91 protein-coding genes, 4 tRNA genes, 1 pseudogene and 1 riboswitch (2 of these 97 cut by a window edge) are annotated in these 115,343 nt (G+C 51.5%); of the genes and pseudogenes, 37 read left to right on the top strand and 59 right to left on the bottom strand.

What is annotated here, in order from left to right; translation table 11 throughout:
- Positions 1 to 208, top strand: partial view of a nucleotidyltransferase family protein gene (locus JI741_RS14275; RefSeq protein WP_202010582.1) — the 3' portion only. Its footprint begins 389 nt before the window's first position; only the last 208 of its 597 coding nucleotides appear in the window; the start codon falls outside the window, past its left edge; the stop codon is at positions 206 to 208.
- An 89-nt stretch (positions 209 to 297) separates the two neighbouring features.
- Here the strand turns inward: JI741_RS14275 and rpsJ are convergent, their stop codons facing one another.
- The 20 genes from rpsJ to recF all read right to left on the bottom strand — a co-directional run bounded on the left by rpsJ (position 298) and on the right by recF (position 19,454).
- Positions 298 to 603, bottom strand: coding sequence for a 30S ribosomal protein S10 (gene rpsJ / locus JI741_RS14270; protein WP_025538266.1), 306 nt, complete (start codon positions 601 to 603; stop codon positions 298 to 300).
- Between the two features lie 41 nt (positions 604 to 644).
- Positions 645 to 2,753 (bottom strand): elongation factor G, encoded by a 2,109-nt coding sequence (gene fusA / locus JI741_RS14265; RefSeq protein WP_202010580.1) that lies wholly within the window; start codon positions 2,751 to 2,753, stop codon positions 645 to 647.
- A gap of 13 nt (positions 2,754 to 2,766) precedes the next feature.
- Positions 2,767 to 3,234: a 30S ribosomal protein S7 gene (gene rpsG, locus JI741_RS14260; RefSeq protein WP_202010578.1), complete on the bottom strand. Its 468-nt coding sequence runs from the start codon at positions 3,232 to 3,234 to the stop codon at positions 2,767 to 2,769.
- A gap of 12 nt (positions 3,235 to 3,246) precedes the next feature.
- Positions 3,247 to 3,666, bottom strand: a complete 420-nt coding sequence (gene rpsL, locus JI741_RS14255; protein WP_073133791.1) for a 30S ribosomal protein S12 — start codon at positions 3,664 to 3,666, stop codon at positions 3,247 to 3,249.
- A 133-nt stretch (positions 3,667 to 3,799) separates the two neighbouring features.
- Positions 3,800 to 4,129: a DUF3467 domain-containing protein gene (locus JI741_RS14250; protein WP_202010571.1), complete on the bottom strand. Its 330-nt coding sequence runs from the start codon at positions 4,127 to 4,129 to the stop codon at positions 3,800 to 3,802.
- A 68-nt stretch (positions 4,130 to 4,197) separates the two neighbouring features.
- Positions 4,198 to 8,514 (bottom strand): DNA-directed RNA polymerase subunit beta', encoded by a 4,317-nt coding sequence (gene rpoC / locus JI741_RS14245; protein WP_202010569.1) that lies wholly within the window; start codon positions 8,512 to 8,514, stop codon positions 4,198 to 4,200.
- Between the two features lie 86 nt (positions 8,515 to 8,600).
- Positions 8,601 to 12,473, bottom strand: coding sequence for a DNA-directed RNA polymerase subunit beta (gene rpoB / locus JI741_RS14240; RefSeq protein WP_202010567.1), 3,873 nt, complete (start codon positions 12,471 to 12,473; stop codon positions 8,601 to 8,603).
- 153 nt (positions 12,474 to 12,626) lie between these two features.
- Complete coding sequence (gene rplL / locus JI741_RS14235) at positions 12,627 to 13,004, bottom strand: 50S ribosomal protein L7/L12 (protein WP_202010566.1); 378 nt, start codon at positions 13,002 to 13,004, stop codon at positions 12,627 to 12,629.
- A gap of 34 nt (positions 13,005 to 13,038) precedes the next feature.
- Positions 13,039 to 13,572 (bottom strand): 50S ribosomal protein L10, encoded by a 534-nt coding sequence (gene rplJ, locus JI741_RS14230; protein ID WP_202010563.1) that lies wholly within the window; start codon positions 13,570 to 13,572, stop codon positions 13,039 to 13,041.
- 12 nt (positions 13,573 to 13,584) lie between these two features.
- Positions 13,585 to 14,283 carry a 50S ribosomal protein L1 gene (gene rplA, locus JI741_RS14225; protein WP_202010562.1) on the bottom strand — a complete coding sequence of 233 codons (699 nt, stop codon included), beginning with the start codon at positions 14,281 to 14,283 and terminating at the stop codon, positions 13,585 to 13,587.
- An 8-nt stretch (positions 14,284 to 14,291) separates the two neighbouring features.
- Positions 14,292 to 14,735 (bottom strand): 50S ribosomal protein L11, encoded by a 444-nt coding sequence (gene rplK / locus JI741_RS14220; protein ID WP_202010560.1) that lies wholly within the window; start codon positions 14,733 to 14,735, stop codon positions 14,292 to 14,294.
- A gap of 6 nt (positions 14,736 to 14,741) precedes the next feature.
- Positions 14,742 to 15,299, bottom strand: coding sequence for a transcription termination/antitermination protein NusG (gene nusG / locus JI741_RS14215; RefSeq protein ID WP_202010558.1), 558 nt, complete (start codon positions 15,297 to 15,299; stop codon positions 14,742 to 14,744).
- Between the two features lie 11 nt (positions 15,300 to 15,310).
- A complete protein-coding gene (secE, locus tag JI741_RS14210; RefSeq protein WP_202010556.1) occupies positions 15,311 to 15,502 on the bottom strand; it encodes a preprotein translocase subunit SecE in 192 nt (63 codons plus the stop codon).
- Between the two features lie 109 nt (positions 15,503 to 15,611).
- A tRNA-Trp gene (locus JI741_RS14205) sits at positions 15,612 to 15,684 on the bottom strand.
- Positions 15,685 to 15,852: 168 nt separating this feature from the next.
- Positions 15,853 to 17,040, bottom strand: a complete 1,188-nt coding sequence (tuf, locus tag JI741_RS14200; protein WP_202010554.1) for an elongation factor Tu — start codon at positions 17,038 to 17,040, stop codon at positions 15,853 to 15,855.
- Positions 17,041 to 17,301: 261 nt separating this feature from the next.
- Positions 17,302 to 17,373 (bottom strand) — tRNA-Thr (locus tag JI741_RS14195).
- A 29-nt stretch (positions 17,374 to 17,402) separates the two neighbouring features.
- Positions 17,403 to 17,475, bottom strand: a tRNA-Gly gene (locus JI741_RS14190).
- Between the two features lie 222 nt (positions 17,476 to 17,697).
- Positions 17,698 to 17,780, bottom strand: a tRNA-Tyr gene (locus tag JI741_RS14185).
- A gap of 284 nt (positions 17,781 to 18,064) precedes the next feature.
- On the bottom strand, positions 18,065 to 18,358 hold the full coding sequence (locus JI741_RS14180; RefSeq protein ID WP_202010552.1) for a DciA family protein: 294 nt from the start codon (positions 18,356 to 18,358) through the stop codon (positions 18,065 to 18,067).
- Complete coding sequence (gene recF, locus JI741_RS14175; RefSeq protein ID WP_202010550.1) at positions 18,345 to 19,454, bottom strand: DNA replication/repair protein RecF; 1,110 nt, start codon at positions 19,452 to 19,454, stop codon at positions 18,345 to 18,347. Before recF ends, JI741_RS14180 begins: the two co-directional genes overlap by 14 nt.
- Positions 19,455 to 19,528: 74 nt before the next feature.
- Between recF and pdhA the strand changes: the two genes are divergently transcribed.
- The 3 genes from pdhA to ribH all read left to right on the top strand — a co-directional run bounded on the left by pdhA (position 19,529) and on the right by ribH (position 21,955).
- Positions 19,529 to 20,569, top strand: coding sequence for a pyruvate dehydrogenase (acetyl-transferring) E1 component subunit alpha (gene pdhA / locus JI741_RS14170; RefSeq protein WP_202010548.1), 1,041 nt, complete (start codon positions 19,529 to 19,531; stop codon positions 20,567 to 20,569).
- Positions 20,570 to 20,707: 138 nt separating this feature from the next.
- On the top strand, positions 20,708 to 21,397 hold the full coding sequence (locus JI741_RS14165) for a tetratricopeptide repeat protein (RefSeq protein ID WP_202010546.1): 690 nt from the start codon (positions 20,708 to 20,710) through the stop codon (positions 21,395 to 21,397).
- Between the two features lie 90 nt (positions 21,398 to 21,487).
- Positions 21,488 to 21,955 (top strand): 6,7-dimethyl-8-ribityllumazine synthase, encoded by a 468-nt coding sequence (gene ribH / locus JI741_RS14160; protein ID WP_202010544.1) that lies wholly within the window; start codon positions 21,488 to 21,490, stop codon positions 21,953 to 21,955.
- Position 21,956: 1 nt separating this feature from the next.
- Here ribH and JI741_RS14155 read toward each other — a convergent pair whose 3' ends face one another.
- Genes JI741_RS14155 through JI741_RS14145 form a run of 3 tightly spaced genes read right to left on the bottom strand, consistent with a single transcriptional unit; the run spans position 21,957 to position 27,384 of the window.
- Positions 21,957 to 25,037 (bottom strand): caspase family protein, encoded by a 3,081-nt coding sequence (locus tag JI741_RS14155; protein WP_202010542.1) that lies wholly within the window; start codon positions 25,035 to 25,037, stop codon positions 21,957 to 21,959.
- 32 nt (positions 25,038 to 25,069) lie between these two features.
- On the bottom strand, positions 25,070 to 26,170 hold the full coding sequence (locus JI741_RS14150) for a PorP/SprF family type IX secretion system membrane protein (RefSeq protein WP_255534560.1): 1,101 nt from the start codon (positions 26,168 to 26,170) through the stop codon (positions 25,070 to 25,072).
- On the bottom strand, positions 26,170 to 27,384 hold the full coding sequence (locus JI741_RS14145; protein ID WP_439647548.1) for a T9SS type B sorting domain-containing protein: 1,215 nt from the start codon (positions 27,382 to 27,384) through the stop codon (positions 26,170 to 26,172). Before JI741_RS14145 ends, JI741_RS14150 begins: the two co-directional genes overlap by 1 nt.
- On the opposite strand from JI741_RS14145, the gene JI741_RS33060 reads away from it, so the two are divergent.
- Both JI741_RS33060 and JI741_RS14135 read left to right on the top strand, forming a co-directional pair.
- Positions 27,293 to 27,571, top strand: a complete 279-nt coding sequence (locus JI741_RS33060) for a hypothetical protein (RefSeq protein WP_202010536.1) — start codon at positions 27,293 to 27,295, stop codon at positions 27,569 to 27,571. The genes JI741_RS14145 and JI741_RS33060 overlap by 92 nt on opposite strands.
- Before the next feature lie 330 nt (positions 27,572 to 27,901).
- The gene (locus JI741_RS14135) at positions 27,902 to 28,132 is read left to right on the top strand and encodes a hypothetical protein (RefSeq protein WP_202010534.1); all 231 of its coding nucleotides are present in this window, start codon (positions 27,902 to 27,904) and stop codon (positions 28,130 to 28,132) included.
- A 481-nt stretch (positions 28,133 to 28,613) separates the two neighbouring features.
- Here the strand turns inward: JI741_RS14135 and icd are convergent, their stop codons facing one another.
- The gene (gene icd, locus JI741_RS14130) at positions 28,614 to 29,840 is read right to left on the bottom strand and encodes an NADP-dependent isocitrate dehydrogenase (protein WP_202010532.1); all 1,227 of its coding nucleotides are present in this window, start codon (positions 29,838 to 29,840) and stop codon (positions 28,614 to 28,616) included.
- 126 nt (positions 29,841 to 29,966) lie between these two features.
- Between icd and JI741_RS14125 the strand changes: the two genes are divergently transcribed.
- Positions 29,967 to 30,551, top strand: coding sequence for a CAP domain-containing protein (locus JI741_RS14125; RefSeq protein WP_202010530.1), 585 nt, complete (start codon positions 29,967 to 29,969; stop codon positions 30,549 to 30,551).
- A 139-nt stretch (positions 30,552 to 30,690) separates the two neighbouring features.
- Positions 30,691 to 30,942, top strand: coding sequence for a hypothetical protein (locus tag JI741_RS14120; protein WP_202010528.1), 252 nt, complete (start codon positions 30,691 to 30,693; stop codon positions 30,940 to 30,942).
- 24 nt (positions 30,943 to 30,966) lie between these two features.
- Here JI741_RS14120 and sucD read toward each other — a convergent pair whose 3' ends face one another.
- From sucD to JI741_RS14100, 4 genes are all read right to left on the bottom strand, one after another.
- On the bottom strand, positions 30,967 to 31,851 hold the full coding sequence (gene sucD, locus JI741_RS14115; RefSeq protein WP_202010526.1) for a succinate--CoA ligase subunit alpha: 885 nt from the start codon (positions 31,849 to 31,851) through the stop codon (positions 30,967 to 30,969).
- A gap of 223 nt (positions 31,852 to 32,074) precedes the next feature.
- Complete coding sequence (locus JI741_RS14110) at positions 32,075 to 32,980, bottom strand: hypothetical protein (RefSeq protein WP_202010524.1); 906 nt, start codon at positions 32,978 to 32,980, stop codon at positions 32,075 to 32,077.
- Between the two features lie 123 nt (positions 32,981 to 33,103).
- Positions 33,104 to 34,000, bottom strand: a complete 897-nt coding sequence (locus JI741_RS14105; protein ID WP_202010522.1) for a hypothetical protein — start codon at positions 33,998 to 34,000, stop codon at positions 33,104 to 33,106.
- Positions 34,001 to 34,028: 28 nt separating this feature from the next.
- A complete protein-coding gene (locus JI741_RS14100) occupies positions 34,029 to 35,357 on the bottom strand; it encodes a CHASE2 domain-containing protein (RefSeq protein WP_202010521.1) in 1,329 nt (442 codons plus the stop codon).
- A 57-nt stretch (positions 35,358 to 35,414) separates the two neighbouring features.
- On the opposite strand from JI741_RS14100, the gene meaB reads away from it, so the two are divergent.
- Positions 35,415 to 36,431 (top strand): methylmalonyl Co-A mutase-associated GTPase MeaB, encoded by a 1,017-nt coding sequence (gene meaB, locus JI741_RS14095; RefSeq protein ID WP_202010519.1) that lies wholly within the window; start codon positions 35,415 to 35,417, stop codon positions 36,429 to 36,431.
- On the opposite strand, the gene JI741_RS14090 is transcribed toward meaB, so the two are convergent.
- From JI741_RS14090 to JI741_RS14075, 4 genes are read right to left on the bottom strand one after another with little or no spacing between them, the layout of a single operon-like run.
- Positions 36,404 to 37,132, bottom strand: a complete 729-nt coding sequence (locus JI741_RS14090) for a Dph6-related ATP pyrophosphatase (protein WP_202010518.1) — start codon at positions 37,130 to 37,132, stop codon at positions 36,404 to 36,406. The genes meaB and JI741_RS14090 overlap by 28 nt on opposite strands.
- Positions 37,089 to 37,202: a DUF5522 domain-containing protein gene (locus tag JI741_RS14085; protein ID WP_236676094.1), complete on the bottom strand. Its 114-nt coding sequence runs from the start codon at positions 37,200 to 37,202 to the stop codon at positions 37,089 to 37,091. Before JI741_RS14085 ends, JI741_RS14090 begins: the two co-directional genes overlap by 44 nt.
- A gap of 59 nt (positions 37,203 to 37,261) precedes the next feature.
- The gene (locus JI741_RS14080; protein WP_202010516.1) at positions 37,262 to 38,365 is read right to left on the bottom strand and encodes a DUF5074 domain-containing protein; all 1,104 of its coding nucleotides are present in this window, start codon (positions 38,363 to 38,365) and stop codon (positions 37,262 to 37,264) included.
- Positions 38,362 to 40,230 (bottom strand): TonB-dependent receptor domain-containing protein, encoded by a 1,869-nt coding sequence (locus tag JI741_RS14075; protein ID WP_202010514.1) that lies wholly within the window; start codon positions 40,228 to 40,230, stop codon positions 38,362 to 38,364. The genes JI741_RS14080 and JI741_RS14075 overlap by 4 nt, the downstream gene beginning before the upstream one ends.
- Before the next feature lie 97 nt (positions 40,231 to 40,327).
- A riboswitch (cobalamin riboswitch) is annotated at positions 40,328 to 40,547 on the bottom strand.
- Between the two features lie 115 nt (positions 40,548 to 40,662).
- On the opposite strand from JI741_RS14075, the gene JI741_RS14070 reads away from it, so the two are divergent.
- Positions 40,663 to 41,796, top strand: coding sequence for an ABC transporter substrate-binding protein (locus tag JI741_RS14070; RefSeq protein ID WP_202010512.1), 1,134 nt, complete (start codon positions 40,663 to 40,665; stop codon positions 41,794 to 41,796).
- Positions 41,797 to 41,822: 26 nt separating this feature from the next.
- On the opposite strand, the gene JI741_RS14065 is transcribed toward JI741_RS14070, so the two are convergent.
- From JI741_RS14065 to JI741_RS14050, 4 genes are all read right to left on the bottom strand, one after another.
- Positions 41,823 to 42,701, bottom strand: coding sequence for a transglutaminase family protein (locus JI741_RS14065; protein ID WP_202010510.1), 879 nt, complete (start codon positions 42,699 to 42,701; stop codon positions 41,823 to 41,825).
- 12 nt (positions 42,702 to 42,713) lie between these two features.
- Complete coding sequence (locus tag JI741_RS14060; RefSeq protein WP_202010508.1) at positions 42,714 to 45,266, bottom strand: circularly permuted type 2 ATP-grasp protein; 2,553 nt, start codon at positions 45,264 to 45,266, stop codon at positions 42,714 to 42,716.
- Positions 45,267 to 45,289: 23 nt separating this feature from the next.
- A complete protein-coding gene (locus tag JI741_RS14055; RefSeq protein WP_202010506.1) occupies positions 45,290 to 48,724 on the bottom strand; it encodes a transglutaminase family protein in 3,435 nt (1,144 codons plus the stop codon).
- 101 nt (positions 48,725 to 48,825) lie between these two features.
- Positions 48,826 to 50,202, bottom strand: coding sequence for an MBL fold metallo-hydrolase (locus tag JI741_RS14050; RefSeq protein ID WP_202010504.1), 1,377 nt, complete (start codon positions 50,200 to 50,202; stop codon positions 48,826 to 48,828).
- Between the two features lie 108 nt (positions 50,203 to 50,310).
- On the opposite strand from JI741_RS14050, the gene JI741_RS14045 reads away from it, so the two are divergent.
- Both JI741_RS14045 and JI741_RS14040 read left to right on the top strand, forming a co-directional pair.
- Complete coding sequence (locus JI741_RS14045; RefSeq protein WP_202010502.1) at positions 50,311 to 52,431, top strand: WG repeat-containing protein; 2,121 nt, start codon at positions 50,311 to 50,313, stop codon at positions 52,429 to 52,431.
- Between the two features lie 297 nt (positions 52,432 to 52,728).
- The gene (locus JI741_RS14040) at positions 52,729 to 54,639 is read left to right on the top strand and encodes an adenylate/guanylate cyclase domain-containing protein (RefSeq protein ID WP_202010500.1); all 1,911 of its coding nucleotides are present in this window, start codon (positions 52,729 to 52,731) and stop codon (positions 54,637 to 54,639) included.
- A 465-nt stretch (positions 54,640 to 55,104) separates the two neighbouring features.
- On the opposite strand, the gene JI741_RS14035 is transcribed toward JI741_RS14040, so the two are convergent.
- From JI741_RS14035 to JI741_RS14020, 4 genes are all read right to left on the bottom strand, one after another.
- Complete coding sequence (locus JI741_RS14035; RefSeq protein WP_202010498.1) at positions 55,105 to 55,569, bottom strand: hypothetical protein; 465 nt, start codon at positions 55,567 to 55,569, stop codon at positions 55,105 to 55,107.
- A 50-nt stretch (positions 55,570 to 55,619) separates the two neighbouring features.
- Positions 55,620 to 56,102 carry a hypothetical protein gene (locus JI741_RS14030; RefSeq protein WP_202010496.1) on the bottom strand — a complete coding sequence of 161 codons (483 nt, stop codon included), beginning with the start codon at positions 56,100 to 56,102 and terminating at the stop codon, positions 55,620 to 55,622.
- A gap of 63 nt (positions 56,103 to 56,165) precedes the next feature.
- Positions 56,166 to 56,876, bottom strand: coding sequence for a LytR/AlgR family response regulator transcription factor (locus JI741_RS14025; RefSeq protein ID WP_202010494.1), 711 nt, complete (start codon positions 56,874 to 56,876; stop codon positions 56,166 to 56,168).
- Positions 56,873 to 57,976, bottom strand: a complete 1,104-nt coding sequence (locus JI741_RS14020; protein ID WP_202010492.1) for a sensor histidine kinase — start codon at positions 57,974 to 57,976, stop codon at positions 56,873 to 56,875. Before JI741_RS14020 ends, JI741_RS14025 begins: the two co-directional genes overlap by 4 nt.
- A 209-nt stretch (positions 57,977 to 58,185) precedes the next feature.
- On the opposite strand from JI741_RS14020, the gene JI741_RS14015 reads away from it, so the two are divergent.
- Positions 58,186 to 58,983: a type 1 glutamine amidotransferase domain-containing protein gene (locus JI741_RS14015; protein WP_202010490.1), complete on the top strand. Its 798-nt coding sequence runs from the start codon at positions 58,186 to 58,188 to the stop codon at positions 58,981 to 58,983.
- 8 nt (positions 58,984 to 58,991) lie between these two features.
- Here JI741_RS14015 and JI741_RS14010 read toward each other — a convergent pair whose 3' ends face one another.
- The 5 genes from JI741_RS14010 to proS all read right to left on the bottom strand — a co-directional run bounded on the left by JI741_RS14010 (position 58,992) and on the right by proS (position 65,307).
- Positions 58,992 to 61,373 (bottom strand): ABC transporter permease, encoded by a 2,382-nt coding sequence (locus JI741_RS14010; protein WP_202010488.1) that lies wholly within the window; start codon positions 61,371 to 61,373, stop codon positions 58,992 to 58,994.
- Positions 61,374 to 61,616: 243 nt separating this feature from the next.
- The gene (gene lspA / locus JI741_RS14005) at positions 61,617 to 62,111 is read right to left on the bottom strand and encodes a signal peptidase II (protein ID WP_202010486.1); all 495 of its coding nucleotides are present in this window, start codon (positions 62,109 to 62,111) and stop codon (positions 61,617 to 61,619) included.
- A gap of 135 nt (positions 62,112 to 62,246) precedes the next feature.
- Positions 62,247 to 63,239 (bottom strand): flotillin-like protein FloA, encoded by a 993-nt coding sequence (gene floA / locus JI741_RS14000; protein ID WP_202010484.1) that lies wholly within the window; start codon positions 63,237 to 63,239, stop codon positions 62,247 to 62,249.
- A 15-nt stretch (positions 63,240 to 63,254) separates the two neighbouring features.
- Entirely contained in the window at positions 63,255 to 63,725 is a 471-nt protein-coding gene (locus JI741_RS13995; protein WP_202010476.1) for an NfeD family protein, read from the bottom strand.
- A 103-nt stretch (positions 63,726 to 63,828) separates the two neighbouring features.
- Positions 63,829 to 65,307 (bottom strand): proline--tRNA ligase, encoded by a 1,479-nt coding sequence (gene proS / locus JI741_RS13990; RefSeq protein WP_202010474.1) that lies wholly within the window; start codon positions 65,305 to 65,307, stop codon positions 63,829 to 63,831.
- A gap of 169 nt (positions 65,308 to 65,476) precedes the next feature.
- Between proS and JI741_RS13985 the strand changes: the two genes are divergently transcribed.
- Positions 65,477 to 66,604: a hypothetical protein gene (locus tag JI741_RS13985; RefSeq protein WP_202010473.1), complete on the top strand. Its 1,128-nt coding sequence runs from the start codon at positions 65,477 to 65,479 to the stop codon at positions 66,602 to 66,604.
- A 64-nt stretch (positions 66,605 to 66,668) separates the two neighbouring features.
- On the top strand, positions 66,669 to 68,177 hold the full coding sequence (locus tag JI741_RS13980) for an OmpP1/FadL family transporter (RefSeq protein ID WP_202010470.1): 1,509 nt from the start codon (positions 66,669 to 66,671) through the stop codon (positions 68,175 to 68,177).
- Here the strand turns inward: JI741_RS13980 and JI741_RS13975 are convergent.
- The 3 genes from JI741_RS13975 to JI741_RS13965 are packed head-to-tail and all read right to left on the bottom strand — an operon-like array spanning position 68,167 to position 70,339.
- Positions 68,167 to 68,667, bottom strand: coding sequence for a shikimate kinase (locus JI741_RS13975; protein ID WP_202010468.1), 501 nt, complete (start codon positions 68,665 to 68,667; stop codon positions 68,167 to 68,169). The genes JI741_RS13980 and JI741_RS13975 overlap by 11 nt on opposite strands.
- Positions 68,668 to 68,685: 18 nt before the next feature.
- Positions 68,686 to 69,795 (bottom strand): BT_3928 family protein, encoded by a 1,110-nt coding sequence (locus JI741_RS13970; RefSeq protein ID WP_202010466.1) that lies wholly within the window; start codon positions 69,793 to 69,795, stop codon positions 68,686 to 68,688.
- A 4-nt stretch (positions 69,796 to 69,799) separates the two neighbouring features.
- The gene (locus tag JI741_RS13965) at positions 69,800 to 70,339 is read right to left on the bottom strand and encodes a DUF1599 domain-containing protein (protein ID WP_202010464.1); all 540 of its coding nucleotides are present in this window, start codon (positions 70,337 to 70,339) and stop codon (positions 69,800 to 69,802) included.
- Positions 70,340 to 70,399: 60 nt separating this feature from the next.
- On the opposite strand from JI741_RS13965, the gene folP reads away from it, so the two are divergent.
- From folP to JI741_RS13945, 4 genes are all read left to right on the top strand, one after another.
- Entirely contained in the window at positions 70,400 to 71,275 is an 876-nt protein-coding gene (folP, locus tag JI741_RS13960) for a dihydropteroate synthase (protein WP_202010462.1), read from the top strand.
- Positions 71,276 to 71,334: 59 nt separating this feature from the next.
- A complete protein-coding gene (gene cdaA, locus JI741_RS13955) occupies positions 71,335 to 72,198 on the top strand; it encodes a diadenylate cyclase CdaA (protein ID WP_202010460.1) in 864 nt (287 codons plus the stop codon).
- Positions 72,199 to 72,234: 36 nt separating this feature from the next.
- A complete protein-coding gene (locus JI741_RS13950; protein WP_202010458.1) occupies positions 72,235 to 75,447 on the top strand; it encodes a caspase family protein in 3,213 nt (1,070 codons plus the stop codon).
- A 90-nt stretch (positions 75,448 to 75,537) separates the two neighbouring features.
- The gene (locus JI741_RS13945; protein ID WP_202010449.1) at positions 75,538 to 75,990 is read left to right on the top strand and encodes a hypothetical protein; all 453 of its coding nucleotides are present in this window, start codon (positions 75,538 to 75,540) and stop codon (positions 75,988 to 75,990) included.
- Positions 75,991 to 76,074: 84 nt separating this feature from the next.
- Here the strand turns inward: JI741_RS13945 and kbl are convergent.
- Together kbl and JI741_RS13935 are read right to left on the bottom strand one after the other, a co-directional pair.
- Positions 76,075 to 77,267: pseudogene (gene kbl, locus JI741_RS13940) on the bottom strand (glycine C-acetyltransferase).
- A 29-nt stretch (positions 77,268 to 77,296) separates the two neighbouring features.
- Complete coding sequence (locus JI741_RS13935) at positions 77,297 to 77,629, bottom strand: hypothetical protein (RefSeq protein WP_202011089.1); 333 nt, start codon at positions 77,627 to 77,629, stop codon at positions 77,297 to 77,299.
- 88 nt (positions 77,630 to 77,717) lie between these two features.
- Between JI741_RS13935 and JI741_RS13930 the strand changes: the two genes are divergently transcribed.
- Entirely contained in the window at positions 77,718 to 78,674 is a 957-nt protein-coding gene (locus tag JI741_RS13930; RefSeq protein ID WP_202010447.1) for an NAD-dependent epimerase/dehydratase family protein, read from the top strand.
- On the opposite strand, the gene JI741_RS13925 is transcribed toward JI741_RS13930, so the two are convergent.
- A complete protein-coding gene (locus JI741_RS13925) occupies positions 78,668 to 81,100 on the bottom strand; it encodes a T9SS type A sorting domain-containing protein (protein WP_202010445.1) in 2,433 nt (810 codons plus the stop codon). The two genes, JI741_RS13930 and JI741_RS13925, sit on opposite strands and share 7 nt — an antisense overlap.
- Before the next feature lie 62 nt (positions 81,101 to 81,162).
- Here JI741_RS13925 and JI741_RS13920 point away from each other — a divergent pair, with 62 nt between their 5' ends.
- From JI741_RS13920 to JI741_RS13880, 9 genes are all read left to right on the top strand, one after another.
- On the top strand, positions 81,163 to 81,942 hold the full coding sequence (locus tag JI741_RS13920) for an enoyl-CoA hydratase/isomerase family protein (protein ID WP_236676064.1): 780 nt from the start codon (positions 81,163 to 81,165) through the stop codon (positions 81,940 to 81,942).
- A gap of 46 nt (positions 81,943 to 81,988) precedes the next feature.
- Positions 81,989 to 83,431 (top strand): lipopolysaccharide biosynthesis protein, encoded by a 1,443-nt coding sequence (locus tag JI741_RS13915; RefSeq protein ID WP_202010435.1) that lies wholly within the window; start codon positions 81,989 to 81,991, stop codon positions 83,429 to 83,431.
- A 43-nt stretch (positions 83,432 to 83,474) separates the two neighbouring features.
- Positions 83,475 to 84,479: a sugar phosphate nucleotidyltransferase gene (locus JI741_RS13910; RefSeq protein ID WP_202010432.1), complete on the top strand. Its 1,005-nt coding sequence runs from the start codon at positions 83,475 to 83,477 to the stop codon at positions 84,477 to 84,479.
- Between the two features lie 2 nt (positions 84,480 to 84,481).
- The gene (locus tag JI741_RS13905) at positions 84,482 to 86,251 is read left to right on the top strand and encodes a tetratricopeptide repeat protein (RefSeq protein ID WP_202010430.1); all 1,770 of its coding nucleotides are present in this window, start codon (positions 84,482 to 84,484) and stop codon (positions 86,249 to 86,251) included.
- On the top strand, positions 86,244 to 87,008 hold the full coding sequence (lolB1, locus tag JI741_RS13900; protein WP_202010428.1) for a lipoprotein insertase outer membrane protein LolB1: 765 nt from the start codon (positions 86,244 to 86,246) through the stop codon (positions 87,006 to 87,008). The genes JI741_RS13905 and lolB1 overlap by 8 nt, the downstream gene beginning before the upstream one ends.
- Positions 86,995 to 88,176: a murein hydrolase activator EnvC family protein gene (locus JI741_RS13895; protein ID WP_202010426.1), complete on the top strand. Its 1,182-nt coding sequence runs from the start codon at positions 86,995 to 86,997 to the stop codon at positions 88,174 to 88,176. Before lolB1 ends, JI741_RS13895 begins: the two co-directional genes overlap by 14 nt.
- 266 nt (positions 88,177 to 88,442) lie before the next feature.
- Positions 88,443 to 88,646, top strand: coding sequence for a Sec-independent protein translocase subunit TatA/TatB (locus JI741_RS13890; RefSeq protein ID WP_202010424.1), 204 nt, complete (start codon positions 88,443 to 88,445; stop codon positions 88,644 to 88,646).
- Complete coding sequence (gene gatA / locus JI741_RS13885; RefSeq protein ID WP_202010422.1) at positions 88,647 to 90,071, top strand: Asp-tRNA(Asn)/Glu-tRNA(Gln) amidotransferase subunit GatA; 1,425 nt, start codon at positions 88,647 to 88,649, stop codon at positions 90,069 to 90,071. It begins immediately after the preceding gene.
- Positions 90,072 to 90,179: 108 nt separating this feature from the next.
- On the top strand, positions 90,180 to 91,607 hold the full coding sequence (locus JI741_RS13880; protein WP_236676062.1) for a lytic transglycosylase domain-containing protein: 1,428 nt from the start codon (positions 90,180 to 90,182) through the stop codon (positions 91,605 to 91,607).
- 35 nt (positions 91,608 to 91,642) lie between these two features.
- Here the strand turns inward: JI741_RS13880 and JI741_RS13875 are convergent, their stop codons facing one another.
- The gene (locus JI741_RS13875) at positions 91,643 to 93,325 is read right to left on the bottom strand and encodes a sensor histidine kinase (RefSeq protein ID WP_202010420.1); all 1,683 of its coding nucleotides are present in this window, start codon (positions 93,323 to 93,325) and stop codon (positions 91,643 to 91,645) included.
- A 283-nt stretch (positions 93,326 to 93,608) separates the two neighbouring features.
- On the opposite strand from JI741_RS13875, the gene JI741_RS13870 reads away from it, so the two are divergent.
- From JI741_RS13870 to JI741_RS13845, 6 genes are all read left to right on the top strand, one after another.
- Positions 93,609 to 95,888: an NADP-dependent malic enzyme gene (locus tag JI741_RS13870; protein ID WP_202010418.1), complete on the top strand. Its 2,280-nt coding sequence runs from the start codon at positions 93,609 to 93,611 to the stop codon at positions 95,886 to 95,888.
- Positions 95,889 to 96,102: 214 nt separating this feature from the next.
- Positions 96,103 to 96,696, top strand: coding sequence for a Holliday junction branch migration protein RuvA (gene ruvA, locus JI741_RS13865; protein ID WP_202010416.1), 594 nt, complete (start codon positions 96,103 to 96,105; stop codon positions 96,694 to 96,696).
- Positions 96,697 to 96,701: 5 nt separating this feature from the next.
- A complete protein-coding gene (gene sov / locus JI741_RS13860) occupies positions 96,702 to 103,928 on the top strand; it encodes a T9SS outer membrane translocon Sov/SprA (protein ID WP_236676061.1) in 7,227 nt (2,408 codons plus the stop codon).
- A gap of 127 nt (positions 103,929 to 104,055) precedes the next feature.
- Entirely contained in the window at positions 104,056 to 104,430 is a 375-nt protein-coding gene (gene gcvH, locus JI741_RS13855) for a glycine cleavage system protein GcvH (protein ID WP_202010414.1), read from the top strand.
- A gap of 55 nt (positions 104,431 to 104,485) precedes the next feature.
- Positions 104,486 to 105,370 carry a lipoyl synthase gene (gene lipA, locus JI741_RS13850; protein WP_202010412.1) on the top strand — a complete coding sequence of 295 codons (885 nt, stop codon included), beginning with the start codon at positions 104,486 to 104,488 and terminating at the stop codon, positions 105,368 to 105,370.
- A gap of 151 nt (positions 105,371 to 105,521) precedes the next feature.
- A complete protein-coding gene (locus JI741_RS13845; RefSeq protein ID WP_202010410.1) occupies positions 105,522 to 106,028 on the top strand; it encodes a hypothetical protein in 507 nt (168 codons plus the stop codon).
- On the opposite strand, the gene JI741_RS13840 is transcribed toward JI741_RS13845, so the two are convergent.
- Both JI741_RS13840 and JI741_RS13835 read right to left on the bottom strand, forming a co-directional pair.
- A complete protein-coding gene (locus JI741_RS13840; RefSeq protein WP_202010407.1) occupies positions 106,025 to 107,422 on the bottom strand; it encodes an MBL fold metallo-hydrolase RNA specificity domain-containing protein in 1,398 nt (465 codons plus the stop codon). The genes JI741_RS13845 and JI741_RS13840 overlap by 4 nt on opposite strands.
- Before the next feature lie 33 nt (positions 107,423 to 107,455).
- Positions 107,456 to 107,761: an acylphosphatase gene (locus JI741_RS13835; RefSeq protein WP_236676060.1), complete on the bottom strand. Its 306-nt coding sequence runs from the start codon at positions 107,759 to 107,761 to the stop codon at positions 107,456 to 107,458.
- Positions 107,762 to 107,978: 217 nt separating this feature from the next.
- On the opposite strand from JI741_RS13835, the gene JI741_RS13830 reads away from it, so the two are divergent.
- Both JI741_RS13830 and JI741_RS13825 read left to right on the top strand, forming a co-directional pair.
- Positions 107,979 to 108,245, top strand: a complete 267-nt coding sequence (locus JI741_RS13830; protein WP_202010405.1) for a hypothetical protein — start codon at positions 107,979 to 107,981, stop codon at positions 108,243 to 108,245.
- Complete coding sequence (locus JI741_RS13825; RefSeq protein ID WP_202010403.1) at positions 108,242 to 108,892, top strand: hypothetical protein; 651 nt, start codon at positions 108,242 to 108,244, stop codon at positions 108,890 to 108,892. Before JI741_RS13830 ends, JI741_RS13825 begins: the two co-directional genes overlap by 4 nt.
- Before the next feature lie 31 nt (positions 108,893 to 108,923).
- On the opposite strand, the gene JI741_RS13820 is transcribed toward JI741_RS13825, so the two are convergent.
- The 5 genes from JI741_RS13820 to JI741_RS13800 form a co-directional block, all read right to left on the bottom strand.
- Positions 108,924 to 110,543: an NADP-dependent glyceraldehyde-3-phosphate dehydrogenase gene (locus tag JI741_RS13820; protein ID WP_202010401.1), complete on the bottom strand. Its 1,620-nt coding sequence runs from the start codon at positions 110,541 to 110,543 to the stop codon at positions 108,924 to 108,926.
- A gap of 4 nt (positions 110,544 to 110,547) precedes the next feature.
- A complete protein-coding gene (deoC, locus tag JI741_RS13815; protein ID WP_202010399.1) occupies positions 110,548 to 111,207 on the bottom strand; it encodes a deoxyribose-phosphate aldolase in 660 nt (219 codons plus the stop codon).
- A 54-nt stretch (positions 111,208 to 111,261) separates the two neighbouring features.
- Positions 111,262 to 111,654: a hypothetical protein gene (locus JI741_RS13810; protein WP_202010397.1), complete on the bottom strand. Its 393-nt coding sequence runs from the start codon at positions 111,652 to 111,654 to the stop codon at positions 111,262 to 111,264.
- Positions 111,655 to 111,855: 201 nt separating this feature from the next.
- A complete protein-coding gene (locus tag JI741_RS13805) occupies positions 111,856 to 112,350 on the bottom strand; it encodes a thermonuclease family protein (RefSeq protein WP_202010395.1) in 495 nt (164 codons plus the stop codon).
- Positions 112,351 to 112,604: 254 nt separating this feature from the next.
- Positions 112,605 to 115,343, bottom strand: the 3' portion of a protein-coding gene (locus JI741_RS13800; RefSeq protein ID WP_202010393.1) for a tetratricopeptide repeat protein. The gene runs 738 nt beyond the window's last position; only the last 2,739 of its 3,477 coding nucleotides appear in the window; its start codon lies off the right edge, out of view — the gene reads right to left on this strand; its stop codon occupies positions 112,605 to 112,607.

The raw sequence follows: 115,343 nt of genomic DNA, 5'->3' as shown, positions 1-115,343 counted from the left end.
TGTTGCGTCGTTCTATTCCGGCAGTGCAGGCGTGCCGGCATTGTTCGGAAAAGTGCTGTTCGACGACCTCCTTAAGATTGAGGACAGGGAAGGCGCAAAAAAAATCATACAACAGAACGCAAACCAATTGGCCACTATAGATTTTCCGGAGGGAGCAGTGGACCTTGATACGCCGGCAGATGTCCAAAAGTTTGAAAGCAAAAAGTAGGTAGCACCATCGCTCACATCCATTAAAACAAAAAAGCTGCTTCGTCAAATGAAGCAGCTTTTTCATTCCAGCCGAAGCCAGACCTATAACTATACTTTGATCTCTACATCCACGCCACTGGGAAGCTCAAGCTTCATGAGGGCGTCTACAGTTTTTGCGCTGTTTGAATAGATATCAACCAGACGCTTGTACGTGCAGAGTTGGAATTGCTCGCGCGCTTTCTTGTTAACGTGAGGTGAGCGAAGAACGGTGAATTTCTCCTTTTCAGTGGGCAGGGGAATGGGTCCACTTACTACAGCACCTGTTGCTTTCACAGCCCTTACAATCTTCTCAGAAGATTTGTCGACCAGGTTGTGGTCGTAGGACTTCAATTTTATTCTGATTTTCTGGTTCATACTATCTGTTTTAAGGAAATCGCCTAAATCCTTGTGTTAGTTTATTTTTTCGCGCCTTTAACTTCTTCGATTACTTTATCGGCCAAGTTCTTAGGAACTGGTGCGTAGTGCGAGAACGTCAACGACGCCGATGCACGACCCGAAGTCAGTGTACGAAGATCGGTGATGTAACCGAAGAGTTCTTTCAATGGAACATCGGCTCTGATCAGCTGGGCACCCGAGCGAGTGTCCATGCCTTTCATTACACCACGACGGCGGTTCAAGTCACCGGTCACAGAACCTGTATATTCGTCAGGGCTCATTACTTCTACCGACATGATCGGCTCGAGCAATTGAGGTCCGCATTTCGAAGCAGCTTCTTTGAAACCGATACGGGCTGCCAATTCGAACGACAGTGAATCCGAGTCAACATCATGATACGATCCGTGGAACAGACGCACCTTCATGTTGTCGATAGGATAACCAGCCAAAGGACCGTTTACCATCGCGTTCTCGAAACCTTTTTGTACGGGTTGGATAAATTCGCGAGGAATCACACCACCCACAATGTCGTTCACAAACTCCAGACCTGGCTTATCGCCTTCTGCCAGTTCGCGGGGTCCGATTTCAAATACGATATCGGCAAATTTACCACGACCACCGGTCTGCTTCTTGTATACTTCTTTATGTTCAACCGCTTTGGTGAGCGCTTCCTTGTAGGCAACCTGAGGAGCACCCTGGTTGATTTCCACTTTGAATTCGCGCTTCAAACGGTCGATGATAATTTCCAAGTGCAATTCGCCCATACCGCGGAGAATGGTCTGGCCAGTCTCTTGATCGGTATTTACGCGAAGCGTAGGATCTTCTTCCACCAGTTTCGCGATGGCCATACCCAGCTTATCCACATCGGCCTGTTTCTTAGGCTCGATGGCATAACCGATTACAGGCTCAGGGAACACCATGGATTCCAGGATCACTTTACGTTTTTCGTCGCACAGTGTATCGCCGGTTTTAATATCCTTGAAACCTACCACGGCACCAATGTCACCGGCAGGCAGTCTTTCAATTTGATTCTGCTTGTTGGCGTGCATTTGGAATACACGCGAGATACGCTCTTTCTGTTCCGAACGTGTGTTGTACACATACGAACCCGATTCAAGCACGCCCGAGTAAGCGCGCACAAAGCAAAGACGTCCCACGAACGGATCTGTGGCAATCTTGAAAGCCAGTGCTGCAAAAGGCTCTTTCTCATCGGGACGGATAATCACTTCCTGATCGTTGTCAGGATTGATACCAATGATATCATCCTTATCAAGCGGTGAAGGAAGAAGCTCCATCACATAGTCAAGCATAGTTTGAACACCCTTGTTCTTGAACGAAGAACCACACACCATAGGAACGATTTTCATCGCGATGGTGGCCTTGCGAAGGGCGGTCAGGATTTCAGTTTCAGAGATCGAGTTAGGATCTTCGAAATATTTCTCCATCAGGGTTTCATCGAAGTCGGCAACGGCTTCCAGAAGTTTCTCTCTGTATTCCTTCACCTCTTCTTGCATGTCGGCAGGAATGGGTACGACTTCATAGGTCATGCCTTTGTCAGTCTCATTCCAGATCACGCCCCGGTTGTTTACCAGATCCACCACACCCTTGAAGTTCTCCTCCGATCCGATCGGCAATTGGAGCGCAACGGCATGGCTACCCAGTTTTTCTCTTACTTGCTTGCAAACACCCAGAAAGTCTGAACCTGCACGATCCATCTTGTTCACGAAACCGATACGGGCTACTTTGTAGTTATCGGCCAGGCGCCAGTTAGTTTCGGATTGAGGCTCAACACCGTCAACGGCGCTGAACAAAAACACGAGACCATCCAATACACGAAGCGAGCGGTTCACCTCAACGGTGAAATCCACGTGACCCGGTGTATCGATAATGTTTACGTTGTATTTATTTTCTCTGTAATTCCAGAAAACGGTGGTCGCGGCAGAGGTGATAGTGATACCACGTTCCTGTTCTTGCGCCATCCAGTCCATCGTTGCAGCACCCTCGTGCACCTCACCGATCTTGTGGTTCACACCAGCATAGTAAAGAATGCGCTCAGTGGTTGTTGTCTTACCAGCATCAATGTGCGCAGCAATGCCTATGTTCCGGGTGTACTTTAAATCTCTAGCCATTAAAAAATGCTAATTAGAATCTGAAATGTGAAAATGCCTTGTTGGCTTCTGCCATGCGGTGCGTATCGTCTTTCTTTTTGATAGCAGCACCTTCGCCTTTGGAAGCGGCGATGATTTCGGCAGCCAGCTTATCCATCATGGTCTTTTCACCACGCATGCGAGCGTAGTCGATAAGCCATTTGATGCTGAGGTTTACTTTGCGCTCGGGGCGAATTTCAACGGGCACCTGGAATGTGGCACCACCTACGCGGCGGCTTTTCACTTCCACGGCAGGAGTCAGGTTCGCCATTGCGCGTTTCCAAACTTCCAGACCGCTTTCGTTGGTCTTCTTTTCAATTTGCTCAACGGCATCGTAGAAGATGGTGTAGGCCACGCTCTTCTTACCTTGCTCCATGAGGTAGTTAACAAACTTCGTTACCAGCGTATCCTGAAATTTAGGATCGGGCAGTAAGTATCTTTTCTTAGGTTTTGACTTTCTCATCGCTTCTAAAGATTATTTTTTCTTAGCGCCGCCTTTTGCAGGTGCAGCTGCTGCAGCTCCTGGCTTAGGACGTTTAGCACCATATTTCGAGCGGCTTTGTTTACGACCGTTCACACCGGCAGTATCCAAGGCACCGCGGATGATGTGGTAACGCACACCGGGAAGATCTTTTACCCTGCCACCACGAATCAACACGATGGAGTGTTCCTGCAGGTTATGGCCTTCACCCGGAATGTATGCGTTCACCTCTTTGCCGTTGGTGAGGCGTACGCGGGCTACTTTACGCATAGCAGAGTTTGGCTTTTTAGGCGTTGTTGTGTACACACGTGTACAAACGCCCCTGCGCTGAGGGCAGGAATCCAGGGCAGGAGACTTCGACTTGAACGTCAATTTCTTTCTTCCCTTTCTTACAAGTTGTTGAATGGTAGGCATTTATATTTTACTTTATAAACCTCTCAAAAATTAGGACTGCAAAGGTATCATAAGAAACAAAGGATGCAAAACCTTTTTCCAAGAATTTTGAAGCCTCTGTGCTTTAAAAACGCTGATTTTAAGCCTTTTGCCATCAGGCCTCCCCAATGGTGCCCCCAAAATTGATGGGGAACTTCGGCATGTCGTCTGTGCGCTTGATGGGACCAAAGCTACTTTCGTACTTCTCAATGTTGTCTTTCAGTGCCAAAAGGAAACGCTTGGCGTGTTCGGGCGTGATCACAATACGCGATTTCACCTTCGCCTTGGGCACACCCGGCATCAACCGGATGAAGTCGATCACAAATTCGCTGTTCGAATGGGCGATCATGGCCAGGTTCGAATAGATGCCTTCCGCAATTTCTTCCGAAAGCTCGATGTTGATCTGCGCCTGCTGCTGTTGCTGTTTGTTCTTGTCTTCGGCCATAAAATGGTATGGATAAAAAAAGGGTTGATGCTTTTGACGGCATCAACCCGATTCAAGTTATGTCTACATTAATCCTGTAGTTCCTTTTCGCGGTCGCGGCTCTTCTCACGCGATGCAGAAGCGGTCATGGCATCGTACTCATCCTTATGTGTCACAATGATGTCGTTGTACTTGCGCTGGCCTGTTCCGGCAGGAATGAGGTGACCTACGATTACGTTTTCTTTCAAGCCCATCAACCAGTCGGTTTTTCCGCGAATGGCGGCTTCGCTCAACACCTTCGTAGTTTCCTGGAAGGATGCGGCCGACAGCCAGCTTTCCGTTTTCAACGATGCCTGGGTGATACCCTGCAGTGTAGGTCTGGAAACGGCTGGCATCGCATCGCGAACTTCCACCAGTTTCTGATCTTTTCTGCGGAGCAACGAGTTCTCGTCTCTGAATTCGCGCGACGAAATGATCTGGCCGGGTTTCAGCGTAGCCGAATCACCTGCGTCAATCACCACTTTCTTGTCGAGGACAGTGTCGTTGTCTTCGCGGAATTGCAGCTTGTCAACATACTCGTTGGTCAGGAAGCTTGTGTCTCCCGGATCGATGATCTCAACTTTCTGCATCATCTGGCTCACGATGGCTTCGATGTGCTTATCGTTGATCTTCACACCTTGCAGACGGTATACTTCCTGGATTTCGTTCACCAGGTATTCCTGTACGGCCGTCGGGCCTTTGATGGAAAGGATATCCGAAGGCGTGATGGAACCGTCAGACAAAGGCTGTCCGGCTTTCACGAAGTCGTTATCCTGCACCAGGATGTGTTTCGACAGGGGCACGAGGTAGCGTTTCTGAACGCCGTCGCGTGACTCGATGAAGATTTCACGGTTACCGCGTTTGATACCACCGTATGTCACCACACCGTCGATCTCGCTCACTACGGCCGGGTTGCTCGGGTTACGTGCCTCAAACAATTCCGTTACACGGGGCAGACCCCCTGTGATGTCGCGCGATTTACCCATCGTGCGCGGAATCTTGGCCAATACCTGACCGGCTTTGATTTTCTCGCCTGCATCTACCGCCAAGTGGGCGCCCACCGGGATGTTGTATCCCTTCGTGTCGTTTTTACCCTTCACGATGATGGCCGGGTTCTTGGTCTTATCACGCGTGTCGGTAATTACTTTCTCGCGGTGACCGGTTTGTTCGTCAGACTCTTCCTTAAAGGTTATGCCTTCAATGATGGATTCGTATTCAATGGTTCCGTCGAATTCCGAAAGGATCACGGCGTTGTAAGGATCCCAGAAACAGAACTGATCTCCTTTTTCCACTTTCTGTCCGTCCACCACTTCGAGGAAGGCACCATAAGGAACGTGGTTGGTGATAAGCACTCTGTTCTTTTCTTTATCGAGGATCCGGATTTCACCGGTACGTCCCATCACTACTTTCACAGGCTTGTCGTCGCGGTCGGTAGTGTCGATGGTACGGATACCTTCGAACTCCAGCACGCCGCTGAATTTCGCCTTGATGTTTGCTTCTACGGCAATGTTCGATGCAGTACCCCCAACGTGGAAGGTACGGAGTGTCAGCTGCGTTCCAGGTTCACCGATTGATTGGGCGGCGATTACACCTACCGCTTCACCGGATTGTACCATCTTGCCTGTGGCCAGGTTACGGCCGTAGCATTTCGCACATCCACCGATTTTCGATTCGCAGGTAAGCAGCGAACGAATCTCCACTTCTTCTATGCCCGAATCTTCGATGAGCTTCGCCAGTTCGTCTGTTACTTCCTGGTTGGCGTCGCAGATCATGGCGTCTGTCAGCAGGTCGTAGATGGCGTGTACGGTTGTACGGCCAACGATTCTTTCCGACAAAGGCTCAACGATATCTTCGTTGTCTTTCAAAGCTGTTACTTTCAGACCGCGCAAGGTGCCGCAATCTTCTTCGGTGATCACAAGATCCTGCGCCACGTCAACCAAACGACGGGTGAGGTAACCTGCATCGGCCGTCTTCAACGCCGTATCGGCAAGACCCTTACGGGCACCGTGCGTAGAGATGAAGTACTCCAACACGTCCAGTCCTTCTTTGAAGTTGGAAAGGATCGGGTTTTCGATGATCGATCCAACCGAGCCGGCGAGGTTTTTCTGAGGCTTGGCCATCAGACCGCGCATACCTCCCAACTGACGGATCTGTTCGCGTGAACCACGGGCACCGGAGTGCATCATCATGTAGATCGAGTTGAAACCTTGCTGATCTTCTTCCAACTGCTTCATCAGCGTGTTGGTGAGCAGCGTGTTTGTACGGGTCCAGATATCGATCACGGCGTTGTAGCGCTCGTTGTCGGTGATAAGACCCATCATGTAGTTGTTCCACACGGCGTCAACTTCTTCTTGTGCGTTGGCTACCAGTTTCACTTTTTCTTCGGGAACCTTCACATCGTTCAAGCCCATGGACAGACCGCCTTTGTAGGCCATCTGGAATCCAAGTTCTTTGATATCGTCGAGGAATTTCGCCGCTTTGGATTGACCCGCTGCTTTGAATACGTCGGCGATGATGGTCTGAAGTTTTTTCTTCGTGAGCAGTTCGTCTACGAATCCAACTTCTTCAGGAACATATTGATTGAAGATCACACGACCGGCTACAGTTTCGATCACTTTTGTGGTGATCTCAAGTGTTTTCTTATCTCTCACTTTCGCGCGCACTTTCACGTTGGCGTGCTTCGACAGCTTGCCTTCGTTAAATGCCACGATAACTTCTTCTGCAGAATAGTACGTCTTGCCTTCGCCTTTGATGATGTTTTCGGGCGTGCTCTTTCTGCCTTTGGTAAGGTAGTAGAGACCCAACACCATGTCTTGTGAAGGTACTGTGATAGGGGCTCCGTTGGCAGGGTTAAGAATGTTATGTGAGGAGAGCATCAGCATAGATGCTTCCAAAATAGCTTCTTGTCCCAGCGGAACGTGAACCGCCATCTGGTCACCGTCGAAGTCGGCGTTGAAGGCCGTACACACGAGCGGGTGCAACTGGATAGCTTTTCCTTCGATCAGCTTGGGTTGGAACGCCTGGATACCCAATCTGTGGAGTGTAGGGGCACGGTTCAAAAGAACAGGGTGTCCTTTCAATACGTTTTCCAAAATATCCCAGATCACAGGATCTTTGCGATCAACAATTTTCTTGGCCGACTTCACCGTCTTCACAATACCTCTTTCGATGAGCTTGCGAATGATGAATGGTTTGAACAACTCGGCCGCCATATCTTTGGGCAGACCGCATTCGTGCAGTTTCAATTCAGGACCAACCACGATTACCGAACGGCCTGAGTAGTCAACACGTTTACCGAGCAAGTTTTGACGGAAACGACCTTGTTTACCTTTGAGCATATCGCTCAATGATTTCAAAGCGCGGTTTCCATCCGAACGCACGGCGTTCACTTTGCGTGAGTTGTCGAACAGCGAGTCGACAGCTTCCTGCAGCATACGTTTCTCGTTACGGAGAATCACTTCAGGAGCTTTGATATCAATAAGTCTCTTCAGACGGTTGTTACGGATAATAACACGTCTGTACAAATCATTCAAATCGGAGGTTGCGAAACGGCCACCGTCCAGGGGCACAAGCGGACGCAGTTCAGGAGGAATAACCGGAACCATTTTAATAACCATCCACTCGGGCTTGTTCTCGATGCGTGTGCGGGCGTCGCGGAATGCTTCCACAACTTTCAAACGCTTCAAGGCTTCTGCCTTACGTTGTTGTGATGTATCCGTAGCAGCCTGGTGACGCAGATCGTACGAAAGTGTGTCGAGCTGTGTTCTGCTCAACAACATTTCCAATGCGTCGGCACCCATCTTCGCGATGAATTTCTTCGGATCGTTGTCGTCCAGCAATTGGTTTTCGCGGGGAAGTTTGTCGATGATGTCGAGGTATTCTTCTTCCGTCAAAAAGTCGAGACGCTTCACGCCGTCTTCTTCTTTCATACCGGGCTGGATCACTACATAGCGCTCGTAGTAAATGATCTGATCAAGTTTCTTCGTGGCAAGACCAAGCAGGTAGCCGATCTTGTTGGGAAGAGAACGGAAATACCAGATGTGTGCTACGGGCACCACCAGTTCGATGTGGCCCATGCGCTCGCGACGAACCTTCTTCTCGGTTACTTCTACACCGCAGCGATCGCAGATGATGCCTTTGTAACGAATTCTTTTATACTTGCCGCAGTGACATTCCCAGTCTTTCACGGGACCGAAGATGCGCTCGCAGAACAAACCACCCATTTCAGGTTTGTAGGTTCTGTAGTTGATGGTCTCCGGTTGCGTTACTTCACCGTGCGAGCTTTCCAGAATCGATTCGGGAGAAGCCAAGCTGATGGTGATCTTTGAGAAGTCGCTGTTGATCTTTTTATTTTTTCTGAAAGACATAGTTGACCGTTTTCAGTTTACAAAATTCTTTATAAGACAAGTCAGTAAAGATCGAACGTCTTTGCAACGTTCGATCTTCATAACTTTTAGTCCATTGTGATCTCAAGAGCCAAGCCTCTGAGTTCATGTACAAGTACATTGAACGACTCAGGAATATTCGGCTTGCGCATGTTTTCACCTTTAACAATCGCTTCGTAGGCTTTTGCACGTCCGATAACGTCATCCGACTTGATGGTGAGAATTTCCTGGAGGATGTGCGAAGCACCAAAGGCCTCGATTGCCCAAACCTCCATTTCACCAAAGCGCTGACCACCGAATTGTGCCTTACCACCAAGCGGTTGCTGTGTGATGAGCGAGTACGGTCCGATAGAACGGGCGTGCATCTTATCATCAACCAAGTGACCGAGTTTCAACATGTAAGCCATCCCTACCGTTACAGGCTGATCAAACTTGTCGCCGGTGAGACCGTCGTACAAATAGGTCCGTCCGTATTCCGGCAAGCCGGCTTCAGTCAATTCGGCCTGTACCTGATCGAGGGTTGCTCCGTCGAAGATCGGGGTAGCATATTTTTTGCCCAGCTTGTGGCCGGCCCATGCCAACACCGTTTCGTAGATCTGACCCAAGTTCATACGCGAAGGTACGCCCAGCGGGTTCAAGCAGATGTCTACCGGAGTTCCATCGAGGAGGAAAGGCATATCTTCTTCGCGAACGATACGCGCCACCACACCTTTGTTTCCGTGACGACCGGCCATCTTATCGCCCACTTTCAGCTTGCGTTTTTTGGCCACATATACTTTCGCCAATTGAACAATGCCTGTCGGGAGTTCATCGCCCACTTCAAGGGTGAAGCGTTCGCGTTTGAATTCGCCGGCGTAGGAATTGCGTTTCAGCAAGTAGTTCTTCACCGTTTGTGCTACCAGTTCGTTGGTGTGCTCATCGCTGGTCCAGTTCTCCAGGCTGATGTCGGCAATCAGGTTCACTTCTTCAGGAACGTTGTAGTTGCTTTCATCGCGGTAGATGTTCTTGTCAGGGAACAGGTTGTTGTCGATCACCTTTGCAGAGATCTTCACGCCCTTGCTGATCAGTTCATCGCCGAACTTGTGTTTCACACCGTTGCTGGTTTTGCCATTCAACACCTGAGCAAGTTTCTTGATCATCTCCTCGCGAAGTTCGGCCAATTGCTTGCTGTATTTGTTCTTCAGGGCATCCAGTTCTTTCTTGGATTTTGTACGCACATCCTTGTCGCGTTTCGGGCGCGAGAAGAGTTTCGTTTCAATCACCACACCTTTCAGTGATGGAGGTGCCTTGAGGGATGCATCTTTCACATCGCCGGCTTTGTCGCCGAAGATGGCGCGGAGCAGTTTCTCTTCCGGCGTAGGATCGGTTTCACCTTTAGGGGTGATCTTACCGATGAGGATATCGCCTTCTCTTACTTCTGCACCGATGCGGATGATACCGTTTTCGTCGAGGTGTTTCACCGCCTCTTCGCTCACGTTCGGGATTTCAGAGGTCAACTCTTCTTCGCCGCGTTTGGTATCGCGCACTTCCAATTCAAATTCTTCGATGTGGATGGATGTATACACATCGTCGCGCACAACGCGCTCGGAGATTACGATCGCATCCTCGAAGTTATACCCTTGCCAAGGCATGTAGGCCACGAGCAGGTTGCGTCCCAGGGCGAGTTCGCCGTTCTGGGTTGCATATCCCTGACACAGGGGCTGTCCTTTCACAACCTTCTCTCCTTTTCTTACGAGCGGAGTCAGGTTGATACAGGTATCCTGGTTGGTTCTTCTAAACTTGATGAGGCTGTAGGTCTTGAATTCATCATCGAAGCTTGCGAGCTGTTGCTCTTCGGTTACTTCATATTTGATGGTGATTTTCTTCGCGTCTACAAACTCTACTACACCGGGTCCTTCTGCCAGGATCAAAGCACGCGAGTCAAGGGCAACGCGTCCTTCAAGACCGGTTCCTACGATAGGCGCTTCGGGTCTCAACAGGGGCACAGCCTGACGTTGCATGTTCGAACCCATCAGGGCGCGGTTGGCATCATCGTGTTCCAGGAAGGGAATCATCGAGGCGGCCACCGACACAATCTGGTTCGGCGCAATGTCCATGTAGCGCAGATCTTTGGGCTCGATCACGGGGAAGTCGCCTTCAAAACGGGCTTTGATCTTCTCGTTCACGAACTCGCCGTTCGCTTTAATGGGCACTTTCGCTTGCGCGATGTAGTGTGTATCTTCTTCTTCGGCCGTGAGGAAGATCACAGGATCTTTCACTTTCACTTTGCCGTTTTCCACTTTGCGGTAAGGCGTTTCGATAAAGCCCATCTTGTTCACTTTCGCGTGAACGCAGAGTGACGAAATCAAACCGATGTTCGGACCTTCAGGCGTTTCGATCGTGCAAAGACGACCGTAGTGCGTGTAGTGAACGTCACGAACTTCGAAGCCGGCACGTTCGCGGGAAAGACCACCGGGACCGAGTGCCGACATTCTACGCTTGTGCGTGATCTCGGCCAGCGGGTTGGTCTGGTCCATGAACTGCGACAGCTGGTTGGTTCCGAAGAACGAGTTGATCACCGAAGACAATGTACGCGCGTTGATCAAATCAACAGGCTTAAATTCTTCGTTGTCGCGAACGTTCATTCTTTCTTTGATGGTACGGGCCATACGGGCCAGACCAACACCAAACTGTGAATACAACTGCTCGCCTACGGTACGCACGCGACGGTTGCTCAAGTGGTCAATATCATCGACTACAGCCTTCGAGTTGATGAGGCCGATGAGGTATTTTACGATGAGGATGATATCGTCTTTCGTGAGCACGCGGTGATCGAAGCTGAGGTCAAGACCAAGCTTCTTGTTGATCCGGTAGCGTCCCACTTCACCGAGGTCATAACGTTTCTCGCTGAAGAACAAGCTCTGGATAATATCGCGAGCGGTTTGTTCATCGGGAGCTTCGGTATTTCTCAACTGGCGATAGATGTATTCAACCGCTTCTTTTTCAGAGTTGGAAGTATCTTTTGCCAGGGTGTTGAAGATGATATGGTAGTCGGCGATGTTGATATCGTCGCGGTGCAGGATGATCGACTTCACGCCGCTGTCCAGGATCACATCCACATCTTCGGCCGACAGGGTGTGGTCGCGTTCCAACAACACTTCGTTACGATCGATCGACACCACTTCACCGGTATCTTCGTCCACGAAATCTTCCGTCCAGGTTTTCAAAACGCGGGCGGCAAGTTTGCGGTCTACTACCTTCTTCAGGGTGTTTTTGTTGGCCTCCACTTCTTCAGACAAGCCAAAGAGGTCGAGGATATCTTTATCGGAACCATAGCCAATTGCGCGGAGCAATGTGGTTACGGGGAATTTCTTTTTACGGTCGATGTAGGCATACATCACGGCGTTCACGTCTGTGGCAAACTCGATCCACGATCCTTTGAAAGGGATGATCCGGGCTGAGTACAGTTTCGTGCCGTTTGTGTGTTTGCTCATGGCAAAGAATACGCCCGGTGAGCGGTGAAGCTGCGATACGATTACGCGTTCAGCTCCATTGATCACGAACGAGCCTTTCTCGGTCATGTAGGGAATGTTTCCGAGGAACACTTCCTGCTCGATGGTTTCGAAGTCTTCGTTGTCTTCGTCGTTACACGTGAGGCGAAGTTTCGCCTTCAGGGGCACAGAGAAGGTAAGTCCACGGTCGATGCACTCGTCCACGTTGTATTTGGGCGGGTCGATCGTGTAGTCAACAAACTCGAGCACGAAATTTTCGCGCGAGTCGCTGATGGGGAAGTTCTCGGCAAACACCTTATAGAGGCCTTCGTTCTGACGTTTTTCGGCCGGTGTTTCGATCTGGAGGAAATCTTTGAAAGACTGGAGTTGAAGATCCAGAAAATCGGGATAGTCAAGGACTCTCTCGCTTGAAGAGAAATCGATTCTATCGTTTATAGTCTTCTTTGTCAAGGTGTTTAACGTTTAAGTGCTGAGATCCTGGACGGAGAACAATAGAAAAATACAAGTCGTTCAGGTACAAATAGGAATAGACCCCGTTCCGATCTGTGATCCGGAAACGGGGTCTAACCGAAGTTTGTTAGACGGTACCCTTCGTCAAGAAGATTACTTCAACTCTACTTCGGCACCAGCCTCAATGAGTTGCTTCTTAAGGTTCTCTGCTTCGTCTTTAGGAAGACCTTCTTTGATAGTTTTAGGAGCGCCGTCAACCAGATCTTTAGCTTCTTTCAAGCCAAGGCCAGTCAATTCTTTCACCAATTTCACGATTTGGAGCTTGTTAGGACCAGCTGCCTTCAACACTACGTCGAAGTTAGTTTTTTCTTCAGCAGCGGGAGCACCAGGGCCTGACGATGCAGGACCTGCAACAACAGCAGCTGCTGCGGGTTCGATACCATGAGTTTCTTTCAGGTAAGAAGCGAGTTCGTTTACTTCTTTAACAGTGAGTTCAACAAGTTGATCTCCGAGTGCTTTAATGTCGGCCATTTTAGTAAAGTTTAATTAATTCTTTTGTTAACAATTATTTAGTTCCGCGTTCTTCCAGTGCTTTCACAAGGCCACCGAGTTTGTTCTTGCCGCTAAGCAGCGCAGAAACAACATTCTTGGCAGGTGATTGGAGCAAGGAAATAACTTCGCCGATGAGTTCGTTTTTAGATTTGAGCTCAGTCAACGTTTTCAAATTCTCGTCCCCGATAAACAGGGCGGATTCGATAGAGGCTGCTTTCAGGACAGGTCTGCCTTCGAGCTTCTTGCGAAACTCGGTGATCACCTTTGCAGGAGTGTTTCCAACTTCTTTGGAGAAAATTACTCCCGAGAAGCCGCTCAGGGCCTTAAACAACGGAGAGTAATCAGTTCCTTCCTGGCGCTCGAGAGCTTTGCGGATCAGGGTGTTTTTATACACTCTGTATTCCACACCGCTCTTGTAGCACAAGCGACGGAAGTTGTTGATCTGCTCCACGGTGAAACCGGAAGCATCCGTAATGTAAAAGTGGGCGTTGTCGGCAAACTTAGCTGAAAGCTCGTCTATGATTTGTGCTTTTTCTTCTCTGGTCATGTTCTTTGTGTATTAGATGCCAGCTACTGAATTCGTGTCAATCGCGATACCCGGGCTCATGGTTGTCGACAAAGTGATACTTTGGAAGTAAGTACCTTTTGCAGAGGCGGGCTTCAGCTTAGCAACAACATTGATCATCTCCATCACGTTGTCCCGGATTTTATCGGCCGAGAAGGAAGCTTTTCCAACGCTGGTGTGGATGATACCTTGTTTATCAATTTTGAAGTCGATTTTACCGGCTTTTACTTCTTTCACGGCTTTACCAACTTCGAGCGTAACAGTTCCTGATTTAGGATTGGGCATGAGGCCGCGGGGACCAAGTATCTTCCCGAGCTTACCTACTTTTGCCATTACTGTAGGAGTACAGATGATCACATCGATGTCGGTCCAACCGCCTTCGATTTTCGTGAGGAATTCATCCAGTCCTACAAATTCGGCGCCGGCGTCTTTTGCCTCCTGAATTTTGTCAGGTGTGCAAAGCACCAACACGCGTACGTCTTTACCAATTCCGTGGGGCAATGCCACCACGCCTCTCACCATCTGGTCAGACTTCTTCGGGTCAACGCCCAAACGAATGTCTACGTCAACGGAAGAGTCAAACTTTGCAAAGGTGATTTCCTTTACAAGCTTTGAAGCATCTTCGAGAGAATACTCCTTCTCAGGATTGTATTTCGCAAGGACTGCTTTTCTGTTTTTAGAAATTTTCGCCATCGCTCTAATTATTTATCCCAAGGGGGAGTTCCTGATACTGTGATACCTAAACTTCTTGCTGTGCCGGCTACCATTTTCATGGCTGACTCAACTTTGAATGCGTTGAGGTCGGGCATTTTTACTTCAGCGATCGTTTTTACCTGATCCCATGTGATAGAGCCTACCTTTGTGCGGTTAGGTTCTGCGGATCCTTTTTGCTTTTTAGCAGCATCCAAAATGAGGATAGCAGCGGGAGGAGTTTTGATTACAAAATCGAACGACTTGTCGTTGTAGATGCTAATCAAAACGGGGAGCACTTGTCCGGGTTTGTCCTGCGTACGGGCATTGAATTGTTTACAAAAGTCCATGATGTTCAGACCTTTGGAACCCAATGCAGGACCAATCGGAGGTGCAGGGTTTGCCTGTCCGCCTTTTACCTGTAATTTCAGATAACCGATGATTTGTTTTGCCATGTTATCTTAGTCTAGCTTTTCAACCTGCATGTAACTTAATTCGACCGGCGTGTTCCGACCGAAGATCTTCACCATCACGTTGAGTTTCTTTTTGTCTTCAAAAATTTCCTCCACCGTGCCGGTGAATCCACTGAAAGGTCCATCCATAACTTTTACGGATTCGCCCTTGATAAAAGGTGTTTCGAGTTTTTCCTCGAGTTCGTCAATCTCATCAACTTTACCGAGAATCCTATTCACCTCTGATTGACGAAGAGGAACTGGATCCTTGGAAGCCCCGGTGCCGTTGTTACCGAGAAACCCGATCACGCCCGGAATGCTGTTGACAGCGTGATGAGCCTCCCCGTTCGAGAGATCTGCGGAAAGGAGAACGTAGCCCGGGAAGAAATTTCTTTCTCTCACCCGTTTCTTACCGTTTCTCATTTCATATACTTTTTCAGAAGGGATCAATACTTGCGGAATGAAATCCGTAAGTTTTGAGCGTTCGATCTCAGTTTCCAGGTAGGACTTAACCTTTTTTTCCTGGCCGCTTACGACCCTGAGCACATACCATTTCAGTTCGCCCATGACCTTCTGCATTAAAATTCTCTGTAAAACCACTGAAGACCGGATTTGAAAACCCAGTCAATAGCACCGATCACCAGTGCGAAAATGGTGGAAGCCACCAGCACCAGGATAGCGCTACCTTGCAATTCGCTGTACTTGGACCAAGTAACCTTGTTCTTGATCTCATCCCAGGACTCTGCGATATAGGTTTGTAACTTCTCCATTGGTTTAATTTTGCAAGGTTGAACCCCGTTTTAGAGGCCAGCCAACGTAAATTTATTTCTTTGACCTGCCCAGGATTGTCCTGAAACAGCCTCTTAAACTTCTTTTTTGCACGGGTGGAGAGACTCGAACTCCCAGCCAATGGTTTTGGAGACCACTACTCTACCAATTGAGCTACACCCGTTTACTTAAAATTGCCTTTCTGACCTTGCTTTAGCGGGAGCTCTGTAAACTCCTGAGCCGCACCCATGTACCTCAGCCCAAAAGGACTGCAAAGGTAGAACAATAGACCAGAAAACAAAAGCGTTTCTGAAAAATTTCAGAAACGCTCTATGCTTTGATTATCTGTACGTTAGTCTACGATTTCAGTAACCTGACCCGATCCTACCGTGCGGCCACCTTCGCGGATAGCGAAACGGAGACCTTTTTCCATAGCGATCTTGTTGATCAATTCCACCTCGATAGAGATGTTATCGCCAGGCATGATCATTTCCACGCCGTCGGGAAGTTTCACTTCGCCAGTTACGTCGGTTGTACGGAAATAGAACTGAGGACGGTATTTGTTGAAGAATGGTGTGTGACGACCGCCTTCTTCTTTCGAAAGAACGTAAACTTCAGCTTTGAATTTGGCGTGGGGTTTCACCGAACCGGGCTTGCAAATAACCATACCACGACGGATTTGCTCTTTTTCAATACCACGGAGGAGGAGACCTACGTTGTCACCAGCTTCACCTCTGTCGAGGATCTTGCGGAACATTTCCACACCAGTGATGGTAGATTTCAGGTTTTCTGCACCCATACCCAAGATTTCAACGGCATCGCCAGTGTTTACAACACCGCGTTCGATACGACCCGTTGCAACGGTACCACGACCAGTGATCGAGAACACGTCTTCCACAGGCATCAAGAAATCTTTGTCGATCAAGCGTACAGGCAAGGGAATATGCTCATCCACAGCCTTCATCAGCTCGTCGATTTTTTCAACCCATTTCGGTTCGCCGTTCAGGGCGCCGAGAGCCGAACCTCTGATAACGGGCATGGTGTCGCCAGGGAAAGAGTAAGCGGACATCAGTTCGCGAACTTCCATTTCCACCAGATCCAACAATTCGCCGTCATCAACCAAGTCAACTTTGTTCATGAAAACAACCAGTGCAGGTACACCTACCTGACGAGCCAACAAGATGTGCTCGCGAGTTTGGGGCATAGGTCCGTCTGTAGCAGCCACCACAAGGATAGCGCCGTCCATCTGAGCAGCACCCGTAACCATGTTCTTCACATAGTCGGCGTGACCAGGACAATCCACGTGAGCATAGTGACGCTTTTCAGTAGCGTACTCAACGTGCGAGGTGTTAATAGTGATACCACGTTCTTTTTCTTCAGGAGCGTTGTCGATAGAAGAGAAGTCACGCATCGAAGCAAGTCCTTTGGATGCAAGAACCTTAGTAATTGCAGCGGTAAGCGTAGTTTTACCGTGGTCAACGTGACCGATAGTACCAACGTTTACGTGTGGTTTCGAACGATCAAATGTTTCTTTTGCCATATTTGAAAATCCCAGTTAAAGTTTAAATTATTAAGTGTTTTGAAATTTGTTTTACTTATTTCTCCAGTCCAATCGTCTATTGAACTAACACCCTGAACATTTTAAGCCTTTGAAAAGGGTAAGCTTATACGTTTCTATGAATTCCTGAGAACAGATAAGATTCGCTACGTCTTATGCTTCTTGTTCGAAAGAATCCTTTCAATCTAAAAAGGAAGAGCTGTTGATTGCGTCAGCCCCATTGTCAACATCATCTACAAATCGAGCTGTTGATGAGGATTGAACTCACGACCTCTTCCTTACCAAGGAAGTGCTCTACCACTGAGCTACAACAGCTTACTAGTCCAACCGGAGTTGGAAAAGAGAGCGGGAGACGAGGCTCGAACCCGCGACCTATAGCTTGGAAGGCTATCGCTCTACCAACTGAGCTACTCCCGCATGATAATTACGTCAATTTAAGGTATCGAAAGAACTTCCTTCCTTCGAATATCCCGCGTCTTGTAGTCTTGGATCCGTCGACTGACGGACTACCAACTGAGCTACTCCCGCATGATAATTTTTATATCAAAATCCCAAAAGAACTTCTTCCTTTCGATTGATTCTGCCTGCGGCTTTCGCTACCGGCTGTTCTATTCAGATGGTAAACTATCTGCTAGAATGTGGGGGAAATAGGATTCGAACCTATGAAGTCATAAGACAACAGATTTACAGTCTGTCCCAGTTGGCCGCTTTGGTATTCCCCCAAAACTTTAAATTTCAACCTCTCGAAGAACGAATGAAACGCCTTTTGCAGGGCCTTTTCAAAAAAGAGAGTGCAAAATTAGACGCTTTTCCACTTTTTCAAAACTTCTGCCAGAATTTTCTAGAGAATAGATTTTTCCAGGCCGAAAACTTGAAGAATTGCAGCACTAAACCGCACGAACCGACAACAATGGTTTACGGGTGGGTTAACTTTTCTAAAAATAGCCGTGGGCTGGAATAATTTTTCTTCGCAAAATCCTGACAGACAGGATGCGCGGATGAAAGATCACATCGCCACAATCTCCGTGATCACGCCGCCAAATTCTTTCTTGAAAATCTCCATCACCTGCGCTTTGTGCAAAGAGAAGTCGTGGCGCATGGTGGGCGAATCAAACTCCACGAACAGGACTTTGTCTTTTATGTAGAGCTTTTTGGTGCGCTTGGCAATGGGTTTGCCCACCAGCCGCTCCCACGACGCGATCACGCTGGCTTCGTCGAACCTGTTGTTGAGCTTATAGGAGTTGAGCATCGCGCGGATGGCGTCGCCTACGGATTGGATGTCTTTTTTATTCTGGCTCATACACTTTCACGGTTCCTTTTTCGATGGTAAACACTGAGGCCTGAATTTGTATCTGGTCCAACAACCCCATGGTGCGGTCGGGCCGGGCATCGGTAATGAAAAGCTGTCCCAGGTCGGTCTTCATCAGTTCTAACAGCCTGCCGATGCGAAAGTCGTCTAATTTATCAAAAATATCATCCAAAAGCAGAATGGGTTTGAAGCCCTTATGCGTTTTCAGGATCTCGAACTGCGCCAGCTTCAGGGCGATCACAAACGACTTTTGCTGGCCCTGCGACCCGAGCCGTTTCATGTCGCCATGCTCGAGCGTGAACTGGTAGTCGTCGCGATGAATTCCAACACAGGTGCGCTGCAGGGCCAGATCGCGATGGCGGGAGCCTTGCAGTGCCTGGGCAAAATCTTTTTCCTGGAGCGACGATTTATATTCCAGGTCGGTAGTCTCGTTTTCATCCACGATGAAGCGGTAGAATTTCTGAAACACCGGGAGAAATTCTTTTGCAAAGGCCATCCGTTTTTCAAAAAGGGAGGTGCCCAGTCGCACCAGAATCTGGTCGTAGGCCTCCAGCGTCACCCAGTCGGTGAGGCCTTTTTCCGACGCCATTTTCAGGAAGCTGTTGCGTTGCTTCAGGGCGTGGTTGTATTGAATGAGGTCGTCGAGGTAATGTTTGTCGAGCTGGGAAATGATGCCGTCGAAAAATTTGCGCCTAGCTTCGCTGCCTTCCTTCACCAGGTCCACATCGTCGGGGGCCACCAGAATGACGGGGTATTTGCCGATGTGTTCGCTCAGTTTCTGGTATTCGTTCACGCCTTCGCGGAACATTTTTTTGGCGCCCTGCTGCATGGAGCCCACCACTTCATTTGTGGAAGTCCCCAGCCGGAAGCCTCCTTTCACCATAAAGTAGGCCTGCTCGTGCTGGATGCAATGCTGGTCGAGGTTAGAAAAGGCGCTTTTGGTGAAGGCCAGATAAAAAATAGCGTCCAGCAAATTGGTCTTGCCGCTGCCGTTTTTACCCACCAAAACATTGATCCGCGAAGAAAAACTGAGGTTTGCCTCTGCATAGTTCTTGAAATTGAGCAAATGAAGTTTCTCTAGGTGCATGAGGAAATACCTCGAAAGTTTGGCTAATGTTCGTTTGGGGATTAATTTCGCAACTCGGATTCAAAAATAGGGATATGCCTACGACAACCAAAGCGAAGAATGAGCCCGTGGCGGCAAAGAGCGACAGCACTGAATTTTCAAAAGATACCTACCTCTATTGGTATGAGAGCATGCAGCTGATGCGCAAGTTTGAAGAGAAAGCCGGCCAATTGTATGGCATGCAGAAAATCAAAGGATTTTGTCACCTCTATATCGGTCAGGAGGCGTGTGCCGCCGGTTCCGCATCGGCGCTGCGCAAGGGCGATAAGTGGATCACCGCCTATCGCGACCACGGCCATCCGCTGGCGTTGGGCACCGACCCGAAGGCCATCATGGCCGAACTCTATGGAAAAGAAACCGGCACCACCAAAGGCAAAGGCGGTTCCATGCACATTTTTGATAAGAACGTAGGTTTTGTAGGCGGCCACGGCATTGTGGGTGCACAGGTTCCCCTGGGCGCCGGTCTGGCATTCGCTGAAAAATTTAATAAAACAGGCAACCTCTGCATTTGCTCGATGGGCGATGGCGCGGTGCGTCAGGGCGCGTTTCACGAAACGTTGAACCTGGCCATGCTGTGGAAACTCCCCGTTATTTTTGTGATCGAAAACAACGGCTACGCCATGGGAACATCCGTGCAGCGGTCGTCGAATGTGACGGAGTTGTATACATTGGGTGAGGCTTACGACATCCCTTCGGAGGCTGTCGACGCCATGAAAGTGGAAGAAGTGCACAAGGCGGTGGCCCGCGCCGCCGAGCGTGCCCGTGCTGGCGAAGGTCCTACCCTGCTGGAATTCAGAACCTACCGCTACAAAGGACACTCCATGTCCGACCCTCAGAAATACAGAAGCAAAGACGAGGTGGAGCAATACAAACAGCGCGATCCCATTGAAGTGGTCCGCAAAACCATTCTCGAAAAGAAATTTGCCGCGGAAAAAGACCTTGACGCCATCGACGCCAAAATAGTGGGACAGGTAGAGGAAAGCGTGAAGTTTGCGGAGGAGTCTAAATTCCCCGATCCTTCGGAGGCCCTCACGGACGTGTACGTGCAAACGGACTATCCTTTCGTAATGGATTGAGCCGGGCCGAAATACCCCCTTTTTTTAGAAACATCTAATTTGTAGTTTTGCGCCCCCGACTGGTCGGGCAAAACTATTTAACGTCGTACTGAACTCGGTTCCCACGATTTGACGCGTGGGAAGAAATAATGGAATACAATGGCTAAAAAGGAAGAACACAAACACGAACTCCTCGAAAATCCGGAAGCGATCAAAGACAGATTGGTAGGTGCCGAAACCTGGGTGGAAAGCAATCCCAAAACAGTTATCGGTATCGCTGCCGTTATTTTGCTCGCCGTGGGCGGATATTTTGGATTCCACTATTATAAGAGCACGCAGGATGTTATCGCCCAAAAGGAAATGTTTCCGGCGGTCTACTATTTTGAAGCCGACAGCCTGAACAAGGCCCTGAACGGCGACGGCAACAGCCTCGGCTTCCTGGCCATCATTGAAGACTATGGCATCACCGATGCCGCCAAACTGGCCAACTACTATGCCGGTGTGTCTTACCTGAAACAAGGAAAATATGAACTGGCCCGCCTGTATCTGGAGGATTTCAGCTCGAACGATCTGCTGGTGCAAGCCCGTGCCTACAGCCTGGTGGGAGATTCCTACATGGAAGAAAAGAAATATGAAGACGCTGCCAAGTACTATAGCAAGGCAGCCAACTATAAACCCAACAAGTTCTTTTCGCCTACCTACCTGATGAAGGAAGCGCTGGCCTACGAACTTCTGAACCAGAACGACAAGGCAAAAGAGACCTACGAAAAAGTGATTACCCAATATTGGGATTCGTCGGAATATCAAAATGCCCGCAAGTTCAAGGCACGTCTGGAAAGCAATTCCTAGGCAAAATTCAGTTAACTTTCGAGGGATAGATTCGTCTATCCCTTTTTTATTGCTCAACCCGTTCCTAACGAACACCAAATCCTTTGCTGTATGGCTGGCCCTCTGAAATCCGGAAGCGTAAAATCGTCGATCAACCTGTTGAAAAAGAAATTTGCCATTGTGGTGGCCGAGTGGAATGAAGAGATCACCGAAGCGTTGTATGAAGGCGCTGTGGCCGGGCTGGTGGCAAACGGTGTGAAGAAGAGCAACATCGTGCGCAAGAATGTGCCGGGCACGTTCGAGCTTTCGTTGGGAGCACTGTGGATGGGCGAAAAGAAAAACATCGACGCCGTGATCTGCCTCGGCTGCGTGATTCAGGGCGACACTCCTCATTTCGATTATATCTGTCAGGCCGTTGCCTATGGCATCACCGAAGCCAATCTGAAAACCCGCAAGCCGGTGATTTTCGGTGTGCTCACCACGCTGAACAAACAGCAAGCCATGGACCGCGCCGGCGGAAAATTTGGCAACAAAGGCGAAGAAGCCGCCCTCACCGCCATTGGCATGCTGAACTTCTAAATCAGTTGCCGGGCACCAGCGCGATGGGAAAATCATTGCCGCTGATGTAGCCCGTTGGATACTGCGCTTCTCCACTATACTTCTTGGTCAACTCGGGCACGCGCGCTTCGAGATACGATTTTATTTCGCTCACCGTGATGCGTCCGTCGCCGTTGTCGGCTTTGCCATCGAGGGCTTCCAGCAACGCATAGGTGAACACGCCGTGGTGCAGGGCGTCGAACTCCGTGGCCTGCTGCTTCGTGCCGCTTGACGCAAACATGACCGCACCCGAACTTCGCGCCAGCTGGATGATGGCTTTTTCGTCGGAACCCGGCGATCGCGTTTGAAGAGACTTGGCCGCACCACCCGAATAGCACGCGTCCATGACGATCACTTGCTTGTGTGCCTTCACCTGCTTGAGCAATCCTTTCAACTCCGCTGCCGAAATTCCTTTCTCCCTAACCTGCTGCGGATCGCCATACAGTTTGGTGACATCGTGTGGTATGAAGTAATACTCATCTTCTTCCTTTTCTCCTTTGGTGCCATGACCGGCATAAAAAAACAGAAACAGATCTTCAGGTTTTGCACGAACCAAGATGGAACGAAACGCCGCCAGAATATTTTCGCGCGTGGCGGCGCTGTCGAAAAGTTCGAGGTGATAGATTTCACGGAAGATCTCCTTGCCTCCTGCCACAACTTTGCCCGAAAACGCTTCCGCATCCGGGCGTGCATAGTTCAGGTTGTAGGCCGAATTTTTATACGTGTTTATGGCCACCGACAGCATGTAGAGCGACGATGTGGGAATGGCCGAGCCAGTATACTGCACTTCAAATTCATCGGCTCGCGATTCAATTTTCTGATAGTTCACCACTTTAGCCTTGAATGCATTCAGATCGTTGGCCATCTCCACAGAATATGTGCGGGTGATTTTATCGCGTTCAAAACGCGTCACCACGTCGGTGTCGTGCACCACCAGTTTGTCGTTTTGATAGATATAGAGTTCCTTCACACCTCCACCGCCATCGTATATGTCTACCGTTAGGTTTATTTTTTTGGCCTGTGTATAAAATTTTCCGCCGTGGCTCACCAGCGAATCCAAATCGGGGTTTATTTGAAACAGCACGGCCGAAGGTTTGTGAAGACGGTTGAGGTCGAACGCACGCGCGCCGCTTTCGTGCAGAATGTCCTCCACGCGAATTCCCTGCATGAAGCTTTTTGCAAACACATCGGGACGATAGAGCACTTCGAAATACTGATCGGCCGAATAGAAATCGGCCAGCGTGTGTATGCCTTTGTTCACGTGCCAGCCAAAGTATTGGCTTCCCGCCGGCGAACACGTGAAATAGCCCTGTGGACTCCAGCACACCCACTCGCTGTTGTCGGCGACAAAAAGCGTGAGAAAGGGTTTTGTTGTTTCAATCAAACTTGCATAAAGGAAGTTCATGTCGAGAAACGTGTCGGCATCGTTGCGTTGCAGCTGCCCCAGCAGTTGTGTCCATCCCTGGCGCGATGTGTCATGACACATTGCCGAGTCGATATGGTTCGTCTTGAGCACCCCTTCCCATTCGCGGCCGTGCAGTGTTTCTGCCAGCGAGGGAAAACTTTTTGCCTCATCAAGTTTCCAGAGCATCACGGTTTGATCTTCGGAGCCGGAAGCCAGGTAGCGACCATCTTCGCTCATGCCAATGGAGCGCACTGCGCCGGCATGTCCCACAAACTCGCGCTCCGGCTGGCCCGACGGCTCGTATTGCTTCATCGAAAAATCGCTGGCCACCACAATGTGCTGATCGGGCATCACTAAAAAATCAAGCACCCGGCCATCGGCGTCGGGATTGTTTTTGATGAAACGGCCGTTGGCAAGTTCGAGGGTATATTCATCCACTTGCAACACGGTGTTTTGTTGCTGCCGTGTGCGGCGCGTTGTTTGAGGCACTGCCGAATGCAGTGTTGTGGATGCGAAGTCGAACGCATAGGCATTCGCGCGTTGTCCGTCGGTCGGGGCCGTTTCAACATACAGCACGCGGTCGCTATCGAAGTTCACGTGCGTGATGGCACTGCCTTTTCCTTTCATGCTTTTCAGCATGTCGCCGTTCACGGGATTCCAGATGCGGATGTCGTTGTTCACACCGCCTGCCGCAGCAGCGATGTAGGTGTTTCGCACCGGCGTCCACACCATGGCCGTGGCCGCGTTGGTGTAGAGGTGGGTTTGTTCCAGAAGAGTGCCGTCGCGCGCCGTCCAGCAATAGCCGTTGCCCTTCGCATCCACGCCGGCCAGCAGCTTGGCATCGACAGAAAAATTCAGACCGGTGAGGTTGACCGGCAGATGCAAGGCGAATTGTTTCTGTTGTGTTCGCGCATTCCACACCGTCAGCCTATCGCCACCGGTAGCCGCGAGGTAGTTTCCATCGGGCGAATAACACAATGCGTTAAGGGTGCCGGTTCGGAACGTTGTCTCCTTTTGTTTTGGATTGCCCGACTGCAGCGAAGGCATGTCATAGAGCACAATGTAATCGCTCACGCCCACGGCCAGTTCGTGTGTTCGGTTGTTGATTGCGAGGTGGGAAACACCTTTGTCGTGCGCCAACGTGACCACGTTCAGCATGCTGTCGCGCTGCACGCGCCACACATTCACCAGTCCATCATCGCCACCCGAAACCAGATAGCGCGACGAGTCGGCAAACGTCAGCGTGTTGATAACGTTGGTGTGGCCAATAGCCGTTGAAAATTGTTCCCTTGCCTGTAGATCGATCAACACGATGTAGTTGTCGCCGCGCACGGCCGGATAGCCCGCCACTGCCAACAGTCTTCCATCGTTCGAAAGCGCAGCAGCATAGAATGTACCGTCCCAGCCGGCGCCGATTTGCGATTCATATTTCTGTTTCATCACGCCACGCGCCGCGTCCCACACACGAATGGTTTTGTCTTCGGATATGGAGATGATGTCGTCACCGTTGGGCGTGAACAACACTTTGCTGATGCGTGCCGAATGCCCTTGCGGATTGATCACAATCTGCTGCGCGCGTGTTTCGATGGATGCAGCAAACAGAACAACGATCAGTATCACCGTCACGTGCATGTCGGTGATGTGATCTGGCAGATTCATTCGCAGTGGTCTCATCGGAAATTGATTGTCGTTCACTTGTCTTTTAGCCACCTCCGTTGTGCACGCCGGATTCTGCGGGATGTTTTCTTCGAACGCCATGCATGCAGTTTTGCGCGTGAAATGGTACGTGTCTTTTTCACATAGCGGTTGTATTTCTTCACCGCAACCTTGGGCACAAAATAGTTTACGCGTGTTTTGTGCCGGTTCAGTTGGCCCGATGTGTTGAAGCGGCGTGTGCTTCGTCGTGCGGAAAGATCTGTGCGATCCATAAAATCGAAACGCACCACGGCTTCATGTGTGCCTCCCAATGCCGGGTTAAGCGCGCTGCTCATCACCTCGTAGGTATAGCCAATCGTCACATTTTTATAGACCTGAAAGGCGGCCGTCACCGAAACGGTACGGCCCGTGCGATAGGCAGCACCAAAGGTTATGCGCTTGTTGAATGTGTAATACAATCCTCCTTCAAACTGGTGGTTGCCGGGCGTGAGCGAGCGATAGTTCAGCACTGGTTCCAGCACATGACGTTTGTCGGCCATCGGGAAAATGCCTTGCGCATAGGCGGTGAGGTATGGATAAAAAATATCGGTGTCGCCAAATCCCAAAATGGCACTGAGCCGGTTCACCGACGCGCCCGCACGAAGCCTGGGTGCGTAGTAGCTCACGCCGCCGGAGAAATCAAATCCCCGTGTGGGCGATAGTTTGGTGAGCAACGCAGGATCGCTGAGCACGTTGCTCTGCACATCGACGCGCGAAGGCACCACGCGATATTGATGATATTCGGCAGACACCCCCAACGAAAACGAACGCCGGTTGGGCATGATCATGTGATACGCAAATGCACCGGTTGCCGAAAAAACCTGCGACACACCAATGTTATCCTGATAGAGCGTGAGGCCTGTGCCAAAGCGATAGCCATTCACCGGCATGTGCATGCTCAGCAGGTTCACGTTGGGTGCGCCCTGCACGCCCGACCAATATTGCCGTCGCGAAAGTGTTATGGAACCAACGGTGTTGCCTGCCACTGATGGATTGTATAAAAATGTGTTGGTGAGTTTTTGTGTGAATAGTGGAATGTCCTGTGCCAGGCACAAGGAAGGCATCCACATCAGTATGCAAAACCACAGGCTGCGCATCAATCCCGCACAATGGTTACCGTACGCGAAAATGTTTGTCCCCTTTCGGTGAGACGAACAATGCAGACGTAGTTTCCGGCAGGCAGAAAGCCATTGCTCCCGCGTGCATCCCAGTCGTTGGCGTAGTGCCGCTGCCGGAACACCTCTCCTCCCCAGCGGTTGATGAGCACCACTTCGTTGGCGGGAAACTTGTCGAGGTTTTCCACAAACAGAAATCCATTTTCCGGATCGCCATTGGCCGTGATCACGTTTTTGATGCTATACACATTAAGCAACGGCGCTTCCTCCACGGCGATTTCAGTGTCGGTTGTTTCCGTGCATTCGCGATTGTCGGTCACGTTGACAGAAAGTGTATATTGGCCGGGTTGTGCGTAAGTTTTTTCAGGCTGCGATTGTTGGGCGACATCGCCGTCGCCAAACGTCCATTGCCATTGGGCGATCGCTGCCGTTGTCTCGAATGTTGGAATGAAGGGAGTGCCCACATAAATTTTTTCAGGCGCTACCAGGGTTCCTGTTGGTTTTGGATTTATGGTGATGCTTTTTTGTGCGGGCCGGCCAGTGCCGCAAGGGTTGTGTGGCTCCACGATCATGGTGGCTGTACCCGGAACATCGGCCATCACTTCTTTCTGCTCGGCGTCGGCACTGGCACCCGAAAGTTCAGGTGAAAGTGTCCACCGGTAGTTATCAGCGTTTGTCCATCCCGATGCTGCATACGATGCTGAGGTGCCTTCGCAGATGTCGCTTTCGCCGATGATGGCGCCCGTGCCTTGTGGCGTGGTGTTCACCACAACGGCAACCGTTCCTGTCATCGGTGTTTCGCACTTTCCGACAATCGTCCCTACGGCCGTATATTCCCCTGCATGGTTCACGGGAAAGGGAAAAGCCAATGGGCCACCGCGACCTTGCACTACCGTGCCTGTGTTCGTGCCGTTGAAGTGCAGGGCATAGTTTATATTTGGCTGACTGTCGGACAACCCCACCACCACACCCACATCGCCCTCACAAAGAGAACCGCCACCGGTCACGTCATAGGCACGTAGCGCGGGAAGCACCTCGACGTCTACCGGCAGGTCGTCGCCTGTGCAGCCATTTTCGGTTGGCGTTATGATATAGAAGACCGTCATGGTTGTTGCCCCGGTGTTGACAAGCACATCATGGATGACTTCACCTTCGCCCGGTTTTGCCCCGGTCACTTCAGGTGGGGAGTTGACGATCCAAACAAATTGTTCACCACCGGATATTTCCAGATCCGCAGTTGATCCTGAACAAATCGCGGATGCAGGAGATGTCGCCATGGCCAAAGGCTTTGGCTTTATGTTCAGCGTTACTTCCGCTGATGTTTCACAGCCCGTTGTGGTGTTGGAAACAACTGCCCTGACCGTGGCGGTGTTGACGATTTGAAAATGGGCGGGATCGTTTATCAAAACGTTCGTCTGCTTGTCATGCCACACTACGGCGCGATCGGGCAAAGAAAGGGTCACTTCAGCTTCGAGCGTTTGAAGATCAATTTGAGCGGTACCTGTTATTGCTCGCTCTTCGCATAGATCGCGCATCAAACTCGTCGTCTCCGGCTTGGGTAATTCGTGTAGTGAGTAGATGGCCGACTTCGACATGCAGGCATTTGGTGTGGTGTTGGTAACCACGCATTGAAATCGGACATCACCCAAGCCCGTAACATCGCGGATGTTGAGTCGTTGTGAGTTTTCTCCCGTGAAAACCCCACCGGGTGATATGTCATGGAATCCTACGCCGTCGTCAATTTGCCACTGCAAACTAAACGGGGTGGCCGGGGTTGTGGTGACTGCCGGGAGTTCGACGAATTGTGTGCCGCTTCCGGCGCAAACACTCTCCGACCTGACGGGTCCGTTGGTGATGACCGGCACCGGTTCCATGGTGATGGCCACTACATCGCTGGTGTGCGAGCAAGACGTTCCCACCAGCACCACTTTCCGTCGCCAGTAGGATGTTGGAAGTTGGTTTGAAATGATTAGGTGTTGCGTGCTTGCAGTAATGGGTGATGGCCGAAAAGGCCCCGACGGTGTCAGGGAAAATTCCCAGCTGTATTCGATTGATGGCGACGTCGGGCCATTGACGACCGTGGCCTCTGGTTGAAAAATTGTGGATTGCGTGCTTACGGGACCAGCAAAGCAATAGGTCGTCGCCATAATTCTATTCGTTATAATGGTCCCGCATCCTTGTGCGAACGACTGGCTTCCAAAAAAAAGGATCAGACCAACAACGGTCAGCGCACACCTGATCTTTACATGGAGATTCATAGGGATTCGTTTTGCGCAAGGTATCCCGCACCACTGCAACGCCTTTGCAGTGACAATTTTTCTGATTTCTTTTTTAATGGGGGTGTTTGCATGAAAAAAGGCCACCTGAAACAGGCGGCCTTTTTCTCATTACAAAAAATGCATTCCGGAGTTGCCGGAATGTTCGATTACATTTTGCTCACTACGGCTTGTGCAAACTCAGAACACTTCAGCAGTGTTGCACCTTCCATGAGACGATGGAAATCGTAGGTCACTTTCTTTGCAGCGATGGCGCCTTCCAGACCTTTGATGATGAGGTCGGCAGCTTCCTGCCAGCCCATGTATTCCAGCATCATCACACCCGAAAGAATAACAGAACCGGGATTCACTTTATCCTGACCCGCATACTTCGGTGCGGTGCCGTGCGTAGCTTCGAAGATGGCGTGACCGGTTATGTAGTTCACGTTGCCACCCGGAGCAATACCAATACCACCAACGATTGCCGCCAGTGCATCGGAGATATAGTCGCCGTTGAGGTTCAATGTGGCCACCACTGAATATTCGTCGGGACGCAACAGGATTTGTTGCAGGAACGCATCGGCGATAGCGTCTTTGATGATCAGTTTATGACCATCTTTTTCGATCACTTGCCAAGGTCCGCCGTCGAGATCTTTTGCACCGAATTCGTTTTTCGCCAGGGCATATCCCCAATCGCGGAAACCGCCTTCGGTAAATTTCATGATGTTTCCTTTGTGCACCAGGGTGAGGCTGGGCTTCTTGTTTTCCAACGCGAATTTCAAGGCCGAGCGCACGAGGCGTTCGGTTCCGTCTTTCGACACGGGCTTGATGCCGATACCAGAGTTTTCGGGGAAACGGATTTTTTTATAGCTCTTGGGAAAATTGTCTTTCAACAATTGCAGGAACTTCTTGTTCTCGTCACTGCCTTCCTGGAACTCGATGCCGGCATAGATGTCTTCTGTGTTTTCGCGGAAGATGACCATGTCGGTCTTTTGAGGTTCTTTCACGGGCGAAGGAACGCCGGTGAACCATCTAACGGGGCGCACGCACGCATAGAGGTCAAGTTCCTGACGGAGGGCAACGTTCAGGGAGCGAATGCCGCCACCCACCGGTGTGGTGAGGGGACCTTTGATACCGACCAGATATTCTCTGAAAACGGTGAGCGTTTCTTCGGGCATCCAGTTGCCGGTTTTGTTAAACGCCTTTTCGCCTGCCAATACTTCTTTCCAGTTGATCTTACGTTTTCCGCTGTAGGCCTTTTCAACAGCTTTGTCGAATACAAGCTGTGATGCAGGCCAAATATCCACGCCGGTTCCGTCGCCTTCAATAAATGGAATCGTAGGGTTATCAGGCACGTTCAGCTTACCGTTGCTGATGCTAATTTTCTGATCGCTCATCTTTGTTATGCGTTAAATGTGAAATGTTTTGAGATGCTCTTTTTTTGAGCGCGGAAAATTAAAAAATTCGAGCCAGAAATGAAGATATTTTTACTTGGTGAAGCGTTTATTGACTAAATACTACCTATGAAAATGCTTTCCCGCCTGCTGGCCGTTAGCCTATTGCTGACAGGCCTTGCCGGATTCCATGAACGGTCCCAACTTGCACCGGCTGTGTGTGTTAGCACAGAGGAAAAGAAACTATATGACCTCATCATGGACTACCGGCGCGAACACCACCTGGAGTCTATTCCCCTTTCGGCAAAGCTGTCGCTGGTGGCCCAGACACACGCACGCGACTTGTCGGAGCACTACGCCTTCGATCCCAAAAACAAATGTAATCCCCACAGCTGGTCGTCGCATGGCAAGTGGACCTCGTGTTGCTACACCAACGACCATAAAAAAGCCAGCTGCATGTGGACAAAGCCCCAGGAAATTGCTGCCTACTCGGGAAACGGCTTTGAGATTGCCTATTTCAGTTCGATTGGCGCCTCCGCCCAGGAAGGCCTTGACGGCTGGAAGGTGAGCCCGGGACACAATCCGTTGCTTATCAACCTGGGCACATGGGAAAAGGTGAAGTGGAAAGCGATTGGCATCGGCATCTACAAAGAATACGGACTGGTGTGGTTCGGAGAAGTTGACGATGCATCGACACCTGAAAATTGTCTATAAACCGTACTGAATTGAATTCAATTTCCCATTCCTGGATGGTAGAACCATCCACATCTTGAAATACAACTGAATTTCGGGGTTTCTGACGTTGGCCTGCATTTGGTAATTACATCAGCAAACAACAATAACCAACAGTTTTATGATCCTCAAGTTCTTTTTCAGCAAGCTTTCCTTAGATAATCAAGTGAAATATCTTCAAAGAAAAGGCGTGGCCTTGGGCACCCGCATTAAGGACGGTCGTAAAATTTACATTTACATGCTGCGCGACTTGTTCGTGGAGGTGATCTACCAGCACGACAATGCCGAAGAAAAAGCAGAGAAATTGAGTATGCTCCGAGGTTTGAAAAACCTCAACGAATACCTGGAAAACGAATTCAGAACGTCGTTCTAATAAAATTACTGGGGAGGTGCTGGCCTATTTCTTAGCCGCCAGCGCCTTCACCATAGTCTCACCAATTTCTGCCGGCGATTCTACCACGGTAATTCCACACTCCCGCATGATTTTCATTTTTGCTGCAGCCGTGTCGTCAGCGCCACCTATGATGGCACCGGCGTGGCCCATTCTGCGACCGGGAGGGGCAGTTTGACCAGCGATGAATCCCACAACAGGTTTCTTATTTCCAGTTTCCTTGATCCAGCGTGCCGCTACCGGCTCGTAGTTTCCGCCGATCTCGCCAATCATAACGATGGCGTCGGTGTCGGGGTCGTTCATGAGAAGTTCTACGGCTTCTTTGGTGGGTGTGCCGATAATGGGGTCGCCGCCGATTCCGATGGCAGTAGACACGCCCAGGCCTGCTTTCACAATCTGATCGGCAGCCTCGTAGGTGAGGGTTCCCGACTTCGATACAATTCCGATTCTTCCCTTTTTGAACACGAAGCCCGGCATGATGCCCACTTTTGCTTCGCCGGGGGTGATAACACCCGGGCAGTTGGGGCCGATGAGGGTGACACCGCCTTTGCCTTGTAAGTATTTTTTGGCGATCATCATATCTTTCACCGGAATGCCTTCGGTGATGGTGATGATCACTTTGATGCCTGCGTCTACGGCTTCCATGATGGCGTCGGCAGCGAAAGCAGGGGGCACGAAGATGATGGATACGTCGGCGCCTGTTTTCTCAACGGCCTCTTTCACCGTGTTAAATACCGGTCTTCCCAAATGTTCGGTTCCTCCTTTGGCCGGCGTCACTCCGCCCACCACGTTTGTTCCATATTCAATCATCTGGCCCGCGTGAAAGGAGCCTTCGGAACCTGTGAAACCCTGAACGATTACACGGGAATTTTTATTTACCAGTACACTCATGGAAATTTTCGTTTGCTTTTGAGAAGCACAAAAATAGGATAATAAACCTTTTGACCAAACGAAGGGTGTCACTATTGGCCGCCGTGAAACTTCACTTTTTGAGACGGAAATGAAAGCCGGAGCCTTTTAAAAGTTGAACCGGCTCCGGATTGGGATGGGCAAAAAAACGGCTCCCGGGAATTGCCCGGGAGCCGTAAAGATTTTCGAGTTCAAAATGTAAAGTCTACTTGCGCTTTTTGCGTATGCCTGTGCGGAGCAAGAACTCGCTGTAGAGATCTGTATAGACTTCAGGTTCCATTTTTGCGGCTTCCTGCAAGGCTGTTCCGGCATCGATAAACATGCCGTGTTGTTCGTAGAAGCCAGCCAGGTAATATTTGTTGATGGCCGTGGGCTCGGCGTTAGCGGCCGCAAACTCGGTGTAGGCCGTGCCTATTTTGTCGCGGTTGGCTTTGGTCACCTTCTTGATGGTGCGCTCGTCAGACTGGCGGTTTTTGTCGGTCTTCGATGTCACCTTCACCAGCACAGCATCTTCGTGCGACAAGGCCGGGTCGGTAAGGTCTACTTCGATGGAGGTGTCGGAGGTTTCTTTGGAGAGAAGCTCGTCGCCAAACATGTTGTTGAAGGTGACGATGTAGGGCTTCAGTTTTCGCTCGTCTACCCAGCTCACAATCACTTTCTTTCCAAACACTTCGGCGTGTTCGGTGCTGGGGCCGGGGAGGTTAAGGTCTATTTTAAGAATGCCGCGATCTACCGCCCCCGTTGCAGACAGGGTGTTCTTGGGCGAAGTGGCCGAGCTGAGGATGAAATCGGTGTATTTGTTAAGCACACTGTTGGCCGGCTGCGCGTCCATTTCGGTCTTGAGTTTCAGCACCGAATAGGTGCCGGGTTTTTTCATCTCAAGCGGTTTGCCCGTGCTGACACGCACCAGGCCGAGGTAGGAGTTTTCAGAAACCTTCAATTGGTCGTCGGGCTTCAGGCTTGCGCCTACTTTGAGGGGTGTCCACCCGGAGCCGGATTTCAATTCATTCTTGCCTTTGTTGACAAGCACCTTAAAAGCATATTCCTGTGCCTGAACGTGTCCAAACCCGACAAGAAACAGGACTGCCAATGCCAACTTTCTGGATTTCATGATATGGAAGGGAATTAAAGGGTTATTTTATTTGCAAAAGTAAAACAATCCCGCAGAATTCGTAATCCCCTAAAACCACGAAAGCCGCTGCGGGCGGCCTTCGTTATTTTCTTCCAGGGACTTCTATTTCTTGATGTTGTTTCGCAAAAGAAATTCATCCAATGCTTCCTGGTAGGTGGGCACGTCGGGTGCCAACTGAATGGCTTCCTTGTAGGCCGTAACGGCATCGATGAGAAGTTTGTTTTCTTCGTAGAAGCCGGCGAGCAAATATTTGTTGAGTGCGGTTTGCTCGGGGGTTTCTTTCAGGATGCTTTCCAGCGATTTTTTCACGCCCGCCTGTTCGGCCGGTGCCAGTCTTTTAATGAGGTGCGACTCGGATACTTGTTTCGGATCGGCTTTGGAACGCACCTCTACGAGGACGGCATTTTCTTTCGCGTATTTGGGTTCGCTCATGTCGATCTTGAAATTATTTTCGGGCGTTTCAAATTTCACGAGCTCATCGTCAAACATGTTTTTCACGGTCACCAAATAGGGGCCCGATGTTTTGGAGCTTTCCCAGGTGATGATGGCCTGGTTGTTGAAAAGACCGGCATACTGATTTGCAGGAAGCAACAGTTTGATGGCATAGTTCTCGCCGCGGTCTACCGCTCCCGTTGCGCTGAGGCGGTTCTTTTTGCTCTCGGCCGAGTTGCTGCTGAGGATGAAGTCCGTGTATTTGGCAAGCACGCCTGTGCTGGGCTTGGCGTTCATTTCATCTTCAAGTTTTTTTACGGAATAGTTACCGGCGGTTTTCAACTCCATGGGTTTTCCTTTGGAGTGCATGAGGCCCACGTAGGCATTGTCGCCAAGTTTAAGTTCATCGCCGTTGCGGAGACTTGCCCCGGTTTTGAGCGGTACCCAGTCGTTGCCTGACTTCACTTCATTACTGCCTTTGTTGGCCAACACCTTAAAGGCGTAGTCCTGCGCCGAAGCGAAAGTGGCGACCAAAGCGAAAAGAAGGGTCAATTTTTGAGTTTTCATGGTAGTAGGTGTTGAGAAGATATTAAAGTTAATCTTTTTGAGATTCTCCCGGTATGTATACTTCATCATCTCGGCGGGTAAGCGAGTGAAATTTCATTTTTAACCTGAAAATGGCGTTTTTAATAATGCTCGTATAGATTTCGAACACATCGCCCACCAGCGCCACCGCAGCCAGGGTGATGGTTATATTGAGTTTAAACGAATACCAATGAAAAATCAAAACCATAAGCACCGAATAAAGCAAGAGTTGCGTGAGCTGTAATAGTTTCGTAATGCCATCATACCACGACGGAAGATGTTTGTTGATTAGCGAAAATAGTGCCACGTTGAGCAGACAGAAAATGAAGGCCATGATGTATTCCTGCCAATCTTCCATTTCGTTCACATAGTCTTCGTGAAGGATCATCGACACAATATTGGCGTGCACAACGACGCCGAACATGTCGGGGTTTGCTTTACCTGCCAGTTTTTTATTCAACGGTGTATAAAATTTATCGGCCCAAGACGGATCGCCAATGTATTCTCCTAAAAATCCAAATACCACTATTTTTCCGGTGATGGCCTCGGCCACAAAATTTTCAGAAAAAACGTCGGCAACGTCAAGCGTATAGAACATTTGCGGATACTTTGTCTGATGAAAAAAATCCACAACGTTACCCCTATAGTTTATCACCTCCGAATAGTTTCTACGCTCCAGGAATTTGCGCGTCTTCACCGAATCGACAGCTCTTGCAAGCTCGACGCCGAATGCATAGCTCTCCACATTACTAATGTTAAGCGTTGGATTGAACGTGCGACAGGTTTTCACGTCGTCCTGAAAGGCTGCATTTGTTTCAAGACTGGCATAGCCTTCTGCGATCGCATGGTCCCGAAACATGGGGTCTGATCGGCGAATGGAATCATAAATTTCGATGCCCTGCTTGACGATTTTACTGGATTGAAGCGCTTTTGTTACCAACACCACATTACCCGCGTCCTGGATGGCACTGCTCAACATCATGTTGCCCAACGTGTCTTTCAATTGTGGACAGTTTAAAGTGTCTCTCAAGCCTGTTCGGCAATCAAAAAAACCATCGATGCCAATGACGCGGGGTTTGTATTTGCTTATGATCCGAAGTTCTTCGGCAATCTCTCTTCGCGTCAGGTTTCCGATATTCACTACCACAATGTCTTCATCTACGTTCGGATCATCTCTCAATCCGCTAAACACATAGTCGGTCAACTCCACGTCCGACAGCGCCGTGCCGATCGAATCGAATGCATTGAAAATATTGAGCTGGGTTATTTTGAGGATCACCCACATGGCCATAAACACGAAGATTGTTGCCAGGAGGCAGTCGCGCCAGAATTTTCTCATGTATGTACTTGAAGTATATAGTAAATTTAGAAATTTACCTTGCATAACCATAGCACCTTGAATTCACACGCCCGATCAAAACGAACACTTGCCGACTATACCGAGGGTATCCTCGCCGGCAACCGTGTGGTGTTGGGCCAGGCCATCACCCTCATTGAAAGCACGCGGCCCGACGACCAGGCGCTGAGCGCACAACTGCTTTCGGCCATTGGTCCAAACACCGGTGGCGCCATTCGTGTGGGCATCACGGGTGTGCCGGGCGTGGGCAAGAGCACGTTCATTGAAGCGCTGGGCCTCTCACTGGCCGAACAGCAAAAGAAAATCGCCGTGCTCACCGTAGACCCCAGCAGTCCGCTCACGCGGGGAAGCATTCTGGGCGACAAGACGCGCATGGAAGAACTCTCAAAACATCCCAACGGTTTCATCCGGCCATCGGCTTCGGGCAACGCGTTGGGTGGTGTAGCGCACAAAACCCGGGAGGCCATGTTGCTCTGCGAGGCCGCCGGCTTTGATGTGATCATCATAGAGACCGTGGGTGTGGGACAATCGGAAGTGGCTGTGAAGAACATGGTGGACTTTTTCCTGTTGCTCATGCTGGCCGGTGCCGGCGACGAACTGCAGGGCATCAAGAAAGGTATCATGGAGATGGCCGACGCCATCGTGATCACCAAAGCAGAAGGTGATAACTTTTCGCGCGCGCAGGAAGCACGCGCCGACTACCAACATGCGCTCCACCTGTTTCCGCCACCGGCTTCCGGGTGGACGCCGCGCGTGCTCACATCGTCTGCGCTAACGGGCGAAGGCATTGAGGCAACCTGGAAATTAATTGAAGAGCATCATCATCAAACCACCACATCGGGCCACCTGGACTTGAACCGAAAACATCAGAATGTAGCATGGTTTCAGGAATATTTTAAAGATGTGTTGCAGGCCGATCTTCACCGGTATGCGGCCATGAAAACGTTGCGTCAGCGATTGGAGAAGGATGTGGAGACGCGTCATTTGTCGGCGCAGGACGCCGCACGGCAACTGCTGGACGCCTACCATCAGGCTATACGCGGCAGCAAATCCTGAAACCAGAAAGCCTTCGACACGACTTCGATTTCGTCTTGTTCATTCTTCTTTTGAAACGTGTAGGCTTTTTTCACAACCTCTCCCCGATCGAACAGCAACGGTGTTTTGAACACGGGGCCATCGTAGACCATGGAATGAAACTCACCATTCTCGCCACAGGGATCAACACCGTTTGGAAGATTTTCGATAAAGGCTGCATCGATCGTTTGCCCAACCTGGGTTTCTGAAAACACATCGGCATCGGCAGAGCAGATGGCCGTTTTGAAACCCAGGCCGACAAAATCGTTCACCAAAAGATTGCTATCAATTTTCCACAACGGATACACCGACTGAAGGGAGGTGCCGGCCAAAAGTTGTTCGCGATAGTCGCGCAGGTCTTCGAGGAAAATGTCGCCAAACACAATGTGGGTGATGCCTTGCTGCGCACACTTTTTATAGTACGCTTGCATCAGCGCAGCGTAGACCTGATGGTTGTCGCTTTCGCGAAGGTGCAGCTTGACCAGCGGCAGGCCCAGGCATTCGGCCTGCCGCTCGATCAATGCTTCACGCACGCCGTGAAGGCCTACGCGTTTTGTGTCGTCACCAAAAACGGTGTGGAGATTCACCACGTGATAGTCTCCGGACAACAGAATTTTATATAACGCGAAAGCGGAGTCTTTACCGCCGCTCCAGCTTATTGTTACTTTTCTTTTTGAATCCATAGGGACAATGACGGCATCCGTTTTTGCAACAATAGCCACGCTTCAGGTGAAAGGCTTCGGTGAAAACCATGAAGCCGTTCTCCATATAGTAATACGGAGGTTCTTTTTTATCTTCCTGGTTTTCGGGTATCACTTAAATACAAAGTTTGTGGGACCGATGCCCGACGTGAATGTTGTTTTTGATTTGCCGTCGGCGCCGTAGATAAACACTTTGCCATCGGCGGTAAAGGTCGGCGCATCGCCTACCCAAATGTCGCCGTTCTCGGGATCAACCCCAAGCGCGTATTCGTAGCCCAGGTCGGCAATGGTGAAGAACGGAGTGGAGGGTGCGGTCGTGGCGGTGATGGCTATTTTGTAGACCCTGCCGCTGGTGTAGTAGATGAGGCTGCTTTTGTCGGGCGTGATGGCCAGGTCGGTGTCGGCGCTAAGACCAAGGTCGATGGTTGTTTCCTTTTCGAATGTAGAAGGGTTGATGCGGGTCAACACGCTCGACTCGTCGCCTTGCGAGATCACCCACAGTTTGCCGTTCACATCAACTGCCATTCCCGAAGGGCCACTGGCAACATCAACGTATTTCACAAACGCGTTTGTTGCCGGGTCGATCACGGTGACGGTGCTGGACTGGCCATAATAATAATTTGACGCAAAGAGGTAGTTGCCGGCGTGCACAATATTTTCAACGCCTTTGTCGGTCTCGAGTTTCTTGATCACTTTGTTGGTCGACAAATCGATTACCAGCACCGACGACTCCACCAGGTTGTAGTTTGCATCGTATTCGCCTTGCACGGTGAGATAGGCATAGTTGCCCACCACTTCCAAATAGCGTGGCTGCACAATGGCATCGTCGCTGATGGTGCCCAGGCGTTCGAATGTGTTGGCATCGGCGATCTCAATTTTGTTGTCGCCATTCAGCACGATGTAGGCTTTGTCGTCGTGAATGGTGAGCGATTGCGTCACATCGCCTGCAAACTTGCCGATGACGTTGCGATAGATGTTTTGCTCGGCCATGCCGGTGGTGGTGTTGTAGTAGGTGATGCTGCCGTTGCCACCACCAAAAGCGCCTTCGTTGATCACCAGTGCGCCATGTTCAAACTTGCCTTTGGGCGCCTGCTCGTCGTCTTTACAAGCCCAGAGTGAAACCACAAGCAACACGAGAATGGCCATGCGGCGAAGTGTTGCAAATGCCTTGAATGTGTGTGTCACGGCCGGAGCCGCAGGGTAGCGATTGTTCATTGTTGTTTACGTGTTAAGTGATAGGAAATTTTAAAGTTGATATTCCGCCCGGGCATGGCCCTGCCGGAGTAGAGTTGATAGTCGGTAGCGAAAACATTTTTCAGTTGAACCGAGAAATCGAATCCATGCTGCCCGTGTGCATACGATTTGTTTAAGGACATGTCGGCGAGCAAAAAAGGATCGAGGGCATACATGGCAGCATTGGCGGCATCGGTGAAACGTGTGCCTGAATATTGCAGAAACATGTTTAGCGACCATGTGCCATACAACACTCCGAATGTGCCACTGCCGGTGTGCACGGGTGTGTAGATAAGTTGTTTCCCCACCGACGCGATGTCGGTGTTGTCTGTTTTTTCGGTGATGGCCTGTGTGAATTGATAGGCCACTTTGCCTTGCAACACCACAGGTCCTATTTTCACACGGTCTTCTATGCCGGCCTCCACGCCATCGGTGCGCACTTGCTTCACATTACGGGGCCGGTACACGCCCTGCGCGCCGGGCACCCATTGAATCCACTGGTCTACCCATTGATAGAAGCCACGTGTGTTCACGTTAAAGTTCTGCCTGCGCCAAGTCAATCCCGCCTCTGCCGCATAGCTGGTTTCCGGAAGCAAGTCGCGTGCTCCGGCGTCCTGCCAGTAGCGGTCGTTGAGTGTGGGTGCACGAAAATTCTTTGATGCATTGGCGCTCAGTGTCCAGGTCTGCTTCGCGTTTTTAAACAGCACCACATCGGCGCCAATGTAGGGCAACAACGGTGCAGACACGTGTGTGATGAACGGTTGACGCAGGTTGAACGACCACGCGACGTTCTTAAAATCTTTCTGCACCGAAGCCGCGAGGTCAACACGATCTTCTACCGGCGATGTGGGTCCATATTCCTTGATCTTTCCAATGATGTGATTCCACTCCGCACTGCCCGACACGTGCCACGATTCGGCAACAACAAACTGATGACTGGCCGAACCGATCCACCGCACAATCTCCGTGAGGTTGTTGTTGAAAACTATTCTGTCGTCCACAAACCCGCCGGTGATCTTCGAAAAACCTTGCGCCGTGTTCTGTTCATACGAAAGCACAAAACGGTGGTTGCGATCATCCTGCTCGTCGGTGTTGTTGTTGCTTCCGAGGTTGGGTTGAATTTCTTTGTGGGCGTCGTTATACCAATAGTCGAGCGTGATTCTACGGGCGTTCGAAATAGTATACTGTGCATGTTCCACAATGCCTTGCTGCCAATAGGCTGCGTGAGGTTGTCGTTCGTTGAGGTGAGGGATCGGAAAATCGTTTTGAGCCTGCACCCGATAAAGCGATGACGTAGACGAAAATTTTCGGATGCGAAACGCGCCCTTCAATGAAGTGAAGTAGCGGCCATAGCTGCCCACTTCCTGGCTCACCGAAAGTATGTCCGACGACCCGCCAACCGACGAAAGCAACACCGTGCCGCCAAACGCACCGCTGCCATAGCGTGCACTTCCTCCGCCGGCATGAACCTTCACATCGCTGAACGCCACGGTTGGCAGAATAGAAAAATCGGCTTGCCCAAGCGAGAAGCTGTTGATGTTGATGCCGTTCCAGCGCACGGCAGTGTGCGATGGCGATGTGCCGCGCAGGCTGATGCCCGACAACATGCCGTTGCCATAGTTCCGGAAGTAGACGGGGAACTGAAACGCGAGTATCTCACCAAGGTGACGCGAGTCTTGTTGTTTTTGAAGGGCAGAATCGAGCGTATAGAATTGTGAGCCGGCCAGGTATTTTTCGTCGGGAAGACCATAGACCGTCACGGGCTTCAGCAACACAGAGTCGCCCTGGGCCTTTGCAGCAAGGGCCGTGGTGATGAATGCCAAGAAAAAACCTAATCGCAAAAGCATAATGCAAAGGATGCGACAGGTGCAAAACCAGACATGCAAGAAAGCGTGAGCCTCCGAACACTCCTGACTCTTCACCCGAAAGTCAAAAATTAAAAAGATGATACAATTTCGCGCGGCAGGTCTCCTGGCTTTTCACATCGCCGACGCCTTCCCATCCGCCGTGAAGGCAGACAGTGGCTTTACAGAAAGTCGGCAATAACAAAATGTGAATCTACAGTTGCGGGGACAGCTCCGGAGTTGAATTTCTTCGCACCGGCATTCCCTTTTAATCTCCTATCGTTTGATGAACAAGAAGAGAACCGTGAAATCTGAAGTAAACATACTATGCATTTTTTGAAAAGAAAACTTTTTAGCGCATTGCCCCGCAAGGAACACGCCGGCTGATTGCCTGCCTCACTTGACTGCACGGGGTTGGCTGTTATCTTTGAGGCTATGAGAAAATTTTTGATCGTTATCGTGCTTGGCGCCATGGCGTGCGCCGGACGGAAGACTGAGCAAGCCGTTGTAGAAACCCACGACACCTCCACGCTGGCCTTGACATACGCTTCGGGCTTCCGCGTTCGCTATGAAGGCAACGCAAAGCATGTTGAAGTAACGCATCCGTTTCCAGGCGCCGTCACAGGCTATAAATACCTGCTGGTGCCTCGCGACCAACCCATTCCAACACACGCCGACGACGAGAAGGTGATTCGCATTCCATTGCAATCGATCGTATGCACGGCAACCACACACATTCCCCTGCTCGACTATCTTCACGAAAGCGACAAACTGGTGGGCTTTCCCACCACCGACTACATCAGCTCCGAAGTGATGCGCAAGCGCGTGGATGCGGGCGACATACAGGAACTTGGTGTCGACAAAGGTCTTAACCTTGAGCGGCTGGCCGTGCTGAACCCCGGCGTGGTGATGGGCTACACCACCAGCTCCGACTATGGTCAGTTCAAGAAAGTGGAAGAATTGGGTTTGCCTGTGGTGTTGAATGCCGAATACCTCGAGAAACATCCGTTGGGTCGCGCCGAGTGGATCAAGTTTATGGCCCTGTTTTTCAACAAAGAGAAAATGGCCGACTCAATCTTTCAAGCCATCGAAAAAAATTATCTCGCCACAAAAGCCATCGCGCAGCCGATCGCGAAGAAGCCCACCGTGTTGAGTGGTGTGGTGTATAGCGAAGCCTGGTTTCTTCCGGGCGGCAAGAACTACGCGTCCACCATTCTGAGCGATGCTGGTTGTGACTATCTGTGGAGCGAAGATCCATCGAACGGTTTTCTTCAGCTCAGCTTTGAATCGGTCTACGAGAAAGCGCACGACGCCGATTTGTGGATTGGAGTGGGCAGCTTTGCGTCGCTGCCGGAAATTAAAGCGGCCGACAAACGCTACACACGCTTCAAGGCCTTTCAACAAGACCAGGTCTATGCCTACGACGCCCGCAAAGGCGCAAAGGGAGGAAGTGAATATCTGGAACTGGGCTATCTGCGACCCGACATCATTCTGAACGACCTCGTGAAGATTGCTCATCCGGAGGCACTGCCAACGCACGAACTATTCTTCTACCGGCAATTGAAATAACGATTTGAGATTTTATACGCGACGCATCAATCCAGTCGTGTCACGTCAACTTTCACCGTCAGGGTTTGTTTACCTGAACTGAACACGATGCCTTTTATAGGCGCCACGTCGTGATAGTCGCGACCAAAAGCAACGGTGATGTGTTTGTAGGTAGGCAACACGTTGTTGGTGGGATCGAACTCCACCCAGCCAATGGACGGGAAATAGACCGACACCCAGGCATGCGATGCATCGGAACCGACCAGCTTTTCTTTGCCCGGAGGCGGAATGGTTTCGATGTAGCCGCTCACATAGCGTGCGGCCAGCCCCATGTTGCGCAGGCAACTGATCATGAGGTGTGCAAAATCCTGGCACACGCCTTTCTTCGCCTTCACTACAAATTCAACCGGCGTGTTCACAGTGGTGAATCCCGGTTTGAACTCGATGGTCTTATAGATCTTTTGCATCAACGCGTTGCAGGCGGCCCAGAGGGTGGCGTCTTCGGCAAAACAATCTTCTCCGAATTTTTTAATCTCTTCGCTGTAGGGAATGTAGGGCGAAGGCAAGGTGTATTGAATGATGTCTACCAACTCGTCGTCCTGTCGCGTAAGTCTTTGCTGCATGTCTTTCCACAGCACGGGCGAACTGAACGCACGGTCGGCGTTGGGGCGACCTTCGAGGTTCACTTCGCTGGTTGAAACAATTTCGAGATGGTCGTGGTCGGTATAGGACGAAAAGAATACCACCGTGTTGCCAAAAAAATCTTTGCGATAGGTGATCTCGTCGGGCTGTGGCTGAATTTTTATCTGCGACGACAAACACGTGTGCTGGGGCAACGTGAGCGGCGTGAGGCACACACGATTATGACACAGGCTCACAGGGTCCTGATAGGTATACTCGGTGATATGTCGAACGCGGTAGCGCATGGTTTCGTGGTTTTAAACTTCCAGCTTGTAGTTGTCTTTCGAGCCTTGCGATTGATAGATGGAGTGACTGAAATACAGCGCGGTGAGCTTCACCGACAGCACCGATATTTTTGCGCTCAGCAGTTCACACACCCTGTCGAGCTCCAGCCTGAATTCAAGTTCTTTATCCACCTCCATCAGTTTATCCACATTGATAAGGCGTACCAGGCTGTAGCATTCAAACACGATGTTCGAGATTTCGCTGTCGTGCGCGCCTTTTTCTTTTTGCGGCAGTTGCTCCACAAATTTCAACAGTTGTTCAAGCTGCGACAAAATGGAGATGGGGTTTTGCTTGTTGAGGAACAACAGGTCTAATGCCGGGGCGATGTCGAAATAGGTGCGGTAGACCGACCGATAGTTGGAGAGGTTCTGGTTGCTCACCAACAAGGCTTCCAGAATCTGAAACTCCACATGCTCTTCATATTGAAACGTGAGCAACGCCCTGTACTGGGTGAGCTCCAGCGAAATTTCTTCAATGAGCTGACCGATGCGATACATGAGCCAGCCTTCGCCGCGATACATGCTTTGGCGATTCATTTCCAGGAACGACAGGATGCTTCCGTTCATCTGGTCGAGCAGCGTGAACACATGGCGGATGCCCTGCGGCTCCAGCACGGCCAGCTTGCGCTTCGTATCTTCCATGTCGTCGATGATGCGCCAGTTGTCGATAGACCAGCGGTCGCGCACGGCATACATGGCCTTCAACAAACTGTTCACGGTATAGAGGATGCTGCCTTCTTCGTTTTCGTGACAGATCAGTTTATGAATTTCCGTGAGGCGATTGTCGACCGTCACGGTTTCGTCTTCTTCCAAAAATCCGGGATAACTTCCCGTGATGTGTGTGACCGTGCGGAGCAATGCTTTCTGTGCTTCCGACTCTTGCCCGTTGTTGAGGTATCCGCTTTGGCCCAGGTTACGGATCACGATGCGAATGAACCGTGACGTGCGAACCACCCGTTGTGCATAGCGCCCCACCCAGAACAAATTCTCGGCTGCGCGACTGGGCAACACGGCCTTGCGTTTCAGATCGGAGTGATGCAGCAACGACGGCGTGTTGGTCTTTGGAGTATTTTCAACCCACGTGTCTTTGGCAATGCCACCATCCTGATTCGAAACGAGGAAACTTCCTTTTTCGGGAGAGCAGCGCGTCAATCCGCCGGGCATGATGTCGTAGCCACCTTTGGCCGCCACCAGGAATGTTCGCAGCACGGTGTAGCGCGGCTCCAGCTTTCCTTTCATGAAAACAGGCGATGTGGAGAAACCCACTTCTTCCTGGCCCACATATAAATAGGGTTGCGCTTTGATGCGGCGAACCAGATCTTCTTTCTGTGCTTTCGAGAGCGCGCTGCCAATCACGGTGGCCGAGCCAATGCCGCGATCTATTTTTTTGATTACCAGCGTGTCGATGTTTTGAATGACGTGATTCATTTCCTTGGGCTGACCACACCACCACGTGGCCACCATTTTGAAGACGGGATCTTCGTTAAGGAAATATTTGAACACGTTATGCATAAAGGCCATGAGCCCGGTGTTCTCGAGAATGCTGCTGCCCAACGGATTGGCTACCGACACATTGCCTTTGCGGATGGCTTCCAGCAACCCGGGCACACCCAGGTGCGAGTCTTCGCGAAGTTCAAGCGGGTCGCAGAAGGTGTCGTCGATGCGGCGGAGAATCACATCCACTTTCTCGAGGCCTTCCACGGTTTTGATCCACACATAGCCGTTGCGCACCACCAGGTCTTCTCCCTGTGCCAGCGTGAAGCCCATGTAAGAAGCGAGGAACGCGTGCTCGAAGTAGGTCTCGTTTCGCGGGCCTGGGGTGAGCAACACCACGCGGGGTTGTTCCTTGCCCTGGGGCGCGATGTCGAGAAAAGCCTGCATCATGTTGTTGAAGAAGCCACCGAGTTTGTTCACGCTGTGGTCGCGAAACAATTCGGGCACCACGCGGCTCAAGGCACTGCGGTTTTCCAAAGCATAGCCCATACCCGAAGGCGCCTGGGTTCTGTCTTTCAGCACCCACACTTTTCCATCGGGTCCGCGCGACAGGTCGGCGGCGTAGAGGATCAGTTGGTTGGCACCGGGTAGTTTTATTTTATCGCACGGGCGAAGAAAACCCGAGTGTGCATAGATGAGTTCGGGCGGAATGATGCGTTCCTTCAGGAGTTTGCGTTCGCCGTAGAGATCTTCGAGAACTTTGTTGAGCACATAGGCGCGTTGCTTCATGCCCCGCTCGGTGATGCGCCACTCGGCGCCCGAGATGAGCAGGGGCATGGTGTCGAGCAGCCACGGGCGGTTGAGGCCGTCGGTGTCGCCATACACGTTGTAGGTCACGCCGTTTTCTTTGAGCAGCTTTAGCAATTCCTGCTGACGTCCTTTCAGTTCGTCCTGGTCCAGTTGCTCGATGTTGTGCAGCAGCCGTTTCCAGTGGTCTTTCACTTCGCCCTCAAAGCCAAAGCATTCATCCAACAAAGTTCGGTTTGCAAAGTAGCCTCGCGTCCAGGTTTCCAGCGGGGTGTTGGGATTCATGCTTTCCATTCGGTGCCGTTGCGTCAGAATTGCCTTAAGTCAAGTGTATGGGGATACTCAGGACTTATTTTTATTGGAGGCGGGTCAAAGTTCCTGGGAATCTCGTTCTTTTCCAAATATCGTCCAACGCCCGCCGCATACGATTCGGTGGGCGTGATGGGTCCCTGCGTATGGCCTTCGCTCCAGAAGCGGCTGATGCGCCGCCCTTCGGCCTCATACGAATTGACCGGAAAGGTGTCGTAGTTTCTTCCGCCGGGGTGGGCCACATGATAGGTGCAGCCTCCAATGGAGCGGTTGTTCCAGGTATCGACCACATCAAACACCAACGGCACATCCTTGCCCAGCGTGGGGTGCAAGGCCGATGGCGGACTCCACGCACGATAACGCACGCCGGCCACATACTCGCCTTTCACCGGCGTGTCTGACAGCGGCACTGCCGTGCCGTTGCACGTCACCATGTAGCGGTCTTTGTTGAAGTTGACGAGCTTCACTTCCACGCGCTCCACAGAAGAATCAACAAACCGGGCGGTTCCACCACTGGCGGATTCTTCACCCAACACATGCCACGGTTCAATGCCCATGCGCAGTTGCAGGCTCATGTCTTGCACGGTGATTTTTCCATAGAGCGGGAAACGGAATTCAAAGAACGGTTCCAGCCATGCAAGCTTGAACGGATAGCCGGCTTGTTCCAGATCGCGCGCCACTTCGGCCAGGTCTTCCTGAACATAGTGTGGCAACATAAACTTGTCATACAACGTGGTGCCCCAGCGCACAAGCTTGTGTTTGTAGGGTGTTTTCCAGAACCACGCAACCAGGCTGCGCAACAACAGCAACTGCACAATGCACATCTGCTTGTTGGGCGGCATATCGAACGCCCTGAACTCGAGAATACCCAGGCGCCCCGTGGCGCTGTCGGGTGAGTAAAGTTTGTCGATGCAAAATTCGGCGCGATGGGTGTTGCCCGTGATGTCGATGAGCAGGTTCCGGAAAATTCTGTCCACCATCCAGAAGGGCACATCGCCGTGGTCGGGAATCTGACTGAAGGCAATCTCCAGTTCATATAACATTTCCTGTCGGCCTTCGTCCACACGGGGCGCCTGGCTGGTGGGGCCGATGAATTGGGATGAGAACAGATAGGACAACCCCGGGTGATGCTGCCAATAGGTGATGAGGCTTCTCAGTAAATCGGGACGTCGCAGCAACGGACTGTCGGAGGGTGTGACGCCGCCAATGGTGATGTGGTTGCCGCCACCGGTGCCCGTATGTTTGCCATCGAGCATAAACTTCTCGCTGCCCAGGCGACACAAACGCGCCTGCTCGAACAGAATGTCGTAGTTGTTCACCAACTCGCGCCAGTTCTTTGCCGGGTGAATGTTCACTTCCAGCACGCCGGGGTCGGGCGACAAACCAAGCTTGGTGATGCGGTTGTCGCGCGGGCATTCGTAGCCTTCAATCACCACCTTCATGTTTAGCTTTTCGGCTGTGGCTTCAATAGAGGCCAGCAAGTCCATGTAGTGTTCGGCATATTGCAGCGGGGGCATGAAGAGATACACTTTGCCGTTGCGCACCTCGATGCACAACGCGGTCTTCACGGTGTAGCCGTCGAAAAGTGTTCCGGGATCTTTGGGCTCGTCCTTTTTGGCAAGCTTCTCTTTCAGATCTTTTGGCACTTCTTCTTCCACCACGGTGGTGGCAAAAAACTCTTTGGGCAGTTCCGAAATTTTTGTTTCCTGCAAATAGCGCAGCTGCACATTTTCGTGAAACGACTCCATGCCCGGAAGCTCTTCGAACGTGCTGCGCTCTACCGGGCGTTGTGTTCTTTTCGGACTTGTATATAATAATGACTTCAGCGGAAGGCGCAGGCCCATGGGCGAATTGCCCGGCAGCAACACCAGGTGTTTGTTTCTGAATTCCCAACGGCCCGACAGCCAGCGGTTGTTCCAATGATTCCACTCCATGGGAATGACATAGCCTGCGGGTTTCGCAAGACCGTTCACCAGCAACTCGGCCAGCTTCTTTCGTTCCAGCGGATCGTCGAGGTTGGCCGTGTAGGGATCGATGTTCACCGGCACGCGGCTTTCTTCCCACAAAAAGAAGAATGCATCTTCCAGCGCGGGGTGCACATGCTCGGCAGGGATGTTTAAAAACTTAGTAAGCTCAACCGAAAATCGATGGGCGTTCTCTACGGTATAGTGCGACTGTTGATCTTCGAGGTCGAGCAGCGCGTCGTTTTTCCAGATGGGATAGCCGTCGTTGCGCCAGAGGGCCGAGTATTGCCAGCGGGGCAATGGTTCACCTGGATACCACTTGCCCTGACCTGTGTGAACAAGTCCTCCTTTGCCAAAGCTGTTCTTCAGTCGCTTGATCAATTGCGCGCCCAGTTTGCGTTTGTGCGGGCCATCGGCGGCGGTGTTCCATTCTTTCGCCTCCATGTCGTCGACCGAAACAAAGGTGGGTTCTCCGCCCATGGTGAGACGCACGTCGCCGCGTTGCAGGTCGTCTTCCACTTTGTTGCCCAGGGCCATGATGTCGGACCACTGCTGCTCGCTATAAGGTTTGGTGACGCGTGGATCTTCGTGAATGCGGAACACCTCGTTCTTGTAGGAGAAGATTGTCTCACAAACGTCGGTCATGCCCGAAACGGGCGCGGCACTCACGGGGTCAGGTGTGCAGCACAGCGGTATGTGGCCTTCTCCGGCAAATAGACCTGACGTTGCATCGAGGCCAATCCAGCCTGCGCCGGGCACATACACTTCGGCCCACGCATGCAGGTCGGTGAAGTCGTGGTCGGTGCCCGATGGTCCGTCGAGGGCCTGGGTGTCGGCTTTCAGTTGAATGAGGTAGCCCGACACAAAACGCGCGGCCAATCCCAACCGGCGCATGGCCTGCACCAGCAACCACGCAGAGTCGCGACACGATCCGCTTTTGAGCTGCAGCGTTTCTTCGGTCGTCTGAACACCCGGCTCGAAACGAATGGTGTAATTCACATATTGACGCACCGACTGATTCAGATGAACCAGTGCATCGATGGTGCGCATATTTTTTTTCGAGGGATCAATTTCTTTCAGCCACGCGGTGAAGACCGGGCCGGCATCGGCGGTTTCAAAATAGGGAAGCAATTCTTTCTGAAGCTGCGCATCATATTGAAACGGAAATTGCTCCGCGTATTTCTCTATAAAAAAATCAAAGGGATTGATAACGATGATTTCGGCGATCACTTCCACTTCAAACTTCAACGCGGTGGTCTTCTCCGGAAACACCACGCGGGCCAGGAAGTTACCAAAGGGGTCCTGCTGCCAGTTCATGAAATGATTTTCCGGCGCTATCTTCAGCGAATACGACAAGATGGGTGTGCGGCAATGCGCCGCGGGCTTCAACCGGAAGGTGTGCGGCGAGAGGTTTACGGACCGATCGTATGCATAGGAAGTCTGATGCCGGATAGCAACTTTGATGGACATAGAAAATGAAGTGATTTATTCTTAATAATACTTCATTTTAAACCCAGTTGCATGGTGAGTGCCCGGATACTTTTTGCGCGCTCCCGTTTCAAACGTTTGTGTTAGGCCTCCACTTCCTCACTCACAATCTGCAGGCCGGCCTGTTGCATAGCGCCGAAACCACCGTAGACGTTGATGAGGTTGGTGAAGCCATAGTTCTTCATGAGCGAGATGGCCGTCATGGAGCGGTAGCCGCCACCACAATGAACAATGTAGGGTTTGTTTCTGTCGAGCAGGTTAGTTGCCACCGGGAAGTCAGCCAGCGGCACAAAGGTGGCACCTTTGAGGTGGCTCACATTCCATTCGCCGGGCTTGCGCACATCGAGCACTTCGGCGCCCTGTGCAATTTCGCTGGCCACTGCCGTAGCCGTGATGGAGTGCACCGTTTCAAGCTTGCCCGCATAGGTGTTCACACCGCCGTCGAGATAGCCCTTCACTTTTTCGTAGCCCACGCGTGCGAGGCGAAGCACGGTTTCGCTTTCCTTGCCCGCATCGGTAATGAGCACCAGGTCTTTGTAGATATCGATGAGGGTTCCCACCCACACGGCAAACTGTCCGTTGAGGCCGATGTTGATGGAACCAGGGATGTAGCCTTTCTCAAAGTCGTCGGCCGCGCGCGTGTCGAGAATGATGGCACCGTCTTTCACGGCGGCGTCAAAGGTTGCCGACGACAGCGGTGTGGTGTTTCCGGCGATCACATCGTCGATGGGATCGTAGCCGCTTTTGTTGATGCGTGCGTCTTCGAAGAAATACTGGGGCGGCGGAAGGATGCCGTCGGTCACTTTTTCGATGAAGGTTTCGCGCGACATGTTTTGTAGGGCGTAGTTGAATTTCTTTTGTTCGCCAATGGTAGAGAACGTTTCCTTGCCGATGTTTTTGCCGCAGGCCGAACCCGGGCCGTGCGCCGGATAAACGATGACGTGGTCGGGAAGTGTTTTTATTTTTTTGGTGAGGGAGTCATACATCATGCTGGCGAGTTCTTCGCTGGTCATCACACCGTCGAGCAAATCGGGACGGCCCACGTCGCCCACAAACAATGTGTCGCCGCTGAAGAGCGCATGTTCTTTTCCCTGTTCATCGATCAACAAAAAGCACGACGACTCCGGTGTGTGTCCGGGTGTGTGCAGCACTTTTATTTTCACATTGCCCAGCGGGAAGGTTTCTCCGTCCTTGGCATTATAGACTTCATATTCCGTTTCGGCATCGGGACCATAGACGATGGGCGCGTTCACTTTGCGCGACAGGTCGATGTGGCCCGACACAAAGTCGGCGTGGAAGTGGGTTTCGAACACATATTTGATGGTGGCGCCGCGTTTTTCGGCCAAGGCCAGATAAGGTTCTGTTTCGCGCAACGGGTCGATGATGGCGGCTTCTCCGTTCGATTCAATATAATAGGCAGCTTCGGCCAGGCAGTTGGTGTACAGTTGTTCGATATACATGCGGTCTCAGTTCAAAAGGCTTGGATGTAAGGTTATCTACCCCAAAGCAGGCCACAAAGTTCACAAAAATTCCCTGATTTCATTTTATGGCCCTAACTTTACCAACCGATGAAGTGTGTGTTTTGTCTTTTTGGGCTGCTGCTGTCAACATTTTTTTCAGCCGCCAACGGTTTCAGTGTCTTTGAGGAGAACGGAAAAGTAGGTCTTCGAAACGACCAGGGCAAGGTGGTGATCCCGGCCCGCTATGAAGCGTTGGGGTGGAGCGATGGAAATTTTTCGGTAGTCAACGCCGTCACAGGCTATAAGCTGAACGGGAAATGGGGAATCACCACTGTCGACAATCACACAGTGACCAAGCCCGAGTTTGAGGATATTTTTCCCGCTGACGCCACCCTCATCTTTGCCCGCAAAAAATCAATCACATCGCTGCGCATCGTCACCGGCTGCCTCAATGCTTCCGGAAAAGAAATCATCCCGTTCGAATACGACGGCATTGCCCTGTCGGGGTTTCGCGCGATCGTGTTCACCAAAGTGGGCAATCAATATCGCTACGGCCTCATCGACCTCGAAAACAAAACACTCATCCCGCAGCAATACAGCAGCATCCATTCCATCGGCAGCCTGCGCTATGCCGTGCAAAACTTCGACAACAAGGTGGCCTTGTTCACCGAAAATGGAAAACAGGTGACGGGCTTCACCATCGACAGCCTGTCGCTCTTCAAAAAAGATTACGCCGTTATTTATCAAGGCACCCAACAAGGAATGATCGACAGGCAGGGACAAATCAAGCTTGAGCCCTCCTATCGCCTCATCAACATTAGCGACGATGGTTCGGTAACGGCCCGGCAAAGCGACGACTGGCTGTTTCTGGATGGCCAGAACAAACTCCATCAAAAACTGCAAGCCGACTCGATAGAAGCCATCGGCAAAAATCTGCTGAAGGTTTCTACCGCGGGCCTCATCCAACTGGAAGACTATGCACTAAAACCTTTTTTCGCATCCAACTTTTCGTCGCTGGGCAAATTTGTGCGCGGCAAAGCCCTCTTCTCGAAAGACAAAAAACTCGGTGTCATCAACCAAAGCGGAAAGGTGTTGATTGAAGCCCGCTACGATAACCTTGTCATCGATCATCCCTACTACATCACCAACACACGGCAGGAAGGAAAAGACAACTGGATTGTGCTGGACTCGCTGGGCAAACCGCTCCACACCAAGCCCTACGGTCGCATCCTTCCCTTCACGGGCCAACTGTTTCCCGTGGTGGTGCGCAACTATTGGGGCGCCATCAACGCTTCCGGAAAAGAAGTGGTGGCCTGCACCTATGATTCCATCCTGCAACAACTGCACGACAACATGGTGGTGAAGTTTCACGGGCAGTATGGCATCATCAACCAACGCGAAGAATGGAAGGTAACGCCCCGCACATCAAAGCTCCGCCTCATCTCGGCCGACCGCTTTGTGGAACGTGCAGGCAAAAACACTTACCTCAAATCGTTTGATGGCAACGTGATTTATTTTTCGGCAAATCCGATGGTCATCAACGACCAGCATATTATCGAACAATTGCCCTCGGGAACCTTGTGGGAGATCGACCTCAACGGCATCATCGTGAACCGGCAGGTGCAACCGGATGGCGCCATCGAAAAAATATATCCGGAGTCGGAAGGGTTGCGGGCCATCAAGAAAAACGGTCAGTTTGGTTTTGTGGATGCGCAGGGAAGGTTGCGCGTGGCCAATCGCTACGATGGCATTCAACCGTTCAGCGAAACGCTCGCGGCCATCAAGATCCGCGGCAAGTGGGGCTTTATCGGGCACGACGACCGCATCGCCATTCAACCCGTGTATGAAGAAGTGACACCGTTTAAAAATGGATTTTCACTGGTGAAACAAAAAGGACTGCAAGGCGTGATCGACAAAACCGGCGCGTTGATTTTGCCCGTGCGCTACGAGCAGGTCACGATCCTTCCCCATGGCAACATGCTCATCCGGCAAGAAAAACTGCTGGGCCTTGCCGATGCCAAAGGGCGTGTGCTCATCAATCCAAAATACAACAGCCTTCAGGATCTGAACAACAATTATGTGATTGTGGAACGCGATGGTCAGTATGGTGTGATCACGCTGCAGGGCATCAGCACCATTCCACTGATGTATGACCACATCGGCTATGATCCATACAATAATTTCTTTATCGCCTTGAAAAAGGCGGAATGGAAGGGGATCAAACTATAGTTTACGACTACCTGAAAGTCTTCATCCTGGAAATTGTTCCTGAGATGGCTGCAAAGTGGTGCCCACCGATCCGACCATCCAAAACCTGATTTTATGCGCTGGACAAGAAGGTTGGCATGGAAAAATACGGACTCCGGCAATGATCAAGCAACTCGTTTCGGCCCCGGCAAAATTTATATCGAGGTCATACCATCTTAACGGAAGAAATACACAACAAATCTCAAAACGCACGCCGTATCTTAACTTTGTTCCGTAGCTTGTGAGCAAAGTGATCATGACCATCGAATCAAAAATTATATGCGCCAGCTGGTAGCCATCCTGTTTGCCGACATGATGGGCTATACGTCGCTGATGCAGGAGAATGAGCAATTGGCGCGTCAGAAACGCCATCGCCTCAAGGCTGTGCTCGAAGCGTGCATCCGTGACCATCGCGGAAAAATTCTGCAATATTATGGCGACGGCTCGCTCAGCATCTTCACCAGCGCCATCGACGCCGTGCATTGTGGCATTGAAATTCAGCGTGCCTTGCGGGAAGACCCTAAAGTAGACCTGCGCATCGGCATTCACACCGGCGACGTGACCGTGGAAGACGGCGGCATCTTTGGCGACGGCGTGAACCTCGCGTCGCGCATCGAATCGCTGGCCACCGCCGGCAGTGTGTTCATCTCCGAAAAGGTGCACGACGAAATCAAAAACCAGGACAACATCACGTCTCACGAAATGGGTTACTTCGAGTTGAAAAACGTGAAGCAACCCATCCGCGTGTTCGCCATCACCAGCGGTGGACTGGTGGTGCCGTCGCGCGAGGAAATCAGGGGAAAAACAAAACAACCCGCCAACCGCCTGGCAGTGCTGCCCTTTGTGAACATGAGTGCCGACCCCGAAAACGAATTTTTTAGCGACGGCATCACCGAAGAACTTCTGAACGCACTCACCAAAGTGGACGGCCTCCAGGTGACGTCGCGCACATCGGCCTATGCCTTCAAGGGAAAAAACGACGACATCCGCGACATCGCCATCAAGCTCAACGTCGACAAAGTGTTGGAAGGCAGCGTGCGCAAGGCAGGCAACCGCGTGCGCATCACGGCGCAACTCATCAATGCGGCCGACGGCTATCATGTGTGGAGCGAAACCTACGACCGCGACCTCATCGACATCTTTGCCGTGCAGGATGAGATCAGCAACATCATCGCCAACAAGCTCCGCGAAAACCTGACCGAAGCACAACGGCTGGGCCACCGGCAGACTGTGCAAAACGTAGACGCCTACACGGCCTACCTGAAAGGACTTCACTATTGGAACAAGATCACCCCGGCCGACCTGCGCACCAGCATCGCCTGTTTTGAAAAGGCCGTGGCGTTGGACCCCGGCTATGCCCAGGCCTATGCCATGATTGCGTCGGTTTATAGCAGCCTGGGTGCCAGTGGGCAGATGTCGCCACACAAAGCCTTCGCGCTCGTGCACGAATTCGCCGACAAGGCTCTGGCCATCGACGACACCATTGCCGAAGGCTACATCGCCAAAGCAGGTGCCTATTTGTTCTATGAATGGAAGTGGAAAGAAACGTATGACGCGTTGCAAAAAGCCATACACCTCAATCCCGGCGCCATAACGGCCTACCCACTCCTGGGCTACTACTACGTGCTGATGGGCGAAAAAGAGGAAGCCATCAACGTGATGGAACGCGCCGTCAAACTCGATCCGCTATCGCCCATCATAAACCACGCACTGGGAAATATTTATATCTACGGCGAACGCTATGACGATGCCATCCGCCAGGCCGACAAAGTGCTGGAGATGAATCCGCAAATGCGCATCAACCTGGAGTTGAAAGCATGGGGCATCGGCATGAAAGGTGACTGGGAAGCGGCGTTAAAAATTTTTGAAGAGGTGCACCGCCTCACCAACCATCCCCTGAAAGGGCTGATGGGCGTAGGCTATGCCGCCGCCAAACTGGGACAGACCGACAAAGCGATGGATTGCCTGAGTAAAATGGAACAACGCCAACGCGAAGAACCTGAGGTGACCATTGACGGAGATTTTGTGGGCATCTGGTATGCTCTCGGCGACATGGACAAAACATTCTACTACATCAATGAGTGCGTGAAGAAGCGAACGGCGCCCGTGAATATATTCCTACAGTATCCGGTATTCAAAGCGTTGAAGGGAGACCCAAGGTTTGAGGCGTTGAGGATTGCACAAGGTTGATGGAATGTTATTCCAGATAAAAACCAGGCCGATGAGGCATTGAGGATCGCTTATTTTTGTCACTCTTCTAGTGAGGACCATACATGTACTTTCCGCATAAACCCAAAACCAGTGTTGATCCGATAGTTGTCACAAAATAGAAAAACCAACCAAACACCCTGCAAAAAATCCGGAAGGACCGCACTCCTTGCCCCGATTGCTCAATGATTTGCATTCCTCTCCCTTTCCCGATATATCTATCCTTTAAAAAAACATAGTTCAACCAAAAAACACCAACAATAAAGGGCAGGATAAGAATTTGATAAATTCTAACACCCATGGCGACCAATAGGCTATCCAGCAATGCTATATAAACAAAAGACTGGGGTATCCACATTAGAGCTACTATCCTTTTTAGTTTATAGCCTTCGTTGAAGACTAGGTGGACATTAATTTTGAAAAACCAATCCAACATCTCCATAGATCTTAACGTGAACTACCTTTTTGTGTCTGCAGTCTAACCGTTTGCAAACTCAAAAGTCCGATACACATTGTCCAAAATCCGAAGAGCGCCCAGGTAAGGTTTATTTTGGCTTTTGTGTGCGACACGAATCCCATGGAATAGACATCAACCGTTGCCTTCGCGATATTCAGATCGCCTTTCAGCACCTCAACCCATGCATAGGTCACTAGGGCAAAGAGTATCAGCCCGATGATGAGACCAACATTGGCACCGATCAATTTAAACCGATGCATCCCGGCCCGTACCAAAAAAATCACTACTGTTATCGGACTGAGGATGAGCGCGACTAAGGATGTTTTATCGACAATATAATAGGTGTCGTGCGCCTGGATGCTTATCGGTTCGTGTCCCCGCGTTGCCAGCCAGACCACAAAAACCACAAACAATAGGAAGGCCAGGATGACAATGTCCGTTCTATACTTCTTCATTCAGAAAACATCACCAGTCAAAACAATACTTTCGCGTAGCATCAAAAAAATCAAAACCTCACCGCCACACCAACGCCGGCACCTCGCACACCAACGTACATCTTCGGTGCATAACTCTTCGCCGTGGTGTCGCCATGGTTATAGAGATCGAAGGCCATGTTTGCATTTTTGGTGAAGCCCTGGCTCAGGGGAATGCCGATCAGCAACAACGCTGCGCCACCAGCAGCCAGGCCCCACTGTGGGTCGCCGCCCGCTATGGCGGTGCCTAACGGCCAACCGATCAGCGCCCCACCCACAAAACCAACAACACTGGCCGCATCGGCGTTGGTCTTTGCTTTCTTGAACGCCGCATAGGCCTGATCGTTGGGCTTCATGATGTTGAGCACTTCGGCGGGCTTGAGCAATTTCGAACCTTGATAGAATTTGATGCCCCAGAAATTTTTCTCCATGCGGAGATCTGTGTCGGTTGTGGTTTGGGCAACGGAGTGGCTGAGCGAGAACGCACAAACCACCATCAGGAAAATATATCGCATTTGACGTATAATTTTTAGGCTCATGTAAAATAGAACACGTCAATCAAATTTCAAAGCCGTTCATCACAGAACTCTATCCATAAGCTCTTTTCGGAAGCTGCGACCAATGGGAATGGATTCGTCTTTTACCATCACAAAATTTCCGTCGATGGATTTCACACGCTTCAATTGCACAATATATGATTTATGAACCTGCACAAACTCGCCGGCCGGCAGCTTGCCCAGAATGGACGTGAGCGTTTGATACGTAACAAGTTTCTGGTCGGTGGTCACAATGCGAATGTAGTCCTTGAGGCTCTCTATGTAGTGAATGTCGTGGGGAGAAATGCGCAAGATTGCCTTGTCCACCTTGATCCACAGCCCATCGGTCGTGTCTTTGTGTTCGGTGGCGGGCAGTATGTCCGTTTGTTTGTCGCCGGCCGTGTGAAAAAGTTTTGTTTTGCTGATTGCTTTCAGGAATCGCGGAAACGAAAAAGGTTTTACCATATAGTCGCACACATCCAACTCAAATCCTTCGGCTGCAAACTCGCGATAGGCCGTGGTGATGATGATGTGGGATACGGACTTTGTGTTTCGAACAATGTCAAGCCCATTCAGCAGTGGCATCTCCAGGTCAATAAACAACAGGTCGACTGCGTTTTGATGAAGAAAAGAAAAAGCCTCCACGGGGTCGGTAAATGTTTTGATGGACACCGGCTCCTTCAAACGCCCCAGGTAGTCTTCCAGAATTTCGATGGCCAAAGGTTCATCGTCCACCACAACGCAATGTATCATGCCAGGGGAATTTGAAGGTTCACACAAAACAGATTTTCCTCAGGCTTCATTTCCAGGTGATAGACGTCGCCATAGAGAAGCGCCAGCCTGCGCTGAACATTTTTTAATCCCAGTCCGCCCTTTTTCCGATCACGCTCGCGGCCGGCCACAAACGGATTTTTCACCTGCAACGAAATGGTGTCTGTTGCCACCACCACATCGATGTTGATGAAGAGGTCGCCCTGTTTGGTGGCCACGTGTTTGAAACTGTTCTCGATGAAGGGCAGGAAGATGAGCGGCGGAATGGCTTTGTTTTCTACCGGACCCTTCACATTGAACGTTATCGCCAGTTTATTTCCAAAGCGAAGCGACTCCAGGTCGATGTAGCTGCGCAGGTGTTCTATTTCTTTCGACAGACTCGTCACACTGCTCTCCGACTCATAGAGCGAGTAGCTCATCAGATCCGAAAGCTTCAGCAACATGTCGGGTGCCTTGTCCGACTTTTTCATGGTGAGCGCGTAGAGGTTGTTCAGCGTGTTGAAAAAGAAATGCGGGTGGATCTGCGATTTCAACAGTGACAATTCCGTTTTCAGTTTTTCTTTTTCGATGGCGTCATACTTCTGTTTTTCCAGCAGATAATCTTTCGACAACTTGATGCCGCTGGTGAGTCCCACTATGGAAACCAGATAGAAAGCTTTATAAACATAGTTGTTCCAGGTGAAGGTCGACACCGCCTCATAGGTTTGCGGGCACAGCGGTGTGTCGGCAAAGGCTTCGAGCACAAAGAGGTTGATGGCGTTCGTGGCGAGAATGAGCAGCAGCAGCAATATACCATAGAGCGCCAAGCGATCGGGATAATAAAATTTCGGTAACAGGAAGTAGAGGTTGGCATAGCAGCAGGCCACCACGAACGGCATGCGCAACACAAAATTATAGAGCGGCCCCTGCCACTCGTCTTCAATGGAACTCACATAGAGGGCCGTGAGACCGAAGAGCACGATCCAGAACAGGACGTGACTCGCCACCCGGTTTGCCAACAACTGGCGCATGCGGCCAAACGATTCGTTTCGCAAAAGCTGAATGTGCCGGGGCGGATGGAGTGTTGTTTCTATAGAGGCCATACTACAAATTTATCTACCTGCGTATCCCGTGCAAACTATTTCGCGCAACGACAGCGCCTGCGCTCTCAACGGCCTGTGGTGCACGACAACCGGCGCGCGCCTTTGCATGTCTGCCCACGTCGTTCGCCCCCGGAAGTTTGCTGTTGAGCTAATTTTTTTCGCCTCCTGAACAGGCTTGCGTTTCTTCACAAAAAACCAATTGAATCTTTATGACGAACCCATCCTCCAACACGCCTGGCAAACTCCTGCTCACTGCGCTTCTAACGGCCGTTTCATTTTTAAGTTATTCGCAGTCGCGGAAAATCCTTATTGTGTCCACCAATGTCGATTCGGTGGGCAACCATGTGAGCGGCACATTTCTGAAGGAGATCGCCTACCCTTTCAAGTATTTTATCGACAAGGGCTACGCTGTGGACGTGCTCACGCCAAAAGGCGGCAAGGCGGCTATCTATGACAACGGCAACGTGCCCGACGACCTTCAGCAAATTCAAAAAAGCGAGGCCTTCTCAACCAAAATCAACGCCACGCTCTCACCTGTTCAGGTCAACGTGAAAGACTATGTCGCCATTTTCTATCCCGGCGGCCACGGCCAATATTTCGATGTGATGAACGACGAACGCATTTCGGTTATCGCCGCCAAGATCTACGAGAACGGAGGTGTGGTGGGCACTGCGGGTCATGGCGCCGCATCGCTCATCAACGTTCAGCTTAGCAATGGCAGCTACCTGGTGGCGGGCAAAACCATGACGTGCTTTCCGCACTGGGCTGAGCTCAAGTTCATGAACATCTCCAACTATGGGAAGCTGCTGCCATTCGACATGGAAGATGTGCTGGCCCGCCGTGGCGCCATCCTCAACGTGTGCTCAGCCGAGAACCGCGACAACAACAGCCTCACCCTGGTGGCCGACGCAAAGAACAAAATTGTGACCGGCGCATTCGCCAACTCTGCACCCTGGGTGGCCGAGCAAATGGATCTGCTGATAAAAGAAAACAAGAAACGATCGTAACGTTCCAATCACTCGCTCCTCAACGTTTCCACCGGGTTGGTCTTTGCTGCTCTCATGATTGTTGAACTTGTGGTGAGAATGCCCACCAGGAAAATGAATATCGCACACCCCACAATGGGCGCGAGCCCCACGGGAATGTGATAGACATAAATAACACCCAGCAGCGCGTTGGTGGCATAATAGCCGCCCACCGACCCCAGCACAGCCGCGATGGAAAGCACCACCACAAACTCGCGGTTCAGGAGTGTCACCACACTCCTCACCGACGCACCAAGCGATTTGCGTATGCCGATCTCCTTGGTGCGTTTCGCGATGTTGAGCGACGCCAACGCAAAGATGCCCGACGCCGAAAGCAGACCGCCCAGTATGGTAAGGAAAATAAAAATCTTCTCCAGGTTCGTGTTCAACTCGCGGCTGTTGGCCAACACCACATCGTCCTGCAGCTGACTTTCAAACGGACGTGTTGGAAAAACTTCTTTCCAGGTCTTCTCCAATGACTTCTGTGTTTCCAGCAGGTCGGCGTGTTCGGTCTTCACCACCATGGTGATGTATTGTTCCTTGCCCGCCGCATAAAAAACAAACGGCTCAGGTTCTTTGGCCCGGTAGAGGTTGTCGATGTGATTGTCAATAACACCCACAATGAAATGTTTTCCGTTGTGCAGAAAAATGATCTGATCGATGGGGTCTTTCATGCCCGTGCGTTCCACAAAAGCACGGTTCACAACCACGCCCTCTTTCACATCACTGGCGTTGTCGAGGTTCAGATTGCGACCTTGCACCACCTTGAGCCCCATGGTCTCGAAATAGTTTTTGCCGATGCCCATGGCTTGCACCTCGTATTGCGTGGTGTCTATCCGGATGGGAGTGCCATAGGGATTTCTACCAATGGTGCCGTCGGCCACGCCAATGCTCAGCACCTTGGGATTCGACACCAACGCTTTTTCCATCGCTTCAAAATCGCGTTCACCCTGCAAACTCACGGTAATGATCTGGTCTTTGTCATATCCGAACCGAATGCTATCCTGATATTTTGTATTCTGAATAAAGATCACACCGGCAATGAGCACAATAACTGACAACGCAAATTGTGCCGCCACCAATGAATGCGTGAGTGCATTGGTGCCTTTAATTTTTACAGAGCCCTTCAACAACACCGTGGGCTTGAACTTGCTGCTGACCAGCGCCGGATAAATGCCCGCCACCATGGCCGTGACAAACACCAGTCCCAGCAACGCGATGAACAGGTTCAACCCACTAAGATCGCCAAGGCCAAACCGGATTTGCCACATGTCGGTGAACACCGGCACGATGAGTTGCGCCATCATGAGGCCCACAACCAGCGAGATGAGAATGGTGAGAAATGTCTCTAACAAAAACTGAAATACAATTTGTTTACGTGCCGCCCCAATGGTTTTGCGCACGCCCACTTCCTTGAGCCGCTTGGCCGTCATGGCAATGGATGTGTTGGTGAGGTTGAAGCAGGCAATGAGCAGGATGAGCAACGCCATGCTCGAAAAAATAATGAGTGGTGCCATCTGGATGGGCAGGTTGGACCAGCCATAGCGAATGGTGTCTTGCGAAAATTTCTTTTTGAAGGGCTCCAGCGAATAGGACGTCACCACCACGTCGGTGCGCACTTCGTTGCGATGGGGAATGTATTTTTTGAACTGTGCCGCCACACGCGCTGCGTTTTCAGGCGCCGAGAGTTCAAAGAACGTCGAGGGATTTCGCCAGTCACTCCAATCGTCAAGGTTGAGCTTGTTATAGTCGATATAGTTCTCGAAACGCATCAGCACCCGGAAACCAAACGTGTTGTTGGAAGGAATGTCTTTGAACACCCCGCCCACCATCGCTTCCATTTCATAGTTGTTCACAAAATTGAGCGTCAGCATTTTTCCGATGGGATCTTCGTTGCCGAAATATTTCTTGGCAACTTCTTCGGTGAGGAAGATGCTGTTCTTCTCCTTGAACGACTTGGCATTGCCCGCCACAAGCGGGAAATCAAAAAGATCGAGAAACGTGCTGTCGGCGAACGAAAGGCCTTCATTGAAAGCGTTGTCGCCATAGCGCATGGATCCACCACCGTGAATGAAACGCGTGTAGCGTTCAATGCCGGCAATCTCTCCGGCCGCCACCGGCGCCAGCATGATGGGCGCCTGAAAATCGATGGGCGTGCGTCCATCCTTCTCCACGGTGTGTGTATGCACCTTGAAGATACGCGACACTTTGGCGTCGTCGTGAAAGTTATCGAACTCGATGTTGAATGCCACCCACAGGTAGGCCGCCAGACAACACGCCAGCGAAACGCCCAGGCCCAGGGCGTTGATGATGACATAGCTTTTGTTTTTGAGAAGGGTCCGAACGGCCACAAGCAGGTAGTTCTTGATCATGGTTCCTGGTGTTTAGGGGGAATGACTTGCCAACACGTAGACAACAACTATACCATGACTAATATATTCATTTGGTGTCTAATAAACACTTTATGAGATGCGGTGGTGATCGGAAATGAAATGGGGTGATTCGAAATCGCACGGTTGACGTTGGGTGAGACACCAACATCGGTGCGGGTCTAGATAATCGTATGAGGGTTGGCTGGACGTTCTAAGACTATATAAATTTTAAATAAAGACGGACTATGATGATGGTGTGGGTTGGGGACGCTGCAGGGCGTGGATGGCCAATAGGAATGTGCCGATCATGATGGAGACATCGGCGAGATTGAAAATGCCCGTTTGGAAGAGGCCGAAGTCGATGTGAAGAAAATCGGTTACGGAGCCGGAGCGCACGCGGTCGTAGAGGTTGCCGATGCCGCCGCCAATAATGAAGCTTGCCGCGAGCACCACCAGGTGCGGAAGATCTTTGCGTGTCAGGATGTAGAGCAAGCCCAGCGCCAACACAACCGCGGGCATCAGCGTGAGGAGCATGAACCGAATTGGCTCGGGCAATGTGCTGCCGTTGCTCAGGAATGCTCCCCTGTTCTCGACACGCATCAGCGTGAAATGATTTCCCAGCAATGCGATGTTCTCATGCTCTCCAATGTTTCGGCGGGCCACACTTTTTGTGAGTTGATCACAGCCGATAGACGCCAGTACCAGAAAAATGAATATCACCTTTACAAATCTTTTCATCTGTGTCATGGCTGTCGCGTTTTGGTTTCTGTTTCTTCACTTTGATTGATGAATCAAGATACCCGGTGAACGACCGAAAAAACAAAAGCCACTTCCGAGGGAAATGGCTTTTGATATGCTGTATGATTTTTTTGCTTACGATTCTTTTTTCTGTGCCCCCGTTGTGCCTTTGCCCGAACCAGAAATGGCCTGGCGCATTTCGGTGTCGGCTTGCACGTTTTGCATCTTGTAGTAGTCCATGATGCCGAGGTTGCCATTCACAAACGCAGCAGCAATCGCTTTGGGGATTTCGGCTTCGGCTTCAATCACCTTGGCGCGGGCTTCCTGTGCTTTCGCTTTCATTTCCTGATCGAGGGCCACGGCCATGGCGCGACGTTCTTCGGCACGGGCTTCGGCCACCTTGAGGTCGGCAGAGGCCTGGTCGATTTGCAGCTTGGCGCCGATGTTGGCTCCAACGTCTACGTCGGCAATATCAATAGAGAGAATTTCGAACGCGGTGCCGGCATCCAGACCGCGCGACAACACGAGTTTCGATATTTTGTCGGGGCTCTCCAACACTTCCTTGTGCGACTTGGCCGAACCGATAGACGACACAATGCCTTCGCCCACACGGGCCAGAATGGTGTCTTCGCCGGCACCACCCACCAACTGCGCAATACTGGCGCGCACGGTCACGCGGGCCACGGCAATAAGCTGAATGCCATCGGAAGCCACAGCGGCAACCTTCGGGGTGGTGATCACTTTCGGATTCACCGAGATCTGCACAGCCTGAAACACATCGCGGCCGGCCAGGTCAATGGCGGTGGCTTGTTTGAAGCTGAGGCTGATGTTGGCTTTGTCGGCCGAGATGAGTGCGCGGATCACGTTGGGCACATTGCCCCCGGCGAGGTAGTGGGTTTCCAGTTCGTTGGAAGATATTTTCAAACCTGCTTTTGTCGCGGTGATGAGGGAGTCTACTACAATGCGGGGCGGCACTTTGCGAATGCGCATGAACACGAGTTCGAACAACCCCACTTTAACGCCCGAAAACAGGGCCGTGATCCAAAGGTTGATGGGCACAAAATACAGGAACACAATTGTGAGTATGATCCCGCCAAAGACCAGGATCAAAAGGTAAGTAGCTTCCATTTGGTTTGTTATAAATTAGTTGATAGTTTCTACCACAATCTGGTGCGATTCGATGCTCACGATTTTCACCTTCTCGCCCTCGGCGATGTAGTTGCCCGAGGTTTTCACTTCAAAGGTTTTTCCGTCGAATTCCGCTTTGCCAATGGGCCGGAGGGTTGATATGGTTTTGCCTTCGTCGCCTACCTGCACCGTTGCCATCAGGCCCTCGTTCACTTTGCTGTCCATAGAAGTTTTCAGCGAGAAGCGCGTCCAGGCGCCGGTGCGAAAACTATAGAACAATGCCACGAGGGTGCCGGTGGCGCTGGCCACAAGAATGTAGAATCCGACGGTGCTTCCAAAGTGCTGATAGCTGATGACCACACCCACGATGGTGAAGATCAATCCCAACAAGCCCACCACGGTGGTGCCGGGAATGAAAATCAATTCTACAATGATGAGCGCCATGCCAATCAGGAGGAGCGCAGTAATGATAATCCACATCAACATAGAATCAGGGGGAAATTCAAAAATACAAATAAACGGGCGTCTTCATGCCATGCCGTCGAAATTTAACGACAAGTGCGCAACGACGCCCGTAACGATAGTTTTTTCAATACGCTCTGGCAAATAACACCCGTCGCGACGAAGGCTTGCCGGAATAAACGCAAACGCCCGCCTCGTCCGGCGCATCCAGTGGAATGCAGCGGATGGTGGCCTTTGTTTCCTCCTTGATGGCCGTTTCCGTTTCGGGCGTGCCGTCCCAATGGGCCAGCACAAAGCCTCCTTTGTCGTCAAGCACCTTTTTGAATTCGTCGTAGGTGCTCACGCGGGTCATCATGCTGTCGCGGAAAGTCAGCGCCTTCTTGTAGATATTTTCCTGGATGTCTTCCAGCAACTTCGGAATTTCGGTTGCCACGTCGGCCAGGTTCATCACCTGCTTGGTTTTGGTGTCGCGGCGGGCCACTTCCACGGTGCCGTTCTCCAGATCGCGGGGTCCGATGGCGAGGCGCACAGGCACGCCCTTCAGTTCCCATTCGGCAAACTTGAAGCCCGGCTTGTGGGTGTCGCGGTTGTCGAACTTCACGGTGAAGCCGGCATCGCGCAAGGTCTTGCTGATTTTTTCGACCTCTACGGTCAGTTTGCTCAGTTCTTCTTCTGTCCGGAAAATGGGCACAATCACGATGTGGATAGGGGCCAATTTCGGTGGCAACACCAATCCCTCGTCGTCGGAGTGGGCCATGATGAGCGCGCCCATCAGGCGGGTGCTCACGCCCCACGATGTTCCCCACACATAGTCAAGTTTGCCTTCCTTGGTGGCAAACTTCACATCAAACGCATTGGCAAAATTCTGACCCAGAAAATGCGACGTTCCGGCCTGCAGGGCCTTGCCATCCTGCATCATCGCTTCGATGCAATAGGTGTCTACGGCGCCGGGAAAACGTTCGCCTTCCGACTTGCGACCGCGCACTACGGGCATGGCCATGAAACGCTCGGCAAAGTCGGCGTATACGTGCAGCATCTGCACTGTTTCATCCACGGCCTCCTTGGCGGTGGCGTGGGCGGTGTGCCCTTCCTGCCAGAGAAATTCTGCCGTGCGTAGGAAAAGCCGGGTGCGCATTTCCCACCGCACAACGTTGGCCCACTGATTCACCAGGATAGGCAGGTCGCGGTAGGATTGTATCCATTTTTTGTAGGTGCTCCAGATAATGGCCTCGCTGGTCGGACGCACCACCAGTTCTTCTTCGAGCTTGGCGTCGGGATCGACCATGAGTTTGCCCGGATTTTTGGGATCGGTTTTCAGGCGATAGTGCGTCACAATGGCACATTCCTTGGCAAAACCTTCCGCATTTTTCTCCTCCGCTTCAAACATACTTTTGGGCACAAACAGGGGGAAGTAGGCGTTCACGTGGCCAGTGTCTTTAAACATTTTATCGAGCGCCTGCTGCATCTTCTCCCAAATGCTGTACCCATAGGGTTTGATGACCATGCAACCCCGCACATCGGAATTGTCGGCCAGGTCTGCTTTTTTCACCAGCTCGTTGTACCACGAGGAGTAATCTTCACTGCGGGAAGGTAATTCTTTGCCCATGCTTGGTATAATTGTTGTTTGAATTTCAGATAGACCGCAAATATAATTTTAAGGAACAATTACGGGGTAAATTTTGTAGCTTTATAAACACTTTTGAGTGGATTTAACGTTAATTTGATTAAACGTTTCAGCAAATAAGATATCTAAGAGACTAAAACCAGGAAGGAATATGAAAACCAAGGTCATCATGCTCAGTTTCGTTGCCTCGCTTGCCGTGGCAACATCCTTTGCGCAAGGCATTGAGAACGACGATATGTACTTCAATTCGAAAGACCGCGCCAAGGTGAAGGCACTCCGAGCGAAAGAAGACGAGTCCTATTCCGCCAGCGCGAAAAAAGCGAACAAATACACAGACGAAAACAGCGACGTGGTGAACCCCACAGACAGCTATTCGGCCCGCAACGTCAACCCGGAGTTTGCTGCACGGTCCAACGCGCAAACCGCGAAGGCTGACGAGCAGGACTACTTCGTCAGCAATTACAAATACAGCAACGCCAGCAAAATCAGCAGCTTCAACAACAGCTACAACTCCTGGTATAACAACCCCTGGTACAGCTCCAACTACTACAGCCCTTCTATCTACGGCTGGAATAGCCCTTACTATGGCAGCTACTACGACATGTATGGCAATCCTTGGATGAATCCCTACTACCAATCCGGCTGGTCAAGCTCGTATAGCTACTATATGGGCAGCAACTGGAACTACGGCTGGGGTAGCGGTTTTGGCATGGGTCTTTCCTATGGCAATCCCTATTGCTACGGCAGCCCGTACATGAACTCATGGGGATCGTCTTTTGGCTACGGCGGCTACTACAATAACTATTACGGTGGCGGCTACTATCCTACCAACGTCGTGATCATCAACAACGGCTACGAAGGCGGACGGAACATTGCCTATGGCAAACGCGCCACCCGCAGCGGCATGATGGCTTCAACACCTTCTGCCACCAACGGCCGCACACGTCCCGACAACAACAGCAACTACGTGACAACCTACCCGAGCCGACAAAGCTCCAACGGACGCGTAGACACCCAGAGCCGCATCCAACGTCAGGAAGACTACTATAACCGCAGCTACAGAACACAACAGCAGCAAGCCCAGCAACAACAAGCACCCCAATACAGCAGCCCTTCGCGCACAGACTGGGGCAACTCGGGACAATCGCACTACAACAGTGGAGGTCGTTCGGATAGCAACTTTGGAAGCGGTAGCGGCACCAGAAGTTCGGGTGGCACAGCAGGCGGTGGATCATTCTCCGGCTCAGGCTCAAACGGACGCTCACGCGGCAGAGACTAACTTTTTCTAACCTTCATTTCAAGATCGTATGATGCAGAGGAGGCGTATATTGGCCCTCGTAGGAATGCTATTGCTTTCCGTTTCCTGGGGCTGGTCGCAAAGCTATGTTGAATCAGCGTTAACTTTCAGTCAGTCGCGTCCGGGAGGAAGCGCCCGCATCCAGGCCATGGGTGGAAGCCAAATTGCATTGGGTGGCGACTACAGTTCGGCCCTATCAAACCCGGCGGGGCTCGGCATGTTTAACCGCTCGGAGGTGACGCTAACGCCCGGGCTATCTACCTATTCTGCCAATGCGCACTATTTCGGTGAAGACCGCGACGCCTCACGTTCAACCTTTGTCGTTCCCGGCCTGAGCCTGGTGCTCAACATCCCCATCAACAGCAACAGTGGTTTCGAAAGCGGATCGTTCGCCATCACCATGACGCGCACCAACGACTTTAACCGTTCCGTTAACTATGCGGGCAACGCCAACAGCTCGTTGCTGGAATCGTTTATTCAAACCGCCAACGGCTACAACACCAACCAATTCGATCCCGACGGCGGCGACCTATACAACTCGCCCACCGGACTGGCCTACTACAACTATCTGATTGGCCCCGCTCACCTCCTCGACCAGAGCTTTCCCGACAACGAGTATTTCACCGACGTGAAACCAAACGCCCAGAACTATTACACGCCCCGCCAGCAGGAAGACGTTCAAACCCGTGGCATCACCAACCAGTGGAGCTTCTCGTATGGCGCCAACTATAAAGACCTGCTGTTTTTTGGAGCCAGCATCGGCGTGAGTTCGCTGCGCTATAAAAATACAAAAGCCTATTCTGAAGCCTTCACCGGCGATGAGTTTGTGAATGGTTTTGATCTCCAGGAAACTTTGAACATCCGCGGCACCGGTGTGAACGCCACGCTGGGGGCCATTGTGCGTCCTGTAAATTTCCTGCAAGTGGGCATCTCCTACACCACGCCTACCTTCTACCAACTCACCGAAACCTATGAGGCTTCTATGAGTTCGAGCTGGAAGAATTTCGAGTACTATTCAAACAAACCCAACTACGGCGGCCAGGACAATCCTACCCTTAACAACGAATCGGCCTCCACCGACGTGGTCACTTCAGATTATAGCCTCACCGTGCCTTCAAAATTCAGCGCGGGTCTGGCCTTCATTTCCAAATACGGACTCCTCACCGGCGACGTGGAACTGGCAAACTATTCCAGGGCAAAATATTCATCCAATACCATAGGCGTTGGCTTTGGCGACGAAAACCAGGGCATCAAAGAAACCTACAAATCCGTTGTGAATTATCGCGGAGGACTCGAACTGCGTTTCAAGATTTTCCGCTTGCGCGGAGGCTATGGCATACAAGCCAATCCCTATCGTGGCGACTACGACAGCAGTATCAAATCTGTGAGCGGTGGTGTTGGCGTGAAGCTTGAGAAATTCCACATCGACTTTGCCTGGGTTCAAAGCAGCGGCAACAACCTCTATTCTCCGTACTATCTGAACGAAGGTGGACCTGTTGTTGAACTGGAAAACAAAACCACTACAGGGATTGTCACCTTTGGTTTCAACTTCTGAAATGAATCGCCTGCAATAGCGCGTCTACCGTAGCATTTTGCAGCGTGGCGTTGGCCCGTGTATAGATGGGTCGGCGTATGTGACTTAGTGTGGTGATCTTTTCTTCCTTCTCTTTAGTATCAGTAGCCTGCAGCAACGGCCGGTCGATTTTGCGATCAAGACGGGCCAGCAACTCGGGCACGGGCACATCCAGAAAAATGCTGAAGCCCGATTTCAAAATGGTATCCATGCCGTTGTAGAAACACGGTGCGCCGCCTCCGGTGGCCATCACAAAACCGCGTGCGGATGCCGACCACTCGTGCAACAGGGCCGATTCAACCTGGCGGAAATGATCTTCGCCGTCCTCGCTAAAAATCTGGGGAACCGATTTGCCTTCGCGTTTTTCAATCTCCTTGTCGAGGTCCACAAACAACAGCATGAGCTCTTCGGCCAGTTGTCGGCCCAAGGTGGTTTTGCCGGAGCCTGGCATGCCAATGAGGTATATCTTCATGAACGCGTTTGCCAATTTTTAATGAATGAGCGCCGTCACGTCTGCGGCGGTGGGGGTGTCGTTGTCGTGCCACATGCCTTGCACAGTGCCGTTCACCCAGAGCGTGATGCCGGGGTTGGCCCGCACGATGGTCTTCAACACGGTGGCATCGGCAAAATAGTAGGGCACGGCCAGTTGATGTTCGTGACGGAACGTTTCAAATTGTGCGGCTCCCGAAGCGGTAAGCACCATCATGTCAACCTTGCCTTCAAGACCCTTAATGAGTTGCTGGATCTTGTCCATATTTTTTACAGACGCTTTTCCGGCGTCGTAGATCACAAACAAAAGCTTTGCTCCTTCGAAGGTGCTTTGTGTGATGTCGTTTCCGTCGGCGTCATACACGGCATAGTCGGTGATCTTTGCTTTCGTTTTTTCTTCATTCAGTTGCTCAACACCCACGTATTTATAGGTGAGCGTGTCGCTTAAATATTTTTCAGACTTGATAAGTGATCCATCGTTTTGTTTGAAGGTGTATTCAAACACCGGCTGTTCCTGCGGTTGCATCTGCTGCGGAATGTTGTTGCCGATGCGATAGGCACGGAAGTCGATGAAGGGCAAATGGCGAATGGCGTAAATGCCCACCACAAAACAAATGATGGTGACACCGCCCACCACGGCATGTCCTTCTCTTGAATACAACACCGGCGCATAGCGCTTGCGATACCAGAACAAGTGAAGCACCGGAAACATCAGGATCACATCTTTGGTGAACGACTCCCATGGTGTGAGCTTGATGGCATCGCCAAAGCAACCACAGTCGGTCACTTTGTTGAAGAAGGCCGAGTAAAATGTGAGAAACGTGAAGAACACCATGAGCGCCAGCAGCACTTTTGTGGTGATGTTCATGCGATAAAAAATTAGCACGGCCACACCCAACGCCAGCTCGAGCACGATCAGCGTGAGGCCAATTTCCAGGGCATAGGGTTTGAGCCACAGAAAGAATGAACCGAAGTCTTCGGCAAACACTTCGAAGTATTCTTCCATTTTGATTTCGGTGCCAATGGGATCGTTCAGTTTGATGAGTCCCGAGAAGATGAACAGGGCTCCGACAAAGAACCTGCTGGCCTGGTCTACAATTTTTTGGATCATACGTTTAGGCTTTCGATAATATCATGGCGAACACGGCATAGTTGATCATGTCCTGGTAGTTTGCTTTCACGCCTTCGCTCACCAGCGTTTTGCCCTGATTGTCTTCGATCTGCTTCACGCGCAAAAGTTTCATGAGAATGATGTCGGTGATGGACGTCACGCGCATGTCGCGCCAGGCTTCGCCGTAGTCGTGGTTTTTGTTTTGAAGGAGCTCGAACGTTTCGGTGGCGGCGCCATCGTAGAGCGGTTCGAGTGCTTCGAAGCTCATCTCCAGGGGCGCATCGGCGGGCAACCGCATCTGGATGAGGGCCATGATGCAGTAGTTGATGATGGCCACAAACTCGTCGGCCACCGGGTCGTCAACCTTTTGCGTGCCTTTTTCCTGGATGCTGCGGATGCGCTGGGCCTTGATGAAGATCTGGTCTGTGATGGACGATAAACGCAGGATTCGCCACGCCGTGCCGTAGTCGCGGGTCTTCTTTTCGAACAGCGTTTTGCAGCGGGCGACTATTTCTTTGTATTCGTGAGCTGTTTTTTCAACCAAGGCCGTAAACTTTAGGAGGCAAACTTCTTAATTTGGATCATCATTTCAGTACAACCCTCCATGAAATCTGCGCCCGAAAATAATTTATTTTCCCCAAACAAAACACTGAACCTCCGTGGCCGGCTGCTCGACCTGAGCATTCCCAAAGTGATGGGCATCCTCAACGTGACGCCCGACAGCTTCTACGACGGCGGGCGCTTCACCACAGAAGCCTCCGTGCTGCAACAAACCGAAAAAATGCTGAACGAAGGCGCCACGTTCATCGATGTGGGTGCCGCCTCCACACGCCCCGGTGCAACCGAAATCTCCCCCGAAGAAGAACGTTCACGCGCCGTACAGGCCATAAAGGCTATTCACAAAAATTTCCCCGACGCGTTCATCTCCATCGACACCTACCGGGCCGATGTGGCGGACGCGGCCGTGCAGGAAGGCGCAGCCCTCGTGAACGACGTTTCCGGCGGCTCGCTCGACCCCGCCATGTTTGCCCGCGTGGCCGCCCTGAACGTGCCCTATGTGTTGATGCACATGCGCGGCAACCCGCAAACCATGACGCAACTGGCCACCTACGAAAATCTGCGGAAAGACCTGCTGGACTATTTTCACGAAAAAATTTACCAACTGCAGCTTCTGGGTATTAAAGATGTGGTGGTCGATCCGGGCTTTGGGTTTGCCAAGGGGCCAACGCAAAATTTCGAACTGCTGCACCACCTGGAAGATTTTCACATCCTGAACAAACCGCTGCTGGTGGGGTTATCCCGTAAGTCGATGATATGGAAAACGCTGAACATCGCACCGGCCGATGCCCTCAACGGCACCACGGTGTTGAACACGCTGGCCCTGGCAAAAGGAGCCGCCATCCTGCGCGTTCACGATGTGAAAGAAGCTGTGCAAGCGGTGACGTTGATCTCCACCGGTAAGGGAACGCACAACGGCTGACCTATTTTATGTTTGCTGCTTCATCGCTACTTCATCAATCGTCGTTACCTTTGTAATACATGGTCTTTCTTTTTAAAATAGGATTTCTGGAAGTGAGCTGGGTCGACTTTGTCGACATTGCGTTGGTGAGCGTGTTGCTCTACCAGGTGTATAAGCTCATTCGCGGAAGTATTGCCGTGAACATCTTCCTGGGCATTCTGGCACTCTACCTTGTGTACCTGATTGTGCGCGCGGCGCAAATGGAATTGCTGGCCACCATTCTGGGGCAGTTCATGGGCGTGGGGGTGCTGGCCATGATCATCCTGTTTCAACCCGAGATCCGGAAATTTCTATTGGTGATTGGTCGCGGCACGGAGTTCAAGGAAAATTTCTTCAAGACTATTTCAAACTGGCGCCATCAATATCACGACGACTTCGACATCAGCGAAATCATTGAAGCCGCCAAAACGCTGAAGGCTTCCAAGACGGGGGCGCTTGTGGTGTTTTCGCGCGACACCGAGCTAAAGTTCTATGCACAAACCGGCGACGCCCTCGACGCCTCTGTGAACAAGCGGTTGCTGCTCTCTATATTTAATAAGAACAGTCCATTGCACGACGGCGCCGTGATCGTGCACAAGGGTCGCATCAAAGCCGCACGCTGTGTGTTGCCTGTGAGCGAAAACGACAATTTGCCGGCACACTTTGGTCTTCGGCACCGGGCGGCGGTGGGCATGTCGGAAAACACCGACACGCTGGTGATGGCCATCTCGGAAGAATCGGGGCGACTCATCCTGGCGCGCAATGGCAAATATCTGCGCTCGCTCAAACTGAAACAGGTGGAACAACGCATCCTGCAATACCTCCACAACGACGAACCCGCGCGGTGGGAAGAATTGAAGGAAGAAGAGCCCGAGCATACGGAGCCTTCGCCTGCAAAAGCTTGATCTAATTCTTTACCTTCGTGCCAAATATCTTTCGGCATGAAACGCGTCGTTTTTATCCTTCTTCTTTCTCCATTCTATTCCTTGTGTCAGTCGCTGGAAACCATCATCCAGAAAGGACATGAGCTGGCTGTTATCGCTGTGGCCGTGAGTGCCGACAGCAATTTTGTGGCTACCGGCAGCCGCGACAAATCGGCCAAACTTTGGGAGATGAGCACCGGCCGCGAGGTGCGCAGCTTCCTCGGACACGAGGCCTCCGTGACCAGTCTTGAATTTACACGCGACGGAAAATATTTACTCACCGGCAGCAATGACAAAACGGCGAGGCTGTGGGACGTGGCAACAGGACGCGAGATTTTTTCTGTGGCCAGCGAAGACATTGTGACCGACGTGGCCCTGGACCCGAAGATGAAATTTTTTATCGTAGCCGGCTACGCCAACACCGCCACCGTGTTTGACTACGACACCCGCAAGGTGCTGGCCGACATCGAAATCAATTCCGAAAAAGGGGTGGGTGGCGGCATCGACATCAGCATCAGCCCCGACGGCAAGTTCATTACCCTGGGCGAAGACAATCACATCGCCCACATCTATCAAACCTCCGACTGGAAAAAAATACACAGCATCACCTATGAAGAAGGCTGGTGTGGTGGCTGCGGCGCGCGCACCGAATTTGGCCGCGATGGGAAAAGTCTTTATCTCGCGTCAAACAACGGCCCCCTTCGGAAATATGAACTCCCATCGTTTAACCTTATTAAGTCATACGAGAAAAAATCGAACGATCTGAAAGGCCTTGCCATTAGCCCCGATGGCAAGCGTGTGGCCCGCTCCACCGAACGCGACGTGCTGATCTATGATGAAAAAACGGGAGCCCTGCTGGACAGCATCTCGGCAGAAGGCCTGGGCGAATTTCACGAGCTGGCCTTTACACTCGACAGCAAACGACTGCTCATCTCTTGCGACAACAACACATCACTGGTGTGGAACCTCGCGTCAAAGAAAGCCGACAAGCCCCTGACAGGATTTTTGAACGAACGCGATCGCGGCGGACTCACCTACGACCCCAACTTCTATTGGCAGTCGAACATCGCGAAGTTTGTGCGTTTCAAAAACGCGGTGCTCATCACGCGGGATGGAAAAAATCTTATCAAAGGAAAATTCGGCACCAAAGTGAAACGGTGGGACATCGCCACCGGCAAAACATTGATGGAATATGTGGGGCACAAGAAAGCCGTGCTTTGCTATGAACTTTCCAAAGACGGCCGCCGCATGCTGACGGGCGGTGGCGACGGAAAAATTATGCTGTGGGATGTGGAAACCGGCGACTCGCTAAAATCCATCAATACCTATCGCGAGCCCATCTTCGACATTCATTTTAGCAGCGACGAAACCACGGTGGCCTCTTCGAGCTGGGACGGCACCATGAAGGTGCACGATTTGAATACCGGCAAGCTCATCACCTACGTCGACCTCGACAACGCTTCGACCTATAGCCTGGTGTATCACCCCAACGATCTCTACCTCTTCACCGCGCGCCTCAACAACACGCTGCAAATGTGGGAGCTCGACACTAAAAAAGAAGTTCGCAATTTTGTGGGCCACACCGATGTGATTTCTTTTATTCAACTGAGTCTTGATCAAAAAACTTTATTAAGTGCCAGCTGGGATGGCTCCGTGAGGTTATGGGATGTGGGCACGGGATTGATGACCAAGAAATTCAAAGGTCACCATGGCGCTGTTCACACGGCCATGTTCGGTCTTGACGGCAAAACAATTTATTCGGCCGGCGCCGACCGAACCATTCGCGTGTGGGACATGAACAGCGCGACGGTGGTGCGCACCTTCGAGGGCCACAAGGCCGAGGTGACGTCGCTGGCATTTAGTGCCGATCAGAAAATGCTGATCAGCCACAGCCTCGACGGTGTCACCAAATTTTGGGACATGAGCTCGGGCAAAGAATTTCTCGAACACATTCACCTGGGCGAAAAAGACTGGATGGTGAAAAATCCGGAAGGCTACTTCAACAGCACTGGCGAAGCACGACGCTACATTCACTTCGCGAGCGGCATGAAGACCTATGCCGTTGACCAGTTTTTTAACGAATTTTATCGCCCCGATTTGCTGCCACGCATTTTTCAAAACCGTGGAGGCAAAGAAGACTCGAAGGGCATACAGGGTAAACTGAAAAGCTCGCCCCCGCCCACGGTAAAGATCGCGATCATCCCAGGCCTGCCCGGCAAGGCAGAGGTGTATGTGCGCATCATCGACAACGGCAACGGTGTGGAGAACCTGAAGCTGTTTCACAATGGCAAAAACATTCCACTCGACCGCGACGCACTCACGTTTCCGGCATCGCGCGGCCAGGCCACAACCTATAAACACGATGTGGACCTCATTGGCGGCCCCAACACCTTTATGGCCACCGCCAGCAACAAAGACAACATCGAGTCCGACCCGCAAACCGCCGAGTTGTTTTCCGATCATGCCACCAAGAGCAGCACCTGCTATGTGTTGGCCGTGGGCATCAACGAATACAAAAACAGCAAGCTCAACCTGAACTATGCACGCCCCGATGCCGAGTCGTTCGGGAAACTGATGGACGCGAAGAGCACGCTGTTCAAAAACATTGAACTCACCACGCTCTACGACACCGACGCCACGCGGCCAAAAATCCTCGCCGCCCTCGAAAACCTCTCAAAGAAAGTGAGCCAGGAAGACGTTTTCATTTTCTATTACGCGGGCCACGGCAGCATGGTCGACAATCATTTCTATTTTATCCCCACCGAAAACCTGCGCCTCTACGACGCCAGCTCGCTCACAAAAGAAGCCATCGAGGCCGGCGTGTTGCAAGACAAGTTCAAACAGATCAAAGCCCTGAAGCAACTCATTGTGATGGACGCTTGCCAGTCGGGCGGGTCGGTAGAGTTGCTGGCCACGCGCGGTGCCAGTGAAGAGAAAGCCATCGCGCAACTTTCGCGCAGCGCCGGCATTCACGTGATGGCGTCGGCGGGAAGCGAACAGTTTGCCACAGAATTCAGGGAGCTGGGTCACGGCTTGTTCACCTATGTGCTCATCAAGGGACTGCAGGGAGAAGCCGATGGCGCGCCAAAAGATGGAAAGGTTACCATCTATGAGCTGAAGTCATATATCGACGACCAGGTTCCGGAGATGACCCGGAAACTGAAAGGCAACCCGCAGTATCCGTATACGTTTTCAAGAGGACAGGACTTTCCGGTGGTGATTGAAAAGTAGGAGTGGGATGAGCAGGTTGGCGGAAAGTTTGCAGAAAACGTAACAACAAATGGTTTTTTTTGTAAATTCAAATACTTTTTTCCTACTCATATGGTAGAAGCCAGTCCCGTTAAATTTTACTTCGCTAAATATTTCTTCCTCGCCTTCAGTATTCTGCAATGGCTCGCTGCCGCTACGATCTTTTTCCGGCATCCTTTCACGGCGAAAACGTTCTTCTTTGCCCTTGTGTTTATCACCATCGGCATGCTCGCTTTCTTTTTCTTTTTGCTCATCACCGAAAAGGTGCGTCGCGTGGCCGTAGGTAAAAACAAAATTGTGGTCACAGAAGGCGATCGCAACGTTCGTTTTGCATGGCCCGAAGTGAAGTCGCTCACCATCGTTCCCTTTGTTAATCTCTATAGGCTGAAACTGAAAGGCAAAAAGGGCTGCATCTATTTCTTCCCTTCCCAAAACATCGACCCCGCCTTTGGCCTTCTCTCCAAAGACACTTCCAAGATGGGCGACATTGTGCAAAAACGAAAGAAGGAACTTGGGCTGAAGTAATTCTATTCCACGACTCAATCTTTATACATCATAAAAAAAGCCACCCCGATATGTCGGAGTGGCTTTCTCTTTTAAGAGTGATTTTTATTTTATAACACCCAGCTCTTTACCGACGGCAGTAAACGCTGCAATCGCTTTATCGAGGTGGTGTTGTTCATGAGCAGCCGAAATCTGCACGCGGATGCGCGCCTGACCTTTTGCCACTACCGGGAAGAAGAAGCCGATCACATAGACTCCTTTCTCCAGAAGCTTGTCGGCAAACTGTTGGGCCAGCGGTGCTTCATAGAGCATGATGGGAACAATGGGATGCTCGCCAGGCTTGATGTCGAACCCGGCCTTGGTCATTTCGTCTCGGAAATAGTGCGTGTTCTTCTCCAGCTTGTCGCGCAGCGCGGTGGTTTCCGAAAGCATGTTGAACACTTCAATAGACGCGCCCGTGATGGACGGTGCCAGGGTGTTCGAGAACAGGTAGGGTCTTGAACGCTGGCGCAGCAATTCGATAATCTCTTTTTTGCCCGACGTGAATCCGCCCGACGCGCCACCCAACGCTTTGCCCAACGTGCCGGTGATGATGTCTACCTTGTCCATCACGCCGCGATGCTCGGGCACGCCGCGTCCTGTTTTTCCGATGAAGCCCATCGAATGGCATTCGTCGGTCATGACCAGGGCTTCGTATTGATCGGCCAGTGCGCAAATTTTATCCATCTGCGCAATGGTGCCGTCCATGGAGAACGCGCCGTCGGTGACGATGATGATCTGGTTAGCGCCCGCCGCGCGGGCATCGTCCAGTTGTTTTTTCAGATCGGCCATGTCGTTGTGCTTGTAGCGATAGCGCATGGCTTTGCAGAGACGCACGCCGTCGATGATGGATGCGTGATTAAGTTCGTCGGAGATGATGGCGTCTTGCGCGCCGAACAGGGGCTCGAACACACCGCCGTTGGCATCGAACGCCGCGGCATAGAGAATGGTGTCTTCGGTGCCAAGAAACTCGGAGATCTTTGCCTCCAGTGTTTGGTGAATGTCTTGCGTGCCACAGATGAAGCGCACCGACGACATGCCAAAGCCGTGGGTGTCGATGGCCGCTTTGGCCGCTGCGATCACGCGCGGATGCGACGACAAACCGAGGTAGTTGTTGGCGCAAAAGTTAATGACACTCTTGCCGTCATCGGTTTTGATGTCGGCACCTTGAGGCGTGGTGATGATTCTTTCTTGAAGAGGCCGGCTTCGCGAATGCTAGCAAGTTCTTTCTGCAATACAGGTTGTAGCTTCTTGTACATACGTTATGTTGAAATGAGGGGTATTCGCATTAAGTCATTTTTGGCTTGGGCTTGAACACCGGGCGCGGCACTGCAGGCTTGGGCTGGGCTGTGACTGCCGGAGTTGGCGCAGCAGGCGCTGTCGTCACCGGCGTTGACACGGGCTCGGCCACCACGGCGGCAACAACCGTTGCTTTAGGCGGTTCGTGTTTCAAGGGATATTTGCGACGGACCGGGTTGATCAGATAAAGCTTCTGCGCGGTGAAGCTGTTGGGATGAATCTGCTCGAATTCTTGCTGCCAGGTTTTCCACACGGCGGCTTCGGCTTTTTGAAAAGCATCCGAATCGATCTTTTTGGATATCAAATAGGCTTCAAAATTCACGGCCGCTAAGTTAATTAAAATGCACCCCTAACACATGGTAGCTAAATGGTAAATTTTGGTAATTTCGCCCCGGAATTCTGAGGAAGATATGGGTAAGCAAAAAATTCTTGTAATCGGCGCCGGAGGTCAATTGGGTTCAGAACTGACGCAAGGTCTCTGGAGGTTGCATGGCAAAGAAAACGTGGTGGCCACCGACATTAAAGACGCGGAAGGAATTTTGGCCGAAGGCAATTTCGAAATCCTGGATGTGTTGAAGCGCGACGCTTTCACATCGTTCATCCAAAAAAACAAGTTCACCCAGGTCTATCACCTCGCGGCCGTGCTTTCGGCCACGGGCGAAAAAAATCCCGGCTTTGCATGGCACCTCAACATGGATGGCCTGCTCTATGTGCTCGACGCCGCCGTGGAATATAAAATCGAGAAAGTATACTGGCCCAGTTCCATCGCCGCATTCGGCCCCACCACCCCAAAACAAAACACCCCGCAAGACACCGTGATGGACCCCACCACGGTCTATGGCATCAGCAAACAAGCCGGCGAACGGTGGTGCCAGTGGTATCACGAAAAACATGGTGTGGATGTGCGCAGTCTTCGCTACCCGGGACTGATCGGCTACAAAACCAAACCCGGTGGCGGCACAACCGACTATGCCGTGGATATTTTCTTTCAGGCTTTGTCGGAGAAAAAATACGAATGCTTCCTGAAGCCCGACACCTACCTGCCCATGATGTATATGGACGACGCCGTGAAGGCCACGCTTGATTTAATGGAAGCCCCCGCCGAAAAAATACACGTGCGTTCCAGCTACAACATTTCGGCCATGAGCTTTTGCCCCGAAGAGATATCGGCCGAAATCAAAAAACATATTCCTGATTTTAACATCACCTACAAAGCCGACTTCCGTCAGGCCATTGCCGACTCGTGGCCGCGCTCCATCGACGACTCGCGAGCCCGCGCCGACTGGGGCTGGCAACACCGGTTCGGCTTGCCCGAAATGGCAGCCGACATCCTGAAAAATCTGCCGGAGTATCTGGCGGCTTATTGAATCACTACTTTGATGATCTGGCGCACATAGCCGGATGACACCTGGAGGAAATAAACACCCGGACGAATGCTGTCGGGCAGTTGAAGCACATTCACGTTTTCATCCAGCGATGCGCGCAACACCAGCGTTCCTGTTCCATCCAAAAGCTGCAACTGAACCGGCGTGTCCATGGTGTCGTTCAGCGCCACCGTCACACTGTTGTTTTTGATGGGGTTCGGATAGACACTCACACCCGACAGTGAGGTGCCATTGGCAGTGACTACGGGCGAATATTCGAAGACCTCATCCACGTCTACCATTTTCAGTCTGTAATAATTTTTGCCCGACAGCGGTGTGCGATCAAGATAATCGTACGACTTCGTGATGGCATGTCCGCCTGCGCCTTCGATGCGCGCGATGGCAACAAATTTCAGGTCAGTACCTGCGCGCTCCAGCTGGTAGTAGTGAAAGTTATCCTCACTCGAAGTCTTCCAGGTCAACTGGATTCCTTCGGCAACACTTTGCGCATCGAACGAGATGAGTTTCACCGGCAGCGGCGATAGTGTTCCGTTTATGGAGCCGATGTAAAAGTTGTTTGTGAGGTTGGCACCCGACAAGCTTATTCGTTCCACCAACGGGCTGGCTGGGGTTCCGGAGTTGGCAGGCGCAGGGCTTGCCACCACCGATCCGCTAAGCACAAGGCGCAAATGGGCCACGGTGGAAATGGTTCCAAAGCCGGTTCCTCCGGCGCGAAGTGAATAGGTGCCGCTGCTCAGGTTAGAGCTAACCGCCCAGAACGAATTCTGACGGCGCACGATGGCTTGTGCATCGGTGTCATTGAACGACACGTTGTTGGTGGTAGTAGCTCCCGTATGCGACACACGAATGTATCCGTTGGGGTTGATGCCGTTTGCACCCACATAGAGGGGGCGTGTGTCGGCCGCCGTTCCCATCGGGAAAAGTCCTGCCGCGTTTCCGATTGTAATGTTGCTGCCTCCGTTGAAATAGCGTGTGAAACTTCCTCCATACAACCAACCTGCGGTGTAGGTGAGCGTGCCGGGCGAACCCGATGCGCCCAGGGTCAATGGATTGCCGTTGAGGTTCACGTTACCGGCAGTCATTGTCAAAATGCTACTCACCGTAGCGAACGATCCGTTCAAAGTCAATGTGCCCGATGTTTTATTGATCGTGAGTCTGTCGAATGTGCTGAACGATGAACCGCCCAGATTTTGCGCAGCAGTTCCCGTAAACACTGCGGTCGAAGTGCTGTTGGCGGTGAGGGTTCCGTTGTTTGTGAAGTTTCCGCTGATGGAAAGTGTGTTGCCTGAGCTTAGGGTGATGGTTGCGCCCGGGTTAACTACGAGGTCACGTGCTACTGCCGTGGTGATGTTCACGGTAGGCATACGCGGCACCCCCGAAGGAATGGTGACGTCGGTTGTTGCCGTGGGCACACCGCTGCACCAGTTTGCCGTGGTGTTCCAGTTGTTATCGGCACCCGCCCCAATCCAGCCGCCGGCGCTGGGCACTACCGTGATCTTTACGGGAATGGACGTGCCGGTGCAACCCGACGCGGTCACCTTGCGGCGATACCAGATGGTTTGCGCAGGCGTTGCTGCTACGGTGTAGGATGATGCGTTGTTCACGGGAGTGGCCGAGGCAAATCCAGACGTCTGTGAAGCGGTGCTCGACTCCCACAGGTATGTTGGCGATGCTGCGCTGGTTGTGGCATTGAGCACGATGACGCCCACGGCCGAAGAACATTTCACCTGTGATGCCGTGGTGATGACGTTGGTGAAACCACAAAGGTTTCTACCCGAACAAGGACCGGTATTGCAATCGCCCGTTGAATCAAAAATTTCAGACGAACCGTTGGTGAGCATGCTACCGCCCGTGGTGATGTCGCCTGTGCCGATGATTTCGGCTGTGCCGCTGGTTTGAAAGTTATTGCTGATCGATACCAAACCGCCAATGGTGAATGTTCCTGCCTGGTTGCTGCTGTTGAGGTCACCGTTGATGATCCATGTGCCGCCGGCTTCTACCAGCACCGTCACGTTGTTGCCCATGGCCACGCTTCCCGTGATGAGGGTTGCGCCCGCCCTGACCGTGAGGGTCGAGAAGTTGTTGAGATTCATGTTGCCTTCGAGGGTAACGGTGCCCGCAGCAACTTCCCACACGCCACCGTTTCCAACAGAAACACCCAACTGCGAACCGCCCGGCATGTCGGTGGCACTGGCGTTAAAAATATAGTCGCCCGAAGAAATGGTCAGCGACCCGATATCCAGTATCAATGCGTTGTTGATGGTGGCGTTTGTTGTTCCGCCTGCGGGAACACCCGAAGTCCAAAGTGTGGCATCGCTCCAGTTTCCGCTGCCTGTTGTTGAGGTTTGTCCAAAAGCCACGGATTGTAGCAACACCGCCAAAATCCCCAAGACCAAATTCTTCTTCATAATTTATTTTGTCCCTTATCTAAAAGGTCAATAAGTTGCATCCGTCTAAAAACTTGATGCCCATGAAGAATTTTCGCACGCACTATGACACCCCTCACATATTGACTGTGACGGTATCAAGACCTGCCGCTTTAAATGCTTTGGATAACGAAACTCTGGATGGGCTGCGCGAAATTATACAAGAAGTTTACCAAAATGATGAGACCCGCGGAATAATTCTTACGGGCGAAGGCGAAAAAGCGTTTGTTGCCGGCGCAGATATAAAGGAACTTTCGGTGCTGAATGCCCAAGAAGCTTTGGCTTTAGTGGAAAAAACCCATCGTTTGTTCAAGCAAATCGAAGATTGTCCCAAACCCATCATCGCGGCCGTAAACGGTTTCGCTCTGGGTGGAGGATGCGAATTGGCCATGGCATGTCACATGCGTATAGCCACCGAGAATGCCAAATTTGGACAACCCGAAGTCACATTGGGAATTATACCCGGCTATGGCGGCACACAACGGCTGACACAACTGGTGGGCCGGGGCAAGGCGCTGGAGCTGATGCTCACGGGCGACATGATCACCGCCGCCGAAGCCAAAACCATCGGGCTGGTGAACCACGTGGTGGCTACACACGCCGACATGATGACCCTGGCCACGTCGATGCTCACCAGGATTTTGAGCAAAGGTCCCCTGGCAGTGGCACGGGTCATTCAAAGCGTGAATGCCGGCTATAGCTTCGAAGCAGACGGCTATAGCGCCGAGGCCCGCAACTTTGCCGCGCTCACCACAACCGCCGATTTCAAAGAAGGCACAACCGCTTTCATTGAAAAACGTAAACCGAATTTCACAGGAAAATAAAATAGCAGCACGCGGCACCATACACGATGCGGCGAGGAAACCACGAATGAGCAAACTAAAACGACTTGCCGGCGAAACCGTTCTCTATGGCTTGGGAAGCATCGTTCCCCGGTTTCTGAATTTTTTGCTGGTGCCGCTCCACACCAACGCGTTCTCGCCCGAGCAATACGGTGTGCTTTCGAAGCTGCTGGCCTATGTGGCCGTGCTCAACGTGATCTTCACCTTCGGCATGGAAACCGCCTACTTCCGGTTTGCCACGAAAGACGGAGCCGACGAACAAAAAGTTTTTAACCTCGCGCAAACCGTTGTTGTCATCATCAGCTTTGTGTTGTCGGGTGCGTTGCTGTTGCTGGCGCCTTCTATCGCCGGCATCATGGACATTGCCGGGCACGACGACCTGGTGATGTGGCTGGCCGCCATCATGTTCATCGACGCCGTGGTGGCCATTCCGTTTGCCCGGCTAAGGCTCAAGAAAAAACCGTTGCAGTTTGCTGTGGGCAAGCTCACCAACATCGGGCTGCTTATGGTGTTGAATTTTTATTTTCTGAAGATCGCCTTCAACCCTTCTGTGGGCGTTGGGTATGTGGTGCTGGCAAACCTGCTGGCAAACGCCTTTTACCTGTTGTTTTTTGCGCGGTCGCTCTTGTCGTGGCGGCCCGTCATCGACCGGAGCATTTCGCCGGCCATGTTCTCTTATGCCTATCCGGTGATGTTGACTGGGCTGGCGGGCGTGACCAACGAAATGTTTTCGCGGCAAACGCTCGACTGGTGGTTGCCCGCAAACTTCTATGCCAACCAGACTCCAGCCCGGGCGTTGGGTATCTTCAGCGCATGCTACAAGCTGGCCATGCTCATGAACCTGACGGTGCAGGCGTTCCGGTATGCCGCAGAGCCCTTCTTCTTTTCTAACGCAGTCGACAAAAATTCGCCGGCACTGTTTGCCCGTGTCAACCACTACTTCATCATTGTGTGCTGTGTGCTTTTGCTGGGGGCGGGCATCAACCTCGACATCCTGAAATATTTTCTGGGCAACGCCACCTATTGGGAAGGTGTGAACATCGTGCCCATTCTGTTGCTGGCCTACTTGTTTCTGGGCGTGTACTACAACCTCACGGTGTGGTTCAAGCTCACCGACAAAACCATCTATGGAACGCTCATCACGGTGGGCGGTGCCGTAGTGACCATTGCGGCCAACTTTCTCCTCATCCCAACCCTGGGCTACCTGGGCAGCAGCATCGCGACATTGCTTTGTTATTTCTCGATGACGGTTGGATGTTATTTGCTGGGACAGAAATATTATCCCATCCCCTACCAGGTCGGCAAGAGCATGGCCTATATCATTGTCACCACCGCCATCGTTTACGCCACCAATTCCATAATCATTCCCAATTTCTGGGTGGGCACGGCGGTTCATGGTGCAATTATTGTAAGCTTCGTGCTCGTTGTTTATCTGTTGGAAAAGAATCCGTTCAGACAACCGGCGACTTAATTTTTTTTTAGCTTTACTACAACCAAAAAACAAACTCTCCCGCATGAATATCATTATCCCGATGGCCGGATTGGGCAAGCGTCTTCGCCCGCACACACTCACCGTTCCCAAGCCCCTTCTTCCCATTGCCGGCAAGCCCATTGTGCACCGCCTGGTAGAAGACATTGCCAAGGTAACTCCCGAGAAAATTGATGCGATAGGTTTCATCATCCATCCATCCTTTGGCAAAGAAGTGGAAGACAGCCTGAAGGCCATTGCGCAGCAAGTGGGCGCCGAGGGCAAGATCTATTATCAGCAGGAAGCTTTTGGCATTTCGCACGCCCTGCTGTTTGCCAAGGAGCTCTTCAACGGCAAGGTGATTGTGGCTTTTGCCGACACGCTGTTCAAAGCCGAGTTCAAACTCGACACCACGCAGGATGGGATCATTTGGGTACAACGTGTGGAAGATCCTTCACAGTTTGGCGTGGTGAAGCTCAACGACAAAAAAGAAATTGTGGAGCTGGTTGAAAAGCCCACCCAATTTGTTTCGGACCTGGCCATCATCGGCATCTACTTCTTCCGCGACGGCGCCGCGCTTGCGAACGAAATGCAATACTTGATCGACAACAACATCAAAGACAAAGGCGAGTTTCAGTTCACGTCGGCCTTGCAGAATTACGCCAAAAAAGGAGCAAAATTCACCACCGGGCAGGTCACCGAATGGCTCGACTGTGGCAACAAGAGCGTGACCGTGCAAACCAACCAGCGTTACCTGGAATTCATAAAAGACCAGAAACTGGTGTCAGACAAGGCCACCATCACCAACTCGGTGATCATTGCCCCCTGTTTTGTGGGAGAAGGGGCTGTGATCGAGAATTCGGTGATCGGGCCACACGTATCGGTGGGTGAAAAAACGAAGATTTACGACAGCCGTATCAAAAACTCCATAATTCAACGCGAATCAACCATCCGAACAGCCATGTTGGAGAACAGCATGTTGGGGAATTTCATTATTTTTGAAGGTTCTAAGCTCGACTTAAGTCTGGGCGACTTCAATACAATAACGTGAAATTGAGAGGAAGAAGAGTTTATACCGTATTGGCCTTGACGACGGCGCTGTTGTGGACAGCGGCAGGGCCGGTAGTTGCCCAGCGCAAACGAAAAAACAGTGACGAACTCCAGGCCTCCGGCATTCGCCTGCGGGAAGCCGAGTTCTATTTCACTGAAGGCGAAAAATTCTTCATCCTCGAAGACTACGCAAAGGCCCTCCTCTACTATCAGCGCACCCTCGAAATCATTCCCGACAATGCCACCGTGCACTATAAAGTGGCCGAAGTGCTGTCGCAAAGCAACAAACAGGACGACCTGCTGAAGGCTTCGCTGAGCATGGAAAATGCGCTGAAGCTGGAAAAGAAAAACAAATATTTCTACCTGCTGGCGGCCAACCTCTACAGCAGCCTCACCAAATTCGAAAAAGCAGCCGAAACCTACGAAACCCTCATCAAAGAGGTGAAAGGCTCCGAAGAATACCTCTACGAGCTGGCCGCGGTCTACCAATATGCCAACAAGTTCGACGACGCCATCAGGACCTATAACCGGGCCGAAAATGCCCTTGGCGTGAACGAAGTGTCGTCTATACAGAAAATGCGGCTCTATCTGGAGCAGGGCAAAACCAAAGAGGGCATCGTTGAAGGCGAAAAACTTCTCAATGCCTTTCCCGACGAAGAACGGTATGCCATGGCCTTTGCCGAAGTGCTCGCGCAAAAAAACATGCGCGCCGAAGCCATCAAGTATCTCGAAAAATTTGCCGCACAAAACACCGACGCCGGAAACGTGAAAATGCTGCTGGCCGGCATCTACCGCGACAATCGCCAGGAAGACAAGGCCCGCCCCCTGCTTCTCACCCTTTTCGACGACAACACGGTGGAACTGGGCAGCAAGCTTATTGTGCTGGGGGCCTACAACACCGAGCTGAATCAAACCAAAGCCCACAACCAGTCGGATCCCGACAAAGAAAAATTCGCGCTGTCGCTCCTCGAAAAGCTGGAGAAGAGCAGCCCGTCCGATCCCAATGTCCACATCCTTGGCGGCGATCTTTATCTCTCCACGGGAAACACCCGCGAGGCACAACGCGAATATTTGCAAGCCATCGACCTGGGCAACGTGAACTTCGAAGTATGGGAAAACCTGCTGTATCTCGAAACGCAATCCGAACAATTCGACAACGTGATCAAACACAGCGACGAGGCCCTCGTGATGTTTCCCAACCAGGGTGTGCTGCACTACTTCAACGGCTATGCCTACCTGCGCAAACGCCAGTTCACCGAAGCCATTGCATCGCTGGAGCAAGCCAAGAAACTTTCGTCTACCAACACAAAATTGTTAAGCGAACTCAACAGCATGCTGGGCGATGCCTACAATGCTGTGAAGGCCTACGAAAAATCGGACAAAGCCTATGATGAAGCATTGCTCATCAACCCCAACAACGACGCCGTGCTGAACAACTACAGCTACTACCTGTCTTTGCGCAAAAGCAACCTGGAGAAAGCTGAGAAAATGTCGGCACTGCTCACCAAAAACAACCCCGACAATCCAACGTTTCTCGACACCTATGCCTGGGTGCTCTACACGCGGCAGAAGTATAAGGAAGCGCGTAAAGTGATCGAACGTGCCATCTTCACGGGCAATGCCAATGCCACGCACTTCGAACACTACGGCGACATATTGTTTCAACTCGGCGATGTGACCGGCGCGGTGCAGCAATGGGAGAAGGCCCGCGGACTCAATGCCAACAGTGAATTGTTAAACAAGAAAATTGCGAACCGGAAAATTTATGAATAAACGTCTTTGGCTTCTACTGCTTGCCTTCTCCGCGCTGATGATGTCGTGTAGTAAAAAAATCGTTCCCTCCACACCTCCTCCCGTGGCGGCAACACCCAAACCGGCACTCCACATCGACGAGATCGACTTTGAATATCTTCATGGCAAGGCCCGCATGATTTTGCGCGATGCCAAAAAAGAGCGCGAAGTGAAAGCCAACATCCGCGTGCGCAAAGACAGCGTGATCTGGATGACCTTTTCGGTGATTGGCGTGCAAGGCGGAAAAGCACTCATCAACAAAGACTCCATCACCGTGGTGAGCAATGTGGACAAGGAATACTATGTGTTTGACTATGCCGAACTTTCGAAGCGCTATAATTTCGAGATCAACTACGACGTTATACAGGCAGCCATGCTGGGCAACCTCATCAAGCCCCGCACCGACAGCGACGACATTTTACAGGAAAGCTCATTTTTCATTTTGAAACAACACGCCAACACCGTCTTCGTCGACAACTTCATTAACACCGCCAGCAACAAACTGGAGAAAGTGGAGATGAAAGAAAGCAACAGCTCCAATTCGTTGGTGATCAACTATTCCAATTTCCAGCCCGTAGGCCCCGAGTTGTTTCCCTACAATGGAACAATCAGCCTTTTCTATAAAACGGTTAGCGGCCTGCTGAACACCACCATCGTCTTTGAATACAACAAAGCCGAAGTGGGCGACAAAGAGCTTAAGTTTCCCTTCAACATACCCAAGCGATATGAACGCCGGTAGAAGTGCGCTACTCCTTCTGATCTTTGGTTGCCTGTCCTTTGCTGCCCTTGCGCAAAAAACAAAAGCGCAGCTGCAAAAAGAAAAACAACAAAATCTGGAGAAGATCAAGGAGGTTGAAAAAATCATAGAGGAAACATCCACCCAAAAGAAAAACTCCCTGGGCGAACTCACGGCGTTGAACCAACGCGTGAACGAGCAGGAAAAACTGGTTAGCTCCATCAAAGGCGAAGTGGGCCTGCTCGACAACGAGATCAGCGACAACAACGACATCATTCTGGTGCTGGAAGAAGATCTTGACGAGCTGAAAAAAGAATACGGCTCCATGCTCTTTGCCGCACAAAAAGCCAACAACAGCACCACCCGTCTCACGTTTTTATTTTCCGCAAAGTCGTTCGACCAGTTGGTGATGCGTCTTCGCTACATGAATCAATACGCCGACACCCGCAAACTGCAAGCCGACCAGATCACCAAGGTGCAGGAAGAATTGTCGGGTCACGTAAAAGAAATCCGCGTGCGCCGCGAAGAAAAAGCCAAGCTACTCAACGAAGAACTCACCGAAAACAACAACCTGGTTTCACTCAAGCAAAAACAAAATTCGCTGGTGAAGACACTGGAGAAAGAAGAGAAGAAACTGCGCAAAGACCTCGAACAAACAAAACAGGCCGTGGCCCGGCTTGACAAACTCATCGAAGACCTCATCAAGGAAGAGATGGAGCGGGCGGCGCGATCGAAAAAAGGCGAGAGCGTGGTGCTGTCGAATTCCTTTGAAGAAAACCGGAACAAATTTGTCTGGCCCGTGTCGTCAGGCTTTGTATCGCAAAAATTCGGACGTCAGAATCACCCGGTGTTGAAAGGGATTGTGACACAAAATAATGGCGTGAACATTCAGACCACGGAAAACGAAAAGGTGAAGACCATTTTCGAAGGTGAGGTCCGGCGTGTAGCATTCATCCAAGGTCTGGGCAGCACGGTCATCATCAAACACGGCGAATACCTCACCGTGTATGCGGGATTGAAAGAAGTGTTTGTGCGCAGCGGTCAGCGTGTCACCACCAACCAGGAGATTGGCAAGGTGTTTTCCAACAACGAAGGTGTGTCGGAGCTGCGTTTTCAGATCTTCAAAAACACCACGGCGCTCGATCCGCAGTCGTGGCTAAAAAACATGTAAACTTTGATGTGTAAGAATCTCTGCATTTCCATGCAGAAACCCGTGCCGGGAGACGGTGCGGTGAGCCGTTGTGCCCCATAACATGGTGAACGGGCGTTCGGCTCGACACGCACACCAAAAAAAGTCCTTTTCCGATCCCATCTTTTGACCTTAAAGGCAGATGGTTTAACCGCTGGTAACCAGGCCGTCAAGATCGGCCGGCGCATGCATTTGATACTACGCTTTTTTACCCTACTTTTGTCCTTACGATTTTAAATTTTAAAGCCATGAAAGCTACATTTTTGTTTTTAAGCGGGGTTGGTTTCCAGGAAATTCTTCTCATCGGATTGTTCATCTTGGTGTTCTTTGGTGCCAAGAAAATTCCTGAGTTCATGAAAGGTCTTGGAAAAGGCGTTCGCGAATTCAAGGATTCAGTGAAAGATGTGAAGAAGGACATCGAAGATTCGGCTAAACTTGACGACGGGAAATAAGTGTTGACCTACGCTACATTTCGGCAAATTCAAAACGATCTGCAGCACGGGAAACGCTCCTGTCAGGATATCGTCCGTTTTCATCTGGAAAACATCAGAAAGAAGAAGCATCTCAATGCTTTTCTGACGGTCTATGAAGATGAGGCGCTCGCCAGAGCCGCCGAAATAGATTCGAAAATTAAACTTGGTAAGGCCGGAAAACTTGCCGGGCTCGTCGTGGGCCTGAAAGACGTTTTGGCCTACAAAGACCATCCCCTGCAAGCCAGCAGCAACGTGCTGGAAGGCTTCATCTCCCAATTTAACGGCACCGCCGTGCAGCGCCTTCTCGACGAAGACGCCATCATTATCGGCCGCCAGAACTGCGACGAATTTGCTATGGGTTCTTCGAACGAGAACTCGGCCTTCGGACCGGTTTTGAACGACGCCGACAACACGCGGGTTCCCGGAGGTTCGTCCGGAGGATCGGCTGTTGCCGTGCAAGCCGACATGTGCCAGGTGTCGTTGGGATCTGACACAGGGGGCTCTGTGCGCCAACCTGCCGCTTTTTGCGGACTGGTGGGCCTCAAGCCAACATACTCGCGCATCTCCCGGTTTGGGTTGATCGCCTACGGGTCGTCGTTCGACTGCATCGGCATCTTTGGCAAGTCTGTGGAAGACGTGGCCCTGGTGCTGGAAGTGATTGCCGGACCCGATGAGCAAGACAGCACCGTGTCGCAGTTGCCCGTTCCCTCCTATTCGAAGGAACTGACACAGGCCGACACCAAAAAATACAAAGTTGCCTACGTGCGCGAGATTCAGGATTCGGAAGGCCTTCAGCCGGAAATCCGCGAAAACATTCTCGCCAAACTAGACGCCATCAAAGCCGCCGGCCATGAAGTGGAAGTGATTGATTTTCCTTTACAGGAATATGTGCTTCCCACCTACTACATTCTGGCCACGGCCGAAGCCAGCTCCAACCTTTCGCGCTACGACGGCGTTCGCTACGGACACCGCAGCGCGCAGGCAAAAGACCTGGACTCGCTCTACAAGAAGAGCCGCTCCGAAGGATTTGGCAAAGAAGTGCAGCGCCGCATTTTGCTGGGCACGTTCGTGTTGAGCGCCAGCTACTACGACGCCTACTACACCAAAGCCCAAAAGGTGCGCCGCATCATTCGCGACAAAACAAAAGAAATATTGAAGCACCACGATTTTATCGTGATGCCCATCACGCCCACCACAGCCTTCAAGCTGGGAGAGCACACGGATAATCCTTTGGAAATGTACTTGGCGGATCTTTTCTCCGTTCAGGCTAACGTGGTGGGAGTTCCCGCCATTGCCCTCCCTTGCGGGGAAGATAAGCAAGGGTTGCCCATCGGCTTGCAAGTGATAGCAGATGATTTTGAAGAATCGAAATTGTTGCATTTTTCGAACTCACTATTGAATTGACCCTTTGTGATGAGAACTGATTTTCGCTGTACCATTTTTTCCGCTGCCGATCGCATGATTGAGCAGTTGGCCCCTGTCAGCAAAAAAGCATGGATCGCTGCTTTGTGTATGACAACACTTTCGTTCACCGCCTTTAGCCAGGTGCCCGACTCCCTCGCGGTGGCCGACTCGCTGGAAGTGGCCGTGGCCGAAGAAGACATGTTGTTCAAAGAAGACACAGCCGACTTTGCCTACTTCGCATTGCCCAGCCAGCTTGAATACATTCCCGGCGACGACGATCCAGGAGTGCTCGCCGACCGTTTGGCATGTCTTCAGAAAAACATGCCTCTGGTCTACAACGAACGCATTCACGCATTCATCAACTACTTCACGGTGCGCGATCGCGAGTACACCCGCATGATGATGCGGCGCAAAAATCTGTACTTCCCCATCTTCGAAAAGGCTTTGGCAAAATACGGTCTGCCCGATGAGCTGAAATATCTTTCCATCATCGAGTCAGGCCTGAACCCCCGGGCCGTTTCACGCGCACGCGCGGTGGGACTGTGGCAATTTATGTCGGCCACCGGCCGTCACTATGGCTTGAACAACGACTGGTATATCGACGACCGCATGGATCCCGTGAAAGCCACGGAAGCCGCCTGTCGCTATCTGCGTGATCTCTACAGCATGTTTCACGATTGGGAACTGGCCCTGGCCGCCTACAACACCGGCCCCGGCAATGTGAAACGCGCCATCCGCAAGTCGGGCTACAAAAGAACATTCTGGGAGATCTATCCGAACCTTCCCCGCGAAACACGTTCGTATGTGCCGCAGTTTGTGGCCATCGTCTATGCCATGAATCACCTGGACGAGCACAACTTCTTCGACGAAGGAGAAGAGATGCTGCCCAAATATGACACGGTGGAAGTGACCAAGTTTCTTCACTTCGAAACATTTGCCAGCCTCACCGGCACATGCCTGGAAGATCTTCAACGACTCAACCCTTCTATTCAACGCAATGCCATTCCCGAAACCAGCAAGACCTACACCCTGTATGTTCCGCTGAATTCGAAAGAAAAATTATTGACAAACCGCTACGCCATTCTTGACTCGGCTTCGAAAGTGGGCAAGAAAGACCTGGAAGTGCTGGCCAAAAACACAGAAGGCTCCACCTATGGACGCGACCGTGTGAACTACAAAGTGCGCAACGGCGACGTGCTCGGTTCTATCGCGCTCCGTCACGGCGTGAAAGTGGCCGACCTGCGCAAGTGGAACAACCTGCACAACAACAACATTCGGGCGGGCCAGCGCCTAAACATCTGGTTGCGCCAACCTCCTTCGTCAAGCACGTCGGCCATCGCTTCGGCGCGCACCACAAAAACACCTGTGGCGCCCGTAACCATCCCCGGCTCCAAGACCTATGTGGTTCAACCCGGCGACACCTTGTGGGACATCTCCAAAAAATTTGAAGGCCTCACCGTCGAAAAAATCAAAAGCCTCAACAACCTGAACAATAGTCAGCTGAAGGCCGGCCAGAAACTGATTATCGGGATTTAAGTTGACTGTTGAATGCGGGGGTTAGCCGACAGGCTTCACCACGTCGTATTCTTGGAAGGATGATCGCGCCGCAGAAAAACGCGGAAGGTGGTTCCCTCGCCCACAACGCTCTCCACTTCAATTTTTCCGCTCACGGCAGCCACCTGGGTTTTCACCAGATACAAGCCCATGCCTTTGCCCTCCACGTGGTGGTGAAAGCGCTTGTAGAGATTAAATAGTTTATCCTGATACTTCCCGAGATCAATGCCCAACCCGTTGTCGCGCACGGCGATGACAACATAGTCGTCGTCTTCGCGACTGCGCACGTCGATGACCGGTGCTCGTTTGGGGTCGCGATATTTGATGGCATTGCTGAGCAGGTTGTAGAAAATACTTTCGAGATAGGGCGGCAAGGAGTGCACCGTTTGCGCCAACGAAAAATCGGTGGTGACGGTGGCATGGGTTTGTTTGATTTCTTCTTCGAGCGACTGCATCACTTTTTCGAACAACACGCGCAGGTTCACATCGGCCAGAATTTGCGTATTCATTTTCTGCACGCCCAGAATCACCGTCAGGTCTTTGATGACCTGATCAAGATCGTAGGTTGAGCGCACCATCAGTTTCACCACCTCCGCTACTTCCTGATCATCTTTCGCAAAATTCAGCACTTCCGAAAGGCCCACCAGCCGGGCCATGGGCGCACGCAGGTTGTGCGAAATGATGAAGGCAAATTGTTCAAGGCGACTGTTGTGCTCGATCAATTCGAGGTTGGCTTGCTTGAGGTCTTGCGTTTGGCGTGTCACCTCCAGCACCAGCTCGCGGTTGTGCCGTTGGATGAGCTCATTTTTTTCTTCGATGGTGCGATTGGCCAGCTGCACTTTATTGTGTTGCTCAGCCAGCACGTTGCGTTGCCGCTCAATCTCCTGTTGTTGCAACTGCAGCTGTTCGTTGTGCGAAACGATCTCTTCGTTTTGCGCACTGATCTCTTCGTTTTGGGTGAGTATTTCTACGGTGCGTTGGTGCACGGTGCGTTCGAGCAATGCGTTTTGTTCGAGCAGCATGGTGGCGCGCGTCATCTCCGATTTTCGAAGCTGCTCCGCCACCATAATAGATCGATTTGCCTGATAGGCCGTGTAGGCCAGCAACGGAACGGTGAACAAAAAAAGCAAGAGCTGCAACAGGTAGATGTTCTTGAGCGCACGCTCATAACGCCCTTGCGCCTGGCGCGAAATGTTGTCTTCAAATCCGTCGATGCGATCATTGAACGCTTTGCATTGTTTCCACACGGGAAAGCCGGGGTCGATGTTGAGCAGTTCGGAAAATTTGTTAAGTTGGCCGCGTTGCAAATATTTCATCATCACGCCGGTCACGTCAACATATTTGTGCACGCTGTCTTTCAGAACATACAGTTCGTTGAGGTTGTAGTGTTGTGCGGCAAGAGCTTTTTCCAATCCATTGAACGCGTTGTTCATGTCGGCGATGGCGGTGTCGCGGGCGTCGAGAAAGCTGGCTTTTTCCACGATGGCATAGCTGCGCACAGCCATGTCGAGAAGGTGAAGTGCGCGAATCACTTCACTGGCATTTACCTTGATGCGCTCGGCTTCTTCCTGCTGTTGTTTGTTGAAGGTGATGACCTGGTTATTGCGATAGATGAGAAGCATGTTTATGAGCATGAGCAACGCCACCAGGAAGACCACTGCATAGAGAACATAGCCTTTTAGCCAGGATACTGCCGCCATAAAACCAATTTAAAACCAAGCGTATGGTCCGATTAAGATCAGCATAAAATAGAACACCATCACTATGCCGGTTTCATCTTTGTAAAAAAAATTTAGAGATTGTTGTTGGCATTTTAATACGGATCCGGTTACATTTTTCGCTGTTGCCGCAAACCCATTTATAAAACCAATGTTGCTTAAGGGCATTGGTAAAAAAATCTACCAAACCAATACCGCAACATAAATCTGCAATCTTTTGCCGCCGGTTGTTATCTTTGGCCCTTTAACTTTAGCATAACACTCAATGTCAATCAAGATCAGAAAGCAGGACGCCCTGAATTTTCACATGCAGGGTCAGCCGGGAAAGATTGAAGTCGTGCCCACAAAATCGCTCAGCACGCAGCTGGACCTTGCGCTAGCCTACTCGCCGGGGGTGGCGGTGCCGTGCCTCGAAATTGCGGCCAACAAAGAAGATGTTTATAAATACACAGCAAAAGGAAATCTGGTAGCCGTGATCTCCAACGGCACCGCGGTGCTGGGCCTGGGCAACATCGGACCCGAAGCCTCCAAGCCTGTGATGGAAGGCAAGGGCGTATTGTTCAAAAAGTTCGCCGGCATCGATGTGTTCGACATCGAGATCGACGAAGAAGATCCCGATTCCTTTATCAAAATTGTGAAGTCGCTGGAGCCTACGTTTGGCGGCATCAACCTCGAAGACATTAAAGCACCGGAGTGTTTCAAAATCGAAACCGAATTGCGCGAGAAGATGAACATCCCCGTGATGCACGATGACCAGCACGGCACGGCCATCATCTCGGCAGCCGCGTTGCTTAACGCACTGGAAATTGTGGGCAAGAAAATGGAAGACATCTCCATCGTGGTGAACGGTGCCGGTGCGGCCGCTGTGAGTTGCACAAAACTCTACATCGCGTTGGGTGCCAAGAAAGAAAACATCATCATGTGCGACAGCAAGGGCGTGCTGAACACCTCGCGCACCAACCTGGACGACATCAAAAAACAATTTGTCACCACCAAAAAAATTGACTCACTGCAGGAGGCCATGAAAGGCGCCGATGTGTTTGTAGGGTTGTCGGTAGCCGACGCCATCACACCCGACGACCTGAACGCTATGGCGAAAGATCCAATCGTGTTTGCCCTGGCCAACCCCGATCCGGAGATCAACTATGAGCTGGCCATGAAAACCCGTCACGACATCATTATGGCGACGGGTCGTTCCGATCACCCTAACCAGGTGAACAACGTGCTGGGTTTCCCTTACATTTTCCGCGGCGCCCTCGATGTGCGGGCAACCGAAATCAACGAGGCCATGAAACTTGCCGCCGTGCATGCACTGGCAACGCTGGCCAAAGAACCGGTGCCCGACATGGTGGTGAAAGCCTATGGCGCCGACCAGATTCGCTTCGGTCGCGACTACCTCATTCCCAAACCGCTCGACACACGGTTGATCACCACCGTGTCGCCCGCAGTGGCAAAAGCCGCGATGGATTCGGGCATCGCCAAGAATGCCATCACCGACTGGGGAGCTTATTACAACGATTTGCAAAAACGCATCGGCATCGACCAGAAGCTGATCTCGCGTGTGATTGACCGCGCCAAAAAGCAACCAAAGCGCGTGGTGTTCACCGAAGCAACCCATCCCAAAATATTGAAGGCGGCGCAGATCCTCAAAGACGAAGGCATCGCACATCCTATTTTGCTGGGTAACAAAACTGAAATTCAACGCCTCATCGAAGAACACAAGCTCGACCTGAACGACTGCCCTGTTTATTATCCCCGCGAGGAAGAAGAAATGGTGAAGCGTTATGCCGCCGAGTTTTACAAAAAGCGTCAACGCAAAGGCCTCAACTACACCGACTGCGAGCGCCTGATGCGCGAGCGAAACTATTTCGCCGCCATGATGGTGGAGCACGGCGATGCCGACGCCCTGGTGAGCGGTCTCACAAAGGACTATCCGAAAACCATATTGCCATCGCTGCAAATTATTGGCACGGCCGAAGGCGTGAACCGCGTGGCGGGCATGTACATCATGTTTACGAAACGCGGCACATTCTTCTTTGCCGACACCACCGTGAACGTTGACCCCAACGCCCAACAACTCGCCGAGATCATCGAGCTGACGGCACACGGCGTGAAGTTCTTCGACATGGAACCACGCGTGGCCATGCTATCCTATTCAAACTTTGGAAGCTCGAAAGGCGAAGTGCCCGAAAAGGCAAGAGAAGCCGTGCGCCTCGCGAAGCTCAAAAATCCCGACCTCGTGGTGGAAGGCGACATGCAAGCCAACGTGGCCCTGAACACCGGCCTGCAGCAGGAAACATTTCCGTTCAGCGCGTTGGCCAATGAAGGTGCCAACACGCTTATATTCCCCAACCTGGCTTCAGGCAACATCGCCTACAAGTTGCTGATGGAAATTGGCGGCGCCGAAACCATCGGCCCCATTCTGCTGGGCATGAAGAAACCTGTGCACGTGTTGCAATTGGGAAGTTCGATTCGTGAAATTGTGAACATGGCGGCCATTGCCGTGGTGGATGCACAGCTGCACGAACAGAACAAACACTTATAGAAATTTCCGGACGGCTCACAGGTTGAGCATTACGAAACATAGCGGCGCGACAACAACGGCGTGATGCATTTTCGCAGCATCACGTGTCCGGGGTTTTTCGCGCCGTTTGTGTTTTGCGCGGAGATAGCATTCTATTCCTACCGGATTTGTGTGCTTCTTGTCTGCCGGGAGCACCTATTATTTATTCTTTCGATTAACTTAGCGGTCAAAAAAAATGATCGCTTTCCTCAAAGGCAGACTTGTGCACAAGGACCCGACCCACGTGATCATGGACGTGAACGGTGTGGGCTACCTGCTGCACATCTCCCTTCAGACGTTTTCCGAAATCAAAGACCAGGAGAATATCATGTTGCACACGCACCTCAACATACGCGAGGATGCGCATGTGTTGTTTGGATTCAGCAGCGAAACCGAGAAGAAACTTTTTCAGCAACTGGTGTCGGTGAGTGGTGTGGGGCCGAGCACGGCCATTGTCATGTTGTCGTATATGAACAGTTCGGAGTTGAAGACGGCCATTGTGCGCGAAGATGCCGCTGCCCTGCAGGCCATCAAAGGCATTGGCGGCAAAACTGCGCTGCGGGTCATCATTGAATTGAAAGACAAACTGAAGAAAGAAAGCTGGGAAGAAACACAGCCGTCTATTTCAATGGGGCCTCACAATACCCTGCGGAAGGAGGCGTTATCAGCTTTGCTCACACTCGGCCTGCCTAAGGCGGCGGCAGAGAAAAGTGTAGATACCGTCCTGAAAAAATCAGGAAATACCATTACCTTAGAAGATTTAGTTAAGCAGGCCCTAAAAAACGCATAGTACGTTTGACTGTCTCTACTCGGAAGCATCAGGTTGCTCTTACGCTTGGCCGGTTGTTTGTAGCATGGCTGAGTTTTTTGCTCGTTTCTCATATGGGATTCGGCCAGGTCAGGCCTACGCGCCAAAACCCTGCCGACACTACCAAAAGAGATGCCTACACCCCTAGCCGTCGCCCGACTTATCGGGCCACAGACCGCTATGGCGATCCATTTTCAAATACCACCACCGCGTCGCCCCTCTACCTGAAGGATCCCAACCAGATGAAACTGGATGTGGACATCGACACGGCCATGAACTATACCATCTACGAAAAGATCGGTGACCTCAACTACCGGCCCGCGTCGAGCATGTCGTTCTCGGAGTTCAAGCAATATCAGGACCGCCAGATTCTCAAAAGCTATTGGAAGGGACGCGCCCGCGCCCAGGATGGCGAGAGCGCCGTGAGTGGCCGCAGCCTCATCCCCAAAATATTTATCAGCCCCGTGCTCGACCGCATCTTCGGCGGAAGCTACGTAGAGCTTGTGCCCCGCGGCTTTGTGACCCTTGACTTAGGCGCCGCGTTTCAACGCCTCAACAACCCCAACATTCCCATACGCCAGCAACGCAACGGCGGGTTTGAATTCGACCAGCAAATCAACATGAGTGTGGTGGGCAAAGTGGGCGAGAAGCTGGCCGTGACCGCCAACTTCGACAACAACAACTCGTTCGACTTTCAGAACAACATGAAGGTGGAGTATACCGGCTTCAAGGAAGACATCCTGCAAAAGCTGGAAATCGGAAACGTGAGCCTCCCCCTGAACAACACGCTCATTCAGGGCGCCCAAAACCTGTTTGGTATCAAAGCCAAAATGCAGTTTGGAAAACTCGACGTGACCGCCATCGCCACCACGCAACGCGGCAAGACAGCATCCATCAACCTGGGCGGCAACAACAACAGCGGACAGGGCCGGCCGTTTGAGTTCATTGCCTCCAACTACGACGAGAACCGCCACTTTTTCCTCGGACAATTTTTCCGCGACAACTACGAAGCCTGGGTCAGCAATCCGCCGCAGATTATCTCGGGCGTGAACATTACCCGCGTGGAAGTATACATCCTGAACCGGAACAACGACACGCAGACCCTGCGCAACGTGATGGCCTTTATGGACTTGGCAGAGCCCACGCGAATTTATAACTCGCAAGTGACGCCCACCAGTGTGCGTGCAAACGACAACAAAGCAAACATTCTGTTCGACCGGGTTAAAGGATTGCAACGCGATGCAGATGGCATCATTGATGCCGTGTCGGGTGCGGGTGGTCCTTTCACAAGCATGGTGAACGGCACCGACTACGAAAAAATTACCGGCGCCCGCAAGCTTTCCCCTACCGAATTCACCTTTCACCAACAGTTGGGCTATATCACGCTGACCCGCAAGCTTCAAAACGACGAAGCGCTTGCCGTGGCCTATGAGTACACCTACAACGGCCGCGCCTATCGCGTCGGCGAACTTTCGGATGACTATGCCAGCTTGAAAGACAACGAAGTGGTGTTCCTGAAACTGCTCCGTCCACGCAAAGTGGCCGTGCGCGACAACAACAAGAACATCTTGCCTACGTGGGATCTGATGATGAAGAACATCTACAACCTCAACGTGACGCAACTCGTGCGCGAAGGCTTCCAGCTGCGCGTCATCTATCGCGACGACAAAAGCGGTATCGACAACCCCCAACTGCAGGAGGGCACACGTGTGCGCACGCGACAGCTTGTGGAAGTTCTCGGCCTCGACAAACTCAACCCGGTGAACGACCCGCAGAAAGACGGGAACTTCGACTACATTGAAGGGGTCACTATCAATTCCACCACGGGGATGATCATTTTCCCGTTCCTGCATCCGTTCAGTAAAGGTCTGCGCGAAGCCTTCCGGGGTGAAAGCAACGAAAGTTATCTCATTCAGAAATACGCATTCGACACCCTCTATCACACCACAAAAGCAGACGCCGAACTGTTTGCCACCAAAAACAAATTCTACCTGAAGGGTCTTTACAGCGCCGGGTCATCGAAAGAAATTCTGATTCCCGGCTTCGGGGTGTCGCAAGGATCGGTAAAGCTATACGCCGGCGGCATTCCGCTGAATGAAGGAACGGACTATGTGGTGGACTATACGTTTGGCAAAGTCACCATCCTCAACGAATCTATTCTCAGCTCCGGAAAAAACATCGAAGTGAAGTATGAGCAGTCGGACCCGTTTGCGTTTCAAACACGAAGCTTGCTTGGTTCCCGTTTCGACTATCACCTCACGGACGACATAAACCTGGGATCGACTTTCCTGTATTACAACGAGCGGCCCCTCATCAGCCGCAACCAGATTGGAACAGAGCCTGCGCGAAACATGCAGTACGGAGTCGATTTCAATGTGAACAAAAAAAGCCGCATGCTCACCAAGATGGTGGATGCCTTGCCGTTTTTGCAAACCAAGGAACAATCGACCGTGACCATGACGGGTGAGTTTGCCCAGTTATTGCCGGGCACCTCGAATGTTATCGACGGCGAAGGCACAGCCTACATCGATGACTTTGAGAACACGGCAACGCCCTACTCACTCATGGCGCCTGCCGGATGGAAACTCTCGTCTGTACCCAAGTCCGACGACTGGGCCTATGATCCCAGCAACGGTCAGCCTAACATGATTGAAGCCGGTTTCAAGCGCGCCAAGATTGCATGGTATCAAGTGGACAATCAGCTCTATCGCGATGTCGGACAGTTTAAACCAAAAAACATTACCGACAACGACCTCAAGAACCACTATGTGCGCCCGGTGGGTCCGAAAGAAATATTCCCACTGCGTCAGCTTCCGCAGGGCATTTTCTATGAACAGATTTTTGATGTCGCCTACTACCCCCGCGAACGTGGCCCCTACAACTACAATCCGCTTCAAACATCCGAAGGTTTTCTGAACACTCCCGAAAGCAATTGGGGAGCCATTACCAATGCCATTCGCACGGAGGTGGATTTTGATAAAGCTAACATCGAGTATGTAGAATTCTGGCTGCTCGATCCGTTCATCAATTCTCAATACGGATATATCGACGACGGTATCACCGCCACGCCGCAGCCCAACAGAACCGGGGGCAAGCTTGTGTTTCAATTGGGAAGCATTTCGGAAGACGTGGCCCGCGACTCCAAGCATGCTTTCGAAAATGGATTGCCCCGCGACGGCAACCCGAATGCCGGCGGTGCGTCACAAAATGCCTGGGGCTATGTAACAACCCAACAATACCTCACCAACGCGTTCGACAACGATGCGTCTGCCCGTGCCTTCCAGGATGTGGGGTTGGATGGTATGTCAACAGCGACAGAGGCAACGTTCTTCCAGGACTACATCAACCAACTGAGTGGCGCGGCGCGCGACAAAGCGATACAAGATCCCTCGGCCGATAACTTTAAATATTTCCTGGGCTCCGACCTTGACGACGCCAACGCACAAATCCTGGAGCGTTACAAAAACATCAACGGTCAGGACGGCAACTCGCCCGTCATCACCGGTGCCGACGCTGTGACGCCCTCGGGCAGTACCATTCCAGACAACGAAGATCTCAACGCCGACAACACGCTGAGCGAATTGGAAGAGTACTATCAGTATGACATGGATTTGAAGCCGGGCGGATTGGGCATCGGAAAAGAATACATCGTGGATGCGATACAGACCGATCCTGCCACGTCACAAAATTCGCCTGAACGTGTTACCTGGTATTTGTTCAGAATTCCGGTGCGTCAGTTTGAAGAAAAATTCGGGAACATCGATGGGTTCAAGTCCATCAAGTATGCCCGCATGTTGCTGACCGGTTTCAAAGATCCGGTGGTGTTGCGTTTTGCCAACTTCCGCATGGTGGGCAGCCGTTGGAGAAGATATACCGACAACCTTTTGGAGGGCGATCTGAAGCCCGACCCTGAGCTTGATCCCAACAACTTCACCGTGAACGTGGTGAACCTGGAAGAGAATGCCGCCGCGTCCGAAAACAAATCGGGCTACGTTATTCCTCCCGGTGTGGTGCGCGACCGCGACAACACATCGTCGGTGCCACGCCAGCTCAACGAACAATCGGTGCAGGTATGTGTGGAAGGATTGAACGACGGCGACTCGCGCGCCATTTATAAAAACGCCTCGGTAGACTTGTTCAACTATGGCCGTGTGAAAATGTATTTCCACGCCAACAGCACCGCCAACGACGGCGACCTCCATGCTTTCCTCCGCATGGGAACAGACTTCGATCAGAACTACTACGAAATTGAAATTCCCCTGAAGATCACGCGCCCCGTAGAGTCGACCGACCCGAACGAGATCTGGCCTTCCGAAAATGATATAGACATTGCGTTGGATGAACTCTATGCGCTGAAAGCACAACGCGATCGCGAAGGGTTTCCGTTGACAGAACTCTTTCCACGCGAAGGACCAAAACAAGTAGACCGACATCTCATCCGTATTTTTGGGCGACCTGATCTGAGCAGCGTGCAGGTGTTGATGATTGGTATTCGCAACCCCAAAACTGCCGACCGCAAAACATTGTCGGCCTGTATCTGGGCCAACGAACTGCGCGTGACCGACTTCAACCGAACGCCGGGCTGGGCCGTGAGTTCCACCATCAGCGCCAAGCTGGCCGACTTCGCCACGGTGACGGGAGCGTTCCGCCACACCACCTTTGGCTTCGGCAACGTGAGCTCCAAAATTTTTGAACGCACCCGCGACGAAACCACATCATACGACGTATCGGCCAACGTGAATGTTGACAAACTGCTGCCCGGAAACACGGGCATCAAAATTCCCATGTTCGCCAGTTTCCAGAACACCACGATCAATCCCAACTATGATCCGGCCAACCCAGACATGAAGATTGACGCGGCACTGAAATCGTTTAACACCGACGACGAGCGAAACGCCTATCTCAAACTTATTCGCGACCAGGAAACACGACGAAGTTTGAACTTTATCAACGTGCGAAAGGTGAAGACCCGGGCAGATGCACCGATACGGCTATGGGATATCGAGAACTTTGCGTTCAGCTATTCCTATAGCGAAGCGATGCGTTCCAATTTCACTATCAAAGAGTCTGTTCAAAAGCAATACAAAGGATCGATTGCCTACACGTTTTCGCCCAAGAACACGGGCATCGAGCCGTTCAAAAATTCGACAGGGTTGAACTCGCCGTGGCTGAAGGTTGTGAAAGATTTTAACTTCAGCCTCATGCCCAGCAGCATCGGCGTGCGTCTTGACCTGGACCGGTCGTTTGGGAAAAATGTGTATCGCAACGACGGTTTTGTGTCGGCACCCAACTACCTGAAGTATTTCACCTTCAACCGGCAGTATAACGTGCGCTGGAACCTGTCGAAGAATTTGTCGTTCGACTACAACTCGCGTATGAATGCCATCATCGACGAACCCGATGGCGAAGGCGATTCGGTGCGCGCGGAGATCAAAAAGAACCTGAAGAAACTGGGCCGGGCCAAACTGTTCGACCAGAGCCTCACGGCGAACTATACGGTGCCGCTCGACAAGATCCCGGCAACGGATTGGCTGGGTGCCGACTATCGCTACAACGTGAGCTTTAACTGGCGCGCCGGCCCACGCAACGACCCCGACCTTCCCAGTCCCGTTGTTGGTCAGCCCGATATTGTTGTGGGTCTTCCCGATTCTCTCGATTTCAAGAATACGATCCAAAACCAGCGCGAGCAAAATTTCACGGGTCGTATCGACATGATCAAGCTGTATAACAAAATCAAGTTCCTGAAAGAACTGAATGCAGCCCCCAAGGTGAGCACGCGCACCAATCCCAAAGTTCCTCCCAAGCCATCGAAGGCCGACACCGTGAAGCAAAAGACTATGCCGGGCCTTGCAAAAGGTTTTTTCCGTTTGCTCATGTCGTTGCGCTCCATCAATGGAACCTACACACTTTCTGAGGGGACAATCTTGCCGGGCTTCCTGCAAACACCCAAATATTTTGGTATGGACCAGGATTGGAACGCACCGGGCTGGGGCTTCATTCTCGGTAGCCAGGATCCCAACATCCGCTTCAAGGCCGCCAACAACGGATGGCTTACAGACAAGAAGAGTTTGACGATGCCGTTCACACAACAGAAAAATCAGAGCATCAACCTGCGCGCCAACATCGAGCCATCGCCCGATTTGAAAATACAAGTTGACTTCAAGAAAGAAACGACCAACAGTTTCCAATCCATCTTCCGGAAAGACAGCACCGGCGGTTATTCTGATTTGAACCCGAGCCGCGGCGGAAGTTATCGCATATCGTTCAACACCATTCGCACGGCGTTCAACAAGAGCAACGGCGGTGTGGAGTCGGAAGTGTTCCATCAATTCGAACAAAACCTGGCCGAGATCAAGGATCGTTTCCGTCAATTCAGCGGCGCCGAGTTCGACTCCACGTCACAGGATGTGGTGATCCCCGCGTTCATTGCCGCCTACTCGGGCAAGGATGCAAAGACCATCAGTTTGTCGCCGTTCCCGAAAATTCCGATGCCCAACTGGCGCATCGACTACACGGGCCTCAACAAAATCAACTTCTTCAAAAACGCATTTCAGTCCATCACCATCTCGCATGGCTATCAGTCAAGCTACTCAGTGATGAACTACTCCAACTCTTTGGAGTTTAACGATCCCGGAAAGCTGGTGCTTAATCAACCCATTGAAGACTATAACCGCACCTATTTTGGTTCGAAGAATTCGGAGGGAAACTACACGCCGGTGTATGTCATTAGCCAGGTGCTCATCTCCGAACAATTCGCCCCGCTGTTTGGGGTGAACGTGCGCACAAAGAGTCGGGTCACGGCCAACTTCCAGTATAAAACCAAACGCGATTTGTCGCTCACCATATCCAATGCACAAATCACTGAGCTGGTCAGCAAAGACATCTCGTTCGAATTGGGCTTCACCAAAAACAACATGAAGCTGCCCTTCAAATCGGAAGGTCGCCTCATTGTGCTGAAAAACGACGTGACCTTCAGGTTGAACGCCACCGTTTCGGATTCAAAAACGATACAACGCAAAGTGGACGAGCTTAACGTGGTGACCAACGGCAACATCAACATTCAGCTTCGCCCCAACATCAGCTATGTGGTGAACCAGAAGTTGAATGTGCAGGCCTATTTCGAACGCACCATCAACGAGCCGCAAGTGTCTAATTCCTATCGGCGGGCCACCACAAGGTTTGGGGTGCAGATCCGGTTCAGCCTGGCGCAATAGCCAGCCCGGGACTTTTCCGGGGATAAATGCCCAACCAGAACCAGCGTTTCTTTCGTTCCGAACAGCCCTGTCATTTCCCAATCTTCCAATTTTCACCTATTTTTGGCACCTAAAATCCACGCAAACCATGAATATTCCTGATTCACTGAAGTACACCAAAGACCACGAATGGGTTAAAATTGAAGGAAATACCGCCACGGTGGGCATCACCGATTTTGCTCAAGGCGAGTTGGGTGACATTGTGTATGTCGACATCACTTCGGTGGGCCAGGAAATTGCCGAACACGAAATTTTCGGAACGGTGGAAGCGGTGAAAACTGTTTCCGACCTCTACATGCCCGTGAGCGGCAAAGTGATCGAACTGAACCCCGCCCTGGATGCTGCCCCTGAAAAGGTGAACGAAGATCCTTATGGCGAAGGATGGATGATTAAAATTGAAGTGAAAAGTGGCGTCGAAGGTTTGCTGAGCGCAGCACAATACAAGGAACTTATCGGCAAGTAAGGAGCGTTTGAAGGAAGGACTTTTCAAGGGTCCTTCCGGTTTTTAATATTCCATCATGATCGAGCTTCCCGTCATTTCTGCAGAACAAACCCGCAAGCGCAAGCCGGACTGGCTTCGCGTGAAATTGCCTGTTGGCCCCGACTACGCCCGTGTGCGCAAGCTGGTAGACAACTACAAACTGCACACCATCTGCGAAAGCGGCAATTGCCCCAACATGGGCGAATGCTGGGGAGCGGGCACGGCCACGTTCATGATTCTGGGAAATGTGTGCACCCGCAGCTGCACGTTTTGCGCCGTGGCCACGGGCCGGCCAAACGAATACGACGCAGAAGAACCCAAGCGTGTGGCCGAAGCCATCAAGCTGATGCAGGTGAAACACGCCGTGATCACGTCTGTGAATCGCGACGAACTGAAAGACCGCGGTGCCGAAATCTGGTATCAAACCGTGGCCGAAACCAAAAAGATCAGTCCCGAAACCACTATCGAAACCCTGATTCCCGACACCAAAGGAAACTGGGAAGCCTTGTATCGCATGATTGAAGGCGGCCAGGAAGTGGTGTCGCACAATATGGAAACTGTGGGGCGGCTCTATCGCATGGTGCGGCCGCAAGCCAAATACGAAAGAAGTCTCGAACAGATCAAACGCATCCGCGAAGCCGGCATGCGCACCAAGTCGGGCATCATGCTCGGACTGGGCGAAACCAAAGAAGAAGTTTTCAAAGCCATGGACGACCTGGTGGAAAACGGCCTTCTCATCCTCACCCTGGGCCAATACCTGCAACCCACCAAAATGCACCTCGAGGTGGCCGAGTTCATTCATCCCGACATGTTCGAGATGTATAAAGAAGAAGGATTGAAACGCGGCCTGCGCTATGTGGAGTCGGGACCGTTGGTTCGCTCATCCTACCACGCCGAGCGTCACGTGAACGTGCCCCTGTAAAAAAACGGCATCGAATTTTTTGAGGGCATAATTTTCTGATCAGGGTAACAATCCGAAATATTATTTCGGGATTTGGGAACTCTTTGCGTCAAAGCCTTTCCCGGTGTTCAGTTTTCTTTTTACTTTTGCAAAACTCCTTACTTACCCCACTGTGCTTCGAAAGTTCTTCCCACGCGACAAGAATTACGTCTTAGAAGAGGTACAGCTTTCCCTGGAAAAATCGCTCCTGAATTATTTGGTCGACTTTGTGAAGGTGGAATACCTCCTCCGTTGCAACCCGCTGGGCCTGAAAGACGACACCTCGCAAAAAATTCAATCGCATAAGGCGGCCCAATACGAACACCTGCACGAGTTCTACCTGAACCTGGCCGGCTTGTTCCGTTTCAAATATTACAGCGACAACCAACTGGAGTTTTTGTTCGATGGCAACGACGACGCAAGAAAATACACGGAAGAATGGACAGCCATGTTCAAGCGTTGGGTGAAAGAATTTTGCAAGCACGACAATTTTACCCGTGCCGTGCTGGAGCTCACCGTGTTTTATCCCGAAGACTACACGCCTCAGATGGCCGGCATGCGGTTGAGCATTTTCATCACCAAATTCTTTGAGGTGAAAATCGATCCCCACAAAGGGATCATCAAGAAAAGCGTCGCTTAGATTCCCTTAAACAATTCGATTTCCTGCAAGTATTTGGGCACCGTCACATTCCAGTGCAAGGTGTCGCGAATGGCCTGGGCATATTGTTCCTGTGCTTCTCCTTCGCCGTGCACGCATAGCGTGAGCTTTGGCTTTTCGGTGAAGCCACGCATCCATGTGAAAAGCTCAGCCCGGTCGGCATGGCCCGACATGGACGAAATGTGTTCGATCTTGCATCGTACGGGAACGTCTTCACCAAAAATGCGTATAGTTTGTGCGTTGTCTTGCAGATTGCGACCCCGTGTGCCTTCGGCCTGATAGCCGGCAATGAGGAATGTGTCTTGCGGGTTGCGCAGCCGGTTAAACATATGGTGCAGAATGCGGCCACCGGTCATCATGCCGCTCGATGAAATGATGATGGCATTGCTTCTCAATTCATTGAGCGATTTCGAATGTTCGGGCGATTTCACAAACACCAGCATGTTGGTTTCCAACGCATGGGCCAGCTCGTCGCGCGACGATTCCACTTTGTGATAGTTCGGATGTTTATAGAACAGGTAGGTGGTTGAAATGGCCATCGGGCTGTCGATATACACCGGCACATCGGGAATCTTGTCGTCCTTCATGAGCTTGCGGAAATAATAAAGCAAACCTTGTGTGCGCCCCACGGCAAACGCGGGAATGATCAGCACACCGCCGCGCGCAAAGGCTTCGTTCACCACGCGCGTCAGTTCCACTTCGGGGTCTTCGTAGGGACTGTCTTTTGTTCCATAGGTCGATTCAACAAACAACACATCGGCCTGTGCGATCGATTCGGGCGGACGCAACATGGCCTGTTGATAGCGGCCGAGGTCACCGGAGAAAACGATCTTTTTGGTTTGCGTATCGCCTTGTATAAATATCTCCGTGATGGCCGAACCCAACAAATGACCCGCGTCCTGATAGACAACTTCCACGCGATCGTGAATTCTGAATTTTTGTTTGTAGTCGAATGTCTTGAAGAGCGTGAAGGTTTTTTTGGCATCGTCCTCGTCATACAGACCTGTGGGTTCGGCATGTTTAGAGTAGCCCTTCTTGCGGGCATAGTTGGCTTCTTCGTGTTGCAGCCTGGCCGAATCGAGCAACATGATCTGCATCAGATCAGCTGTGGGAGGCGTGCAATAGATGGGGCCGTCGTAGCCATCCTTCACCAGCTTCGGGAGATAGCCCGTGTGATCGATGTGTGCGTGACTAATCACCACGGCGTGAATTTTTTTCGGATCCACGGGAAAATGATCCCAGTTGCGCAGTCGCAGTTCCTTTAACCCCTGAAACAATCCACAGTCAAGCAGAATATAGGTTCCCCCGATGTCGATGAGGTGACGCGAGCCGGTAACGCTTTTCGCTCCTCCTAAAAATTTAGCCTTTACATCCATGCTGAAAGATAAAGGAATGGGAAGATAAATGTGTTACCGGCGCTGCACGAAATCTGTAAAGTTGCGCGGTGCTATTTCTGTTATGTCGACCTGCTCCACAGTTGCACGTGGCGGCCCCTGCCTGCACCACAACGCCAGCGCATCAACGGCCTGCTCCTCGCCCTCCGCCTCAACATACACACTGCCGTCGGCCTCGTTGCGCACAAAGCCGTTCACGCCCAGCGTCCGGGCCTGCTGTTCGGTGGAGGCACGATAGAACACACCTTGCACTTTGCCGCGTATGCGAATGGCGATGTGTTTCATGTTAAAATTCTGCCCAGTAAAACGATCTTTATTCATATTCTTTCCCTGGTGTTTCAAAAATTAAACGAAGGGCTTATGGAAAAGCAAGCGAAATAGGAGTGCAATACCTTCCGTAAATGCAATTTACCAAACGCTTATGACTCGATAGCCAACGAATTTATTGAAATCTGGACCGCCTTTGAAAGGGATACTTATTTGCTTGAAATCTCAGGCAAAAAGTGCTAGGTTCGTCGTATAATAGTTGCTCAACAAAATGGATAGCAGAATTTTAGACTACCTGAAAGAGCCGATGGTGAAAAAGATTTTTCGGAAAATCTTAAGCTATCGCCTGTTGTCATTCTATCAGTTGCAAGAGATCGGGATTGAGACGACTGAAATCAAAATGATCCTGAGAGAACTGGAGCAAAGAGGCCTTATTCAAAGACAAGGTGCCCGCTATTCTGATTTCTCTATCATCGACAAATACTACCCTACAAAAGTAGGACTCGACGCCGAAAGGCAAGCAGAATTTGCAAGATGAGCGATGGTCATATCTCAATCATTTTTTCCCTCGTGTTGTCCCTTATTTTATCGTTGGCCAAGATAGCCCGTGATTCAAAGATCACCACGTTTCAAAGTTACTACACGTTCCACTTCGCGCTGTTCTTTTTCATTTTTTCCGTTGGCAACGTTGTGACCACGCTGGTCGCACAAAGCATAATCGAAAACAATATCTTAACAAAAGATCCAAATAGCATCGCGTTAAAAGGGCCGTTGTGGATTTGGTATACCTTCATAGGAGTCTTTGGTTTCGAATTCCTGATTCAAAAGATAAACGTAACATTTCTCGATCATGGGCTCCTATCTATCAACGACTGGATAAAGGATGCGAAAGCGAATGCTGTGGCTGCAACGCTGGAAAAAACAGCCGAAGGATTGGCGTCGGAAGAAATTAAACTTGCGCTTGAATTGCATCAACAGCTAGCGCATGATCATGGCAAACTCCACACCATTGTGCGTCACATCATTGGTGAGAAACTATACAGCAATGCACTACTGGAAATACAAGGACAGCCAAACATTAGCATTGAACTGGCGCTCGCAAACGTGGCTGCTTCTGTGGATAAACTCAAGGTAAGAGCTGTCCTTAAGTCAAAGCAGCAAAAAAAACCTGATTCCTCGACGTGAGAAATCAGGTTCTGCTTAGATCGTCTTATCCCTAAAAAATATAATCCGTACTCAAAAATGCCGACTCGCGATTGCGGATGATGGTGCTCATCATCTGTTTGTTTTCTTCTGTCGATTTTGTGGCTACGATGGTGCGAATGGAAAACACGCGCAAGGCGTCGGATACCGACAGTGTTCCTTCGGCTGAATCTTTGCGGCCGTTGAAGGGGAACGTGTCGGGGCCGCGTTGGCTTTGTGTGTTCAGGTTGATGCGGCCCACCTGGTTCACGAAGGCGTCCATGAGGTGAGCCACGCGTTTGGAGTCGTTGCCAAAAATGCTGACCTGCTGACCGAAGTTTGAATTCACCACATAGTCGATCACTTCCTGATCGTTTTCAAAAGGAACAATGGGAATGACCGGGCCGAATTGTTCTTCGGTGTAGAGTTTCATCTTGTCGTTTACCGGATATACCACGGCTGGGAAGAAGAATGAATGCAGGTGTTCGCCACCGCCATCGTTCACCACGGCACCGCCGTGTTTCCTGGCATCTTCCACCAGGCCATTCAGATATTCTACTTTTCCGGGTTCAGGAAGCGGTGTTAACGACACACCAGCATCCCACGGCATGCCCGGTTTGAGATCGCCCACGGCCTTGTTGAATTTTGCAATGAAGTCGGCAGCGATGCTTTTGTGCACAAACAAGATTTTCAAGGCCGTGCAACGTTGACCGTTGAACGAAAGTGATCCGGTGATGCACTCCGTCACCGCATTGGCGATGTCGGCATCGGGAAGTACCACGGCTGGATTTTTCGCATCCAATCCCAACACGGCCTTAAGGCGGTGCGATTTGGGGTGAAGTTTTTTCAATTCGTTAGCGCCTTTGTTGGTGCCGATGAATGCGAACACGTCGATGAGGCCCGTCTCCATGAGCGCACCCACCGTTTCGCGACCACGGCCGTAGATGATGTTGATAACTCCCGCAGGGAAGCTGTCGCGAAACGCTTCCAGCAACGGACGGATCAACAACACGCCGTACTTCGCAGGTTTGAACACCACGGTGTTGCCCATGATGAGCGCCGGAATAAGCGTAGAGAATGTTTCGTTAAGGGGATAGTTATAAGGCCCCATGCACAACGCCACGCCACAGGGCACGCGACGGATCTGCGCCGTGTAGCCCTGGTCTTCCACGAGTTTGGCTGCACTGCGGTCCATCTCTTTGTATACCTTGATGGTGTCGGCAATGTAGTCGCACGTGCGATCAAATTCTTTTTCAGAATCTTTCAGCGTTTTGCCGATTTCCCACATGAGAAGTTTCACCACCTCGGCGCGTTGCTTGCGCATGGCGGCCAGAAATTTTTCAACGTGCTCGATGCGTTCGGTCACGCTGCGGGTAGGCCAGAAGCCAACGCCCAGCGCGTAGGCTTTCACGGCGCCGTCGAGTGCTTCGAGGGCTTCCTTGGAGGTGAGCAACGGCGTGCTGCCGATGTTCTTGGCGACGATAGCATCGCCTTCCTTTACGTAAACCGGACTCAAAATCGGGTTGAGGCTGCCGGTCCAGGTTTTCAACTCGCCGTTGATGAGATACTCCCGTTGCTCGATGGGCTGGGCTATGCGATAGGCCTCGGGGATGGAGGACTCCGCAGGGAAAACATTTGCTAAGCGTTCGCTCATTATTTTACTGATTTGGGTTGTTTGTTTGCACGATGGTGATACCCGACGATGTGCCGACGCGCGTAGCCCCGGCGTTGATCATGGCTAACGCCTGCTCGCGGGTTTTAATTCCACCCGAGGCCTTGATTCCAACGGTGGGCGGCAATACTTTTTTCATGATGGTTATGTGTTCGGCCACAGCGCCCCGCGGCGCAAAGCCTGTGGATGTTTTCACAAAGTCTGCACCGGCATCGGCGCAAAGCTTGCACGCACGTTCCAGCTCTTCATCTGAAAGATACGCAGTCTCCACAATCACTTTCAACAGCTTTTGGTGGGCATGCGCCAGGTGACTGCATTTGGCCACTTCAATCTTTGTCCAGGGAAGGCCGGTTTTAAAGGAGGAGATGTTCCACACGAGATCGATTTCGTCGGCGCCGTTATCGATGGCGCGCTGCATTTCGTCCACTTTGGTTTCAGTCATGTTGTAGCCCAGCGGGAAGCCGGCCACGGTCACCAGAAGAATGTTGTCTTTGCCGATTTCGCGACGTGCCCGCTTCACCCAGAAGGGTGGCACGCAAATGCCCACAAAGCCAAACTGCCGCGCGTCGTCCACCAGTTGGTCGATATCGCGGATGGTGAGCGTGGGACTAAGGTTGGTGTGCTCGATGCAGGAAGCGAGGTTCATCTGCACAAGATACAGAAAAGTGCAGAAGGGAGCTGAACGGCGTGGCGTGCCCCGTTAGTGTCGGAGGCCGCACTCCTTGCAGTACTTCATCTTTCCGGGCTTGTGCTTTTTGGGTGGACGCTTGTGCCCGAAGTACATGGGGTTGGAATATTGAGGGTCGGCCATGGCGCGTTCCGACTTGCGCCGGGCTTTGGCCACCGCCTCCATGCGGTCGTAGTATTGACGCTCGTTGTCGTAGGTGGGGCCATTGGAGCGCGATCGTTTCCTTTTTGGCTCGCGCGGCATGGACTCTTCTTCCGTAGACGTTGGGTTGAGCGAGTTGGGTTGTTGCTGCTGGGGCACGCCGGACTGTTCGGAAGCATCGGCTTTCTTGCGTTTCTTTTTCGACGACTGGGCCATGGCCGCAGTGCCCAGAACTAAGAATACGATGATGAGGAGGTATCGCATAGGCGTGAATTCAAATATATTAACTATCCGGCTGTTTAAAAATTGCTCCCGGCCCGTGCAACGGTTTGAAATTGTCGTCCAACCCGAACCAAAGGTTGTTGAAATGAAACTGCCCCCGTTTTGATGCGGGGGCAGTTCAACCTAACCCTAAAAACCTAACTCCTTAACTAAACTTCAAACTTTAACTTATCAACCTTTTTCTTAACTGCTCTTGGCTTGCAACATGGTCTGTTGGCGACGGAAAGTCCACGGTGGCGTGGGATTTTCCTGTTTCCAGAGGCCTTTGCCTTTTTGCTGGGCCGATGTTCTATACGACTCCAGGTCGGGCACCGGGTTTTTCTCGGCAGTCCAGGCATAGCCTTGCTTGAGCAATTCGATGCGTGGATCTTCTTTGCCATTCACCAGCACTTCGGCCAGGTAGTTGCCCCAGCGGTCTTTGCCTGTGAACTTCACGGTGACCTCTTTCTTCAATACTATCTTTTCCAGAAAGCTTTTCGCCTTCTCGCCAAACTCCTGTTCCAACTCGGGGCTGTCTATGCCGGCCAGCATCACCTGGTGTGTTTGGTTGTCGTCGCCTGCAATGCTCAGGGTGTTGCCATCAATGACGGCGATCACTTTGCCCTTCACTTCGTCGCCGGCGAGCGCTGCGCTGCCGAACAAAAACGCGATCATGAAACTTCCGATTGTTGTTCTCATCGTAAACCTTTCACCATGGCGATTTCTATGCTCAAAATTAAGTCTGGATATCATTTCGTATTTGGTGCATCGCGGGGCTGTCTTTCGCATGTAAGTTTTTTTTGAAGCCTACCCGTCTCCCGTGTGCACGAGCGCAGTAATGCAAAAATTCTACCAGAAGTATAAACGTGCATTTCCGCCCTAAAAACGAAAGCAGCGCCGGTTTTTGGCGCTGCTTCGTTTCAATACGGGATCAAAAATATTTCAGAATGAGATCACTTGCAGTATTGGTCGATCTGGAACCGGGCCTTGGTGTCGCCATATTCCACCGCCTTGCGCCAGTCGAAGCAGGCTTTCACTTTGTCTTTCAACTGATAGTGGAAGTTGCCGCGTTGTTTGTAGTACTGTGCGTTTTTGGGTTCGATGCGAATGGCTTCGTCCATGTCGGAGATGCCCGCCCCATAGTCGTCCAGTTGCGATTTGCAGGTGGCGCGGTTGTAGAAGGCCAGGCCGTCGTTCGGGTTGTATTGAATCACTTTGTTGTAGTCGAGCATGGCGCCTTCGTAGTCTTCTAGTCCTTCTTTCACCAACGCACGGTTGAACAGGGCATCGGTGTTTTTTGGATCAAGGTCGATGGCTTTGTTTAACTCGGTCACAGCCGACTTGGTGTCTTCCAGGCCGATGTAGGCGCGGCCCTTGTTGAGGAACAGTGCCACAGTGTTTTCACCTGCTTTCTGGGCATTGTCGAAATCGCTCAATGCACCGCGAAATTCTTCTTCCTCCAATTGCATGAGGCCGCGTTTGTAAAACACTTCCTTGTCTTTCACACCCGACGCAATGAGTTTATCATAGTAGTCGCGGGCCGGTGGGAATTTCTTAAGATTATAGTAGGTGTTACCGAGTAGGCGATACAATTCCGGATCGGGTTTCTCGGTGAGTTTCTCCGCTTCGCGAAAATCTTTCACAGCCTCTTCATATTTCTTGGTATTGTAGTAGGCAAGGCCGCGATTCTCATACGCTTTGGTGTAGTCGGGTTTCTTGTCAATAGCACTTCCAAAGTCGGCTATCGACTCTGTGTATTTCTCCTGCTTGAAATAGGCTTTGCCGCGATTGTTAAACAGCACCGGATCTTTTAGTCCCAGGCCTATAGCTTTTGTATAATCTTCTGTGGCACCGGCCAGGTTGTTCACGCTAAACTTGGCATCGCCCCGATGAAAGAATGCCGACGCAAGCGTGGCCTCTTTTGCAATGGCGGCATCATAGTCCTTGATGGCCTCGTCAAAACTTTTCACATCATAGCGACAGAAGCCGCGCATGTCGTAGGCAATGGCTTCGGTGGTGCCTCCTGCAATGGCTTTGTCTAGGTCGGTGAATGCTCCTTTGTAGTCCTTCAGATTGAAGCGTGCTGCGCCGCGTTTGTATACCAGATTATTTTCCGTTACACCTTTTTCAATCGCCTTCGTGAAATCGGCGATCGCCTTTTCATATTCTTTTGATTCAAATAGTGAATACCCTCTCGCGGCATATACATAGTTTTCTTTGCTGCCGCCGTCGATGGCTTTGGTAAGATCGGGCACGGCACCAACATAATCTTTCGTGTAGTATTTAGAGATCCCCAGCGCAGCAAACTCTTCGCCAGCGGCTTCGCCACGGGTCACCACAATGGCAAGGTCTGCAATAACGCCGGCGTAGTCTTTCAATTGATAGCGCGCTGCGGCGCGGTTCTTCAATGCTTGTGTGTAGTCTTTCTTGAGCCCGAGGGCGCGATCAAAATCGGCGATCGATTCTTTGGGCAGGCCCGCGTTCAATTTTGCTTTGCCGCGATTGTTGTAGATCACTTCGTCGTTGGCGCCCAGCGTCACGGCCTGGTCGTAGGCTTCGATGGCGCCTTTGAAGTTGCTTTGTTTGAAACGGAGGTTGCCGAGTTGGTAGTAGAGTTCTTTGTTCTTGCTCCCCAGCGACATCGCCTTCTCCATGGCAGGCAACGCTTCTTTATCTTTTTGCACCACCATATACGACAAGCTCAAGGCTTCGTAGGCAGCGAGATCGGCCTTGCCTTTCACCACCGACTTCTCGAGGTCGGTCACCGCTGTAGTATATTCCTTTTGCTGATAGGCAGCTTTGCCACGTTTCAGATAGATATCATCTTCTTTTTCACCGGCAATTTCCGCGGCGTTCAGGGCTTCCGTTGCGCCTTTGAAATCGCCCGCATCGAAGCGGAGATAGCCGGCATAGAGCGAAACCTTGCCGTCTTTCACGCCGGCAGCCAGCGCTTTGTCGAGATAGGTGCGGGCAGCATCTTTTTTAGCAAGTGAATAATTAGCGAGGCCCAGCATTTTGAGCACGTCGGCCGACTCGCCTTCTGTGGCTTTTGCTTTCTCAAGATCGTCGGCGGCTCCGGCAAAATCTTTCAGGCCGAATTTGGCGGTGCCCCGGTTGAGCAAGGCTTTGCCATAGTTGGCGTTGCCCTGAATGGCCTTGTCGAAGTCGGCCACAGCGCCCGGCAAATCGTTCACGTTCATTTTCGCCTTGCCGCGGTTGTTGAACAACACCGGGTCGTTGGCGCCAGCCTTCACCGCGTTGTCGTAGTGTTTGATGGCTGTGGCAAAATCGTTCTTCATGAACTTGAGATCGCCAAGATTTTTAAATGCCTCGGCATCGGATGCCCCAAGGGCCACGGCCTTCTCCAGATCTTTGGTGGCGTTGTCCATGTCCTTCTGAACAAACTCTGCGTTGCCCTTGTAGAGATACGCTTCTTTAGTGGCAACCCCTGCAGTAATTGCCCGACCTAACGATTCGATGGCAGGTGCATATTCCTTGTTCTTATACTGACAGGCACCCAGCGCATAAAAAACATCTTTGTCCGTCAGCCCCATCGACACGCCAGCCGACAAGGCTTTCACGGCTTCGGCGCAATTGCCAAGGTTGGCCTGGCTCAATCCCAGCATTCGGAACACATCCTTATCCTTCACACCTTTTTGCACCACTTTGTCAAGCGCTTCGGCGGCGCCTTT

The sequence above is a fragment of the Chryseolinea lacunae genome, from assembly GCF_016735595.1.
Taxonomy (GTDB): Bacteria; Bacteroidota; Bacteroidia; order Cytophagales; family Cyclobacteriaceae; genus Chryseolinea; species Chryseolinea lacunae.
This window is presented reverse-complemented; position numbering and strand designations above follow the sequence as displayed.

Coding starts and splice junctions, on each gene's coding strand:
- rpsJ (WP_025538266.1), bottom strand. CDS start 603: ATGAACCAGAAAATCAGAATAAAATTGAAGTCCTACGACCACAACCTG.
- fusA (WP_202010580.1), bottom strand. CDS start 2,753: ATGGCTAGAGATTTAAAGTACACCCGGAACATAGGCATTGCTGCGCAC.
- rpsG (WP_202010578.1), bottom strand. CDS start 3,234: ATGAGAAAGTCAAAACCTAAGAAAAGATACTTACTGCCCGATCCTAAA.
- rpsL (WP_073133791.1), bottom strand. CDS start 3,666: ATGCCTACCATTCAACAACTTGTAAGAAAGGGAAGAAAGAAATTGACG.
- JI741_RS14250 (WP_202010571.1), bottom strand. CDS start 4,129: ATGGCCGAAGACAAGAACAAACAGCAACAGCAGCAGGCGCAGATCAAC.
- rpoC (WP_202010569.1), bottom strand. CDS start 8,514: ATGTCTTTCAGAAAAAATAAAAAGATCAACAGCGACTTCTCAAAGATC.
- rplL (WP_202010566.1), bottom strand. CDS start 13,004: ATGGCCGACATTAAAGCACTCGGAGATCAACTTGTTGAACTCACTGTT.
- rplJ (WP_202010563.1), bottom strand. CDS start 13,572: ATGACCAGAGAAGAAAAAGCACAAATCATAGACGAGCTTTCAGCTAAG.
- rplA (WP_202010562.1), bottom strand. CDS start 14,283: ATGGCGAAAATTTCTAAAAACAGAAAAGCAGTCCTTGCGAAATACAAT.
- rplK (WP_202010560.1), bottom strand. CDS start 14,735: ATGGCAAAACAAATCATCGGTTATCTGAAATTACAGGTAAAAGGCGGA.
- nusG (WP_202010558.1), bottom strand. CDS start 15,299: ATGGGCGAACTGAAATGGTATGTGCTCAGGGTCGTAAGCGGCCAGGAA.
- secE (WP_202010556.1), bottom strand. CDS start 15,502: ATGGAGAAGTTACAAACCTATATCGCAGAGTCCTGGGATGAGATCAAG.
- tuf (WP_202010554.1), bottom strand. CDS start 17,040: ATGGCAAAAGAAACATTTGATCGTTCGAAACCACACGTAAACGTTGGT.
- JI741_RS14180 (WP_202010552.1), bottom strand. CDS start 18,358: ATGAGCCAGAATAAAAAAGACATCCAATCCGTAGGCGACGCCATCCGC.
- recF (WP_202010550.1), bottom strand. CDS start 19,454: ATGCACCTAGAGAAACTTCATTTGCTCAATTTCAAGAACTATGCAGAG.
- pdhA (WP_202010548.1), top strand. CDS start 19,529: ATGCCTACGACAACCAAAGCGAAGAATGAGCCCGTGGCGGCAAAGAGC.
- JI741_RS14165 (WP_202010546.1), top strand. CDS start 20,708: ATGGCTAAAAAGGAAGAACACAAACACGAACTCCTCGAAAATCCGGAA.
- ribH (WP_202010544.1), top strand. CDS start 21,488: ATGGCTGGCCCTCTGAAATCCGGAAGCGTAAAATCGTCGATCAACCTG.
- JI741_RS14155 (WP_202010542.1), bottom strand. CDS start 25,037: ATGAATCTGCCAGATCACATCACCGACATGCACGTGACGGTGATACTG.
- JI741_RS14150 (WP_255534560.1), bottom strand. CDS start 26,170: ATGCGCAGCCTGTGGTTTTGCATACTGATGTGGATGCCTTCCTTGTGC.
- JI741_RS33060 (WP_202010536.1), top strand. CDS start 27,293: ATGGTTGTTGCCCCGGTGTTGACAAGCACATCATGGATGACTTCACCT.
- JI741_RS14135 (WP_202010534.1), top strand. CDS start 27,902: ATGTCATGGAATCCTACGCCGTCGTCAATTTGCCACTGCAAACTAAAC.
- icd (WP_202010532.1), bottom strand. CDS start 29,840: ATGAGCGATCAGAAAATTAGCATCAGCAACGGTAAGCTGAACGTGCCT.
- JI741_RS14125 (WP_202010530.1), top strand. CDS start 29,967: ATGAAAATGCTTTCCCGCCTGCTGGCCGTTAGCCTATTGCTGACAGGC.
- JI741_RS14120 (WP_202010528.1), top strand. CDS start 30,691: ATGATCCTCAAGTTCTTTTTCAGCAAGCTTTCCTTAGATAATCAAGTG.
- sucD (WP_202010526.1), bottom strand. CDS start 31,851: ATGAGTGTACTGGTAAATAAAAATTCCCGTGTAATCGTTCAGGGTTTC.
- JI741_RS14110 (WP_202010524.1), bottom strand. CDS start 32,980: ATGAAATCCAGAAAGTTGGCATTGGCAGTCCTGTTTCTTGTCGGGTTT.
- JI741_RS14105 (WP_202010522.1), bottom strand. CDS start 34,000: ATGAAAACTCAAAAATTGACCCTTCTTTTCGCTTTGGTCGCCACTTTC.
- JI741_RS14100 (WP_202010521.1), bottom strand. CDS start 35,357: ATGAGAAAATTCTGGCGCGACTGCCTCCTGGCAACAATCTTCGTGTTT.
- JI741_RS14090 (WP_202010518.1), bottom strand. CDS start 37,132: ATGGATTCAAAAAGAAAAGTAACAATAAGCTGGAGCGGCGGTAAAGAC.
- JI741_RS14085 (WP_236676094.1), bottom strand. CDS start 37,202: ATGGTTTTCACCGAAGCCTTTCACCTGAAGCGTGGCTATTGTTGCAAA.
- JI741_RS14080 (WP_202010516.1), bottom strand. CDS start 38,365: ATGAACAATCGCTACCCTGCGGCTCCGGCCGTGACACACACATTCAAG.
- JI741_RS14075 (WP_202010514.1), bottom strand. CDS start 40,230: ATGCTTTTGCGATTAGGTTTTTTCTTGGCATTCATCACCACGGCCCTT.
- JI741_RS14070 (WP_202010512.1), top strand. CDS start 40,663: ATGAGAAAATTTTTGATCGTTATCGTGCTTGGCGCCATGGCGTGCGCC.
- JI741_RS14065 (WP_202010510.1), bottom strand. CDS start 42,701: ATGCGCTACCGCGTTCGACATATCACCGAGTATACCTATCAGGACCCT.
- JI741_RS14060 (WP_202010508.1), bottom strand. CDS start 45,266: ATGAATCCCAACACCCCGCTGGAAACCTGGACGCGAGGCTACTTTGCA.
- JI741_RS14055 (WP_202010506.1), bottom strand. CDS start 48,724: ATGTCCATCAAAGTTGCTATCCGGCATCAGACTTCCTATGCATACGAT.
- JI741_RS14050 (WP_202010504.1), bottom strand. CDS start 50,202: ATGTATATCGAACAACTGTACACCAACTGCCTGGCCGAAGCTGCCTAT.
- JI741_RS14045 (WP_202010502.1), top strand. CDS start 50,311: ATGAAGTGTGTGTTTTGTCTTTTTGGGCTGCTGCTGTCAACATTTTTT.
- JI741_RS14040 (WP_202010500.1), top strand. CDS start 52,729: ATGCGCCAGCTGGTAGCCATCCTGTTTGCCGACATGATGGGCTATACG.
- JI741_RS14035 (WP_202010498.1), bottom strand. CDS start 55,569: ATGAAGAAGTATAGAACGGACATTGTCATCCTGGCCTTCCTATTGTTT.
- JI741_RS14030 (WP_202010496.1), bottom strand. CDS start 56,102: ATGCGATATATTTTCCTGATGGTGGTTTGTGCGTTCTCGCTCAGCCAC.
- JI741_RS14025 (WP_202010494.1), bottom strand. CDS start 56,876: ATGATACATTGCGTTGTGGTGGACGATGAACCTTTGGCCATCGAAATT.
- JI741_RS14020 (WP_202010492.1), bottom strand. CDS start 57,976: ATGGCCTCTATAGAAACAACACTCCATCCGCCCCGGCACATTCAGCTT.
- JI741_RS14015 (WP_202010490.1), top strand. CDS start 58,186: ATGACGAACCCATCCTCCAACACGCCTGGCAAACTCCTGCTCACTGCG.
- JI741_RS14010 (WP_202010488.1), bottom strand. CDS start 61,373: ATGATCAAGAACTACCTGCTTGTGGCCGTTCGGACCCTTCTCAAAAAC.
- lspA (WP_202010486.1), bottom strand. CDS start 62,111: ATGAAAAGATTTGTAAAGGTGATATTCATTTTTCTGGTACTGGCGTCT.
- floA (WP_202010484.1), bottom strand. CDS start 63,239: ATGGAAGCTACTTACCTTTTGATCCTGGTCTTTGGCGGGATCATACTC.
- JI741_RS13995 (WP_202010476.1), bottom strand. CDS start 63,725: ATGTTGATGTGGATTATCATTACTGCGCTCCTCCTGATTGGCATGGCG.
- proS (WP_202010474.1), bottom strand. CDS start 65,307: ATGGGCAAAGAATTACCTTCCCGCAGTGAAGATTACTCCTCGTGGTAC.
- JI741_RS13985 (WP_202010473.1), top strand. CDS start 65,477: ATGAAAACCAAGGTCATCATGCTCAGTTTCGTTGCCTCGCTTGCCGTG.
- JI741_RS13980 (WP_202010470.1), top strand. CDS start 66,669: ATGCTATTGCTTTCCGTTTCCTGGGGCTGGTCGCAAAGCTATGTTGAA.
- JI741_RS13975 (WP_202010468.1), bottom strand. CDS start 68,667: ATGAAGATATACCTCATTGGCATGCCAGGCTCCGGCAAAACCACCTTG.
- JI741_RS13970 (WP_202010466.1), bottom strand. CDS start 69,795: ATGATCCAAAAAATTGTAGACCAGGCCAGCAGGTTCTTTGTCGGAGCC.
- folP (WP_202010462.1), top strand. CDS start 70,400: ATGAAATCTGCGCCCGAAAATAATTTATTTTCCCCAAACAAAACACTG.
- cdaA (WP_202010460.1), top strand. CDS start 71,335: ATGGTCTTTCTTTTTAAAATAGGATTTCTGGAAGTGAGCTGGGTCGAC.
- JI741_RS13950 (WP_202010458.1), top strand. CDS start 72,235: ATGAAACGCGTCGTTTTTATCCTTCTTCTTTCTCCATTCTATTCCTTG.
- JI741_RS13945 (WP_202010449.1), top strand. CDS start 75,538: ATGGTAGAAGCCAGTCCCGTTAAATTTTACTTCGCTAAATATTTCTTC.
- JI741_RS13930 (WP_202010447.1), top strand. CDS start 77,718: ATGGGTAAGCAAAAAATTCTTGTAATCGGCGCCGGAGGTCAATTGGGT.
- JI741_RS13925 (WP_202010445.1), bottom strand. CDS start 81,100: ATGAAGAAGAATTTGGTCTTGGGGATTTTGGCGGTGTTGCTACAATCC.
- JI741_RS13920 (WP_236676064.1), top strand. CDS start 81,163: ATGAAGAATTTTCGCACGCACTATGACACCCCTCACATATTGACTGTG.
- JI741_RS13915 (WP_202010435.1), top strand. CDS start 81,989: ATGAGCAAACTAAAACGACTTGCCGGCGAAACCGTTCTCTATGGCTTG.
- JI741_RS13910 (WP_202010432.1), top strand. CDS start 83,475: ATGAATATCATTATCCCGATGGCCGGATTGGGCAAGCGTCTTCGCCCG.
- lolB1 (WP_202010428.1), top strand. CDS start 86,244: ATGAATAAACGTCTTTGGCTTCTACTGCTTGCCTTCTCCGCGCTGATG.
- JI741_RS13895 (WP_202010426.1), top strand. CDS start 86,995: ATGAACGCCGGTAGAAGTGCGCTACTCCTTCTGATCTTTGGTTGCCTG.
- JI741_RS13890 (WP_202010424.1), top strand. CDS start 88,443: ATGAAAGCTACATTTTTGTTTTTAAGCGGGGTTGGTTTCCAGGAAATT.
- JI741_RS13880 (WP_236676062.1), top strand. CDS start 90,180: ATGACAACACTTTCGTTCACCGCCTTTAGCCAGGTGCCCGACTCCCTC.
- JI741_RS13875 (WP_202010420.1), bottom strand. CDS start 93,325: ATGGCGGCAGTATCCTGGCTAAAAGGCTATGTTCTCTATGCAGTGGTC.
- JI741_RS13870 (WP_202010418.1), top strand. CDS start 93,609: ATGTCAATCAAGATCAGAAAGCAGGACGCCCTGAATTTTCACATGCAG.
- ruvA (WP_202010416.1), top strand. CDS start 96,103: ATGATCGCTTTCCTCAAAGGCAGACTTGTGCACAAGGACCCGACCCAC.
- gcvH (WP_202010414.1), top strand. CDS start 104,056: ATGAATATTCCTGATTCACTGAAGTACACCAAAGACCACGAATGGGTT.
- lipA (WP_202010412.1), top strand. CDS start 104,486: ATGATCGAGCTTCCCGTCATTTCTGCAGAACAAACCCGCAAGCGCAAG.
- JI741_RS13840 (WP_202010407.1), bottom strand. CDS start 107,422: ATGGATGTAAAGGCTAAATTTTTAGGAGGAGCGAAAAGCGTTACCGGC.
- JI741_RS13835 (WP_236676060.1), bottom strand. CDS start 107,761: ATGAATAAAGATCGTTTTACTGGGCAGAATTTTAACATGAAACACATC.
- JI741_RS13830 (WP_202010405.1), top strand. CDS start 107,979: ATGGATAGCAGAATTTTAGACTACCTGAAAGAGCCGATGGTGAAAAAG.
- JI741_RS13825 (WP_202010403.1), top strand. CDS start 108,242: ATGAGCGATGGTCATATCTCAATCATTTTTTCCCTCGTGTTGTCCCTT.
- JI741_RS13820 (WP_202010401.1), bottom strand. CDS start 110,543: ATGAGCGAACGCTTAGCAAATGTTTTCCCTGCGGAGTCCTCCATCCCC.
- deoC (WP_202010399.1), bottom strand. CDS start 111,207: ATGAACCTCGCTTCCTGCATCGAGCACACCAACCTTAGTCCCACGCTC.
- JI741_RS13810 (WP_202010397.1), bottom strand. CDS start 111,654: ATGCGATACCTCCTCATCATCGTATTCTTAGTTCTGGGCACTGCGGCC.
- JI741_RS13805 (WP_202010395.1), bottom strand. CDS start 112,350: ATGAGAACAACAATCGGAAGTTTCATGATCGCGTTTTTGTTCGGCAGC.